Here is a 113,417-nt window from a genome sequence, read left to right as displayed (position 1 = left end):
GCGAAAACTCTTATAGATTGCCAAAATACTTGACACCGCCCTTGCCATCACTATCGTTACTGTAGGTAATATTGTTACAAATGTGACAACTGGGGTTTAACTCCCCTTCCCGAGACCGCACCCAAGGAATTGATAACGTGAGCCACGCCCGCACCACCTGGCGCCTGTCCGGCCGCACCGGTTATATCGCCGCTGCCACGGCCGCGCTCATCGGCCTCGCCTCTCCCCTCGTCGCCCCAGCGCAGGCTTCCGCACCAGATCTTTCTTCCTTGGTGCAGCAGGCATCCTCCCATAGCCCGCTGGACGAGCTCGGCCGCCCCAATCAGGAAACCCAGGACCGCATCCGCGCTTTTGCGGCACAACCTTGGATTCCCGAGGATGTTCGCAACGCCATCTTGTCGGGCCTCGCATTCTTCGCCGGCGGCGGCAATGGCAAGGGCGGCGTAGCCATGCCAGAGGGCAATAACCCGAACTTCCGCCAGTTCTACTGGCCCACAGTTTCCGCACACTGCATTGGCGGCACCAGCGATGCCATGGGCTCGGCCATCGCCGTTCCTGGCCCCACCGAAATGCCGGCACCGGGCGCAAAGCCTGGCGAAACCGTCTTCCTCTTCACCGCCCTCGGCACCCCACCTGCCGCGCGCGAACAAGGCAGGATGAACGTGCAGTGGTTCAACCTTGACACCCTGCGCAGCGGCGTCACCCCACTGAATAACAACGGCATCAATCAAGACGGCCCTACCACCTTGTCCGGCACCGCCCAGACTGGCAAGGGCACCGTCATCGCACTGCTTTCTGGCGGCGTAAACACCCAGGAATCCCGCTGCAATTTCGCCCCAACCGCCGCCTTCCTTGAGGTGAAGTAGATGCCGGCGGATCTCCATCCGGTCAAGCGCGAGACCTTTAATACCGCCGAGTACACCAATACCGACCCCAAGGGTTTCCTGCGCGAGGTCGACACGTACACCGAGACGGATTTCGGCCTCTACATGGCTCGCGGCGCCGATCACCCGCGCTTTGGCTACCTGGAATCGTGGCTGCTGCCCGATCTCAACCTGCGTGCCAATATCTTCCATTTCCGCCCTGGTGTAGACGTCCACCAGGACTTCTATATTGATGTGGCCGAAATCCAACGCGATGGCGCGGTGTGGACCACCCGCGATCTTTATGTGGATCTTGTTGCCACGCGCGGCGAGCCCATTTCCGTGCTCGATATTGATGAACTCTCTGCCGCAACCTCCGCCGGTTTGATTTCCGCCGAGGACGCCGAGAAGGCGATCGACACCACACTTGCCGCGGTCGAGGGCATTACTCGCAGCGGTGATGATGCGATGGCTTGGCTGGCGCATCAGGGGATACACTTAACGTGGTCCGATAACATCACCTTAACCCCAGAAGGATAATTTATGGCCGGTGGCCTTTTTGCCCTGCTTGACGACGTCGCCCTGATCGCCCGCTCCGCTGCCTCTAGCGTTGACGATGTGGCCGCCCTTGCGGGCAAGACCTCCGTGAAGGCCGCAGGTGTGGTAGTCGATGATGCTGCCGTAACCCCACAATACGTGGAGGGAATCAAGCCCCAGCGCGAGTTGCCGATGATCTGGCGCATTACCAAGGGCTCGCTCATCAATAAGCTCGTAATCATCTTGCCCATCGCCATGATCCTCTCTTGGATCGCGCCGTGGGCGCTCACGCCCATCTTGATGTGCGGCGGTACCTATCTATGCTTTGAAGGCGCGGAAAAAATCCTGCATCACCTTCTTCCCCACCGAGAGAAGGAAACTGAATCAGTCCAGGAAAAGGGCGCAGACGCCGAAGATAGCTTGGTCAAGTCCGCTATCACCACGGATCTCATTTTGTCTGCCGAGATCATGGTCATTTCCTTGAATGAGGTCATCGACCAGCCATTCTGGATGCGCCTGGGTGCCCTCATCTTCGTCGGCATCTTGCTGACCCTGGGTGTCTACGGCGCCGTAGGCCTCTTGGTCAAGATGGACGATATTGGCATGGCCCTCAATAAGCGCCACAATGGCAACTCCACCATCGGCACCGCTCTGGTCAAGGGCATGCCGGTCGTACTCGATATCATCGGCGTCATCGGTACCGCCGCCATGCTGTGGGTAGGCGGCCACATCGTAGTCAAAGGCCTGCACGAGTTCGGCATGGATCAGCCCCACGAATTCATCGCGTCCACGACCGAGAATATCTCCAATGGCGCCCTGGCATGGCTGGCAGATACCGGCATGTCCATGGTCTGCGGCCTGGTACTGGGCGTAGTCGTTGCCACCATCGTGATGGCGGTCAAGGCCTCCTTTGGCAAGACCTCGGCCACCTCCGCCCAGCCGGCGGAGGCTTAAGACACCGTAGCCCGGCTGCATAGCCGTCTTACATAAATAACATCAGTGAAACCGCCATCACGGCCATGCCGGCAATCAGGCCGTAGATGGCGTGATGGTGCTCGCCGGTCTCCTCCGCGGTGGGCAATAGCTCATCCAGCGAGATGAAGACCATAATGCCGGCGATGGCGGCGAAGCTAATGCCCATCGTCGCCGGCCCAATAACCGGCAAGAGAAGGCCGAAGCCGATGAGCGCGCCGAGCGGCTCGGCCAGGCCAGACAAGGTGGCCCACCAAAAGGCCTTCTTGCGGGAGCCAGTGGCCTCGCGCAGCGGAACAGCCACCGCAATGCCTTCCGGGATATTGTGAATGGCGATGGCCACCGCCACCGGCACCGCAACTTCCTTAGAATCCAGGCCGGATAGGAAGGTGGCAAACCCCTCGGGGAAATTATGCAGGCCCAGCGCGCAGGCGGTAAATACGCCGGTTTTCATTAGCTTTTTGCGGCGGGCCTCTTCGGCCGTGGTGGCCGGCTCATGGGGGTTAATCTCCTCCGGCACGAGCCGGTCAATGATGGCGATGACGGCGATGCCAGCAAAGAACGCCCCGACGGCGGCCCAGGTGCCGGTGGTTTCCTCGCCGAGGGCGTCGGAAAGCTGCGCAATGCCTTCCGGCAGGATCTCCATAAAGGAGACATACAGCATCACGCCGGCCGAAAGCCCCAGTGCAGCGGCCATAAAAGCCGGCCCCGGCTCGCGCCTTCCCACCGCCAAAGCGCCGCCAATCGAGGTCGATAGACCCGACAGCAGCACCAAGGCGAAGGCAAAGGCAAAGGTACTAAAAGTCATAGCTGGCACCCTACCAGCCAATAATTGTCAAGTATTAATTTTCTTCCTTATCTTCCGGTACCGGAGAGATGAACTCGCCATTCTTGATAGATGGATCGTTGTCCACATACTCGCCTGCCTCATAGTCATAGCCCACGGCGCGGCCCTCTTCGTCCGTGCGCGCGTACCAATCGGTCACCTCTGCTGCAGTGGAGTTAAAGTGCGCGCCCGTTGCGTAGTCGCCGTCTGTCGGCTCGATAGACAGGGCAAAGTTATCGCCATAATCGCGCACGCCCCGCACGATCGCATTAGAGACCGCTTCGTCCTCGTAGAAATGACGGATGGAGGCAGGATCATGGCGCAGCTCGCGCACCAACGCGATGCACATGAGCACGATGATGACCGCGAAAGGCAAAGCCGTCACCGTAATAAGGTTCTGCAGGCCCTGCAGCGCATTACGGCCACCGGCAAGCAAAATGACCACGGCAATGCCAGCCATACATACCACCCAAAAGACCGTTACTGCCGGGTTGGGCTTGGGGTTGCCGCGCTGGGTGAGCTGCGAGTTCACAATGGATGCGGAGTCAGCCGTGGTAATGAAGAAGACCACCAGCATGATGATGACGATGGGCGCCATCCACTCCGCTCCTGGGAAGTGGTCCAAGACCTTGAAGAAGATGTCTTCTGCCGCCGGCATGGAATCAATAGTGCCATCTGAGGCGATATCGCCATCGCGGCGCTGCAACCAAATGGTGGTACCGCCCAGGATGGTAAAAGCGGCAACAATGATGGCCGAGGGAATAAGCAACACACCGAGCACGAACTGGCGGATGGTTCGCCCGCGCGAAATCTTGGCTACGAAGACGCCCACGAATGGCGACCAGGATACCCACCACGCCCAGTAGAAGGTGGTCCAAGAGGACAGGAAGGCCACCATGTCTTCGCCCTCGCCCATGTTGGCAGAGAGCATCTGCGGCATTTCATCGAGATATTCAATCACCACGGCCGGCAGCATATTGGCCAAGAAGGCGGTCGGCCCCACGACGAAGAAGAACAGGGCCAGTGCCATGGCCAGCACCAGATTGATATTGGAGAGCCACCGAATGCCCTTGGCCACGCCGGAGACGGCCGAGAAGATCGTTCCGATGGACAGTACCACGATGATTACCAGCGCCGCGGCATTGCCGGTGGTAGACCAGCCGCTAACCAATTCCACGCCGCGGCCGATCTGCAGCGCACCGATGCCCAGCGTGGCGGCGGTGCCGAAGAGAGTGGCAATAATGGCCAGGCCATCGATGATGCGCGCGGGCAGGGAGTCAGTGGAGCGATTGCCAAAGAGCGGCATCAGGATGGAGCTCATCAGCGGCACGCGGCCGCGGCGGAAGGACACGTAGGCCACGCACAGGCCCACGATGGCGTAAATCGCCCAGGCATTAATGCCCCAGTGCATGGCTGCCTGCGCCATGGCGCCCAGCACCGCTTCATCGCTCGCGGCCTCATAAGCGCCTGGGCGCGGCGAAAGGTAGTAGCTCAGCGGCTCGAAGGGGCCGAAGAAGATAATGCCGATGCCAATGCCGGCACCAAAGAGCATCGCCGCCCAGCTCACCGTAGAAAATTCCGGCTTCTCCCCATCTAGCCCGAGAGGGATTTTGCCGTACTTTGAAAAAGCCAAGATGATGAGCAAAAACATCAGGAACGTCGCCAGGGCGGTAAAGATCCAGCCCAAGTTGCGCATCACCCAATCGAGCGCTGCCGAAGAAGCATCGAAGACCTGCTCGGGCGCAATCACACCCCAGATTACGAAGGCGACGACCAGTCCGCCGACCACAAAGAGGATCGGTTTATCCACGCCGTACTTGACCTTCTGGTCCTCAATGGAGACGCCCGGTACCAGCGCGGGGTGGATATTATGCGGGTACATAATGTCCTTTAAGATGCGCTTGGCGTTGCGGGTACGCTTTTTGCTTTCCTCCGAGCTATTTACCCCACGCACAGGGCGGGATGAGGAAGACGATGAAGAAGAGATGGTTCTACTCCTATTCTGTTTTCCGGGTTTCACTTTTAAGAGAGCTGTCTATACATTAATAAAAACTCGCAGGATATAAAGCTGGCGCCAGCCCTATCCCCCGTATGCGTAAAATGAGCTACGCATTGTTTACCGGCCTTTCACTTTGGGAGTGACTTTCTATGGCGCTTTACCCGCTCGCGACTAGTTACTTCGGCGTGGAGCATGTTGCGGTCCTCGAGCACCCAGTAGTGGGCACCGCGTTGAGCATCCCCGGCGTGGCAAAGCACGCTGCGCTTGTCGACGTCTCCCTAGAACCCGATACCTACACCAACGGCTGGCGCGTTCGCTCGGACTTCGGCTTCTTAGGTTTTCTGGACGAGGTCGAGGCAGCGGAGTATCCCGCCTTGGAGCGCTTAAAGGCCTCCTCCGCACAGCCGCAGACGATCGCCACCGTGGAAGTAGTAGACGGCGAGGTTGAGGTTGCCGTGTCACTGGGCCTGTGGCCGTGGATGGTGCCGGTCAACGACCAAACGCAAGGAACCGCACTGCTCTCCGGTGGGCAAGGCGTGCTCATCGATGCCGCCGCCGGCGACCTATCGCCCGCCCAGCTGGAGAGCATGGGCACGCAGCAATTCTTCGTCACGCTGGAAGACCTTGCCGGCACCGCAGTGGCCACCTGCGACGATATGGTGCTCGGCCCCATCGGCGACATTCCTGCGTTCCCCGGCCTGCGCGCCGCTTTCGCCGCGGCCAGCGGCTCTGGAGCGGGGCTTTCCGCCCGCGCCTATGCGAGCCACGGCATGCTTGCCGTCGATATCCCCGCCGATGAGGCCACCACCGCGGAGCTCTTCTCCCCCGCTGTTCCACCGCTGCGCGTGCCCGCGCCACAACCTGCGATTCCCACTGCTGCGCCCGCAGCCACACCGGCTCAACCCGAGGTCTGGGAGCACACGCTTGCCGGCGAGGCCATCGTGACGGCGCTGCCCACCGGCTCACGCCGCCCGAAAGGGCCACAGGCCCAGCCGCCTGCACCCGCTGAGCCAGATGCGCCAGCTCAGCAGCACAATGAGCAATCACAACAACCGCAGGCCAGTGCCAAGCTGGCGGAGTTGGTCTCTTCCATCCCGGGCGAGCAGAATTTCAGCTGGCGTGCGCTCCCAGTTGCCGAAGAACCGGGCCGCTTTTCCTCCGAATCCGCGCGCGTGCGAGCCCGGCGCGTGGCCCGCGAAACCACTCACCATCGCGGAGGCAATCACCGCAAATAGATGCGACGACCGGCCACAGGGGCTCGTTAGCGCAGGGTGCGTTGACCCCCGTCGCCGCGGCGAGTAATCCGCTGGGCGTCGAGGTATTCCAGCAGCGGGATGGCTACCCGCCGCGTGGTGCCCAGCGCTTTACGGGCTGCCGAGAGCGTAAAGGGCTGCTCCAGTTCGGCAAGCCGCCGGCGCGCTTCCTCCGGCGCCGAGGGCAAGAGCACGATTCCCTGCTTGAGGCGCAGAAGACGCCCGGCGCGCTCGGCGGCGGCAAGCTCCTTGGGGCCCAAGCCCAGCTCCGTGAGGTCATCTGCTTCGGGAGCCACAAAGGGTTCTGCCTTAAGCCTTTCCTCAATGGCAGCGACCCCGCGCTCCGCTGCGCCGAGGTCCGCCCGCTGCCCAGGAAGGCGCAGCACTCCCTCGCTGCTTTCCGCCTTCGCAGCGGCGATGGCAAGGCCCAGCAAGCCTTCTTCTTGCAGGCCGAGGGCGTCCATGGCCGCCTTGCGCGGCATTCCCGGTGCCAGGGGATGTGCGGCGGTGTGGGCATGCAGGGCGTCGATAAGCGATTGCTTCCACCGCGTAACTTGGGAGGCGGCAATCCACCAGTCGCGGAAGGCGATAATGCCTTGCGGCGGCGCTGCGGTAGTAAAGCCATCGCGGGCTAGGTCATCCCTGCGGGCGAAGCCGACGCGGCGCAGGTAGGAGGCAGGATCGCGGAATGAGTGCTGGGCACTGAGCTCTTCTGCGCGGCGGCGGGCGGCACCGCGCCGGTTAAGTTCCGGCGGGCGCAGGTCTACTGCCTCTACGCCGGCGACGACGTGCCGGCCGCCGGGGCTACGCACTACGAAGCGATCAAGGAGCTGCAACGGCAACGCATGCGCCAGGCTGATGCGCGCGAACTCGGCAGACAGGGGACGAAGGTAGGCCTCTACCCCGGCGGTACCGGTGTGCACGACGAGGTTATCGGGCAGCCCATCGAGCTCCGCGCCAAAGGTGCGGCGGACATCAAGGTGGTCCACCAGGCGCCACGCACCCGGGGTAAGCAGCACGTCGCCGCGGTGGATATCGGTGGCATCTGCCCCACGCAGGTTGACGGCCGCGCGAGTGACGGGGCCAAGTGAATCCTGCGCGCGGTTTTCACTATGCAGGCCGCGGACTTCCACGTCCTTTTCTCCACCAGTCGTGGCCACCGTGAGGCTATCGCCCACGCGGAGGGTGCCGACGGCAAGCGTTCCGGTCACCACGGTGCCCGCGCCCTTTACGCTAAAGGCGCGGTCCACCCACAGGCGCACGGGTGCCTGCGCATCGGGAACGGGCGCAGCGGCAAGAACCTTATCGAGCGCCTGCCGCAGCGCCGCAATGCCGTCGCCGGTTGGGGCGGATACGGGGATAATGGGGGCGTCGGCAAGCGGGGTGTCGGCCAGCTGCGTCCGGATTTCTGCGGTGCGGTCCACGGTGGCGCGGTCGCTGCGAGTGAGCGCAATAATGCCGTGCTCTACTCCCAGCGCGCGCAAGGCATCGCGGTGGTCGGTGGACTGGGCCTGCCATCCCTCATCGGCCGCGACCACAAAGAGGACCACCGGGGCCGGGCCCACGCCAGCGAGCATATTGCCTAGGAATTTTTCATGGCCGGGCACATCTACGAAAGCCACATCCGCGCCAGAAGGCAGCGTGGTCCAGGCAAACCCCAAATCAATGGTGAGCCCGCGGCGCTTTTCTTCCTCCCAGCGGTCCGGGTCCATCTCCGTAAGAGCCCGCACCAGGGTGGACTTGCCGTGATCCACATGACCGGCAGTGGCGACGACGTACACCTATCCCACCGCCTTAATAGCGGCAATAACCGCGGCGTCGTGGTGGGCGGGAACGCAGCGAATATCCACCAAGCAGCGGCCCTGATGCACGCGGCCTACCACGGGCGGGGCCTGGCGGCGCAGCGCGTCCGCATAGCGCTCGGGCAGGCTCACCGCGAAGCCCGGCAGCGGGTATTCAGGCGCCCCGCCACCGCCCACGCGGCCATCATGAGACACCACTTCTGCCCCAACTGCCTGCGCGATGGCTTCCGTGCGCTCGCGGTGGGTTTGGGGATCGAGGTGGAGGGCGTCCTGCACCGCATTCGAGGGCGTTGAAATGGCCGCCTCCAGCGCGTTGAGGCGCAGCTTATCTATGCGCACCGCACGCGCCAGCGGATGCTTCTTCACCGCGGCAATCGCCTCCTGGGTGCCGAGCAAGATTCCTGCCTGCGGGCCACCGAGAAGCTTATCGCCGGAGGCTATGACGATATCGGCGCCGGCGCGCAGCTGGGCCTGGATATCTGGTTCCTCTGGCAGCGCTGGGTCATGGGTGAGCAGGCCGGAGCCCAAGTCCACGATGAGCCGCGTATCGTGCTCCACCGCTAGGCGGTGCAGATCCTCTACCCCGACTGCGGAGGTAAACCCCTCGATGCGGAAATTGGAAGGATGCACCTTCAAGATGGCGCCGGTGTTATCGCCCAGCGCGCATTCATAATCGGCCAGGTGCGTGCGATTCGTCGCGCCTACTTCCTTGAGGCGCGTGGCCGTGGACTCGATGAGCTCCGGCAGGCGAAAACCAGCTCCTATCTCAATGAGCTCGCCGCGCGAGATGATGACCTCTTTGCCGGGAGCGAGCGCAGCGGTAGCCAGCAGCAAGGCGCTAGCGCCGTTATTGACCACGAGGGCATCTTCTGCACCGGGGCAGGCCGCGAGCAGTGCGGCCCTGGCGCCGGCACCGCGATTTCTGGATCGCTTGCCCGAGTCCAGGTCCATTTCCACATCCGTATAGGAGGCAGCGGCCTGCAGGGCCTCTACCGCGGCGCTGGGAAGCGGGGCACGCCCTAGGTTCGTATGAATGATGACGCCGGTGGCGTTAATGACCGGCTGCAAGGAATGCGCTGTCTTTTGTTCCAGGCGCTGCGCAATTTCTGCGGGTATATCGCTGACCGGCAGCTGGCCGCGGCGCGCTTGGGTGACTACGCCCTGGATAATCGCGCGGATGGCGTGCTCGGCTAGGCGCTGGCGCGCGGATTCTACTTCCGGCAGCTGGAGCAGCTCGTCCATGCGGGGAATATTCCTGCGGGGATCCGGGCTGGCAGCAGGCGTGGGCGTGGGCACTGTGGCATTCCTCCTTGCGCGCGGGTGGCGGAGACGGACAGGAATCGAACCTGCCAGACCGAGATGCTCGGCCTCACCGGTTTTGAAGACCGGGGCGCCCACCAGGACACGTACGCCTCCGTGTGCTCACCTTACACGGGGGAAGAAATTTCCCGGGATTCTCCGTACAATTAACGTTTTTCTAAGATTCAGGCTAAGATTCTACTTATGTTCCTATCAGGTTTAAGGCGGCGAGAGATTGGCCGGCGCGCGGGCGCCGGTTGCATACTCGGCTTCGCCCTTCTCGCCACCGCGTGCTCCCCTGCCACTTCCCCACCTGCGGAGTCCCCCAACATGACCCGACCAGAGGTGGAGTCGCAGCAGCTGGAAGCCTTCACCGAGGACGCAGCCGGCGCCCCACATGGCTTCACTGCCACCGAGCCTGGCACCCACTTGCGCTATGGCGAGACGGCCTCCGTCCTCACAGAATCTCGCGAGGGAAATATAAGTTATTTTAAGGTTCGGGTAGATGCCCCACGCCTCGCTGACAACATCCGCCCTACCGGCTCTTCGGAAGACTTCACCCTCCCCGAGTCCGCCTCCACCATTTGTTTCCCAGTATCGCTGACGTACCTCGGAGCAGTGGATACCTCCGCACCGACCTCCCTTCCAGACCTCGCACCAGCTACAGCTGATGGCTCGCGCGCCAATGAGGTGCCCAACTCCGCCGCGGCAAGCTGCCCATATAGCCAGGTCCCTGCGATACCCAAGGTGGGCCAGACCTATCGCACCGCACTGGTTTCCTTTACAGAACCTGCCCATGCGGCAAGCAATCCCCACGGGGCACAGTTCCACTTCCACGTGCCCTCCTTCAACCGCCTCGACCGCGCGGAGGCAATTTCCTGGGGCTAGTAAAATGGCGCTATGACCCAAGATATTAAGCTCACCTCTTTCGCAGCTGGTGGCGGCTGCGCCTGCAAGATCCCCGCTGGGCAGCTGGAATCCGCCGTCGAAGGCCTCATTGGCAAGGCCGACCCCAACGTGCTGGTCGGCTTGGACGATGGCGATGATGCCGCAGCCGTAAAGATTCAAGATGGCCTGGCGGTTATCTCCACCGCGGACTTTTTCACTCCCATGCTCAATGACCCCTATGACTGGGGGCGGGTGGCCGCGGCCAATGCGCTCTCTGATGTCTATGCCATGGGTGGCACCCCGGTTACCGCCATCAACCTGGTGGGCTGGCCCAATGAAAAGCTGGGCCTGGATGTGCTGCGCGAGGTCCTGCGCGGCGGCATGGATATAGCCACCGAGGCCGGCATCTCCGTAACAGGTGGGCATTCCATCACCGCGCCCGAGCCCCTGTACGGTATGGCAGCTACCGGCATCGTGGCCCCCGACAAGCTCATGCGCAACGACGCCGCCGAACCCGGCCTGCCCATCACCCTAACCAAGCCCATTGGCGTGGGCATCCTCAACAACAAGCACAAGGCCACCGGCGAGGTCTCCCAGGCCGCGGTCGATTCCATGACCACCTTGAACCGTGAGGCCGCCCGCGCCGCGGTGGAGGCGGGCGTGCGTGCCGCCACGGATGTCACCGGCTTCGGGTTGCTCGGCCACTTATACAAGCTGTGCCGGGCCTCCGGCATCGCCGCGGAGCTCGATTTTTCCGCCGTGCCCACCATCGAAGGCGCAAAGGAAGCGCTGGCAGAGGGCTTCATCCCCGGCGGCTCTCGCCGCAATCTCGACTGGGTGCGCCCACACCTCGATACCTCCTTGAGCGAGGAAGAGCTAGTGCTGCTTGCCGACGCCCAAACTTCCGGCGGCCTCCTCCTCATCGGCGAGGTTCCCGGCTACCCCGTCATCGGCCATACCACCGAGCGCACCGGCGATGCCTATATCAAGGCCTAAAGTGCAGCGAGGAACCCCCATCTCCTAGCCTTTGCCGCCACCTCCCCTGCGGCGGCAGGGCTGGTGGGGTGCTCGTCCGAGGGTGCACCCGTCTGCCCCGATGACTCCGACGAGGCGGCACAGCGCTGCTTAGAGCTGCTGAACTACTACCTCCACCGTGATGGCCGCGGCTCCGCGGCCGAGCAACAACGCATGGAAGACATCGGCGCGGAGCTCGCCCCCGCCCTGCAGGACCTGGACTAGTCCGGGCTCACCACATCGTGGTCGAGGCCCTGCTCGCGCCGGCGCTTTTCCGCCCGGCGCTTCTGCGGCCCGATGGTGGTCTCCGGGTTCTTCACCGATTCCAAGCCGGCGTTGAGCACGCCAAAGCGCGTGCACGCCGAGCCTGCCAAGAGCGATAGCCCCGCAGCCACCGAGACTGCCCGCGACTTCGTCACCGCAGCCACCGCGCTACCGAGGCCGCCTGCCGCGATGAAGTATTCCGAAGCCTTCATCAACGCGCCCGGCTTACCCTGGTGCAGAGCTTCGCGCGGCTCCGGCTCCATGCCTTCCTCCAGCACCTTGGTCGCTGCCAGATCACTTGCTGCAGCGGCCATGCCCAACACACGGGCCGGTCCCGCGTGCTCGACCGGAGTGGTCACCATAGCCAGGCCTGACGACGCCGCACCTGCCGAGGAAACGAAGACATACGGCAGGTGCTTTTTCATGTCATTCCACACCGGGTTCGAGGTATTGGACAGCAATACCGCGGTATAGCCTGCGAGCGGACCACCGAGTACACCCGCGACCGCGCCCGCCGGCCCGGCCGACTTCTTCAGCGCCGTGCGCACGAATTTCGGCAGCGGCAGCTTGTGGCCAGTCGCCGCGTCCACTTCCGCGGCGGCAGGCAGCGCGGCCGCGCTGGCAAAGCCCGACAAAATCCACGAGCCCATGGACATTGGCGAGGTCACCTTGAAGACGCGGAACATGTTCAATGCGCGTTCCGGGCGGCCCAAATCCAGAATCAAAAAGACCGATCCCACGGCCGCCGCGCCAAAGGCAGAGATCCGCGTGGTGCGACGCAGCGGCGCATTGCCCACGGCCTGTGCACCAGCGGCCAAGAGTCCCGAGCCACCGCTCACACCGCCCAGAAAGAAGTAGGCGCCGATAGGCCATTCCCACGGCGGAGCCTTCACCACAGGTCGGCCGTAGTAAGACGAGAACTCGAAGTCCTGCGCCATGCGCTCCTCTTTGGAGCCGTCCTGCGCACCCGCGCCTGGACGCTTCCGCTTCTTCTTCGGCTTCGTACCATCGAACTTCCGGTAGCGATTGCGGCGCTCCGGCTGCGGTGGACGGTATTCATCAAAGTTGCTCATTTGCGTCCCCCAATCAGGAAGGAACCGGCCACGGCCAGCGCCATGCCGCCGATAGCCTTGGCTGCGGTCTTATACATCTGCGGTAAATCGGCCGTCGGCACGCGCGGGTCCGGCGGCAAACCGTAGACCTCAGGTGAATCCAAAAGCAGGAAGATGGAGCCGGTTCCGCCCACGCCATCGTCCTGGTTGGCGCCGTAAAGGCGGGCCTCGGTAAGCCCTTGCTCGTGCAATACACGCACGCGTTCCTTGGCCGCGGCCACCATCTCCTCGTACGGGCCGAACTGAATGGAATCGGTAGGACAGGTCTTAGAACATGCTGGCTGCTCTCCCTGCTTCAGGCGGTCGTAGCACATGGTGCACTTTTGGGCCACACCCAAATTCTTAATCGGCATCGACTCGCCTGGCGTGTGGTCCGGCCCCTGCGGGGCAAGCTGCTTAAGCTTTTTCAGCACGTTCACGCCGGCATGGGAATTATCCACGTAATCCACCGTGGCCGTCTTGTCGTACTTCAGCGCCACACCGCCGTCATCGCGGCGCTCGATGACGCCAAACGGGCAGCCGGCCACGCAGGTACCGCAGCCATTGCACACATCATCTTGGACCACAACGGTGCCAAACTCGGTGCGGAACAGCGCGCCGGTAGGACACACGTCCAAGCAGCCCGCATGCGTGCAGTGCTTACACACGTCCGAGGACATGAGCCACCGGAACGTATCCGTATCCGGCGGGGTGGTATCAACCGACGGGGCCTGCGCCCCTACCGAAGGCATCCCTAAGGAAATGAGATTCTTGCCCTCCTCGCGGGCCTGCTCGATGCGGTCATTGTTTTGCTCCACAAAGGCCACGTGCCGCCAGGTATTTGCTCCCAGTGCGCCGGTGTTGTCATAGGAATCACCCGTGACGTCATAGCCTTCTACCGGGTTGCGGTTCCACTCCTTGCACGCCACCTCGCAGGCCTTACACCCGATACACACGGAAGTGTCGGTGAAAAAGGCCATGCGGCGGTACTTGTCGTAGCCATGCCGGCTGGCGTTTTCGGTCAGAAGATTTGTCATTTACTTACCTTCTTCGCTTTCCTCGCCCTTTTCGCCGTGCTCATCCGCATCCGCGGGCTGCTGCGGCTCTGGGTTATAGGTGAAGGAATCATCCACGGTGAGCAGATCATTGCCGGAATCCAGGTTCAGGTGCGCGCGCTTCTGATACTCCTTGAGCATCTCCACACGGGCCTCACCACGCGGGCGACGCCCCGGCTGGATATCACAAGCGCCGATCTTGGAATTCTGGATGAATACGTTCGGCTCCAACGTAAGGCCCAGCAAATCATTGGCACCATCGCCTGCAACGGCCGTGGAATCGGACTCGCCATAGTGATACGGCAGGCCGATCTGGTGGAACTCCTCGCCATTGATCTTCATCATCTGCATGCGGTCAGTGACCAAGACCTGTGCCTCAATCACGCCGCGCGGCGAGACGATGGTGGCCCACTTGCCGTTTTCCAAGCCACGCTTTTCTGCCAAGGCCTTATCGACCTCGCAGAAAAGGCCCGGCTGCAGCTCCGCCAAATACGGCAGGCGGCGCGACATCGCACCCGAGGTATACATCTCGGTGAGGCGATAGGTGGAAAAGACAAACGGGAACACCTCGGAGCCCGGCTCACCAGGTTCTGGGCGCGACAGGTTGTCTGGGCGCTTAATGGTCAGGCGCGTCGGTGACTGCTGCTGCTTGTACAGCACGTTGTGCACCGGGGACTCGTGCGGCTCATAGTGGGTAGGCAATGGGCCGTCGGAAAGCCCGGTCGGTGCAAAGAGCCAACCGCGGCCATCCGCCTGCATGATGAAGGCATCGGTGCCGTCGAGGGCGTCCGGGCCCACGGCGTCGACCGGAGCCTTGTAGTCCGGGGCCTTGGTAGCCGGGAAGTCCGGCACGTCATCGCCAACCCATTGACCCTGGTCAGCGTCCCACCACACATATTTCTTGCGTTCGGACCACGGAGTGCCGTCCGGCTTAGCCGAAGCACGGTTGTAGAGCAGGCGGCGGTTGGCCGGCCATACCCAACCCCACTCAGGAGCTACCTCGTTTTGCTCCGAACCCGGAACCTTGCGCGCGGACTGATTAATGCCGTCCTTAAACACGCCGGTGTAAATCCAGCAACCACCGGAGGTACTGCCATCGTTCTTCATCTCCACGAAGGCAGGCAAAAGCTCGCCCTTCTTCGGGCCCTCTAGGTAGTAGCCGTTGATCTCCTTGAGGACGTCCTCAGAATTCGGCTCGCCTTCCTCGGTTTCCACATAGTCCCACGTGACCTTCTGCAGAGGAATATCTCGCGGATCGGTGGAATCGCGCAGGCGTTCCTTAATCTTTTTGCCCAGCTGGTAGAAGAACCACAGGTCACTCTTGGCATCGCCTGGCGGCGGGGCTGCCTGGAAACGCCACTGCAACATGCGCTGCGTCTGGGTAAAGGTTCCTGCCTTTTCCACGTGGGTAGCCGCCGGCATCAAGAAGACCTCAGTGCCGATGTCTTCGGTCTTAAGCTCGCCGTTTTTAATCTCCGGCGAATCCTTCCAGAAAGAGGCGGTCTCAATCTCCTGGAAATCGCGTACGACCAGCCACTTCAGCGCCGCCAAGCCGCGGCGCTGCATGCCGCCATTGGACTGCGCGACGGCCGGGTTCTGGCCAAAGACAAAGTAGCCTTCCACCTGTTGATCCAACATGGCCATGAGCGTTTCATAGGTAGAATGCGCACCAGAAATGCGCGGCATGAGGTCATAGCCCCATCCATTGTCCTTGGTTGCCGCATCGCCCCAATAGGACTTCATCAGCGAGACTGCGTAGTTCTCACCAATCTGCCAGAAGCCCTTCTGCGACTCGTTACGGATTCCATCAACGAACTCTGGCCAGCTTTGCTTATCGACGCTCGGCATGGGCAAATACCCCGGCAACGAGTGGAACAACGTCGGGATATCGGTAGAGCCCTGAATCGAGGCGTGACCGCGCAACGCCATAATGCCCGAACCTGGGCGACCCACATTGCCGGTGAGAAGCTGCAAGATGGCGGCGGTACGAATGAACTGCGCACCCAGGGTGTGCTGGGTAAAGCCCAACGCATAGGCAAAGCAGGTGGTGCGATCCGGCGTAGAATTCTGCGCGATCGACTCCGCTAGGTAATAGAAGTCCTCCTGCGCAATACCGCAGGTCTCCTCCACTACCTCAGGCGTATAGCGCGCGTAGTGCCGCTTGAGAATCTGGAAAACCGAATTCGGATGCTCTAGCGTCTCATCGCGTTCCACATTCCACGACGCACCCTCCGGTTTCTGTACGTACTGCCACGAATCCGTGACGTACTTACCGGTCTCTGGGTCATAACCAGAGAACAGGCCGTCCAGATCTTCGGTGTCCTGGTAGTCCTCCGAGATGATCATCGGCGCATTGGTATACGCCACCACGTAGTCATGGAAGTACAGCTCGTTTTCCAGCAGGTAGTTAATGACTGCGCCCAAAAGCACCACGTCCGTGCCGCCGCGAATGCCAATGTGGCGATTCGCAAAGGCTGACGTGCGCGTATAGCGCGGATCCACGTGAATGATGCGGGCACCACGCTTCTTGGCTTCCACCACCCACTGGAATCCCACTGGGTGACACTCGGCCATGTTAGAACCCTCAATGACGATGCAGTCCGCATTCGCCATATCCTGCAGCGGTTGGGTTGCGCCGCCGCGGCCAAACGAAGTTCCTAGACTAGGAACGGTGGCGGAGTGTCATATGCGCGCCTGGTTCTCGAGCTGAATCGCACCAGCGGCGGTAAATAGCTTCTTGATGAGGTAATTTTCCTCATTATCCAAGGTCGCACCGCCCAAACCGGCGATGCCCATCGTGCGGTTGAGCACACGACCTTCATCGTCCACATCCTGCCAACCGTTGCGGCGGGCCTCCAAGAAACGATCCGCAATCATCTCCATCGCGGTATCTTCATCAAGGTCCTGCCACTCCGTAGAGTGCGGCGCACGGTACTTAATCTTGGTCAAGCGCGTAGCGGAGTTGATCAGCTGCTCCGACGCAGATCCCTTCGGGCACAGGCGCCCACGGGAAATAGGCGAATCCGGATCGCCCTCCACCTGGATGACGCGGTCATCTTTGACATATACGCGCTGCGAGCAACCAACCGCACAGTACGGGCACACCGACTGCACCACGCGGTCTGCTTCCACGGTGCGCCCATGCTTATCTTTACTCTTTTGAGACTGCGTATTGACGTCCCTGCCGAAGGGATCGCCACTGCGCAGCTGGCGCACAACCGGCCAGTTGAGAGGGCTAAAGCGAGACATGTCCTTTAATCTATATTTCACCGGTTAAAAAAGCTACAAAGGCTACCCTAACTAGCTTGCACCGCCCAGAGTGCCCGCTTAATCCCCTCAACGATGTCCGCCAGCTCCATCATGGGCTTATCCGTTTTCTCCTGCTCTGTACTGAACGGGACGTGGACAAATCCGGCGCTTATCCCGGTGTCCGCGAAGCGATGCAAGAGACCATAGAGCAGCTGGTTACACACGAAAGTCCCGGCCGTATTCGACAACCGCGCCGGAATATCCTCCATTGCCGCAACCATTTCCTTTACCGGCAGCGTAGAGAAATATGCCGCCGGGCCGCCTTCCACTACCGGCACATCGACCGGCTGATAACCCGCATTATCAGGAATATCGGCATCCATAACGTTAATCGCGACCCGCTCTGGGGTGATATGCGCCCGTCCACCGGCCTGGCCCAAACATACAATTGCATCGACCGCCGAGACCTCCGCGGCCTCAATCGCCCGACGCAGCGATTCCCCGAACTTCGTCGGGATCACCAGCTTGATGAGCTCCGCGTCTCCAATGCGATCCGGTAGTTGCTGAAGAGCTCGTTCCGTGGGGTTTATGCTCTCCCCGCCGAAGGCGTCGAATGCGGTTACGAGGATTTTCATGCTGCCAGTATTCCAGATCCCCGGGCCCTCCCACCCCCTTCGCGCTCACCGGCAGCACCTAAATGGCGCTTCCCCTTGGCCCCGGTGAGCAGCAAGGGCGTAGGCCACAATCCCCACTCCCCTCGCGCTCACCGGGAGCCATACTCAAAGCACTCAGGGCCCTGCCCGTGAGCGCGAAGGGCAGGCTGCCTAACCAATCTGTTGCTTCGTAGTGCAGTCGATCTTCGCGTAGGAACGCCCTTTCTTATCCACGGACGTCAAGGCATAGTTTCCGCCATAAGCTCGGCACCCGGTGTAGTTATCGACCACCGGCGCCGGCTGAGGTGCCGGCTGCTGCTCGGGGGCTTGGTAGTCAGCCACCTCATCGTGCGTTGGCTGCTCCGCTACCTCTACTTCCGGCGCGTAGTGCTCCTGCTGATGAATCTCTTCTTGCCGCTGCTCTGCACGGCGGCGTTCTTCTTCCTGGCGCTCCTTTTCACGCTTCTCTTCCTCCCGCTCTTTCTCCTCCAACTTCTCGAGCCCTTCGCGGGCTTGTTTCTCCTCCCCCTCAAGCTCGCGTTCCTTCTTCGCGGCAATCTCCTTGGGAGCATCCGGATACGCTGCTTTCTGGAAGGTGCTTCGATCATCTTTGTGGCGAGTCAGAACCGCCAATCCGGCCTTCGCAGCTGCTGACTTGTCCAGTACATCCTCGTACCCTGCAATATCAGCTTCCCCGGAAGCTGCAAATGCTGCCGCTGCAGCTTCAGCGCCGCTAACCGCCTCGGCCATGTTCTTATCGCTGGAAACCTTGCACTCGTCTGAGACCCCAAAGATCCCTTCGCCGGCGTCTTTAGGGCCGCGTTCGGCATTGCGCACTTCGTCATAAAACTTGTCGTTTCCGCCAAATACAACCGCCGTGGCTAACCCTTCGGCCGCGACATCCGCGTTAATGAAGTCATCGTCGATAAAGACACCGGCAAGAGTGCGGCCGTACTTGTCGGTCCGCTCGGAGTCATATTCCAACCGAACCTCCGTCCCTTTTGGCAGCCGCCCTTCCAGGTACTGCTTCGCTTCCTCCGCGAGGCACTCACTCGGTTCGCCGTTATGGCCGATCTCCGGCGTATCAATATTAAGTAGCCGGACGCGGGTATTTTCGCCGTCTATGTCGACGTCAATGGTGTCGCCATCGATCACTCGGTTGACCACCACAGTATCTTCATCACCGCCGCCTAAAGCAACGGAAGCCACTGCGCCAACTGCGAAAATGCCAACGAGAGGTTTAACCCAGCCCATGAATGTTCCTCCTGAGAAAGATAGAGAGAGTAGCTATCTAAAGTTAGCAATGGGACACACGTGGTAGTTCAAGGTCCCTTCCCTTCGCGCTCACTGGCGTCGAAAAGCAAGCACAAAACCACCTCTCCGTGAGCGCGAAGGGTGAGGTTGCGGCCACTGCATATAACTCGCACTTTGTGCCTATGGACGCAGAAGGAATAAGCTGAGCGATGTTGAAGTTGAACAGGACAGTATCTGGAAAATAGTCCGATCTGTCCATTTTTATTTTCAAAGGAATCTTTATGTCTCAACAAGAATCTTCGCGCTCCAAGCTTCCCGGCTGGGCCACGGGATTCGGTGCTCAGGTCATCGCGGGCCTCATCATCGGCCTCATCCTGGGCTTCATCGCCTCTGGCATGGATACCGACCCAGATAACCCGGGCTGGTTGACCACCCTGCTCACGGGCGTCGGCAGCGCCTACGTCCAGCTGCTCAAGGTGATGATCCCGCCACTGATCTTCGCCGCTGTTGTTACCTCCGTCGCTAACCTGCGCAAGGTCGCCAACGCCGCGTCCCTGGCAATTTCCACGCTTGTGTGGTTTGCCATCACCGCATTCTTCTCCGTCTTGACGGGCATCATCGTCGCCGTCGTGATGAAGCCGGGCATCGGCACGAGCATCGATGCTGCCACCGCGCAGGATCCTTCCCACGTCGGTTCGTGGACCGCGTTCTTCGAACAGCTTCTGCCCCAGAACTTCGTGGGCCTTTCCGCCTCACTTTCCGACGGAGAAGTATCCCTCAGCTTTGGTGCCCTCCAGCTCCTCGTCATCTCGCTGGCCATTGGTATCGCCGCCGTCAAGACTGGCAAGTCTGCCGAGCCTTTCCTGCGCTTTACCGAGTCCTTCCTGAAGGTCATTCAGGTCATCCTGTGGTGGATTATCCGCCTTGCCCCGATTGGCACCGCGGCCCTCATCGGCAAGGCCGTAGCTACCTACGGCTGGGATGCACTGGGCTCGCTGGGCAAGTTCGTCTTGGCCATGTACGTCGGCATGGGCCTGGTATTTGCCGTGGTCTACCCGGCAGTGCTGAAGTTCAACAAGATCCCGGTCATTGGTTTCTTCAAGCGCGTATGGCCTGTGACCTCCCTGGGCTTTGTCACCCGTTCTTCGATGGGCGTCATGCCAGCTACCGAGCGTTTCAGCGAAAAGGCTATGGGCGTTCCCTCCGAGTACGCTTCCTTTGCTATTCCGCTGGGCGCAACTACCAAGATGGATGGCTGCGCTTCCGTATACCCAGCCATCGCTGCCATCTTCGTCTCCCAGTTCTATGGCATCGACCTTGACTTCACCCAGTACCTGCTCATCATCTTCGTGTCCGTTATCGGTTCCGCCGCTACCGCAGGCACCACCGGCGCAACGGTGATGCTCACCCTCACGCTTTCCACGCTCGGCCTGCCGCTGGCCGGTGTTGGTCTCCTGCTTGCCATCGAGCCGATCATTGACATGGGCCGTACCGCACTGAACGTCACCGGACAGGTGCTGTGCGCCACCATCGTGGCTAAGCGCGCCGGCATCCAGGACAAGGCAACCTGGGATGCTGCCGAGAACGGCGTCAAGCACATTATGGATTCTGACTCGGCTGAGGCTATCGGCGTCAAGGCTTAAACCAGTCTCCTAAATAAGGCAAAAGAAACGCCCGCAAGGTATTCCTTGCGGGCGTTTAGCTATGCGCTTTTACTTCTTGAGGCCGTCAACACCATCGGTGTCGATCTGCTCCTTGCGCAGCTCCTCGGTGTGAGTCTCGGTGTCGCGAACGGTGTCCTTCTTCAGGTTGATCTTCTCAACCGGAACGGTTTCCTTGTTCACGTTTACGCGCTCCTCGTGCAGGGTGACGGAAGCTTCCTCGGAGTCACCGGAAATGGTGCCGTTGTAGTTCTTGGCATCCTCAGCGTTGATCGGGGTGCGCTCGACGCTAACCTCTTCACGCTCAACCGGAACCTCAACGGTCTCGGTGTCGGTCACAACGTACTTGCGCAGGCGAGCCTCACCGGTAGCCACGCGCTCCTTGTTGACGTTGAGCTGCTCTTCGGAACGGATGAGCTCGCCATCGTTGTTGGTGCGTGCAGCTGCATCGTTGTCAGCTACGCCAGCCTTGCGCTCGGTAGCAGCAGCGTCGGTGGTGTGGGTAGCTGCCTTCTTCTCGTCAGCGTGTGCACCAGCAACGCCTGCACCTGCAACACCTGCGCCAGCACCTGCGGTCAGGTTGTGATCCTTGTCAGCGCCAGCCTGAGCGTCGCGCTTGGAGTCAAGGTTGGAATCCTTGTAGTCGGTAACGTCGTGTGCGTTATCCAGACCGTAGTGCTTGAAGATATCGGACTGTGCCTCAGGGGTCAGCGGCTTATCGGAGTCGAAGTCCGGAGCATCCTTGATGCGGTCCTTGGAGAAGCCCAGCTTCAGGTCATCGCCGGAGAAGTCGTGGCCACGCAGCGGAACCAGGCTGGAGTTCATGCCGAACAGGCCGTGGTTTACCTCGACGAAGGTAGGCTGGCCGGACTGGTCATCAACGAATACCTCGTTAACGTCGCCCAGCTTCTCGCCGTTCTTGTCGTATGCGGTTGCGTTAAAGAGGTCCTTAATGTTCTTACCCATTGTCAGTAAATCCTTTCTGCTATTGGTATAGCTATCTTCAACCAAACAAAAGGACATTTTCTACCCCCACCACGTGGAGTATGGGGGTGAAAATCTCCAATTGATTGCTGTAACAACCACCATACGGAGAAATCAAAATTTTTCGACCGGCAGACAAAAATTTTCTAAATTTCGTTCACCGAAATCAGGCTTCATGCAGCTCAGAACGGTTGATAACAGTTCTATAACATTGGAAAATCTGCACCATAAGCACCCGAATTGAGCAAACCGGATGTCGATTCTCTCGCCCGTAGCGCCCTAGACACACCCCTTCACGATCTCCAAATCGTCCACTGTTCACCACACCCCGAAATGCGGTGACAACTACCCCACAGGATTCTTTAACGAGGGTGTACTTTTTCTCCCAGTATCCACAGGCGATACACAGACCTGTACACCCGAACGGGCCTACACACATATTGGTCTAGTGCGCATACACCACAGTAGTCGGCAAAAAACTGAGAAGATTAAGCCTTAGCGGAATAGGTACGGGCGTCGATTTTCTAGGCCGGCTGGCTCCACATGAATGAACGCACTGCAGCCGGGGTAGAGCTCGTCGAGGGCAATTTCCACTGCGTCTGCAACCTCGTGAGAGTGCATGACGCTCCACTCCCCTGGCACCTCCATGGTCAGGTACACCAGTCTCTGGCGTCCAGAGGCCACGGTGCGACGATCCGTGAACGTTACCGAGTGTTCCTGCTCCAGCCGAGCTAGGAGCTGCCTAATGTTCTGACGCTCGTCGTCGGGAAGCGCCTCAGAAAGAAGGCTACTCACCGAGTCGCGCAGGAGGCTATAGCCCGTCCACAAGATATTGATGCCCACTGCAAGCGCCACTACAGGATCCAGCCACCACCAACCAGTAAGGAATACGGCGGCGATGCCTATAAGGACACCTACGGAAGTCCAGACGTCGGTAAGCAAATGGTGCCCATCCGCATCCAAGGTGGCAGACCGGTAGCGCTTACCTGCACGGATGAGCGCGATGCCCACCGCGCCGTTGAGCACGGACGAAAGCGTTGACAACGCCAAGCCCCAGCCTGGCTCTTCAATCGGCTGCGGAACAAAGAAGCGGTGGATCGCCGTGTACACGATCATGCCGGCCGCAATAAAAATCATTGCACCCTCTACCAAGGCGGAGACGTACTCGGCTTTGCCGTGGCCAAACTGGTGGTTATCGTCGGCCGGCTTAGAGGCAATCCGGAGGGCATAAAAGCCGGCGACGGCCGCGACGAGATTCACGATGGATTCGAAGGCATCGGAGAGGAAGCCCACCGAACCTGTAAACCACGCGGCCAAGGCCTTGAGGATGATGGTAGCCACAGCGGCGGCGATGGATAGCTGCATGAAGCGCTCGAGAATGCGCTGCTCTGAGCCCATGGAGGACATAGCCACTTCTCCCTTCGGTTCGGTTGCGGACCGAAGGTCTCGTTCACGGCCGCGGGCACTGCGGGCGCTGGCTGGCCGGGCTAAACGCCAATATGTCGACCAGTCATCTCGGAATTAACCGAGGGAACTACTCCCCTTCAGGAATTCCTAACTTTATAGGGCACGTGATACCGGCGCAAGATCGAAAAAAGCCACGGGAAACTCCCGTGGCTTAAATTCGTGAAGCTTTAGTGCTGGCCCTCTGCAAACTCTTCTACCAGCTTGGCGTTAAAGGCTGGCAGGTCATCTGGAGTGCGGGAAGAAACCAAGCCCTGGTCGCAGTGAACTTCCTCATCTACCCAGGTAGCGCCTGCATTGCGCAGGTCGGTCTGCAGGGAGGGGAAGGAAGTCAGGGTGCGGCCCTTGAGGGCTTCAGCATCAGCCAGAATCCAAGCACCGTGGCAGATGGCGCCAAGCGGCAGATCCTTGCTCATATGGTTGCGCACGATTTCCACCGCTGCCTTATCCAAGCGGATGAGGTCAGCATTCTCGGTACCGCCAGGCAGAATAATGCCGTCGAAGGACTCGCCGGTGGAGTCAGCGGTAGCGGCGTCCACGGAAATCTCCGTACCCTTCTTACCGGTAATGGTGCCGGCCTTTGGGGCGAGGACACGCACGGTAGCGCCAGCGTTCTTCACGGCCTCCAGCGGGGAGGTCAGCTCAGAGTCTTCGAAGCCATCGGTAGCGATGATGGCAATGGTCTTATTATCTAGTTCAGCCATGTTGCAGCCTCCTTTGTTCGAGTACGCCGCCCACGGTAACGCGGAAGTTTCGTCTTCGCTACCTTCTCTTGCGCGCGAGTGGGCGGCGCCTTCTCCCTCTGACAAAGGGCCGGTTCCAAGCGGTGTGGAATTAGCCGCCGATCTTAAAGTCGCACACGTCGCCGTCCTGCATGATGTAGTCCTTACCCTCTTGGCGGACCTTGCCATGCGCACGAGCCTCGGCCATGGAGCCGGCGGCTACAAGGTCATCGAAGGAAACGATCTCGGCCTTAATGAACTTCTTTTCAAAGTCGGTGTGGATGACACCAGCGGCCTGCGGTGCGGCAGAGCCCTGCTTGATGGTCCAGGCGCGGGCCTCCTTTTCACCTGCGGTGAGGTAGGTCTGCAGGCCCAGGGTGGCAAAACCTGCCTTAGCCAGGGTGGCTAGGCCCGGCTCATCTTGGCCGACAGCCTCGAGCAGCTCGCGGGCTTCGTCTTCTTCCAGCTCCAGCAGCTCGGTTTCGGTCTGTGCATCGAGGAATACGGCCTCGGCTGGGGCGACGAGCTGGCGGAGTTCTTCCTTCTTAGCGTCGTCGGTAAGCACTGCTTCATCCGAGTTAAAGACATAGAGGAAGGGCTTCGCGGTCATCAGGTGCAGATCGCGCACGAGGGAGAGGTCAATCTCGCCTTCCTTCGCTGCGGCGAAGAGGGTGCGATCATCTTCCAGGATCTCCTGGGCCTTCTTGGTTGCTTCCACCTCGGCGGCCAAGTCCTTATTCTTGCGCGCATCCTTTTCCAGGCGCGGCAGGGCCTTTTCGATGGTCTGGAGGTCCGCAAGAATGAGCTCGGTATTAATAACGGAGATATCGTTGCGCGGGTCAACCTTGCCATCGACGTGAATGACATTGTCATCAGAAAAGGCGCGCACTACCTGGCAAATGGCGTCTGCCTCGCGGATATTGGCTAGGAAGGCGTTGCCCATGCCTTCACCCTGCGAAGCGCCGGAGACGATGCCGGCGATGTCCACGAAGGACACGGTGGCAGGAAGGATGCGCTCAGAGTTAAACATCTCCGCCAGTTGGGTCAGGCGGGAATCCGGCAGCTCCACCAAGCCCACGTTGGGCTCGATGGTGGCAAACGGGTAGTTGGCCGCCAGGATCTCGGAACGGGTCAGGGCATTAAACAAAGTGGACTTGCCCACATTGGGCAGGCCGACGATTCCTAGTGTAAGACTCACGGGGCCAATCCTAACGCACCCGCCTTCTTTTAAGGCAAGATGGTGGGGTGAATTCTGATAACCAACCGCTGCCCGATGACCCCCAAGCGGGCTTGGGCGATAAGTTTGATGAAAGCTTCGACACCAGCAAGCTGGAGGATGTATCCCCACATCCACCAGGCGATCAGGTAGACCGCTCCGTCATCGCCGGCGAGGTGGTTAAGTCCGCCTCCCTATGGGCGGTTCGGCTGCTCATCATCTGCGTTTTCCTCTACGCCCTCTACCGTTTACTGGGTAACTTCTGGCAGGGCCTTTTGCCGGTTCTTTTGGCCCTGATTATCTGTACCGTTCTGGCACCGGTAGCGAAAAAGCTGCGCAATATTGGCCTTCCCGCCGCGTTGGCGGCCGCCGTAACCATTTTGGTTTCCTTCACGGCTGTCGGCGGCCTCATTGCATTTGTCACCCCAGACTTCATGCGCCAATCCCGGTCACTGTATTTGCAGACGGTCTCCGGCATCCAAAGCCTGCAGCTCTGGGCCCAGGGCCCACCGCTCAACCTTGATAGCGATGACATGAGTAGCTACATCGACGAGGCGGCGTCCTGGCTGCAGCAACGTGCCGGCGCCATCGCCGGATCGGTCTTTACCGGCATTGGCACCGCCACCTCCATCTTGGTCACGCTCTTCATCGTGTTGGTGCTGACCTTCTTCTTCCTGAAGGACGGCGCTAAGTTCCTTCCCTGGCTGCGCGATGCCACGGGCAAGCGCGCCGGCTGGCATCTGACGGAGCTGCTTACTCGCGCCTGGAATACGCTGGGCGGCTTCATTCGCGCGCAGGCAGTGGTTTCGCTTGTCGACGCCGTCTTTATCGGCGTCGGCCTCGCCCTTATCGGCGTTCCGCTGGCCATGGCGTTGGCGATCATCACCTTTATCGCGGGCTTCATCCCCTTCGTCGGCGCGATCGTGGCCGGCGCCCTCTCCGTCACCATCGCGTTGGTCTCCCTTGGCGTAACCAAGGCTCTTCTCGTTCTCGGCCTGGTGTTGCTGGTCCAGCAGTTGGAGGGCAATGTCCTCTCGCCCTGGCTGCAGTCCAAGGCCATGGACCTGCACCCGGTCATCGTCCTGGTTTCCGTGACGGTAGGCTCGGCTCTCTTTGGCCTGATAGGTGGCTTCCTCGCGGTTCCCGCGGCCGCTATGTTTGCGGTGGCCTACCGCTACGGCCAAGACATGATGAAGCTACAGTCAGGCGAAAAGACCGCCGCGGATCTGGACTTTTCTACCGTGGCTGGTTATCTCATCGGCCGCTACACCGAAGACCAAGGGCGTTATAAGCGCGAGGCATGGCTCAAGATGCCGGACTATGCAGCCCCAGAAGGCGCGTTTGCCGACGTCTCCGCGGACGGCGATTCCAATTCCCTCGACGCCGCCCTCAACGTGGAGTCCACCCCCAAGAAGCATGAAAAGCCCGGCATGCGCGCAAACCTGCGCCGCGCCCGCGACGCCTTCGAAGGCCTTTTGAACGGAGATTCGAAAAAATAGTGGGTCGTGTCGGCGGCGCGTGCCATGCTGGAAACCATGACTTCCACTTTGCCCGTGCTGCTACTTTTTATCGGCCTCATTCTCGGCGCGGTAATGGGCTGGTTAGCACATTCCTACTCCGCTACCCGCTCCGCGCCGAGCGCCGAGCACCGCGCGCTGCAAGACTCGCAGCGCCGCCAGGCCGAGCTCCAGCCGCTAGAAAAGGCCATGGACCGCTTGGGATTTCAGCTCCAAGAAATTGAGGAAGACCGCACCGCGCTGCTCGCCTCCCTCTCCAGCCAGGTGCAGGCGGTGACCCGCACCTCCTCCCGCTTGACCGAACGCACCGACAAACTTGTGACCGCTCTGCGCTCACCCAATGTGCGTGGCCGTTGGGGCGAGGTGCAATTGGAGCGCGTGGTTGAGCTCGGCGGTATGACCAAGCATGTGGACTTTGATTGCCAGGTCTCCGCCCCATTGGGCGGGCGCATCGTCCGCCCTGACATGCTCATCAATTTGGCCGGTGGCCGCCACATCATCGTCGATGCCAAGGTTCCTTTTACCTCGTACCTTGACGCCCTAGAAACCGATGACCCGGAAGAACACGCCGGCTTCCTCCGCCGCCACGCGCATTTAATGCGCGGCCATGTCCAAGCACTATCGCAGAAGGACTATATTGAGGCGTTTCAACCAACGCCCGAGTTCGTCATCCTCTTCGTTCCCGCTGACCCTTTCCTTGATGCCGCGCTATCGGTGGATCCGGAACTTATCGAGTACGCCTTTGAACGCAATGTAGTCATCGCCACCCCCAGCTCGCTTTTTGCCCTCCTGCGCACGGTGGCCATGGGGTGGCACCAGGAAGACATTTCCGCCAAGGCTAAGGAGGTCCAGCGCTTGGGGCGCGAACTGTATACGCGCCTAAATACACTTTCTGATCACTACGGCAAAGTGGGCCATAACCTGGAAAAGGCAGTCGAGGCCTATAACGCCACGCTTTCCTCGCTTGATTCCCGCGTGGGCGTCACCGCCCGCAAACTGCATGAGATGGATATCCCGGGCCGCACGGACCGCACCCCGCGGGAGCCATTGCCTATTGATACCTGGCCGCGCGGGAATTCAGCACTATAAATCCGCCGCTTTCGTGCGTGGAAATAGCCATGGGCCGGCGGCAACCGGTAGGATCTTCCGACGTGTCACAAGCCAAGCAAAGAAAGTCCTCCGCCGCCCAAAGCTCCGGTCTCCCCAGCATCTCGCTGGGCAAGGGCCTTGGGCTGCTCGCGGCACTCTTGCTCACGGGCGCGTTGATTTCCATCCTGATGGGTTCCATCGGGTGGGCTTACCTCGCGTTCCTTGTCATCGGCTCGCTGCTGGTGGCGCTCATCGTAGAAGAACGCGGCCTCTTCCTCACCGTGGCTTCTATCCCCATTGTGTATGCCATAACGGTGGGCGTGGCCGGTTTCTTTATCACCAAGGCCAACTTGCCAGACGGCGCATCGGCGTTTTCCAAGACGGCGATCGTCACCGCGGCGTTCCCCCTTGTCCAGAGGTTCCTGTGGCTCCTCATTGCCTTCGTGGGTGCGGCAATCATCGCCTGGCTGCGCTGGGCACGCTATCGCAAGACGGCCAAGCGCACCGCCGCAATGGAAACCGCTTCCCGCCGTGCCGACGCCGAACAAGACCGACGCAACCGCGAGGAACGCCTATCGGTTGCAGACTTGATGGCGCGCGATAAGCCGGCAAAGCAACCTAAGAAATCGCAAGCCGCACCGCAGCGCGCCCGCGCCTCGCACACGTTAAAGAAGTCACGCCCCGCGCCCAAGGATCGCCTGCGTGGGCGCGACCGTGAAGAGCGCCGCCGAATGCAACAAGAGGAACGCGACAATCCGCTGCGCCCGGATCCAGCCCGGCGCGCTGGCGATTCCGTCCCGGCGTCTCAGCAGGAGAAGGAACAGCCTAAGCAAGGCTGGGACGATAACCTCTACGACGAGGATTAAAGCAAAAAGAAAGGCCCGTTTCCGGGCCTTTCTTTCGTTTTCACCGCCGTATAGGCGAACGCTACTTAGGTGCGTGCTGAGCGCAGGTCGCGCGGCAAGGCGAAGGTAATCGTCTCGGTAGAGGTAGTTACCTGCTCTACGTCGCTATAACCGCGCTCGTCCAGGAACTCCAGTACTTCGCGTACCAGCAACTCAGGTACCGAAGCACCACAGGTTACGCCGACGGTCTGGACGCCTTCCAGCCAGGCTTCGTCGATTTCCTTGGCAAAATCCACGAGGTGGGAAGCCTTGGCGCCTGCCTCCAGCGCCACCTCAACCAAGCGCACCGAGTTGGAGGAGTTCTTAGAGCCCACCACAATCATCAGGTCGCACTGTGGCGCAATGGCCTTGACGGATTCTTGGCGGTTTTGGGTGGCGTAGCAAATATCGTCTGAAGGCGGGTTCTCTAGGTGCGGGAAGCGCTCGCGCAGCTTGTTGACGATGGTGATGGTCTCATCCACCGATAGCGTGGTCTGGGACAGCCAGATAAGCTTCTCATCCTGCAGGGACTCTGGCAGCTTGGCGACGCCCTCGACGCCATCTACGAGGTGGGTGACCTCGGGTGCTTCGCCGGCGGTGCCTTCTACTTCTTCGTGGCCTTCGTGGCCAACCAAGAGGATGTGATAGCCATCGCGCTGGAAGCGCTGGGCTTCCTTGTGCACCTTGGTTACCAATGGGCAGGTGGCGTCCAAAGTAAGCTGCTTGCGCTGCGTTGCTTCTGCGCGCACGGCTGGGGAAATACCGTGGGCGGAGAAGACTAGGTGGGCGCCTTCTGGTGCCTCAGAGGCCTCGTCGACGAAGATGACGCCGCGTTCTGCCAGAGATTCTACGACGTAACGGTTGTGCACGATTTGTTTGCGTACATAAATGGGCGCGCCGTACTTTTCCAGCGCCTTTTCTACGGTCTCGACCGCGCGGTCCACGCCCGCGCAGTATCCGCGCGGGGCCGCGAGGAGAACATTTTTACCATCAGTCATGGCTCCCAGAGTATCGAAACACTACGCAAAACAATAGTGGGGCCTAACGTCACCTTTCTGGCTACCCCGAGCGGGGCAATAGACCGCACTGGCCCCTAAACTAGACGGAAGAACACGGCAGACTGAAGAAAGGGAGGCTGTGTGAATCAACCAGCAAATACTCCGGATACTCCCTGGCCCGTTGGCAAGGTCAATGACCAAGTCAAGGGCTGGATCGAGCGCCTGGGTTACCTGTGGGTAGAGGGTCAGTTGACCCAAATTAACTTCAAGCCCACCTGGAAGCTGTCCTACCTCACTCTGCGTGACGTACAGCAGGAAAAGTCCGTGCAATTGACTTGCCCATCATCGATGTTGCAGTCATTGTCAGCACCGCTGAAAGATGGCGACCGCGTCATTGTCCACGGTAAGCCCGCCTTTTACGCTGGACGCGGATCCTTTTCACTGTGGACCACCGAAATTCGTCATGTGGGCATTGGCGATCTGCTTGCTCGCATTGAAAAGCTGCGCCAACAGCTAGCTGCTGAAGGCCTTTTCGATCCCGCACGCAAGCGTCCTCTCCCCTACCTGCCGCACAAAATTGGGCTGATTACCGGCCGTGGTTCTGCTGCAGAGCGGGATGTGATGGCGGTAGCCCATGACCGCTGGCCGGCGGTGCAGTTCCGCGTCCTCAATACCGCGGTTCAGGGTGCGAATACCGTACCTGAGGTTATTGATGCGCTCCAGCAGCTTGATGCGGATCCTGAGGTGGACGTCATCATCATCGCCCGTGGCGGCGGCTCCGTGGAAGATCTGCTGCCCTTCTCGGAAGAAGCACTACAACGCGCAGTGGCAGCGGCCGGCACCCCGGTAGTCTCTGCCATTGGCCACGAGCCGGACAGCCCAGTGCTCGATAATGTCGCTGACCTGCGCGCCGCCACGCCTACCGACGCCGCCAAGCGCGTCGTGCCCTCTGTGTCCGAGGAGCGCGCCATCGTCGCAGAGGCTCGCTCCCGCATGGCGGCCGCGCTGCGCGGCTGGGTGGAAAGGGAACGTCGCGGCCTCGACAATATCCGTTCCCGGCCTGTCATGGCGGACCCGATGACCCCTATCCGCGCGCGCCACGAGGAGGTGGAGCGCACCCGCGCCACCATGCGGCGAGAAATTGAAGTCATGGTGGAGCGAGAAACCCGCCACGTGGAATCGCTGCGCGCCCGCGTTTCGGCCTTGGGTCCGTCGGCGACTCTCGCCCGCGGATACTCCATTGTCCAGGTAGTGCCCAAGGACGGTTCCGGGCCCGAGGTCGTCACCTCTTATAAGCAATCCCCGCCTGGCGCTCAACTGCGCATTCGCGTGGGCGATGGATCTATTACCGCAGTTTCTATGGCCTCCCAGGCCGCCGATTAATCACCAACCGAGGAGAAAATCATGTCCGATGACACCATTGGTACCGGCCAGCCAGGCCAGGATGCTTTTACCCCAGTAGAAGAATTGAGCTATGAGCAAGCCCGCGATGAGCTCATTGAAACCGTTAAGATTCTCGAGCTCGGACAAATGGGCTTGGATGAGTCGCTGAAGTACTGGGAGCGCGGCGAGGCCCTTGCCCGTGCGTGCGAGGCGCACCTCGACGGCGCGGCGAAGCGTGTGGAAGACGCGCTCGATAAGGCCGAGGACGCAGACGCTGAAGGAGATGAGTAGTGCAGATCTATGGTTATCCAGGCGAGCGCGTGGATTTTGTGTCGAAATCCGCAGCCGCCGGTTCCATCATGGCGGGAGATTCCCGAGATTTCGTAGAAGAATTCTTCGGTCCTGCACACACCCGCGACGATAATGAGGTCAGCTACTTCTCCCAATCCGTGGTGCTGCGGTTTACGGACGACAAAGTACGCGAGATTGCCATTTATCCGCAGCGCTCGCAGCGCGAGCGCATCGATGTCTTTGCAGGAAAAACACGCCTCAGCGGCCTAGATTCGCAGGCCCTAGCTGAAGTTATTGCCCAGGCCGGCGACGGTCTTAGCGCCACCGCCGCGGAAGAAGGCTTGGGCGAGGTTATTTTTCGGCTATAGGTGCGGCGTCGATAAACGCAGCGGTAGCAGCCTCAAAGTCACTGTCGTCCGCGGCGCCGGAGATGATGAGGCGGGCATCGCCCAAATCCGTAACCCAGAGGCGGCGCACGGAATCATCGTCGCTTTCTAGCACCCGCACTTGGTGCCCCTTGACCTCGCGGGCGGATTCGATGCCGCGGTAGTTGGCATCGTACGCCTCGCCTGCCTTATCGGCCGCGACCTGCGTTTGCGTAGATTCCACAAACCCTTGGTCAGCGGTCACCCAACTGACCACGGTGGCGTTCTCGCCGCCCATATCTACGCGGCGGGCAGCATTGGCCTCCCACCCCTCTGGCATTTCGGGATTGCGAATTGCACCGACCCCTGCGCGGGCTTGGGTGTTTAGGAAGGTTTGTTCATCCACTTCCTGCACCGCTCCCTGCTGGGTTTCGGAGTTAATTGAACACAGGCCGGTCGCTCCCACGGCGAGCAGCATCATAATCACCACGACGGCGAGGGACAGGGAAATATCCTTCGCGCCTTCAAAAATCTTTGGTCTTTCTTCTGCAGCCACGCGCCTTAGTATCGCACGGCCTGCTTTCAAAAAGCCACACGGCCCCTTTTGCCCCGAAAGATTTGTCAATCCCCCACAAATGGGGCGCAAAATCGAACCCATTAGAGCAAAAAAGTGCGAGAATGGAAAGGTAGAGCATCAAGGGGAACACCCCTCGATGAGAAAACTATGGAAGGCAACCACTACACATGTCCGAAAATACGTCTTATCTTCCTGACCGCAACCTGGCAATGGAACTGGTTCGTGTCACCGAGGCAGCAGCACTCGCTTCCGGCCGTTGGGTAGGCCGCGGCCAGAAGAATGAGGGCGATGGCGCGGCGGTCGACGCCATGCGCAAGCTCATCAATTCTGTAGCGATGAACGGCGTCGTTGTCATTGGTGAGGGCGAAAAGGATGAGGCCCCCATGCTCTTTAACGGCGAAGAGGTCGGCACCGGCGAGGGTGCCGCCATGGATATCGCCGTGGACCCAGTCGACGGTACCCGTTTGATGGCGGAAGGCCGCCCCAACGCCATCTCCGTCATCGCAGCCGCCGAGCGCGGAACCATGTATGACCCTTCCGCAGTCTTCTACATGGAAAAGATTGCTGTCGGCCCAGAGGCCGTAGGTGCCATTGACATCAACGAATCCGTGGAATGGAATATCCAGTCCGTGGCTAAGGCGAAGAATATTCGCCCTACCGATCTGACCGTGGTGGTCCTTGACCGTCCCCGCCACGAACAGCTCATCTCTGAAATTCGCGCCGCAGGCGCCAAGGTGCGCCTCATCATGGATGGTGACGTAGCCGGCGCCATCGCCACCTGCCAGGATTCGAACTCCATCGACATGATGATGGGCATCGGCGGCACCCCGGAGGGCATCATCACTGCCTGCGCTATGCGCTGCATGGGCGGCGAAATCCAGGGCAAATTGTGGCCGAAGGATGAAGAGGAAGCAGAAAAGGCCCGCGCCGCCGGCCATGATTTGGACCGCGTCCTCAAGACCAATGATCTGGTCTCCTCTGAAAACTGCTACTTCGCTGCCACCGGCGTGACCAATGGTGACATGCTGCGCGGCGTTTCCTACCGCAATTCCGGTGCTACTACCCGCTCGCTGGTTATGCGCTCCAAGTCCGGCACCATCCGCTACATCGACTCCATCCACAAGCTGTCCAAGCTGCAGGAGTATTCCGTCGTGGACTACGACACGCCAACCAAGAAGTAGGGTCCACCCCCGAAGGCGGCCCTTCTTTTGGTTCTCCGCCATACTGGAAAGCACACACTCCCAATTAACTGAGGTGATCTTCACATGACTGAATACCGCATTGAACATGACACCATGGGCGAAGTTAAGGTTCCTGCAGATGCCCTGTGGCGTGCACAGACCCAGCGCGCAGTGGACAACTTCCCTATCTCTGGCCGCGGCCTGGAAAATGCGCAGATTCGCGCCCTTGGCCTGCTCAAGGCAGCCTGCGCTCAGGTAAATAAGGATTCCGGCAAGCTGGACGCGGACAAGGCCGATGCCATCATTGCTGCCGCCACCGAAATCGCCGAGGGCAAGCATAATGACGCCTTCCCTATCGACGTATTCCAGACCGGCTCCGGTACCTCGTCCAATATGAATACCAATGAGGTTATTGCCTCCTTGGCACATAACAATGGCGTGGAAATTCACCCGAATGACCACGTGAATATGGGCCAGTCCTCTAATGACACCTTCCCCACCGCTACGCACGTGGCTGCTACGGAAGCTGCCGTTAATGACCTCATCCCGGGCCTGAAGGTCCTCCACGAGTCCTTGACCAAGAAGGCCAAGGAATTCGCCGACGTGGTCAAGGCCGGCCGCACCCACCTGATGGATGCCACCCCGGTTACCCTGGGCCAGGAATTCGGCGGATATGCCCGCCAGATCGAGCTGGGCATCGAGCGCATTGAGGCCACCCTGCCACGCTTGGGCGAGCTGGCCATCGGCGGCACCGCCACCGGTACCGGCCTGAATACCTCCGCAGACTTTGGCGCCAAGGTCACCGAGGAGCTGAAGAAGCTCACCGGCGTGCAGGAACTGAAGGAAGCAGAAAACCACTTCGAGGCCCAGGCTGCCCGCGATGGCTTGGTGGAATTCTCCGGCGCCATGCGCTCGATTGCTGTATCCCTCAATAAGATTGCCAATGACCTGCGCATGATGGGCTCCGGCCCGCTGACTGGCCTGGCCGAGATTCACCTGAAGGACCTGCAGCCGGGTTCCTCCATCATGCCGGGCAAGGTCAATCCGGTTATTCCGGAGGCCGTCACCATGGTGGCCGGCCAGGTGGTAGGCAATGACGCAGCCGTAGCCTTCGGCGGCGCCCAGGGCCACTTCGAGCTCAACGTCTTCATCCCGATGATGGCGCGCAACGTACTCGAGTCCGCTCGCCTGCTGGCTAATGCTTCCCGCGTCTTCGCCGATAAGTGCATCGATCACATCGAGGCCAACGAAGAGCGCATGAAGCACTTTGCGGAGTCCTCCACCTCCATCGTGACCCCGCTCAACTCTGCCATTGGCTACGAGAACGCAGCTAAGGCGGCTAAGCACGCCCTGCACGAGAAGATCACCGTCCGCCAGGCCGTTATTGACCTGGGCTTTGTCGACGGCGAAAACCTCACCGAGGAGGAGCTGGATAAGCGCCTCAACGTGCTGAGCATGACTAACCGCGACCGCGATAACTTCTAAGTATTCGCCGCACCGCCACCCCGCCCGGGCAGGACTCGGGCGGGGTTTCGCATGTCTGGGGTAAGGCTTGATTTCTAGCGGTCGTGGAAACACCTGACATGGGTTGGGTGATTGTGTGGAGTCGAAATGGGTTCCGGATTCTGTTGTCGTGGCGCGGTTTGCGTCGTTGGTTCGGGCTGGTAGTTCAATACGGGCGGCTGCTGGTGTGGTTGGTTTACCGCGGTCGGTGGCTTATCGGCTTGCTGGTGAGTTGGACTTGCCGCGCAAGCGCCGCAGGCGTATTAGCTCGGCTGACAGTCAGGCAATAGCTCGCCTGTGGCTTGAAGGTGTGGCACCAATGGATATTGCGCGCCAGCTTTCTATAGGCTCTACTCCGGTATATCGAATCGGTATTGAGCTTGGTTTGTGGAAACGCAATCCGTACGGCCGCAAAGCTGCGGCAACAACTCGCCGGTGTAGTTATCTGCAACTGCGTGTAAATGCTTTAGGACGCAAAGATGCCGCTTTAGCCTGTGGCATTCATCCGCGTAATGCTGCTGATATAGACAAAGGCGTCATTAAGCTTTCCACCGGGCGTGTGCCTTTTGTCCCGGATGGCCCGGATGTGGCGCTGTATAACAGGCTTATGCAGGTACTCGAGTACGTTGATGGTCGCCAAGCAGTTCCAGTCCAGGTTATTTCACAACAGCGTATCGATAGGCGTATTTCTTCGCGCTATCTATCGATAGAAGAGCGCGAGCTCATCTTTGATCTTGACCGGCAAGGCAAAGGCGTACGTGAGATAGCTCGGCGTCTTCAGCGCTCTGCTGGAACTATCAGCAAGGAACTTAAACGCAACCGGGATGAGTTTGGGGTATATCTTCCCACGTATGCGCACCGTAAATCGGTGTTGCGTAGGTTTAGACCGAAAAAGCGCAAGATTGATACCAATCCACGCTTGCGTGAGGTGGTTTGGGAAATGGTGAAAGACAGGTACTCGCCAGAGCAGATTTCTGGGCGGTTGCGCAGTTGCTACCCCGGTGATGAGACTATGTACGTGTGTCCTGAAACGATTTATCAATCTCTGTATTTCCAGGCTAAAGGCGAGTTGAAAAAAGAAATCGCTGCTGCACTGCGTCGCGGTCACGCCCAACGTCGACCTCGTGGCACGCGCAGCGCCCGCAAGCGGTTTGTTGACCCTATAGTGATGATTTCCGACCGGCCAGCAGAAGTAGACGACCGAGCCGTACCAGGTCATTGGGAAGGCGACCTCATTTTAGGCGCGGGCAATAAGTCTGCAATTGGGACTCTCGTAGAACGAACCACGCGCTATGTCATCTTGCTGCATCTACCTAATGGGCATAATGCTACCGAAGTAAATGCAGCACTTACTAAAGCGATCGCTGGCTTGCCAGATCATCTCAAAGGCTCACTTACCTGGGACCAGGGAAGTGAAATGGCCTGCCATAAGGCCTTTTCTGTAGCGACAAACTGTCCCGTGTTCTTCTGCGATCCTGGCTCGCCGTGGCAGCGGGGCACCAATGAAAACACCAACGGACTACTTAGGCAGTACTTCCCCAAAGGAACAGACCTAAGCCTCCACAGTGCAGCGGACCTAGAATTCGTCGCCATGCAACTCAACCGCCGCCCCCGCAAAACCCTGGGCTTTCAAACACCAGCCGAGAAAATGGCAGCACTGATAAACTCAACCGAAACATAGGAAGTGTTTCCACGACCACTAGAATCCGCCAGGGGGCGTCGGCAAGCGCTATGGCATAGCACACATTAGGGAAAACGCACCTCTAAAATCACCACTTTTGCACTTGGTGCAAGTTTGCACCGAGTGTAAAGTTGCATGGCGTGCAAGAAGAATTATCACTACGCGAGCAGAAGCGCCTCGAGACGCGCCTGCGCATTGAGGATGCCGCCACGAAGCTGGTGGATGAACAATCCTTTAGCGCGGTCACGATTGAGAGGATCTGCGAAGTAGCCGGTATTTCTCGGCGCACCTTCTTCAATTATTTCGACTCCAAGGAATCCGCCGTACTAGGTGCTCCAAGCACCGAGTTTACGGAGGAGATGCGGGAATTCTTCCTCACGGAACCAACGACCAGCATGGTGGGACTCGTCCTCCAGTTGGTCAGGCAACACATGGAAGGCCACCACATCAACCCGACCATCCGGGACCGCCGCAAGCGCATCTCTAATGATCCGGATGCGGCCGCGGCGGCAATAAGCCGGAAGCGGGCAAAGTCCATTGAGCTTATCGATCTCATTGAAGAACGCCTCACCACAGAACCGGAGCTTCGCGTCCTCGATAACTGCTCCGCAAGTACCGAGGCGATGCTCATCGCCGGCCTCGTCCGCGAGGCACTGTGGCTCGCGATGGCATCCCCCGATGCGGATTGCAGCAAGGACCTCCACGCGCGACTCGATACCTCCCTCACGCTAATAACAGATTTTATGAAAGGAATGCGATGGTAGATACGGCTACTAAGGCCCCCACGCAGGGCCAGTCCCGAGCCGATAACCTCGGGCTTATCTTCTCGGCTTTGATGCTCACCATGCTGATGAGCTCTTTGGGCCAAATGATCTTCTCTACTGCTCTTCCCACCATCGTTGGTGAGCTTGGCGGCGTCGACCACATGAGCTGGGTCATCTCCGCCTTCCTTGTCACCATGACCATCGCCATGCCTATTTCCGGCAAGCTGGGTGACATGCTAGGCCGCAAGTGGCTCTATATCGGTGGTATCGCCACCTTCGTCGTGGGCTCTACCCTCGGCGGCTTTGCAAACTCCATGACACTGCTGATCATCGCCCGCGCTGTGCAGGGCTTTGGCGCAGGTTTTATGATGATTTCCTCCCAGTCCATCATCGCCGAGGTCACCTCCTCCCGTGAGCGCGGCAAGTTCATGGGCATCATGGGCGGCGTCTTCGGCCTGTCCTCGGTTCTCGGCCCCGTCCTCGGCGGCTGGTTCACCGACGGCCCAGGCTGGCGCTGGGGCATGTGGATGAATATCCCGCTGGGTATCCTCGCCATTATCGTGTGCATCCTCGTGCTGCACCTGCGCGTAGGTGATGCCGATATGAAGCGCTTTGACTGGCTAGGTGCCACCTTCATCGCCATCACCACCGCCTCCCTTATCCTCATGACCACCTGGGGCGGCACCGAGTACGAGTGGGGCTCTTCCATGATCCTCACCTTGGGTGCCATCACCATTATCGGCGCCATCATCACCGTCTTTGTGGAGCTGCGCGCTAAAGAACCGCTCATCCCGGTTCGCCTATTCAAGAACCGCAACATGGCCCTGACTACCCTCTCCGGCGTGGTACTTGGCCTGGCAATGTTCGGTGTTCTGGGCTACATGCCTACCTACCTGCAGATGGTGCACACCCTGACCCCAACCAAGGCGGGTCTCATGATGATCCCGATGATGGTTGGCCTTATCGGCACCTCCACTGGCGTGGGCTTTATCATCGCCCGCACCGGCCACTACAAGGTCTACCCCATCATCGGCCTGGCGATTACCGCCGGCGCCCTGTTCTGGATGTCCCACCTCTCCGTAGAGACTTCCCTGAAGCAGCTGGGCTGCGAGTTCCTCGTCTTCGGCATCGGCCTGGGCATGGTTATCCAGGTCCTCGTGCTCATCGTCCAGAACTCCTTCCCGCTGTCCCAGGTGGGTACGGCTACCGCGGCGAATAACTTCTTCCGCCAGATCGGCTCCGCACTGGGTGCTTCCCTGGTTGGCTCCATGTTCATCCACAATATGAAGGATGAGATGGCCACCCGCTTGCCAGAGGCTTTCCAGAAGATGGGACCGGAGGGCGCCGCCTACGCGGAGAAGTTCGGCGACGCCAATGGCGGTGCCAATAGCCTCACCCCGGATTTGGTTGCGTCCTTCCCCAAGCCCATCGAGGAAGCAATCCTCAACTCCTACAATGACGGACTGACCCCGGTCATCGCCCTCATGGTTCCGCTGGTTATCGTCGCCCTCATCCTCCTCCTGCCACTGCGCGAGGAGCGACTGAAGGAAACGATTGACTAATATCACCTTCACCTGCAGAAATACAGGCCACTAGCCGGGAGCTGCATGCCCTGCGCGATGCATTCCCGCTTGCCGACGCCCCCATTGAATCCGCCCTCGGCTATGCCCCCGGCGGCCTTCACGCGGCGTTGGAAATCCAGGCCGGTCCCATCGAAGTGTGGCGCAAGCCCGCGCGCACGGTGGGCCGATATGCCCCGCCCTAGGCGGGGCATTTTTATTGCCGCTCCTCTGGTTCTAAGGCCTAAACAAAAAGCCCCTGCCATCGTTACCACGAGTGTGGTACGAGCAGGGGCTAGTATGCGCCGGGGAAGCTACCGCTTCTTTTCCTCCGGCTTGGGCAAAAGCAGCTCATATACGTCGGTGTCGCGCCACTGGCCCGCAAGCTCGCCGTAGGTCATCTTCGCCATATGCGAGTAGGTGCCCACCTTCACGAAGCCGCGGGACTTGTGCAGTCCCGCAGAACCTGCATTTTCAGGGAAAATCCACGAATGGATGGCCCACTTGTGCAGGTCCTTGCACACCTCAATCAGACGATCCAGAAGTGCGCCGCCGATACCACGGCCCTGTGCCTCGGCACCTAGGTAGATGGAGTCCTCCACTACTCCATGGAAGACGGTGCGGGTAGATACAGGGGCCGCAGAAACCCACCCCAAGACCTTAGAGTCATCATCTGCTTCAACGGCAACATGCACCGAAGGCATAATCTTGCCGGCTTTGAATTCTTCAAAGGTCAGGGAGCGGGTCTCATAGGTAGCGTGCCCAGTATTGAGCCCCTGTTCATAGATCTCTCGCATCTGGGGATAATCCGCCGCAGTAAAGGGGCGGATGCGGAAATCTTTCTTCTTATCGTCCGAAGACGTCTGCTTGGCGTTCTCGCTCATATACAACATTATTACTGGGACATGCCCAGCTTCGCCACGCTGTACACATAAAGATCGCCCAACGCGAACGAACTTGGCCTAGTTGCCGCCTTCCAACAGGTCAGTGACGAGCTCCGCAATGGCAGAGCGCTCCGAACGCTGCAGCGTAATATGCGCAAAAAGCTCATGTCCCTTGAGCTTTTCAATCACTGCCTGCACTCCGTCGTGCCGGCCTACGCGAAGGTTATCGCGCTGTGCCACATCGTGAGTAAGAACTACACGCGAGCCCTTCCCCAACCGAGAAAGCACAGTAAGCAAGACATTGCGCTCCAAGGACTGCGCCTCATCCACGATGACAAAAGCATCATGCAGCGAGCGACCGCGAATATGCGTCAGGGGCAAGACCTCGATGAGGCCGCGCTCGTGCACCTCTTCCATGACGTTTTCAGAAACAAGACCCTCCAAAGTGTCATAGACCGCCTGCGCCCACGGGTTCATCTTGTCCGATTCGGTGCCCGGTAGGTACCCCAAGGACTGCCCGCCAACCGCATACATTGGGCGGAAGACCACAATGCGCCGGTGCTCGCCGCGCTCGAGCACCGCCTCCAAACCGGCGCACAGCGCAAGTGCCGACTTGCCGGTGCCGGCGCGGCCACCGATGGAGACAATCCCTACGTTTGGGTCCATCAGCAAATCCAAAGCGATACGCTGCTCCGCGGAGCGTCCCTGAAGACCAAAGGCATTGATATCACCGCGTACAAGCTCGACCACGCCATCAGCACTCATGCGCCCCAGCGCGGATTGCGCACCCGCAGCCAAGGTCAAGCCGCAGTGCACCGGCAGGTCCTCGACGGCGGTACCCTTTTCAGTTTCGATGCCGTCTAGCATGACTTCCCCATCACGATAAAGGGCATCGATGACATCCGAGCTGGTTTGTACCGTCGCCATGCCGGTGTAGCCGGTCAAGACTACGTCCTGGGCGTGATATTCATCTGCCTGCACGCCTACCGCACCGGCCTTCACGCGCAGCGGCACGTCCTTCGTGACCAACACGGTGTCCTTCCCCTCGTGCGCAAGGTTAAGCGCGCACGCCAAGATGCGGTGGTCACCTTCTGGCCCGCGGAACGCGGTAGGCAGCAAGGATTGGTCTTGATGGTTCAATTCCACGCGCAGGGTACCGCCATCGACGTTAACGGGGACCGGCTGGTCTAGGGCCTCATAGGTAGCGCGCAGCTCCTCCAAAAAGCGAAGAGCTTGGCGGGCGAACCAGCCAAGCTCCGGGTGATGACGTTTTCCTTCCAGTTCAGAAATAACTACAACGGGAAGGACCACATCGTGTTCTGCAAATTTACGCAGGGCCCAAGGGTCAGAAAGCAAGACCGAGGTATCCACTACATAGGTCTTGGTAGCGACGGTGTTATCAGTAGTGGCAAGCGGAGTAGAAAGTACAGAGGGACGAGACATGGTGGCAGGGTTCTCCCTTAGTGTGCGGTAGATCAGACTTCTTCCGAATCACCCCGAATCCCCGGGGTTGCCACCCAAAGTAGGCACCGAAGGTTGAAATTACATGGGTGCAAGATGAACATTAAGAAAACGAAAAATCCCTCCGCAGCAGAAGCTGCAGAGGGAGAAGCTCTAAAGGAGCTTTTTACTTCTCTACGGAAGAGGTGAACTTACCGCTCTCGTCCTGGATCCAGGAGATAACGCCATTGTCGAACTGCTGGGTCCAGCCCTTGCCCTCAGTAGCCTTCTCCTCAGCAGCCTTAGGCAGGCCTACCTCTGCATCCAGACCGCCCTGCTCCTTCCAGGTTTCAGCGATCTTGCCGACGATTGGCTGAGCCTCATCGCCACCCTTGGCCATAGCCAGCAGGTTGCCGCCGTCGAAGGTTGCCAAAGAACCCTTATCGGAAGACTCTACGCTCTGTACGTCGCCCCACTCAGCCTTCTTCTCCTCGATGGCAGACGCCAGAGCTGCCGGAACCTCCTTGTCGCCGTTGGCGGTGGAGACGGTCTTGGTGTCGCCGTCCTTGGAATCAGCATCCTCAGACTCAGAGTCCGCAGACTCGGAATCATCCGCGCCCTCAGACTCGGAGGATTCCGCGTCCTTATCCTTTTCGGAGGTAGCTTCATCAACGGCGGAGCCAGCAGCGTCGGTAGCGTCTGCAGCTACGGAGCCGGCGGTATCCTTAGCGTCGTTAGCTGCATCCTCAGCATCGGAGCACGCTACGAGAGCAACGGACAGGGTTGCGGCTGCAAAGCCACCTGCGATACGACGGGTCATCTTCTGCATTACTGCATCATCCTTTCATCGAGAAAGTAAGTTAATTCTAAAATTATTGTTAAATCACCCTTTATGGCGAACAACGACCACCGTAACGACGACTCCCAGCTGGCGCCACCCGTCCGGACAGGAAGTAGACAGCAAACAGTAAAGGCCTACCTACGTTTGCGCTGCTTAGGGACCTTCTTTTTCTTTTGTAACGAATTGTTAACGTTTCTCCGCGCCTGCTTCGCCTTCGCCTTTTCCCTGGCGCTGCGCTTCGGCTTCTCTTGGCGGGAGGAACGAGCCGTACGGCCCTTAGCGACGCCCACGAAGTCCTGGATCGCCTCCCCATCCTCATCCTTGCGCCACACCAACGCAATCTCCGTAACCGGCACGGACTCGTCCTTAAGGCCCAACGGCACCACCTGCTTTTTGCTCAGGACCTTCAGCAGGGGCCGCGGCGCAATCGCGATACCCACGTTGGCCGCCACTACCTGCAAGGCGTCGCGGACTGCGGGGACATCGACAAGCCCGGAATCGGCGACGCGGTAGTTGAGGTGTTCATCGGCGACGTCGGCAAGCGCAAGCTCCTCGCCCACCTCCGCATAGACCGAGTCTTTGGGAACGGCAATGCCAGGGGCCTCTTTATAAAGCCGCACCACGTGAAAGGTGTCATCCACCCGCGGATCCGGCAAGCGCGCAAGAGCTAGGTCCACCTCGCCGGCTACCAGCGGGGCAAGCGCATCGTCCGCATCAACGGTGTACAAGCCACCATGAGCAGTATTTTCCTCGAATCGGCGGAACCACTTTCCGGGTTCTGTACCGGTGGCAAAAGCTAAGCGCAGCATAGAGGACAGTCTACTGAAAGTGCTACGGTAAAAGCGTGACTGAAGAACAAAAGCAACCATCCGGCACCGCCATGCGTGCCCAAACCGCGGCGAAGAAGCTAGGCATCTACCTGCCCGCCGCGCCGGACGAGTTCCAAAATAGTGCCATTAGCCACGAAGAGCTGCGCGAACTGCAGCATAACCCACCCGAGTGGCTGCAAACCTTGCGCCGCGAAGGCCCCCATCCCCGCCCCGAGGTTGCCCATAAGCTGGGAATCTCTGTTACCGCGCTCAAGAAGAACGATATGGATAAGCCGCTGACCACAGCGGAAATCAATCAGCTCCTCCAAGAGCAGCCGGAATGGCTCCAGCAGGCCCGCGCTACCATGGCGCAGGCCCGTGGCCATGAGGTGAAGGACTAAACCAGCTTCCAGTCCTCGAGGCCCTCATACAGCGGGTAGTGCTGGGCAATCTTGTCCACGCGAGCACGCAGGGCCTCCACATCGGCATTCTTGCCCTGGACCAGGGCGGTGCCGATAATATCTGCAACCTCGGTGAAGGCCTCGGCATCGAGGCCGCGGGTTGCCAGCGCAGAAGTACCAATGCGCAGGCCGGAAGTGACCATCGGCGGACGCGGGTCATTCGGTACGGCATTGCGGTTAACGGTAATGCCCACCTCATGCAGCAGATCCTCTGCCTGCTGTCCATCCAATTCGGAATTGCGCAGGTCCGCCAAGACCAAGTGCACATCGGTGCCGCCGGTCAGCACGTCCACGCCAGCCGCCTTGGCATCATCAGCGGTAAGGCGCTCTGCCAGGATGCGAGCACCCTCCAAGGTGCGCTCCTGGCGCTCCTTGAATTCCTCGGTAGCAGCAATCTTCATAGCAATGGCCTTGGCAGCGACCACGTGCATCAGCGGTCCGCCCTGCTGGCCCGGGAAGACGTTGGAATTGATCTTCTTGGCATAATCCTGCTTGGCCAAAATCATGCCGGAGCGCGGGCCACCCAGGGTCTTATGCACGGTGGTGGACACGATATCCGCGTGAGGCACTGGGCTCGGGTGCAGGCCCGCCGCCACAAGACCCGCAAAGTGGGCCATATCTACCCACAGGTAAGCGCCGACCTCATCAGCGATTTCACGGAAGGCCGCGAAATCCATGGTGCGCGGGTAGGCAGACCAGCCGCCGATAATGACCTTCGGCTTTTCCTTCAGCGCCTGCTCGCGCAGCTTATCCATGTCCACACGCATGGTCTCTGGATCCACCTCGTAGGCGGCGACATCATAAAGCTTGCCGGAGAAGTTCAACTTCATGCCGTGGGTAAGGTGGCCGCCGTGAGCCAGGGACAGGCCCAAAATCTTGTCGCCCGGCTCAGCGATGGTGGAAAGAACCGCGGCGTTCGCCTGCGCGCCGGAGTGCGGCTGCACGTTGGCGAATTCCGCACCAAAGAGTTCCTTAGCGCGGTTGCGGGCTAGGTCCTCCACGACGTCGACATGCTCGCAGCCGCCGTAGTAGCGGCGACCTGGGTAGCCCTCGGCGTACTTATTGGTAAGCACGGAGCCCTGTGCCTGGAGCACGGCGCGAGGCACAAAGTTCTCAGAGGCGATCATTTCCAGGGTTTCGCGCTGGCGGGAAATCTCTCCCTGAATTGCGCCGAATACGTCCGGATCAAGGTCGCGGAGGTCAGAGGTAAAAGAAGCCATAAAGGTGTGGTCCCCTTCTCAAAATCAAGCGGTATGGGATGCTGCATATCTTATCGTGCCAAGCTCCCTAAGGGGGGCATACTTTTACCCACAGATTATGCAAGTGCAACAATGGAACCATGGCGCGCACATTGGATTCGAGTCCCTACCTAGATTTTGACCGCGAGACCTGGCGTGAACTGCGTAAATCCATGCCTCAGGTGCTCACGGAAACCGAGGTGGAAAAGCTTCGCGGCCTAGGAGACCGCATCGACCTGGACGAGGTAGCTGATGTCTACCTCCCCCTCTCCCGCCTCATCCATATGCAGGTCATGGCACGCCAGCAGCTCACCACGGCTACCGAATCTTTCTTAGGCAACCCTCCGACGCACGTTCCCTTTGTCATCGGTGTGGCCGGCTCCGTGGCAGTGGGAAAATCCACCACCGCCCGCCTCCTTCAGGTACTCCTGCAACGCTGGGACTCCCACCCCAAGGTCGCGCTCGTGACAACCGACGGCTTCCTCTTCCCCACCGAAACCCTCAAGAAACGCGGCCTCATGCAGCGCAAGGGATTTCCAGAATCCTACGACCGGCGTGCACTCCTTCGCTTTGTCACGGACGTAAAATCAGGAAAGCCATTGGTCAAGGCGCCGCTTTATTCCCATATCTCCTATGACATTGTGGACGGGGAATACCAAGAAGTTCATCAGCCCGACATCCTTATTCTGGAAGGGCTCAATGTACTACAAACGAGCCCCACGTTGACCGTGGCGGACCTCTTTGATTTCTCGGTATATGTTGATGCCCGCACCGACGATATCGAGCAGTGGTATATCGACCGCTTCCTTACTCTGCGCCACACCGCTTTTCGCGAGCCCAACGCCCACTTCTCTGCCTTTGCAGACATGAACGATGAGGAGGCCCGCGACCAGGCCCGCGAAATTTGGCAGTCCATTAACCTGCCGAACTTGGTGGAAAATATCCTGCCCACCCGTGTGCGAGCCTCCCTCGTGCTGAAAAAGGGCTCGCATCACCTGGTAGAACAGGTGCGGATGCGCAAGCTCTAGAGCCTATTTGCCAAAGCGGCGCGAACGTTGGGAGTAATCCCGCAAGGCGCGGAGGAAGTCCACCTTGCGGAATGCTGGCCAGTAAGTATCCGTGAACCAGATCTCGGAGTACGCGGCCTGCCACAGGAGAAAGCCCGACAGGCGTTGTTCACCAGAGGTGCGGATAACCAAGTCCGGGTCCGGTAGTCCCTTGGTGTACAGGTGCTCACCAATAGACTCTGCGGTGACGCGGTCCGCCATCTCCGCTGCGGTAGTTCCCTTCTCTGCTTCCGCGCGCACCAAGTTCTGCACTGCGTCCACGATTTCTTGGCGCCCGCCATAGCCCACCGCCACATTGACGATGACCCCGGTATTGTCCTTGGTTTCTGCCGCCGCCGTCACCATGCGCTGGCGAATATCGTCCGGGAGCAGATCGAGGTGGCCAACCAAGCGCACCTGACAGCCGACGTCGCTATGAGATAGGTGCGTAACCACGTCCGAGATGATGTCAAAGAGCAGCTCTACTTCCTGCTCGCTGCGCTTCAGGTTCTCCGTGGACAGCAGATAAATGGTGACCACTTCGATATCGGTATCGCGGCACCACGAGATCATCTCTCCGATTTTCTTCGCGCCTTGGCGGTGACCATGGCTGATATCGGTAAAACCAGCCTCACGCGCCCACCGACGATTGCCGTCGGCCATGATGGCTATGTGCTTAGGCTGCGGCTTTCCCTTGATCAGGCGCGCCAGACGGGCTTCATATGCTGGGTAGGCCAGCTGCTTGAGAGAACTCACGCTCATTAGTCTATCCGCCTAGAAAATGGACTTCTTGCGGTTATCGTAAATGCCGGCTTCCTTCATCGCCTTATCCACGGCTTCCTCATCGAATGGATCGATTCCGTGATCCTCCGCAAACATCATGCGGCGGCGAAAGCGTGAGTAGCGGCGATGGAAATTCCAGCCCGCAAACAACACCGCAACTCCCATAAGCGCCAGGATCAGCAGGCCGATGGGCGAAGCTTTGCCAAATTCAGGGCCCATTGGGCCACCTTCGGCACCCTCGGTTCCTTGGGCGAGTACAAATACGTCATGTGCGGCAAACACGAAAGAGCCATACATGCTCATGTCTTAGGCCTCCTCTTCCTCTTCGATGCCGGCGAAGAGGTCATTTTCGGGCAGAGAGGTAGAAACGCGAGTCTTCGCCAGCTCGAACTCCTCGGTGGGCCAAAGGCGCTGCTGTACCTCCACCGACGTCGCCAAGAAGGCACCCGCCGGATCGATCTGCGTGGCGTGCGCCCGCAAGGCCTCCTCGCGATTGCTGAAGTAATCCGCGCATTCCACCTGGGTGGTGACACGCGCCATGATATCGCCAAAAGCGGTGTCCCAACGCGCCAACATTGGCCCATAAGGACTGGTATTACCCTCTTCCAGGAGCAGATCATGGAACATCTTCATGCGCTGATAAACAAAGCCGTGCGAATAGTAAAGCTTCAGCGGCGCCCACGGTTTACCCAGCTCTGGGTGATACTCGGCATCGCCCGCCTTCTCCCACGCGATCATAGAAGCCCGGTGGACCATTAGGTGATCTGGGTGCGGGTAGCCACCATTTTCGTCATAGGTAACAATGACGTGTGGACGAAATTCGCGGATAACCTGGACGTATTCCTGCGCGACGGTGTCATCGCCCAGCAACGCAAAACAGCCCTCCGGAAGCAATTCCTCCATAGTCTTGCCTTCAACTGGGTCGGGCAATCCGGAATCAACGTGGCCCAGCCAGCGGTGTTGTACGCCCAGCGCCCGCGCAGCGTTAGCCATTTCTTCCCGGCGCACCTCGCCCATCTTTTCCTTGATTCCCGGGCGATCCATGGCGGGGTTAATCACATCGCCGCGCTCGCCGCCGGTACAAGTTAGCACCAAAACCTCATTGCCTTCTGCGGCATAGCGCGCGGTGGTTGCAGCACCCTTGGATGATTCATCGTCTGGGTGCGCGTGGATCGCTAGTAGGCGAAAATCGCTCACTGAAAATCCATCCCCTTATTAATCTAGGTTCTTTGAACAGATGATTATCCTAGTAGATAATTGGAAAACAGTGGTCCTCGGCTAGAGTGGAAGCCATGACTTCCGCCGGAAAATCTCGCTCAGTCGCCCGCTACGGCTCCCGCGGCTCCTCTGAAAAGAACTCTGGTAGCTGGACTAATAAGGCGCTGGTGCTCATCTTTGTCGCCATTTTTATCGCGCTTATTTTCTTCGGATTCCGGTACTTCCAAGAAAAGGAACGCGTGAACGCACAGGTGTCCATCGTGACCCAGGAGGTTTTGAGCGATGATTCCACCCGCGTTTGGGTCGATGTCACCCGCAATCACACCGATGAAGATGCTTATTGCATTGTCCAGGCCTTTGACTACTCCAAGTCCGAAGTAGGCCGCCGCGAATTCCCTGTTCCCGCGGGCGGAAACGAAACCCAGCGCATCGCTGTCGACGTCCCGACCAACGCTCGTGCCGTAGCCGGCGGGGCCTATGGTTGTTCCGGCAACATCCCCGAATACTTGGATATGGATAGTCCTGACTACGCGGAAAGCCGCTAGCCGCGTGTGCTAGGATTTGTAGCGCCTAGAACTGGGCATATGCCCGGTTCCACTTTTACCTACAGCCCCAGGGATTAACAGGGGCTTTGACCACAATTCCTATCTACGGAAGGTTGCAGAATGGCTGAGCAGCAAAAGCAGTACATCACCCCGGAAACCAAGGCGAAGCTCGAGGCCGAGCTGCAGGAGCTCATCGACCACCGCCCAGTAGTCGCGGCTGAAATCAACGAGCGCCGTGAGGAAGGCGACCTCAAAGAAAACGCCGGTTACGACGCCGCACGTGAGATGCAGGACCAGGAAGAGGCCCGCATTAAGCAGATTTCTGAGGTTCTTGCGAATGCCACCACCGAGCGCGGTGCCGTTCAGGAGGGCGTCGCCCACACCGGTTCCGTAGTTCACGTTTACTACAACGGTGACAAGGACGATAAGGAGACCTTCCTCATCGGTACCCGCGCCGCTGCTTCCGATAACAAGGACCTAGAAACCTATTCCGAGCAGTCCCCGCTGGGCGCTGCCATCCTTGGCGCACAAGAGGGCGAGACCCGCGAGTACACCGCTCCGAATGGCAAGACCATTTCAGTCACCATCGAATCCGCAGCGCCGTATGATTCTGCTAAGGCCGCTGCTCCACGCGAGTCCTAAACTTTTAACCACTTACTACTCTGGAGAAAGAGCACATCCCCATGAAGAAGTTCTCCCGTTTCGCCGCCGCTGGCCTGGTCTTCACCGCTGGCCTCTCCCTCGCTGCTTGCCACCCACCGAACCAGCAGGATTCTGATTCCAAGGTAGAAAATGCCTCCACCTTCACCGGTGAGGCCCCGATGCAGAAGGATGCTGAGACCAGCTCTTCCGCACCCGAGACCGTTGTTGAAGAGGAAGCACCTGTAGTCGAGTCCGGTGTTCCAGAGGAGCCGGCACAGCCGCACTTGAACGGTACCGCCACCGAACTGCCACAGCAGTAATAAGGGCTTGAAGGGCCGAGTGATTTCCTCGGCCCTTTTTTCATGCTATTTTTCTGGGTCCACTTCCCGCACCCAATCCCCGATGACACCGGGTACGACAGCAGGCGGCTCTCCCAAGAGGTCGCGCTTATTGGGGTCCCGTTCCACCTGCGTGGTGACGGACTTTACGCGCTTTCTCTCACTGTCTTTGCCTCCGCGCATCCCCATCATTGGACCATAGGCTCGTGCCCCTCCGGTTGAGCGGCCTGCATTGCCACCGCGTGCTGCCGCGGCGCCTTCGCCGCCACCTGTTCCCGAAACAAGGCCGCCACCCACGCCAGGCCGCATGCCCGCACCAGCACCGGTTCCAGCACCGCTGCCAAGACCAGCGCGCATGCCCGCACCGCCGCCGATTGCATTGCTATGGCCAGCGCGCATGCTCGAACCGACACCGGCGTAGGGCGCTCCGGCTCCGCGTCCAAGGTGCAGGCCCGACTGCGCTCCTCTTCCGGAACGCGCAATATCGGCGCCGCCACTTACATTTCCTGCAGTGGATCCAATTCCGCTCCTCAGGGGCTGACCGCCTAGTACACCGCGGCCCGCATCCGCAGGCCTTCCGGCTGCCATCATCGGTGCCATCCCAGTATTGGCGGATTGCGCTGTAGCTCCCGGCGCCATCGCACCGCCGCCGTGAAGCGCTCCAGCATTTGCTCCCGCGGCAACCGGATGCGCTGTACCACTAGGAACCTGCCCCATCGCCCCATTCGGCGCAGTTACGCCCGGCATGGATTCACCTTGGGTGGATACTTCATTTCCGCCGATGGCTACGTGGTCTCCCAGGCCCAGCTTTTCCAGCGCATTCCTGCCGCTGGTATGCATCTGCTGGTGAAACTCATTAATTTCTTGTGGGCTCATCCCTACTGCTTCTAGCCCGTCCACATTGCCATTGACGACGTCGAAGTTCCCCGGCCCCAAATCTCCTCGCGCTATCGCTTCCGCAATTTTCTTTGGCCATACCACGGCATCGGTGGTGTAGCGCTGCCCATCACCGTCAACGCCAGCGAGGCCCGCGTCGACACCGCCGCCTCCCGAAGCCGGCGATTGTTCCATCAAAGCGTGCTGGTACGGCATTGCCTCAACCGCGAAGCGCTGCAGGTCAGGCTGCAATGCGGCCAATGCGGCCTTTTCCGCAATCTCGCGCTCAACCGGTTCTGGAATGGCCATCACTTCCATCGCCATGGCCATTGCAGTAGGCTGCATGCCCATCAGCTTGGCATGGAATCCGGTCAGTTTCTCCCCCATGACCTTGGCATTTGCTACAAAGTGGCTTCCCGACGCCGCCACTTCCCTAATCTTTGCCGCCGCCCTCGACGTTGCCTCACTGTCGTTCTCACCTTCCAAAGACCCGGCTGCTTCCTGTAGCCCGCTAACGATATCGTCGACTTCCGACGCCAACGAGCTCCACCGTGCATTTGCCTCCGACACATTCCAGATCTGCGTCGACATTAGGTCCGTAGCCAGCTTCACAATGTCCGTACCGACATTCACCACCGGCATGGAAAACCCAAATGGGCTGTACCCCGGCTCCGGCTGGTTCATAATCGGCATCGACTCAATGCCAATTTCCCCACCCGCATCCGCGATCTCCATTCCCCGACTATTCGCGTCCTCCTGCGCCTGAAACCCTCGGGCTTCCCGTCCTAGACTGTCGTCCAACCACTCGAGTTGTTCAGTAAATGCTCTTATAGAGTTGCTAGCCGAGCCGGGATCAGTTTCAAGCACTCTCTGGTGCACTGAACCCACATGGTCAATTCCTACTACCGATGAAAAGCCGGCATTCAATGGAGATCTTGTTTGGGCTGCCAATGAATCCATTTCTCGTCGCATTGTCGAGGTTTTTAACGCTGCAGATAAAATACTTTCCGTACGGACTTTCACTCTTTCCCCCGATTTAATAACTAAGATAGTTGAAGTAATATTTTCTCGGCTTCGAAACATTTCTCTTGGAAATTACTATCAAAGCTCCTGCCAGAATGACTTACAGTTACGTAGCCTCGTCTTGTTTGAACACCAGCCGTGCAGAACATGTCCTCAAATAGCTCATCCTCGACGAATTCGACGGGACTCGTTTCAACTTCAGATTGAGAATTTTCGAGTTCTAACAATTGGTTAGGCGTAGGAGTTCTTTTCGAACTCGAAAATCCAATGATTCCCGAAAACTCATCGCTTCCCTCAAGAGTAAATGTACAAAGGGATAAGCCAGTTTCTCGAATAGTGTCTCCTTCCAGTTCTCCGGCCCCGATTTTTTGCAAGGTTCCTTTGGGAATCTCCGTACACGGATCAAAAAGCTCGAAGCTCGGGTCTGCCGGATTGAATTCCCCCAGTGGCGGTAGGACGCCGGAAGTGTCTCCCGACCCCGTGGCGCCGGCCTCCCCCGGTTGGCCGGCGCCGTCCGCATTCTCCCCGCCATTAGTGTGCGCCGATTCCCCCTGATTGTCGTCCGCATCATCCCCCGGGTCCCCGTTGGTTCCCCCTGCACCGTCGGCCGAACTAATGCCGCCAGCCTCGTCCACCTTGGTGGGTTCCTCTGACGCGCTCCTCGTACCGATGTCCGCAACGCAGCTACTCAGCATAACGGTGCTGCTGACCATCAACGTTGCTACGGTGACCTGACGCTTCACAACAATCCTTCGCGCACTCACTTCCTGACGAGAGGAACAGGAAAAGTGAAACAGAGAACTTTTCACTTCGTATTTCCCGTTCCGGTACACAGCATGCATGAGGCCCCAAGAATTTTCTATGCAACCGCAAAGGTTAACGGCAATTTAACAAAATTATTTGCCCCATATGTCACATCCATAACGTCTAAAGGGCGAAATTTCCTGCTCATTAGCTGTACCACCCCTGGGAGTGGTTTTGTAGACCAAATGAAGGCTAAACCCGCACTTTATCCCCCAGAATTACCCCAGAAATTACACGTTTGTAAGCGATTTTTGGCAACAAAAAGGCCCGCACCGAAGTGCGGGCCAATGCAAAAGAGTCAGTTAGTCTCGCTGGAAATAGCTCAGCAGACGGAGGATCTCAGTGTAGAGCCAGACCAGAGTCACAGCGAGGCCAAGAGCTACGCCCCAAGCGTTCTTAGCAGGAGCACCAGCGCGGATCATGCGGTCAGCCTGATCAAAGTCGGTCAGGAAGGACAGGGCGCCGAGAACGATGCAGACAAGCGAGAAGATGATGGCAATCGGGCCACCATCACGCAGTGGGTTGAAGTCAAAGAAAATCGCGCCCAAGAAGTTAACAAGAGCCATGACAGCAACGCCGGCAATCAGGCCGAAAAGGATCTTGGTGAACTTCGGAGTCACCTTCACTGCGCCAGTCTTGTACACAATCAGCATGCCGATGAATACACCAATCGTGCCGACAATCGCTTGGCCAATGATGGCCATGCCGCCCTCGCCCTGGAAGTTGACGTTGGAGAACATCAAGGAGAAGCCACCGACAAATAGGCCTTCAAATACGGCATAAATCAGGGTGACTGCAGCAGAACCCCACTTCTTGCCAAAAGAGGCAACGAGCACGGTAATGAAGCCACCGATACCACCGACCAGAGTCAAGGCCATGGCAATACCCGGGCTTACTAGCATTCCCAAGGCGAAGTTGATGGCTGCGGCGACGATGATAACGCCGAGGGTAATGCCCGTCTTGGTCACTACGTCATCCACGGTCATGGGACGAGTAGATACGTCCTCATAACCAGAGTTTTGACGGCTACTATTTTCGGTCAGAGAACTCATTACCGGATTGCTTGAACGCACGGTTGTCCTTTCTAAGAGAGGTGCAAATTAGCTATCTCACCCCATTCAACGAGACACCACCCCATAAAGTTCCACATTCTTTCCATTTAGCTAGAAGTTTTGTGGGTAACTTCCGCATAAAGTCTGTGGAGACCTGTTGACGAGAAAAGTCTCGAGACACCGTAGGAACGATGTCTCGAGACTTCACATGGTGCCCCCAGTGGGACTCGAACCCACACTGAATCGATTTTAAGTCGACTGCCTCTGCCGATTGGGCTATGGGGGCAAGGGCAAGGAATATTTTAGGCCACCCCACCCTACGGGAGTTAACGAGGGGTACCCTCCGCAGCCAGACCAGCGATAATGCCGTCGAGAATGTCCTTTTCACTGATGAAAAAGCTGCGCGCATCGCAATTTCGCTCGATAAGCTGCATGATGCCTTCGACGGCTACCGCCCCACCGCCAATGACGTCGGCACGGCCGGGGTGAATGACGGGGTTGAGGGCGCGGACGTCGGAAGGCAGGCCAATAAGCTGCTGCAAAAGTACGCGCAGGGCATCGAAACGGAGCTCAGACCCGTGAATGGCATCGGCGTCGTAGCGCTCAAGGCCCTGAGCTAATGCGGAAAGAGTGGTGAAGGTGCCTGCGCAGCCGACGATGGTACGGGCCTTAGAAATAGGTACTATCTTCTCCACTTCTGCCGTGCGCTCGCCGACGTACTCGGAAGCGATCTCAATCTCCGACTCGGTAGGCGGATCGGTACGCATAATGCGCTCGGTTAGCCTGACGCACCCCATGCGGGCAGAGTGGGTGCCCAAGATATCGCCATCGGCCGTGCCTACGACGAACTCGGTCGAACCGCCGCCCAGATCGATGACACAGAATGGCCCGCGGTCTGGCTCCACATCGGCCACGGCGCCAGTAAAGGACAGCAGAGCCTCTTCCTCACCCGAGACGACCTCCGCCTGTGCGCCAGGCTGAATTTGTCCGAGCAACTCAGCGGTCATGTCGAAGAAGTCCTGCTGGTTCTTGGCATCGCGAGTAGCGGAGGTAGCGACCATCCGCACGCGGGTGACCTTCTCAAACTTCATCTGGCGTACGTAGCCTTCCAAGGCCACGCGGGCGCGGTCTAGGGCCGCAGGGGCGATTTCGCCAGTGGCATCGACTCCCTCTCCCAGGCGGATGATTTCCATGGTGCGGGTAATATCGCGGACCTTGCCGTCATCCTGAATCTCAGAGATGAGCAAGCGAATCGAATTGGTACCGCAATCAATCGCAGCAACGCGAGTCATAGCAGCCCTCCTATTCCGCGTTAGAGAAATCGAACTGGGCCAAGTCAATTCCCAGATCTTCTACGCTGGGCCAATCTTGCGGGATGGCAGAGCCTCGAAGCTTGCCATGGTCAGCGGCCATGGCAACCGCTTCAGTTCCCAACCGGAAATGCTGTGGGCCCTCCGCAAGCGCGTATGCGATGAGCACATGCAGACACTTCACCCGATCGGGCATGCCGCCACCGGAGAAATCGGTACCAAGGTCTTCGATGTCATTGCGCTTGGCCAAGAAGTATTCGTGGGCGCGCTGATAGTCGGCAGCCAATTCTTCGTCCTCACCCAAGCGGGCTTCCATCCACTTCATAACGTGGGCAACCTCCAAGCGTGAGGCTTCGGCAGTAAGCCGTGGGTCGGTGAGGTAGTAGAGGGTGGGGAATGGGGTGCCGTCGGCAAGCTTGGGCGCCGTCTTAATTACCGCGGGCTGCCCATCCGGCGTGCGATAAGAAACCTCCAGGACCCCGCGCGGGGTGCGGCCCAATTGCTCAGTTACTACAGCGATATCTGCATCAGTGACGGTCATGCGGACAATTATCGCACATCTGGATTCTCTTCCGGCGCAGGCTCAATCGGAAGATGATTTACCTGCTCGGATGGAGCTTCCTCCTCAGGGGGCTCAGCCACGGAGTCCCACAAAACCTCGTACCATTCGCGGGAATCTTCTTCCTTCTGACCATCTGTAGTGAGCTGGTCATCCGGCTTTATCTGCGGGTCAATGATGCGATAGGCGGTCTCGCCCTCATCGACGACCCCGAATCGGCGCCGCGCCTCCTGCTTGATGTACTCATCAGACTTATATCTATCAATCTTTTCCAGCAAAGCAGCCTTCTCATCCTGCTTGGCGGCGATTGACTCATTGAGGCGGGCAATTTCGGACCGGCCGTGGTAGTAATTGCGCAGCGGAATAGCGATAGCAAACAAAACCACGAGCACGATAGCTACGATTACGCCTACTCCGGCAATACTCATCCGGTCCGGCTTCTGTTTCTGCTTCAGTTGTGCACGCTGAGCTTTGCGGATATCCGCAGCACGCGACGCCACCGGAACCCTAGTGCGGCTCCGGTTTCGCTGCCTCTTCTTTTCGCGTGCCATAGGCCTCTAATCCTAGCGCCGTCACTCCTGTAACAGGGACGTGGCACGCGCAATTTGGATACACTAAAAGAAATTCTCCCTCCCAGGAAGGAAGTTTCATGTCCCTCAAGCGCCTCCTCCCCGTTCTCACCGCAACCCTATTCCTTGCCAGCTGCAGCCCTTCCGCCCAAGACGGCGAATACCCCGTCTACGGTGACGGCTACGACCTGAACACCAAAGACGGCATGGCCGACTATCTCAAGGAGTACAAAACCCTGCCGGATGATTACATCAACCACGATGCTGACCAGCTCGAGGGCGACGATCAGCCCGAGACCTTTGAAACCAACGCAGATTCCGTGAAGAAAGCCGGCGAAGCTACCTGCAAGAATAACGAGTTGCTCGACATTTCAAAGGAATATTTCCGAGGAAACACCGACAAATTTGGGGAAGCTGTTATGTCATCAGTCAGCGGCTCTGATGATAAATACAGTGATGTTTTTGAGGCACTGAACATCCCCGATGACGCACCAGACAATGACAAGATCATGGCTGCAGCGATGACCTCACTCGGTGCCGTGATGGCTTGCGGCGATGAATTCAGCGATGAAGAACTGGAAAAAGTCGCTGAGTCCATCCATTCCAGCTAGAGCTTCGAACCAGATTCCCTACTTAAGGAATAGCTATGCCCCTCAAGCGTCTCCTCCTCCTAGCCGCCGTAGGCACCCTACTTACCGGGTGCAGCTCGACCGACCACAAAGAAGAAGCAGCCACCAAAGCGGAATCCCCCACTAGCGAAAGCCCTACCAGCAGCGAAACCCCCACCACCACAAGCAGAAAGCACGACCTCAATACCAAAAGCGGCTTCATTTACCACATAAAGGAACACGGCACGATCCCGGACTTCTACCTAGATGTGTTCGGCGCTGGGGCTTCCGAAGAGGAAGACGGCCCTACAAGCTACGAGGTCAATGCCACGACGCTGAAGAAGGCTGGATTTGTTGCCTGCGAGAATGAGCAAATCCTGGACGACGCCAAGTATTTGCTAACCCATGGCGACAGCGCATTTGAAGAACTCGTCCCTAGCCTTGAGGAGTTCGATAGGAAATACGCTCCCGTCTACGAAAAGCTTGAAATTTCAGCGGCTTCTCCCGTCCTAGACAAGCTTTTTACCATGTACATGGCTGGCGTGGGTTCCCTCGCCACCTGCGGTGACAAATATGACGATAAGGAACTCGAAGCAGTAGCTGACAACGTTTTCAGTTACTAACCCCCGGAATTTCGCACATTTTTTCGTTTTACCCCTTGCGCACGCCGGAAAGGCGGCTTATACTAGGGGCAGAAATTCGATTGGGTGTGCGATTTATTCCAGAGGGGGGAACTTTCCGTGACAGCCAGCGACGCACCACCAAAGAACGCCTATTTTTCTACCAATAACCTCGACGATACGGTTTGCGTTTTGGGCATGCTCCAACGCATTCAATCCTGGCAGCTATACCAATCCGTGCTTCCGCGATTAGAAGACGATGTCGAATGCACTACCGCTGCTTTAGCTAAGCGGGTGGGCTTGAGCTACTGGCGCGTTTTATCCGCACTGCGCTCTCACCTGCGCATGCGAGAATTGCCGTTAACCACTGCGGTACAGACCGAACATTGGATTCTTGACCTCCCGCGGCTGCACGTCATTGATGCCGAGCTTGCCCCGCTTGGCGACGACGCCGAGGGCATCCAACTAATCGATGCCGCCCTTGCAGACTTCCTCACCCCAAAGGAACCTGCCCAGCATGTACCCACGGAATCTGAAATCCGTAGATTCTTGCGCGACTACATCGACGGAATTCTCAAGCCAGAAAATGAGAAGGAAATCGAGCGATCCGTTTCCATTTCTTATTCCAAAGGCCAAGCCACCATCACCCTGAAAACGGATAAAGCAACCGCCAGTGCTATTTCACGACACATCGATAAAGCAGCGCGAAAGAAGAACATCACCAAGCCAGAGGCTTTGGAAGCGCTGATTTTTAATCGCACCCAGACAAAAGTAGTTATAAACACCTATGCAGCGGGTGACGATGCTTCTCGGGTATACATACCTTCGGCGGGATGGTGCGTTCTTACGGAGCATTTAAGCAATTACTCGATGACTCGCGAGTTGTGCCCAGAAGAAACTTCCTCCTACGTTCCCACCGAACAAATCAGGACATGGGTCCACGGTCGCGATGCCACGTGCCGTTGGCCAGGGTGTTCCATGCCTGCACATTACTGCCAGCTTGATCATCGAGTGGAGTATGCCGACGGCGGACCGACGAGCGTCGATAATCTTGTCACTCTCTGTCAACACCACCACAACGTGAAGACCGATGGTAGGGCACGCTACATCATGGATCCCATCACTGGAGACGTTGCGTGGCTCTTTTCGGACGGCACCTTCGAAATTGACCGTGCCCAAGGGCCTTTAGCGCCGCGAACCGTGAATTGGAAGCAAACCTGGCAGCAATACCTAGACATGCGAAAGCGCCCCCGCGGCAATGCGAGGGCGCTACGAAAGGAGGCGATTAAGCCTTAAAGCGCGGGAAAGCGGAGCGGCCGGCGTAAACTGCGCCGTCGCCAAGCTCCTGCTCGATACGCAGCAGCTGGTTGTACTTAGCTACACGCTCGGAACGTGCCGGTGCGCCGGTCTTGATCTGGCCGCAGTTCAGAGCAACAGCCAGGTCCGCAATGGTGGTGTCCTCGGTCTCGCCGGAGCGGTGGGACATCATGGTGCGGTAGCCGTTGCGGTGAGCCAGCTCGACTGCGTCGAAGGTCTCGGTCAGGGTACCGATCTGGTTGACCTTAACCAGCAGGGCGTTGGCAGCCTTCTTCTCAATGCCCTCCTGCAGACGAGCAGGGTTGGTGACGAAGAAGTCATCGCCGACGATCTGTACCTTCTCGCCAATTGCGGCGGTCAGGGCGGTGTAGCCCTCCCAGTCATCCTCCTGCAGCGGATCCTCGATGGAGACGATCGGGTACTGGTCGATGAGGTCCTCGTAGACCTTGGACATTTCTTCAGCGGTGTGCTCGCCACCCTCGAAGTGGTACTTGCCGTCCTTGAAGAACTCGGAGGAAGCAACGTCGAGTGCCAGGGCTACATCCTTGCCGGGCTCGAAGCCGGCCTTCTTGATGGCGTCAACGATGACGTCGAGGGCAGCCTTGGTGGAGTCAACGGACGGAGCGAAGCCGCCCTCGTCGCCCAGACCAGTGGACAGCCCCTTGTCCTTCAGCACTGCCTTCAGTGCGTGGTAAACCTCGGCGCCCATGCGAAGAGCCTCGGCGAAGGACTCCGCACCAATCGGAGCGATCATGAATTCCTGGACGTCCACGCCGGAGTCAGCGTGTGCGCCGCCGTTGAGAATGTTCATCATTGGCACCGGCAGTACGTGTGCATTCGGGCCACCGATGTAGCGGTACAGAGGCAGTGCAGCGGACTCTGCAGCGGCCTTGGCTGCGGCAATGGAAACGCCCAAGATAGCGTTAGCGCCGAGCTCGGACTTGTTATCGGTACCGTCCAGCTTAATCAGTGCCTGGTCAATGAGGCGCTGGTCGTCGGCTTCGAAGCCAGCAATTTCGTCGGCAATCTTCTCGTTGATGTTCTCAACAGCCTTCAGAACACCCTTACCCTGGTAGCGCTCGCCACCGTCGCGCAGCTCGTGAGCCTCGTGCACACCGGTAGAAGCACCGGAAGGAACGCCGGCAACACCGCGGGCGCCGTCATCAAGGAAGACCTCGGCCTCGACGGTTGGGTTACCACGGGAATCAAGAATTTCGCGGGCGAAAGTGTGGATGATGTCAGCCATGCTGTTTTTCACTCCTCATAAAAAGTTCGCTCTGGACCAGCCGGCCCAGCTACGTTGTCAATTGTTGCAGAAAACTTTACTGTGTGACACTACTTTGCACTTTGCGGAACCGAGTAGGCATTGGCGGCGTGTGCAACTTTATGCAAATACTCGCTGGACTGATTGTAATTTAGGATTGCTTCCTCCCACTGTTCTGGGTTAGAGAGATCTCTATCACCAAAACATAAAAGTCCGGCGGCGCCAACTGCGGCGTCGTCAATTTGATTGGGATCTGCCTTGCCATCGCCGTTGGCATCAGCGCCCACCGATTCCCACGTGGTCGGGATAAACTGCATCGGGCCGACGGCGCGGTCATATTCGGAATCCCCATCGATTTTGCCGTTATCGGTATCTGGGGTGTGCGCCGTATTGTTCAGGCCATCGAGGGCGATGCCGTTGATGGGTGGTTGGGGGTAGCCGGCGTCGTCAAGCTTGGAGGGCTTAAACCAATTGCCGTTGTAGGTGCCGTGGCGTGTCTCCACGTAACCCAGGCCGGCAAGGGTATTCCACCGCAGATGGCAATTCGGCCATTTTTGCTGAGCGATGAGTTCGGCGTTGCCATAAGCGCGCAGGGCTGCCGGTGGGATACCCGTCTGCTCAGCTAGGTCAGAGGCCCAGTAGGTGAGCTTATCGGCGGTGCGGCCGGGGGCATTGACGTCAATATGCGCGACCTCTTTGCCCTCAACGGGCGGAATGTTCTCCGGTACGGGCTCCTGTGAAGTGCCGTGCCCCGTCAACAGCCATGCCACCAGCGCGATTATCACGGCTACGGCCACCCCGCAGCCCCCGAATATCTGCAGCAGCCTCTTCATGAGAAGCCATCCTACATTCCCTTGCCTTCGCGCCACAGCCTCTCTTGCGTGTCAACGTCGACAATCTCCGTGGTGCCATCAAATAGGTATGGGGCGCGGGCGCGCATTTTGGTGAGGAAGCTCTGGGCGACGTCGTCAAGCGAAAAGGTGGAGATTTCCGCATGGAAAAGTACTTGGAGGAAGATATCCCCCAATTCCTTAAGCATCTCGCTTTCCGGTTCGCGGCTGCGCACGGCCGCGGCGAATTCGGCGGACTCCTCCTCGAGGTACGGCAAGAGGGAAGTATGGGTTTGCTCGCGCTCCCACTCCCCGATGCGCCGCGCCGTGGCCATGGTCTGGCGCGCCTGCATGATGGGATCTGCAAGGGATTCGGCGCGAATGACGGGCTCGCCGCTAGCGAGGCGGGCGCGAGTGTCCGGATCGTGTTCGTCGGTGCTTACCAAGGTGCCGGTGGCGTCCTCGCCTACCAGCAGATCGGAAAAATTCCACCGTACGGACACGGGTACCTCACCCGTGAAGTGGACGGGGCCACGCAGCTTCCCATGCGCCTGCATGGGGATCATGGTGGGCCAGCGTTCATCGAGCAACAGCACAGTCATGTGCACAAAGTCTAGCCCGAGTTCCCATTATGGGGCTATTCAAGGTATTTTAGGCCAATGACCTCCAGCCAGAATAGATCCCACTCCGTGACGTTGTGGACCCTCGTCGCGCTGATTATCGGTTCCACCGTGGGCGCGGGTATTTTCTCGCTGCCCCAAAACATTGCCTCCGTTGCCGGCCCAGGCGCGATGCTCATTGGCTGGCTGGTAGCGGGCATCGGCATGCTGTCTGTGGCGTTTGTTTTTCAAATTCTGGCCCGCCGCAAGCCGCACCTTGATTCTGGCGTTTATTCCTACGTGCGTGCTGGCCTTGGCGATTTTATTGGTTTTACCTCCGGCTGGGGCTACTGGCTGGGCTCCGTTATGGCGCAGGTGGGTTATGCCACCCTCTTTTTCAATACCTTGGGCCATTACCTGCCGCTTTTCGACGCCGACCATTACTGGACCTCCGCCATCGCCGTCTCCCTCCTATCCTGGGGCATTTTTGCGGTACTTGCCCGCGGCATTAAGCAGGCCGCGTTCATGAACCTCATCACCACAATTGCCAAGATTGTGCCCATCCTGGCCTTTGTGGTGCTCATTGCGTTCCTCGGGTTCAGCTGGGATAAATTCACCTTGGATTTCTGGGGACGCGCGTCTGAGGCCAGCGTTTTCGAGCAGGTCCAGGGAATCATGCTCTTTACCGTGTGGGTCTTCATCGGCGTGGAGGGAGCATCCGTTTATTCCAAGCAGGCTTCTAAGCGCACCGACGTCGGCCGCGCGACCGTCATCGGTTTTTTCGCCGTGCTGGCACTGCTGGTTTCCGTGTCTACCTTGAGCTTTGGCGTGATGACCAAAGAAGAACTAGCCGCATTGCCAGATAATTCCATGGCCTCCGTGCTCACCGAGGTCATCGGACCTTGGGGCGGCGCGCTGGTGTCTATTGGGCTGTGCTTGTCAGTTTTGGGTGCCTATGTTTCCTGGCAGATGCTGTGCGCCGAGCCCATCGTAATGATGGCCATCGACGGCCTCATTCCCCGCCGCATCGGAACCATTAACGTGGCGGGTGCGCCGTGGGTAGCGCAGCTGATTTCCACGATGGCCATCCAGCTGTTCATCATCGTCTTTTACCTCAACGAGGCGTCTTATAACGCCATGGTGCAGCTGGCGACCATCATGTACTTGCTGCCCTATATCTTCTCTTCCCTGTACCTCTTGCTCTTGGCGCTGCGCGGCAAGGGACTGTCTCACCCGCAGGCGGGTATCAAGTTCGATCTTTCCGGACCAGAAGTCAGCCGCAAGGAAAACCGCAAGCACTTGGTCATTTCTTTGCTCGCGTTTATCTATTCCCTGTGGCTGATTTATGCGGCCGACCTCGTCTACGTCCTGCTCGGCGCATTGGCCGTGGTACCGGGACTTATTCCGTATGTCGGCACCCGTTTGTGGAAGAAGGAACGCATCTTCAACACCTTCGAGTGGTGCGTGGTGGCCATTGTCCTGGCCGGTGCCGCCACCGCCATTTGGGGCCTGAGCACCGGCTGGCTCACCCTCTAGCTACTCCCCTACGCTGACCACGTTCGAGGTGGGCTGGGCACCGCTGACGTTGATGGGGTCGACGTCGAAAAGCGCGCTCAGGAAGTCCGCCGCCCACTGAATGAGCTCGGTATCGCGCAGCTTCGGGGAGGTGACATTTCGCCCGGCCTTGGGGAACGGCACGTTGATTGCCTTCGCCGCCGCACGGAAGCTGGAGCCCGGATATAGGCGCTTGAGACGCACCTGCTTGGAATCCGGCAGCTCCACGGGGTGGAACTTGACGCGGGTGCCCTGAACGGTGATATCGGAGATGCCGGCGCGGCGCGCCTGGTGGCGCAGGCGGGCAACGGAAAGCAGGCGCAGAACCTCCTGCGGCAGCGGGCCAAAGCGGTCTTCCATTTCCTCGATAACGGCCTTGAGATCATCGTCATTCTGCGAGGCCGCAAGCTTGCGATAGACCTCCAGGCGCAGGCGCTCGGAATCGATATAGCCTTCCGGAATATGCGCGTCCACGGGGAGATCGATGCGGATTTCCTTCGGGCCTTCATCGGTAACGGTGGGGGCCTCGCCGCGAGCGAGCGATTTGAAGGTCTCGACCGCCTCGCCAACGAGGCGCACGTAGAGATCGAAGCCCACACCGGCAATGTGGCCGGACTGTTGGGCGCCAAGGACGTTGCCGGCACCGCGCATCTCCAAGTCCTTCATGGCTACGGCCATGCCGGCACCAAGGTCATTGTTTTGAGCGATGGTGGCCAGGCGGTCATAGGAAGTTTCCGTGAGCGTGGCCCCCTTGGGGTACAGGAAGTAGGCATAGCCGCGCTCGCGGGAGCGGCCCACGCGCCCGCGCAGCTGGTGCAGCTGGGACAGGCCCATATGGTGGGCGTTTTCCACAATGAGGGTATTCGCATTAGCGATATCCAGGCCGGTTTCCACAATGGTGGTACATACCAAAACGTCGTACTCGCGGTCCCAGAAACCCTGGACGGTCTGCTCGAGCACCTCCTCGTTCATCTGGCCATGCGCGACGACGACGCGGGCCTCTGGTACCAGGTCACGCAGCTCGCGGGCCTTCTTTTCGATATCAGAGACTTTGTTGTGGATGAAAAAGGTCTGACCATCGCGCAGCAGCTCGCGGCGGATGGCCGCGGCTACCTGCTTGTCCTCGTAAGCGCCGACGTAGGTCAGCACCGGGTGGCGGTCTTCCGGCGGGGTCAGGATGGTGGACATCTCGCGGATGCCAGCCATAGACATTTCCAAGGTGCGCGGGATAGGTGTCGCGGACATGGTGAGCACATCCACGCTGGCCTTGAGCGCCTTAATGTGTTCCTTGTGCTCCACGCCGAAGCGCTGCTCTTCGTCCACGACGATGAGGCCGAGGTTCTTCCAGTGCACACCAGTCTGGAGGAGGCGGTGGGTGCCGACGACGATATCGACGCTGCCATCGGCCAGGCCCTTGAAGATGTCTTTTGCTTCCTTCTTCGAGGTAAAGCGCGAAAGCACCTCAATCTTGACGGGGAAGCCGGTCATGCGCTCGCTGAAGGTATCAAAGTGCTGTTGCGCCAGCAGCGTGGTGGGCACGAGGACGGCTACCTGCATGCCGTCTTGCACGGCCTTGAAGGCGGCACGGATGGCCACCTCGGTCTTGCCGTAGCCCACATCGCCGACGACGACGCGGTCCATCGGCACCGTGGACTCCATATCGTGCTTGACGGCGTCGATAGCCAGCATCTGGTCTTCGGTTTCGACGAAGGGGAAATTATCCTCCATCTCCGCCTGCCACGGATTATCCGGGGAGAACTGGTGCCCCGGCGCGGCCTGGCGCTTGGCGTAGAGCTCGACCAGCTCGCCGGCGATTTCGCGTACGGCGGCGCGCGCCTTCTTCTTGGTGTTCTTCCAGTCGGAACCGCCCATCTTGGACAGGTGGGGCGATTCGCCACCGGTGTACTTGCTGAGCAGATCCAGCGAGTCCATGGGAACCCAGAGCTGATCGGCGGGCTGACCACGCTTGGAGGGCGCGTACTCGAGCACGATGTATTCGCGGCGGCTGGTTTCATCGCCGGACTGGATGGTGCGCTCGGCCATCTTGAGGAACTTGCCGATACCGTGGGTCTCGTGCACCACAAAATCGCCCTGCTTGAGGGCAAGCGGGTCAACCTTATTGCGGCGTTTGGCGGGCCGGCGCTTCGCTTCGGCGATATCGCCTACGCGGTTACCGGTCAGATCCGTCTCGGTTACAACGACCAGTGGGAGGGCCTCGGCATCCTTGGGCTTTTTCACCTTGGGAAATACCAGGCCGGCGTGGCTTAGTGCTTGGTAGAGGGTGACTTCACCGGCGGTGGGCTCCCAGCCAGGGGTGGCCACCTTGGTGCGGATGCCTTTTTCTGCAAAGCGATCCACCATACGCTTGATGGCACCTTGCGCCGGCGCGATGAAGGCTGCCCGGCCGCCGGCATTGGTGTGCGCGAGGAGTTGGGCCATCATGGCATCGATTTCTTCGATATTGCCGCGCGGGGTGGGCCCTGGCTCGAATTCGAGCGGGAGGGTCTCCTCTTCCGGGGCGGCGAGCATTCCCGGTGGGGAGAAAGTCCACAAAGGCAGGCTGGACTCGCTGATGGAGACCTCGAGCGACTCATAGGAGCGATAGCTGGATGCCTCGGTATCGAGCCCTTCGGTAGCCAGCGGGCCATCGGCACCCATGGCCGCGGCCTCCCAACCGGCAGCGAGGAATTCCGCATCGGTCTTTTCTAGATCTGCCACGCGGCGGCGAATCTTTTCCGGGCCGACCATCACCACGTGGGTGGTGGGGCGCAGGAATTCGGGGAGGGTGATCATGGGGGCGTCGGAAAGCGCGGGCAGGAGCGCCTCCATGCCTTCGGCCGGGATGTGCTCGCTTACCTTGGTCAGCAGCTCCACCAAGGCGGGATTGCCGGGGTGCTTAACGGCGAGATCGGCCGCACGCTTGGCAATGGCGTCCGTAATAGGCAGCTCGCGGGCCGGGAAAATGTCTACGCGGCCCACCTCGATTTCCGGAATGGTGCGCTGGTCAGCCACGGAGAATTGGCGGATATCGGTAATCTCATCGCCCCAAAACTCCACGCGGACCGGATAATCCAGCGTGGTGGGGAAAATATCGATGATGCCGCCGCGCGTAGCATACTCGCCGCGCTTAGCCACCATGTCTACGTGCTTATAGGCGCGGAACCCGAGCTCGCGGACTACCTCATCAAAGTCATATTCATGATCTTCTTCGAGGTGGACGGGAGCGCGGCCCTCCACCTCCTGCAGGATGGGCTGAGACAGGCCGCGGGCAGCGGTGACGATGACCTGCAGGCTATCGAGATTGTGCAGAACTTCCGCCCTGCGGCCGATGATGTCTACGCCGGGGCTCAGGCGCTCGTGCGGCAGAGTCTCCCATGCGGGGAACATGGCCACCTTCTCCCCCAGCATCGCCGTAAGCTCCGCCGTGAGATCCTCGGCCTCGCGGCTCGTAGCGGTTACCACGAGCACTGGGGCATGATGAGCCAAGGTGCCCAAGGCCCACGGCCGGGACTGATCCAAGCCTGTGATGTGGAGGTCTTCGCCCACATGAGAAATCATGCCCTTGAGCTTGGGCTCTGAGGCCGCTACCTTGAGCAGGCCGGCCAGCATTGGGGTCGCCATTTATTTGCCTCCTAGCTTGGGCTTTACTTCCATACCGGACAAACCATTCCAGCATAGATTGACAATATGCGTGGCGACGACTTCCTTGTCCGGGTTGCGCTCATCCAGCCACCATTGCGCGGTGGTCGATACCATCCCCACCAGCGCTTGACCATAAATATCCGCCAAATCCGGGTCGATGCCACGGTGCTCGAATGCTTCTCGCAGGATATAGGAAACCTGGCCCACCGCGGAATTCAACAGCGTGGAGAAGCTGCGTTCATCGCCGGGCTTGGCATCGCGCACCAGGATGAGAAAGCCATCAGTTTCTTCCTCGACATAGGTCAAAATGGCCATGACGGCCTGCTCGATGCGCTCGCGCCAGCTTCCGGTCTCCAAGGAATCAGTAATGACCTTTTCCAGTGCTAGCATCTCGCGGTCCACGACTACCGCGTAGAGGCCTTCCTTGCCCCCGAAGTGCTCATAGACCACGGGTTTGGATACCCCGGCGCGTGCCGCGATCTCTTCGACGCTGGTTCCTTCAAAGCCTAGTTCCGCGAATGCGGCGCGTCCGATGGAAATGAGTTGTTCGCGGCGTTCCCGGCCGGTCATCCTTTGTCGAGCCATGCCCTCTACCCTATCCTTTGCCCCACAATTTGTGATTTACCCGGGGGCGTCAGGTACGCTATGCCTACAGCTTTTGCTGTGTTTCCCCATGGTGTAATCGGCAACACTACGGTTTTTGGTACCGTCATTCTAGGTTCGAGTCCTGGTGGGGAAGCTTTTTTAGTCTTTCTTCCTACCGCGGCGAAAGCCTTTGAGCTCGGCTTTCTTCGCAATCGCCGCCACTTGGGCCGCGGTGTAGTTAACGGGGGCTACACCGGCGCGGGGCAGGACCCAGCCGCGCCAATAGGACAAAATCGCCATGCCACTGCCGACGATCGGCGAGACCACCATGCCGAGTGCAAACTGTCCGTAATCGGCAAAAGTAACCATGACGATGCCGGTGAGGATAGAGGGCACGGCATACAGGGGGCTGCCACCAAAGATGGACGGGATTTCCCCAGACGCAATATCGCGGACCATTCCCCCGCCCACTGCGGTAAGCACGCCCAGAAAGACACAGGGAATAAGTGGCATGCCGTGGGTGAGCGCTTTAACGCAGCCGGTAGTGGACCACACGCCGAGAATAATGGCATCGCCGTGTTCGCGGAATAGCTCCCACGCCTTGCCCTTGAGATCGATAAGAAACGCTATGAGAGCACCTCCGCACGCAAGGCCGAGGTACCACGGGTCTGAGATCGCTGCCGCTGCTCCATCCCCGATGAGCATGTCACGGATCATGCCACCGGCCAGCCCTGAAAAGAGGGCGAGGAATACGAAGCCCACAATGTCGAATTCGCGGCGGCGGGCAAGGGTGCCGCCAATGATGCCGTTCAAAACTACGCCGAGAAGATCGAAGGCTTGGTAGAGCGAATTGATGAGGGGATCGACATCGTGCATGATTCTTAGGCCTCCTGCCGCGCGGGTAGAATTTCGGCGTGACTGCGGCCGTCTTTTACTCTCCGGCGTGTCAGCATGGCTCTTATTTAACCAACTCGTTTCTCTGAAAGATCGCATTTCTCATGTCTAAATCCAACGCCCGGTATTTCATCTGGTCCAATGGCCTGCAAAATTTGGGCGATCAGATTGTTGCTGCCAAGACGGTGCTTCCCGCGCTTTTTAGTGCGGCCGGAGTGCCTGCGTTCTTTACCGGTCTGCTCACCCCTATCCGCGAGTCCGGTTCGATGCTCCCGCAGGCGGCGCTGACCCCGTGGGTGACTACCTATAGGGCCCGCAAGCGCCTGTGGATTATCGGTTCGCTGGGACAAGCGGTATCCGCCGCGGTCATCGCGCTCGCGGCATTTTTTACCCGCGGGGCGGTATTGGGCGTGGTGGTGCTGGTGGCCTTGGCGGCGCTGTCCCTCTTCCGCGCGCTGTGCTCGATTGCGGGCAAGGACGTGCAAGCGCGCACGATTTCTAAGGGCGCACGCGGCCGAGTGACCGGTAGCGCGGCAGCCCTCGGTGGCGGTGCCACTTTGCTGACCGGCATTATCCTTTACTTTCTCGGCGAGCTCAGCATTCCCATGATGGGCACGGTCCTCGCCGTTGGTGCGGCCACGTGGGCCATTGCCGCGTGGGTCTTTTCGCACGTGGATCAGCCGGTGCCAGAGGAAGCCGAAGGGGGCATCGATAAGCGCTGGTGGCAAGATACCTGGCAGCTTTTTACCAGCGACGGCCAATTTCGTAACTTCGTCATCGTCCGCGCGCTGCTGCTCGTTTCGGCGCTATCGACCTCTTTCATTGTGCTGCTCAGCAGCAACCTTTCTGGGCTCTACGGATTCGTGCTAGCTTCCGGCCTAGCCTCCCTGGTGGGCGGGCGCATCTCCGGCGTGTATTCGGATAAGTCCTCTAAGAACACCATGGCCGTGGGCGCGGCCGTGGCTTCCGTCGTGCTGGTGCTTTTGGTCGCCAGCTCGCACTGGGCACCGGATGCGGTCAATGCCTGGGTCATGCCGATTGGCTTCTTCGCCGTGAACCTGGCGCACACGGCTATTCGCGTGGCGCGTAAGACCTACGTGGTGGATATGGCCGGCGGCGACAAGCGCACCCAGTATGTGGGTGCGGCCAATACGATGATGGGCGTTATCTTGCTTATCGTCGGTGGCATTTCCTCCGTGGTGGCACTGGCCGGACCTGAGGCGGCGCTGCTCTTCCTTGCCCTCATTGGTTTCCTCGGTGTGTGGCGCGCCCGCGGCCTGAAAGAGGTTTCTCACACATAAATCGCACTTGGGCTATAGGATGTAGTCCGGATAAGAATCAGACTCGACCCCAGGAGTTCAATAACCCGTGGTAGCAACAACCTCGTGTGCTGTCGTCGTCCTTGCGGCTGGCGCCGGCACCCGCATGAAGTCCACTAAGCAGAAGACCTTGCATGAGATTGGCGGTCGCACTTTGCTCGGCCACGCTCTGCATGCTGCGGCCGGGATCAACCCGGAGCGCATCGTGACGGTGGTGGGCCACCAGCGCGATCAGGTCTCCCCCGCCGTGGATGCCATCGCCCAGGAGCTGGACTGCGAGGTACTGCAGGCGGTCCAGGAGGAGCAGCTGGGCACCGGTCATGCCGTGGCCTGCGGCTTGGAGCCGATTCCGGACTTCGAGGGAACCGTCATTGTCACCAACGGCGATGTCCCTCTGCTGACCCCAGAGACCATCGAGGGCCTGCGCGCCACCCACACCGAGCAGGGCAATGCGGTCACTGTGCTCTCGATGCGCCTCGATGACCCGACCGGTTACGGCCGCATCATTCGCGCTGAGGACGGCAGCGTGTCTGCCATCGTTGAGCAAAAGGATGCCACCGAAGAGCAGCGCCAGGTCGATGAGGTCAACTCCGGCGTCTTTGCCTTTGATGGGCGCGTGCTTGCCGACGCCCTCCAGAAGCTCGACTCCAATAACGCCCAAGGCGAGCTGTATATCACCGATGTACTCGAGATTGCCCGCACCGCAGGACACGGCGTCGGCGCGCACGTAGCAGCGGATCCGGCCGAACTCGCGGGCGTCAATGACCGCGTGCAGCTCGCCGCTGCCGGCCGTGAGCTCAACCGCCGCATGGTAGAAAAGGCGATGCGCGGCGGCGCCACCATCGTGGATCCGGAGACCACCTGGATTGGTGTCAACGTCACCGTGGGCTCCGATGTCATTATTCACCCGGGCACCCAGCTGTGGGGCGCTACCAGCATCGCCGATAACGCCGAGATTGGCCCCGACACCACCTTGACCAATATGCAGGTGGGCGAGGGCGCTTCCGTCGTGCGCACCCATGGCAGCGATTCCGTCATTGGTACCAACGCCAAGGTCGGCCCGTTTACCTATATCCGCCCGAAGACCGTGGTGGGCGAGGACGGAAAGCTCGGCGGCTTCGTAGAGGCAAAGAACGCCCAGATAGGCCGCGGCTCCAAGGTTCCGCACCTGACCTATATCGGTGACGCCACCGTGGGCGAGCAGTCCAATATCGGTGCCTCCTCGGTCTTCGTGAACTACGACGGCGTGAACAAGCACCACACCACCATCGGCAGCCACGTGCGCACCGGTTCTGACACAATGTTTATCGCTCCGGTCAATGTCGGTGATGGCGCATACTCCGGTGCGGGTACAGTAATTAAAGACGATGTTCCTGCGGGAGCACTCGTAGTCTCCGGTGGCAAACAGCGCAACATCGAGGGCTGGGTTCAAAAGAAGCGTCCGGGTACTCCCGCGGCTGAGGCCGCAGCCCGTGCGCAGGACAACGAAAAGTAAGGGGCACATTCTCCCATGACTGGCAAGGTAACTGGTAGCAGCAAGAACATGAAGCTCTTCTCTGGGCGTGCACACCCAGAGTTGGCAGAGGCTGTGGCTAAGGAGCTCAAGACCGATCTGGTTCCTACCACCGCCCGCGACTTCGCTAACGGCGAAATCTTCATCCGCTTTGAGGAGTCCGTGCGTGGCGCCGACTGCTTCGTAATGCAGTCTCATACCCAGCCACTCAATAAGTGGCTGGTAGAGCAGCTCATCATGATCGATGCTTTGAAGCGCGGCTCCGCTAAGCGCATCACCGCCATCCTTCCCTTCTACCCATATGCACGCCAGGATAAGAAGCACCTGGGCCGCGAGCCTATTTCCGCCCGCCTGGTGGCAGACCTCTTGCAGGCTGCCGGCGCAGACCGCATCGTGTCCGTGGACCTGCACACCGATCAGATCCAGGGCTTCTTCGATGGCCCGGTCGATCACATGCACGCTCAGCCCATCCTGACCGATTACATCAAGTCCAAGTACGCCACCGATAACATCACCGTGGTCTCCCCGGATGCTGGCCGCGTGAAGGTGGCAGAAAAGTGGGCCCACGACTTGGGCGACGCCCCGCTGGCCTTCGTGCACAAGACCCGCTCCAACACCGAGGCCAATAAGACGGTGTCCAACCGCGTGGTCGGCGATGTAGAGGGCAAGGACTGCGTGCTTCTCGACGACATGATTGACACCGGTGGCACCATCGCCGGCGCCGTGCGCGTTCTGAAGGACGCCGGTGCGAAGAAGGTCATCATCGCCTGCACCCACGGCGTCTTCTCCGACCCAGCTCGCGAGCGTCTCTCCGAGTGCGGCGCGGAGGAAGTTATCACCACCGATACCCTGCCGCAGTCCACCGAAGGCTGGTCCAACCTCACGGTGCTGTCCATTGCACCGCTTTTGGCACAGACCATCCACGAGATCTTTGAGAATGGTTCCGTGACCACCCTTTTCGACCGCGCCTAAGCGCAGGGCCGCCGAGATTTCCCTCGGCGGCTTTTGATTTGCCCCTGACGCACGTGCTAATCTAACTCAGTCTCGGCGAGGGCGACCTCAGGATGAGGAAGCCGTTATCGACGCGATTGAAGTTAGAGCATGTTGCTTTTTATATACGCCTGCGATGACTCGTCCAAGACGTCCATCGGCAGGCTTTCGTCGTTTTTATCGCGTTGGCCGCGCCGCACTACTTTAACTAAGGAGAATGAAGCATGGCACAGCGCCCAGTAATTAAGGCTGAAGCACGTACCGAATTTGGCAAGGGTGTCGCACGCCGCCTGCGCCGCGAGTGGAAGGTTCCAGGCGTCATCTACGGTTCCCACCAGGAGCCGGTCCACTTCGCAGTTCCGCTGCTGGACATCCAGTCCCTCGTCCGCAACAACGGCGTCAACGCCGTTCTGGAGCTGGAGATCGACGGCGAGCAGTACCTGACCATGGTTAAGCACGTTGACCAGAACGTCCTGACCTTCGACATCGACCACGTTGACCTGCTGGCCATTAAGCGCGGCGAGAAGGTTGAGGTTGAGGTTCCGGTTACCCTGACCGGCGAGCCAGCTGCAGGCACCATGCACATCCAGGATGCTGACGTACTGCTGGTTGAGGCAGACGTACTGAACATTCCGGAGGAGATCGAGGTTTCCATCGAGGGCCTCGAGGACGGCGCAGTTATCACCGCGGGCGACGTCACCATGCCGGAAGACACCACCCTGGTGGCAGAGGAAGACACCGTTATCGTCTCCATCTCCCTGCCTGAGGTTGATGAAGAGCTCGAGGAAGCAGCCGAGGCTGCTGAGGAAGGCGGCGCTGACGCTGGCGCCGAGTCCGCAGAGGATTCCGAGGAGTCCGCTGACTCTGACGAGGAGTAATCCCCTCCCCTTCACACGCATAGGCCGCCGTGAGATTCGCTTCTCGCGGCGGCCTTGCCGTTTTCTCTCTGCCTATGAGACAATTGAGCGCGTGACTCCACTTCTCGTAGTAGGCCTTGGCAACCCCGGCCCCAAGTACGCAGGCACTCGACACAATATCGGCTCCGATGTGGCAGATGAACTCGCAGGAGAGCTCATGAGCGGTTTTTCTGTACACAAAAAGACCAACACCGAAGTCGCCGAGGGCATAGCTGGCGGCCGCAAGATTATCTGCGCAAAGCCACGGTCCTTTATGAACCTTTCCGGCGGGCCGATCAAAGCTTTGGCCCAATACTTTCATCTCTCCGCCGCCGACATCATCGTTGTTCACGATGAGCTAGAGCTCGATTTCGGCACCATTAAGCTCCGCCAAGGCGGCGGCGACCATGGCCACAATGGGTTGCGTTCAACCACAAAGTCCCTGGGCACCAAAGACTATCAGCGCCTTTCGGTAGGAATCGGGCGCCCACCGGGGCGCATGGACCCTGCTTCGTTTGTGCTCAAGCCTTGGGCAAAGCAAGAAAAGGCAGAAATCCCCATCCTTTGCGCCGACGCGGTCGAGGAAATCTTGCGCGTAGGATAGTCGCCATGAAATTGGCTACCCTACGCACTGGCTTTGGAACTTCCGCTATCCGCATCGACGGCGATAACGTGGGAGTTGAGTTGGATTATGAGGACGTGGGCCAGCTGCTGCGCAGCGAAGATTGGCGCAAGGCCGCCCAGCTTTCCGGCGAGCCCGTGGTCTTTGACCACGCTGATTTGGAAGCCGTCGTGCCAGCTCCCGGCAAGGTCATCTGCGTGGGGCTCAATTACGCCAAGCACATCCGCGAGATGGGACGCGAATTCCCCGAACATCCCACCTTGTTCATCAAGTTCGCCGACGCCCTCACCGGCCCCTATGATGATGTCTTCATTCCCGAATATGGCACACAGAAGCTGGATTATGAGGGAGAATTGGCGGTCATCATCGGCGAGCGTGCCCACCGTGTCAGCCGCGACGAGGCACTAGATTATGTGGCTGGCTACGCCATCATGAATGACTACACGCTGCGTGACTTCCAACGCCAGACTAGCCAGTTCCATGCCGGTAAATCCTTTTATCGCACCGCCGGCTTCGGCCCTTGGCTTACCACCGCGGATGAGTGGTCACCGGGGTCCGGAGCTGTGCTCACCACTACCGTAGACGGTGAAGAGAGGCAGCACGATAATACCGATGACCTCATCTTTTCCGTAGCTGAGCTCATTGAGTTCTGCTCGCAGCTCTATCCACTCAATCCGGGCGACGTCATCGTTACCGGCACGCCAGAAGGCGTGGGTTTTGCCCGCACCCCGCAGCAATTTATCGAGGATGGCCAAAACGTCACCATCGCCATCGAAGGCTTGGGGCATATTTCTAATACCACCCGCTATGGAGAGCCCGGCTGCGGCCCCGGCTGTACTTGTTCCTAAGCTGTGCCCAGGTTCTCACTCCAAAGTGGGCGGTAGCGTTTTCATCCCAGCCGCTTGCGCCGGTTAAGCTGTATTAATGAGCACAAAAAGCAGTAAAGCCCCTAAGAAACTCAACAAGAAGGCCTACGAGAAGGAGCTCGAGCGCCTCCAAGCAGAGCTCGTGGACATGCAGCAGTGGGTCGTTGAAACCGGCGCCCGCGTAGTCATCATCATGGAAGGCCGCGACGCCGCCGGCAAGGGCTCCGCGATTAAGCGCATCACCCAGTACCTCAATCCGCGAACCTGCCGCATCGAGGCGCTGCCCGCACCGAACTCTCGCGAACAGGGCCAGTGGTACTTCCAGCGCTACGTGGAAAAGCTGCCCACCAAGGGCGAAATCGTCATCTTTGACCGCTCCTGGTACAACCGCGCCGGTGTCGAGCGCGTCATGGGCTTTTGCACCGATCAGGAATACGTCCGCTTCCTGCACCAAGCACCCACCTTTGAGCAGATGCTGGTAGAAGACGGCATCATGCTGCGCAAGTACTGGTTCTCTGTCTCCGATGAGGAGCAGATCAAGCGCTTTGAATCCCGCCGCAACGATCCGCTGCGCCGTTGGAAGCTCTCCCCTATGGATCTGCAGTCCATTACCCGCTGGGAGGACTACTCCCGTGCCAAGGATGCGATGTTCATCCACACCGATACCCCAACCGCACCGTGGTACACCGTGGAATCAGAAGACAAGAAGCGCTCGCGCATTAACGTCATTTCGCACCTTTTGAGCACCATTCCATACGAGAAGCTCGAGCGCGAGATGCCGGAGATTCCGCCGCGCCCAGATTCCGATGGCGAAACCTATGAACGCCCTGCCCGCGAAGAGTTCCGGTACGTGCCGGACGTCGCTGCCAAGCTAGAGCGCAAGTCCGAGCAGAAGACAGCGAAGAAGACCTCCAAGAAGGGCAAGAAGAAGGATAAGAAGAAGTAGCAGCAAGGGCTGTATTACTATCTTCTTTTATGAGCACTGACACCGCCGCGCGAGCGCGCTTAGGGGATAAAGTCCTCACCGCGGTGGCGGTGCTCATTGCGCTATTTTATGTCATTTCTGCCGCGAAGAATCCCAGCATAATTGAGATTACTCAGGCAGTTCTATCGTTGCTATTCCTGCCATTCATGTGGATCTGGCGGAGCCGTCCCGTGATCAGCGCCACGGGCTTTATTGTGCTGCTCGCGGCATGGGCCGTGGCTTGGATCAGCCAGCTGCCCACCAATCTAGGGCTTACCCCTTGGGCCCTGACTGCCCCCATGGCGGTGTATGCCACCTCCCGCTATGTCACGCGCCGTACCATTCCCCGCACGGTGCTGGCGCTGACGATTCTTGGCTCCTTCATTTCGCCCTTCATGTGGCGCATAGATCCGGAGTCATTCCTGCTGCACTACCAGCTAGACCGCCGCTTCCTGGCCATGCTGGTGGTTCACTGGGCAGTTTTGGGCAGCACCTACTTCATCGCCGCACGCTACTTCGACCTGGCACGCCAGCGCGAGCGGCTAGCCCAGGAGCGTTTCCACCAAGCCCAAGAAGAAGAGCGCCTGCTCATTGCTAGGGAATTGCACGATGTACTCGCGCATTCTCTTACTTTGATCAAGGTTCAGGCGAATGCCGGGATCATCGCCGGGCGTGTAGATAGTGAGGCTGCCCAGGAAGCTCTGGCCACTATCCGTGATGGCGCGGATTCTGCATTGGAAGAGGTTCGCGGCATCGTCACGGCACTGCGGAGCACCGGTCCTTCCGCTCTCAAGCCGACAGAGCAGCTTGAGCACATCGAGGGCATTATCGATGGGTTCCGCGCGGCGGGCTTAGAAATTGCAGCGGACTTACCGGAGACCTATGAGACGCCTGCACTGACGCAATTGGCCTTGGTACGCATCATTTCTGAAGCCTTGACCAATGCACTGCGTCACCAAGGCCCCGGCACGCAGGTAGAGGTAGAGCTCGCGCTTGCCGACGCCGCCCGGATCACCCTAACCTCTACCAATCCCTCCCCGACTCCCAGCGAAGTTACTGGCAGCGGAGTTGGCCTCATCGGCGTCGAAGAGCGCGCCCACGCGCTGGGTGGAAGACTAGAGTGCTCGGGTGATGCAACAAAGTTCATCCTGCATGCCGAACTACCCTTGTAGAAGGAAAGCCGTGTCTAAGATTCGAGTCCTACTCGCCGATGACCAAGCGATGCTAGTTGCCGCATTGTCTACCATCCTTAACGCTCAAGATGATATTGAGGTCGTGGCCACCGCAAATACCGGCTCAGAGGCCGTAACCGCAGCGTTGAGCCACCGCACTGACGTAGCCATCTTGGATATCCGAATGCCCGGTATGGACGGCATCGCTGCGGCCCAAGCGATCCTTTCCCGCGTCCCCGAATGCCGAATCATCATGCTCACCACGTTTAATGAAGAAGAATTGGTGGCTCAATCTATCGCCGCTGGCGCGCATGGGTTCCTTCTCAAAGATGCAGATCCGGAGGTGCTAGTGGGAGCAGTCCGGGACGTCGCCAAGGGCGAATCGGTGCTGGCCTCTCAGGTCACCGGACCAGTTTTGGAGGCCTATCGCACCGCCCTTACCCGCGGCCAGTTGAGCGCGCAGGAGCGCCAAGGGCTTAGCCTGGTAACCCGGCGCGAGATGGAAGTTCTTTCGCTCATCGCACGCGGTGCTACAAATTCCGAGATCGCCGCCGAGATGGTCATTGCGGAAACGACGGTAAAGACGCACGTCTCTTCGCTCATGTCTAAGCTTGCGGCGCGCGACCGCGTGGCGCTGGTCCTGGTGGCCCAGCGCGCTGGAATTGCCTAGTCTCCTACGACGGTAGGAGACATTCACTGCGAAGTCCATATTGTGGACGGAAGATATTCGCGCCCCGGCACGCGAGACTTTGCAGTATGAATTATGAAATCTCCTTTGAGCGCGTCTCGAAGTCTTTTAGCGCCCACACAGTTTTGCGGGACGTAGATTTTCGCATCACTCCTGGTCGCGTCCATGCTCTTTTGGGGCGTAACGGTGCCGGTAAATCTACGCTCTTTTCCCTCTTTCTAGGCCTGCTTACCGCCGATTCCGGGACTATTCGCGTGGCTGGTGCGCCCTGGTCACGCGAGGTTCTCGACCACGTGGGGGCTTCCGTCAATGGTCCAGCTTTTTATGGGCACCTTTCTGCAGCAGCCAACCTTCGCGTCCATACGCGATTGCTTGGTCTACCAGAATCCGAGATAGAGCGAGTGCTTGCCATCGTCGGTCTCAATGGAGCTGGGTCGAAGAAGGCTAAGTCATTTTCTACTGGCATGAAGGCACGCCTCGCCCTAGCCCAAGCACTGCTTGGCGATCCCGAAATCCTCGTTCTCGATGAACCACAAAATGGCCTTGATCCGCAGGGCATCGTAGAGCTTCGTGAGCTCCTGCAGAAGCTGGCTGGCGCCGGTCATACCGTCATCGTCAGCTCCCATCAGCTCGGTGAGGTTGTCCACTTAGCCCAAGACATCACCATCCTTGCCGAGGGCACCATTCGCTATTCTGGTTCTCTTAAGAATTTGGCTCCCAGTGGCCAGCTAGAAGCCGAGTTTTTCCGCTTGACCTCCCCGGATGGTGAAGCTCATGTTTAAGCGTTACCTTTCTGCCGAGGTCCTTCGCAGCCGCGGGAGCGCACTGCAATGGCTCCCTCTACTGGCCGTACCATTAGTGGTATTGACAGCGTTGTTTTCCGCGCTGGCTTCTCCCGCACAGGACGCCACCGGCGTTTTGGGATGGCAGTCCATGTTCATCACGGGCATGTATGCACCTCTCATCGCGCTCTTTGCCGCCATTCCCGAGCGCCGAGAAGTCCGTACTCGCGGCGGCGGTACGCTGTGGCGCCGGATCAATGCCCACTATGAACAGGCCTCGCGCTATCTTGCCGTCCTTTCTAGCTTGGCGATCTTTCATGTCCTCAATTTCGGTCTTTCTTGGGCAATAGTGGCTCTTCAGGGCCGTGCCAACCATCAACTATTAGTGGTGGCTGGGCTCTATTCCTTCCTAGGGGCTATCGGGATCGCCGGACTCGCTGTAGGGTGTTCGCGCCGCTGCGGCCTCGTCGCCGCGTTGGCTGGAGGCATTGTCTGGCAAGAAATTGGAACTCTACCGAGCACTGTCGAGGGCAATGCGTGGTGGGCATTCCCGCCTGCATGGCCGATGAGATTAATGCTTCCTGCCCTGCGGATCCATCAAAACTCTGTTCCTCTCGATCCAGGTGATCCGCTACTGCAAGAAGGTCCACTGCCTGCCGCACTGCTGTGCCTGGTTCTAGCGGCTGTAGGTACGTGCGCGGCAATCTTTACTCCTCGCCGCATACGCCCTCTTAGGTTGCGTCTGCGCCAGGGCGGTACCGCTGAAGATACGGCCGCAATCACCACTGGTGGGGTGTGGACCCCAACTGCTACACCGAGAGCTGCCGCTCGCTCCAAGCTACCTGGCGCGCTGATCGGGCTGCACCGTGCGGCGTCGAGCCCCTTGCTCATTGGGTGTCTAGTACTGAGCATCGTGGCTTTAGCCGTCATTGCCCTCACCTACCCTGCCGATTATGTCCACGGCTTCTTCGTCTTTGCGCTACTGCCTGTGGGCGCGGGAGTCCTCCCTTGCATAGTGTGGCCACTGCTAGCGGCGGCGTGGCCGCTAAGCTACAGCGAATCACGTCATAGCCCTAACGCCCTTCTCATCTGGATCTTTGGGGCAGTAGTATTCGTGTGCACAGCTGCATCGCTCGCTTCAATCAGCGCCGGTTCTTCTGCTCCTGCTGTATTGGGACGACTGCCGCTGGCCGTAGGTGTGGGTTTCAGTATTGCGGTGATTTCCCTGTGCATCGTGGTGCGCTTCGGGATTATAAGTGCACTCGCCCTCACCATCATGGGCTCTATTGTTTCCGTAACTCTCGGCGGTGATGTCCTCGCCAAGACTTACCTGTGGCTAATTGCCTTTTCGGCGTGGCCGATAAATGCCGACACTCCTGCACGCTACGTTGTCGCGGCATTCTTAACATTGCTCATCGCCGCTGTTGGTTCATGGACCGCGAAACAGCTGCTGCGGACAAAGGCACTGCAACCAATGGACTAACCGCATCAAGCGGCCATGTTTCGAGTCCATTGGCGTGCTTCCAGGCCGATAGCGTGGCTGCTTTTCGGGGTGGGGTGGTTGGAGCCGGGAGAAAACGGCAAAAGCCCGCGGAAACCGCGGGCCAGAGCTAGGTGAGCTTAAAGCTCAGAAGGAGATACGCGCTTCGGCAGAACAACCGGGCGGGTGTGTGCCAGCTCTTCTACGATGCGTACTACCTGGTTGGAGTAGCCATACTCGTTGTCGTACCACACGTACAGCACCAGGTGCTTGCCGGAGGCGATGGTAGCAACGCCGTCGACAATGCCGGCGTGGGTATTGCCGATGAAGTCAGAGGAAACAACCTCTGGGGAGGCAATGTAGGAAATCTGCTGGCGCAGGTCGGAGTGCAGGGAAACGTTGCGGAGGAAGTCGTTGACCTCATCGCGCTCTACTTCCTTGGACAGCTCGAGGTTGAGCACGGCCATGGACACGTCCGGGGTAGGAACGCGGATGGCATTGCCGGTGAGCTTGCCCTCAAATTCCGGTAGAGCCTTGGCCACAGCCTTGGCTGCGCCGGTAGCGGTAAGCACCATGTTCAGGCCTGCGGCGCGGCCGCGGCGATCGCCCTTGTGGTAGTTATCGATGAGGTTCTGGTCATTGGTGAACGAGTGCGCGGTCTCCACGTGACCGTGGGTTACACCGTAGCGGTCATTGATGACCTTAAGAACCGGGGTAATGCCGTTGGTGGTGCAGGATGCAGCGGAGAGGATCTGATCCTCATCGCTGATGTTGTCGTTATTGATGCCGTAGACGATGTTCTTGATATCGCCCTTGCCCGGTGCGGTCAGCAGCACGCGGGAGATGCCCTTGGCCTTGAGGTGCTGAGACAGGCCCTCGCGGTCGCGCCATGCGCCGGTGTTGTCCACCAAGATGGCGTCATTGATGCCATAGGAGGTGTAGTCGATCTCGGCGGGATCATTGGCGTAGATCATCTGGATCTTGGTGCCGTTAGCCCAGATGACCTCATTTTCCTCGTCCACTGAGATGGTGCCGTTGAAAGCACCGTGGACGGAATCGCGGCGCAGCAAGGAAGCGCGCTTGAGAATGTCACCGTCGCCCTTCTTGCGCAGGACGATGCCGCGCAGGCGAACGCCACCGTAAGCTGCCTCGCGGGCGACGAGCAGGCGGGCCAGCAGGCGTCCGATGCGGCCGAAGCCGTAGAGGACGACGTCGGTGGTCTCTAGGTCAACGCCAGCACCGACGATCTGGCACAGCTCGCCTTCCAAGTACATGCGGAGGTTTTCCTCGTTGGATTCCTCCCACCCGAGGACCAAGCGGCCGAGGTCGACGCTTGCGGCGCCCAGGTTCATGTCTGCCAATTCCACCAGGATAGGCAGGGTCTCCGCCGTGGACAGGTGGCGCTGCGCAATGCGGCGGCCGTAGCGGTGAGACTTGATGATGTCGATATCGGTCTGGCCCACCAGTGGGCGGCCGAAGATGGTGGTGACAACGTTATTGTTGCGGTGCAGCTGGTGGATGAGCGGAATCATCTGCTGCGCCAGCTCGAGGCGCTCGTTCCAATCATCATGGCCAACATGTGCGTTCGCAGTCACGTAATTCATTCCTTTTCTGTCACGGGGGTGGCATTAAATCTTCAAACATAAATATTAGCGCTTACTAGTGTGGGTTTTGGCATAGATCGTTCAGGATGTTGGCCACAGTACCCCCGTTAATTTTTGCCACGTCGGTACCTACGAGGCAGTAGGCTACGGCATTATCGTGCTGCGCACGGCGTTCCTTAAGCACAGGGTTCAAGAGCGGATAAACCGGTGGAAGGTTGGGGTGGCTGCGGGTGTACTGAGTTTCTAGTCCACGGGCAAAGCGGCCCGAGAACGCACGGGTGGACACGGTCTGCCCACCCCGGCGCAGTAGCTGCCGGTTGTAGTCACTCGTTCCCGCCTCTTCGGTGAGCAAGAATGCGGAACCGCAGGAACATGCGCCGACGCCGTCCCAGGACATAGCAGTGGCTATATCGTCTGCGGTGCGCAGGCCGCCAGCGGCGATTAGAGGAAGATCAGGGGCGGCGGCATGCACGTCGGACACCAACTCTTCCAAGTCCCGGGAATCGGGAGTCGCGGCTAAGTCCCAGGTTCCACGATGGCCGCCGGCGGCCGGGCCTTGGACGCAGAGCACGTCGACGCCCCGACCTGCGGCGACGGTTGCCTCCGCAGTAGTGGTGACGGTGGTCCAGGCCTCTGCGCCCGCGGCGTGGATTCGCTCTATCTGTTCGGGTGTAAAGGTTCCAAACATGGACCACACCACGCGGGCGCCACCGCGCAGCGCTAGTTCCAGCTTCTCTTCGAAGCCAAAGGAGTAATCGGGATCAGGCAGTGGCTGGTTTTCTGCTTGCGCCAGATCGCGTGCGGCTGCTAGGTGCGCCCTGGAAAGCGGCTGTTGTGGGCAAAAGAGATTTACTCCAAACGGAATGCCGCCACACTGGTCAATCTGTGTGCGGGCAGCGTCTATGCTGGCAGAGCCCACACCTAAGGTGCCAAAAGAGCCGGCGGCATGGGCAGCGCGCACTAGTTCCGGGGTGGTGGGACCGCCGGCCATGGGCGCGGGGATTACGCTACGGGAAAGGGAGCTTATAACCTGACTCATAGCACCCCACCTTACTGAGAGAGGAAGCTAGTGCAGTGGCACCTTTAGGAGATTTTTTCGCACGGTTCTTTGGCTCGAAGAATAAACCCACACCAGGCCTCAATCCGGACGAGCTAGAGGCGGAGTGGCTTATTGTGGGCTTGGGCAATCCCGGCGCGAAGTATGCCGCTACCCGCCACAATGTGGGCTATATGGCCATCGATGATCTGTTAGCCGCAGGCGGTGACGTGCTGGAGCCGGTTCGTGGGATGGATGTGCAGGTCGCGCCGCTTAGCTGGGCGGGACAGAAAGTACTTGCCGTGCGTTCGGGCACGTTTATGAACCTTTCTGGCGATCCAGTAGCGCCACTGGCACAACAACTTGGCATCGCCGCAGATCACGTCATTGTTCTCCACGATGAGCTGGATCTTCCGGCCAATAAGATCCGGATCAAGCAGGGCGGAAATGAAAACGGGCACAACGGCCTCAAGTCGCTCACCGAGCGCTTGGGCACCCGCGACTATCTGCGCGTGCGCATTGGTATTGCCCGGCCGCCCAAGGGTTCGTCCATTCCGGATTACGTATTGGGCCCCGTGGATGCGGGCGCTGGCTTTGATGATGCCATCGCCACCGCGGCCGAGGCCGCCCGCCTCATTGTGACGGACGGGCTAGGCAAGGCCCAGAACCAGATCCACTCGCGCTAGCACTGGGAAAATTTTTCTAGCGCCTTGGGGCTGCCGGCGGCGACGATGAAATCGGTGGGGGTGAGCTCGGTGGCGTCGGCAAGCGGGGCCCACTCCCCTTCCGCCCGGCGTACGGAAACCAATTGCACGCGGTGCGTGCGCCAGATGGCAGAAAGGTCGAGCGGCCGGCCCACCAATGAACTAGGAACGGCCATCTGGGTCACGCCATAATCGGTGGCAATCTCCGCAAAATCACGGAAGCGCCCGCCCAAAAGGTAAGCCACGCGGCGGCCGGTATCGCGCTCTGGTCGGATGACATGGTGGGTACCAATCTGGCTGAGAATACGCGCGTGTGCTTCCGAATCAGCCTTGGCCCAGATGTCTTTGACCCCCAACTCCACCAGATTGGACGCGGTGAGAATGGAATCTTCCAAATGGGAGCCGATGGCGACGATGACGCGCTCAACCTCCTCCACGCCCAGCTGGCGCAAGGCCTCTGGGTCGGTGGTATCGGCCGCGATGGTCTCGGTGAGGTAGGGCGCTTCTTCGCGCACGCGCTTTTCACTGGAGTCGATGCCGAGGACCTCAACCCCATTGGCCATCAGCTCATGCGCAAGCGAGGAGCCAAAGCGCCCCAGACCAATAACGACGACGGGTGGAATATCGATGCCGGCGCGGGAGCGTCCCAGCGCCTTGAGAATATTAGCCAAGGAACGGCCTTTCTTCGGGATAGCTATAGCGACGGCTGACGGATTTCGCCGCCAGCGCAGCTACCAAGGTGGTTGGGCCAACGCGGCCCAGGTACATGATGAGGCACAGCACTATCTGCGAGGGTGCAGACAGGCTTGCGGTAATTCCGGTGGACAAGCCCACCGTAGCGAAAGCGGAGAGCACTTCAAAGGACACCTGATCACCGCTAAACTCCGGATCAAAAAAGCGCAGCGCCGCCACGCCCAGCGTGACCACCAGAACCCCGGCAAAGCTCAGGGCTAGGGCCTGGCGGGTCACCGATCGCGGAAGGCTGCGGTGACCGATGGTGGTGGTTTCCCGGCCCGAAAACTCCGCGGCCATGGCAGCCAAGAGCACGCAGGCGGTGGTGACTTTAATACCGCCGGCCGTACCGGCCGAGCCACCGCCGATGAACATCAAAATATCGGTGCCCATCAGCGTAATGGGGTGTGCTTGCCCATAATCAATGGCGTTAAAGCCCGCGGTGCGCGGAGAAGCGCTGGCAAAGAAAGAGTTGAGCAACTTATCCCCCAGCGACATCGAAGACAAAAGCCCGGTCCATTCCATGCAGGCGAAAAAGACCGCACCCGCTACCAAAAGCATGGTCGTAGCCACCAAAGTCATGCGCGCGGTAATGGAGATGCGGTGGACCACGTAACGGTTGCGGCGCACGAGGCGTACCAGCTCCGCCCATACCGGAAATCCCAAGCCGCCACCAATCAGCGCGGCGGCCAGGGGCAGCAGAATCCAGGCATCTGCAACAAAGGGCACCAGGTTATCGCTATTGGTGCTAAAACCCGCGTTATTGAATGCAGAAATGGCGTGAAAGATGCCTTCCCATACCGCGCGCGGAAAGGAATGACCATAGCCAATCATCAACCGCGCAGCCACGATGACAGCGATGATGATCTCTGCCACGGCGGTAAAGGCAAAGGTAAAAATCAGCGTCTTGCGAATTCCGCCAGGAGCAATGGGGCGCCCCTCATAGGCACCCGTCTTGCGTGCTTTGAAGCTAATCCGGCCGGTAAAAAGCAGGCCGGATAGCGAGGCCAGGGACATGATGCCCAAGCCACCCAGTTGGATGAGTGCCAAGATGACTACTTGGCCGGCCGGGCTCCAAAAACTACCGGTATCCACCACGATAAGTCCGGTGAGCGATACCGCAGACGTAGCGGTAAAAAGGGCAGACAGAAATGATGCACGGGCGGTGCCGGCCTCGGCGAACGGCAGCATGAGCAAAACCGTTCCCAGCAAAATGAGCAAAAGAAAGCCGGCTGCGGTTAAGCGCGCCGGTCCCCAGTGCCGTATGGAAAACAGATGTTTCACGAGCGGAAGTATAGACCTGCTTGGGGTGCAAGGAAACTGCTAGCGAGCACCACCCCCGCCTCGAAGTTAAGATTGGGGCTATGACTTCGCCACATAGCACTGCCAAGACGATTGTGATTACGGGCGCATCGGGCGGGCTGGGCGCCGCGGCTGCTCGTCAGTTGCACCGCACCCGGCCACAAGACAATCTGGTTATCGTCGGCCGTAATCCGGAAAAGACCCGCGCGGTGGCCGAGGAAGTCGAAGGCCAGTACTTACTGGCGGACTTCGAATCCCTAGGCCAGGTTCGCCGCTTGGCACAGGATTTGGAGGGCTTAGAGCACATCCACGCCCTGGGCAATAATGCTGGCGGCATTTTCGATGGCCCCTCCACCACTGCTGATGGATTTGAGCGCACCTGGCAGGTCAACGTGGTTGCACCTTTCCTGTTGACCTCATTGCTGCGCGAGAAGCTGCGCGCAGATTCCGCCAACGTAGTCCAGACCGCTTCGCTGGCCAATTTCCTCATGTCCAACTTTGACCCGAACGATCCCGATACTGTGGAGCGCTTTAGCCCCGAGCGTGCTTATGGCAACGCGAAGTTGGGGGATATCCTGCTTACCCGCTATTTCGATGCCCACGGGCTTAATGCAGTCTCTTTCCACCCGGGCGTGCTGGCCACGGACTTTTCCAAGTCCTCGACGGGCATGATGTCCAAAATGTATTCCGGACTGATCGGCAAAACCTTTGGCAAGCCTGCAGACGGCGGCGATAACCTCGCCTACTACCTGACCGGCACGGAAGGCATCCACTTCAAATCCGGCGAATACTACAACGACAAGCGCAAACCCGGCCTGCAGCGTCCCATTGCGAAGAAGCTATCGGTAGCCCGCCGCGTCTTTGATGATTTGGGGCGCCGCCTCAATGTGGAGTGGTAGCGCAAACCCACTAGACTATGCCGCATGAGTTCTGTCGTTTCTGAGGCCTCGCGCCGCCGCACGTTTGCCGTTATCGCCCACCCCGATGCTGGTAAGTCCACGCTGACGGAGGCGCTGGCGCTGCACGCACACGTTATTAATGAGGCCGGCGCGGTCCACGGCAAAGGCAACCGCAAGTCCACCGTGTCTGACTGGATGGACATGGAAAAGGACCGCGGTATTTCCGTGGCTTCCTCAGCGCTGCAGTTCGAGTATGCGCCCGAGGGACACGAGGGCGAGCCCTACATGATCAACCTGGTTGATACCCCAGGCCACGCGGACTTTTCGGAAGATACCTACCGCGTGCTCACTGCGGTGGATGCGGCAGTCATGCTTATCGACGCCGCCAAGGGCCTCGAGCCCCAGACCCTCAAGCTCTTCCGCGTGTGCAAGGCCCGCGGCTTGCCCATCGTCACCGTGATCAATAAGTGGGACCGTGTAGGCCGCGAGCCCTTGGAGCTCGTCGATGAGATCGTCAACGAAATCCAGCTGCAGCCCACTCCGCTGTACTGGCCGGTGGGCATAGCCGGTGATTTCCGCGGTCTGGCGCATATCAATGACGACGGCGAGGCGGATGAGTATATCCACTTCATCCGCACCGCTGGCGGTTCCACCATTGCTCCAGAGGAACACTTCGACCCGGATGCCGCCGGTGAGAAGGAAGCAGATGTATGGGAAACCGCCGTCGAAGAGGCCGAGCTCCTCGCCGCCGATGGTGCCCTGCATGATCAGGAGCTTTTTGAGCAGTGCGTGACCTCCCCACTCATTTTTGCCTCTGCGATGCTGAACTTTGGTGTGCACCAAATCCTGGATACGCTGTGTGCCATTGCCCCGGCACCGCACTCGCGCGAGTCTGATCCTAAGGCGGTTGAGGCTGCCACCAGTGCTATCGACGAGGTCCGCGAAGTAAGCGATGATTTCTCCGGCGTCGTCTTTAAGGTTCAGGCAGGCATGGACCAAAAGCACCGCGATAACTTGGCCTTCATGCGCGTGGTCTCCGGCGAATTTGAGCGCGGCATGCAGGTGCACCACGCCCAGTCTGGCCGCAGCTTTTCCACCAAGTATGCGCTGACCGTCTTCGGCCGCACGCGCGATACCGTGGACACCGCCTATCCCGGCGATATCGTAGGTTTGGTCAACGCCGGCTCACTCGCGCCTGGTGACACCATCTATTCCGGCAAAAAGGTCCAATTCAAGCCGATGCCACAATTCGCCCCTGAGGCTTTCCAGATTCTGCGCGCGAAGTCGCTGGGCAAGTACAAGGCCTTCCGCAAGGGTCTGGATCAGCTGGCAGCCGAGGGCGTGGTTCAGATTCTCAAGAACGAAGCCCGTGGCGATGCCTCGCCGGTCATGGCGGCGGTCGGCCCCATGCAGTTCGAAGTCATGCAGGCCCGCATGGAGTTCGAATATAACGTAGAAACCGTCACCGAACCCATCCCCTATTCCGTGGCCCGGCGCACCGATGCCGAATCCGCCCCAGAGCTCGGCCGTCAGCGCGGCGTGGAAATCTTCACCCGCCAAGATGGCGAGCTTATCGCGCTCTTTGGCGATAAGTGGAAGCTCGCCTTCATTGAGAAGGAACACCCAGAGCTCACCATGGAAACCCTCGTGGCGGATTAGAAACCACACAGCTTCACACGGCAGAGAAAAAGGCCGCTTCCCGTTCTGGGAAGCGGCCTTTTCCGTTGCGTGTTAAACCATCAACATCACAGGGACAACGGCAATCTTGACCACCTGCCCCACCACAATGGTGGCCGCATAACCGGTCATGATGCGCGAGTCGGAGCTCAGCCCCGTGGCGTAATTGACCACGGCCGGCTGAGCAAAGATGCCAGAGAGTCCGCCAGAGGTACGGGTTTCGGACTGACCCATGAAGCGATTCGCTACAGCGAATAGGACCGAAACCACCACGGTGACAATGGCGGCGAGGATCATGCACTTCAGACCCATCCAGGAGAAGGCGGTGGACATGAATGCCTCGCCGGATGAGAGGCCCACAGACGCCAAGAAGATAACGAGGCCCCACTGCTGGAAGGCGGTATTAATGGAGGCCGGAACCTGCCACGGAATGCGGCGGGTACGGTGCAGCGCGCCCAGGATAAGACCCGTAATCAGCGGGCCAAGCGCAAAGCCCAGCTCGAAGGAAGCGCCACCCGGCATCGGAACCACGACCTGGCCCAGCAGGTAACCCAGGAACAGGCCACCACCCAAGGCCACCCAGTTCAGCTCGGAGTAGGACTTAATTGAGTCACCGAAGTAATCCTTGATGTCACCCAAGCGGTCAAACTTCACGATGAGCTCCAGCATATCGCCAGAAGCCAAGTGGGTTTCGTTATTGGCCAAGAATTCCTCATCGCCGCGCTGCACGCGCACGATGCGACCGCCATAGCGGGAGAACAGGTTGAGCTCCTCAACGGTGCGGCCGGCGATATCTTGGTTAGAAATAGCCACGTTTTCGATGACCAGGCGTTTATCCACGAACGGAGTTTGCGGCTGACGCTTGCCCAGCATCTGGGTCAGTTCACGGGCCTTAGCCTTGGTGACCATAACGCGCAGGATATCGCCCTTGTGCAATTCGGGGCGATCGCCGGCAACCCGGACCTTATTACCGCGGCGAATGGTAGCGATAACAAAGTGATCCTTGAACTGTTCTTCCAAGTCATCGTAGTTCACGTCTTTGGTAACGCGAATGGTACGGGAACGGAAGATCTTGGAGGCCGAATTGTCCTTATCGTGCTTGGCGGGCCAATTCTGCTTGAGCAGGAATGCCACGACCAAAATGGCCACCGCCACACCCACGGGATAGCCCAGCGAGTAGCCCACAGCGGGTAGCTCTTCACCGGTTTGCTGTTGGGCAACTGCCAGCGACGGCGTCGAGGTCGTGGCGCCGGCGAATACACCAACGGAGGCCAGGGTATCCAGCCCCAGCATGCCGCCAAAGAGGAGGGCTGCGCCCGCGGCCACCACAATCGCAATGGCTGCGGTGAGCATGTGCTTCATCTGCTTAGAAAAGCCCTTGAAGAAGCGCTCACCGGCGGACAGGCCCTGCATATAAATAAAGAGTCCCAATCCCAGCTCTTGCAGGGAGCTTAAGATGTCTTTATCTAGATCAATAAATGAGCCGAAGGCCAAGCCCATAAACAGCGTGCCCGCCGCGCCAAAGCGCAGCGGACCGAAGGGGATCATGCCAAATAGCGTGCCGAGCAACACTATGAAAAAGATGCTCAGCCATATATTTCCATCAAAAATTGCTAACACGCTGGAATATTTTAGGCATTTTCCTCCAAAGTGCCACGTGAAAGGCACATTCTTTAACGACCACCAATGGCATCGCTACTGCTTAAGCCCTTTTCGTCAGGGGCCACCCACCCCCAGCAGCGGCACATCTCACAGGAAACGCTCATAGTGAACTAATCAAGGAGGAACTCCTTCCACCGTGGCCACTCCGTATAGGTCTGGGCTTTCCCCGCCTGATAGTTCGCCCGCAGCTTGTGCACGTTGCGTTCGGTAGAGGTCACCTGCATATCCTGCGGGAAAAATAGTTGCGCCCTACCTTGGCGCTCCAACTCCAAAAGCCGGTCTTTGGCCGCGTTATAGAGGGCGGGGCGGGCTACGAGGGCGTCGGCAATAGCGGGGTACCTGCGGAAGACGCGGCGGACGAAGGCTGGGCGCGCGACCGCAGGGCGCACGTACCCGCGCGGCTTTGTACCAATAAACAGGAACTTCTCGTAGCCGGCCTCTTCTGCTTGCGCAATGGTAATGCCACCGGAAGAGCCCAAAGCACCGTCCACGTACGGCGCGCCGTCGATAGATCGCATCGGCATAATCAGCGGCAGCGTGGAAGAAGCGCGCACGCGCACGAAGAGATCTTCCGGGGTGTGGATGTCCTCGCGCGTCCAGTAAACAGACTCGCCGGTATCGGCGCGCGCTGCAGCAAGCACCATATCGGCCGGATGCTCACGGTAAGCCTGCCAATCAAAGGGCAAATCCTTGTCCGCGGCGCGCTCATAGATGTACTCGGCATTGAAATACCCGGTGCCACGCACCAGCGAACCCACTCCGCCGAAGCTGGGGCTTTGAGCAAAGTCTGTAAAAGACTCTTCGGCGCGGCGGGCATCGCGCGACAAGTAATTAACGGTATGCGATGCCCCGGCGGAGACGCCGCCTACCCAGCCAAAGTCCACGCCCTCTTCGATGAGTTTGACCATACAGGCGGCCGTATAGGAATTGCGCATGCCGCCGCCTTCAATAACGAGTGCGGTGTTGCTGGCGTCAATCATGGTGCCCCATACTACGCTGGGCCCAATGAAGCGCATTTTCCGACAATTGCTCGCGGACGAAGAAGGCACCTTCGATATCGAAACCGGCCAGCAGCCTCGCACCGGGTTCGCCTATAACCCCACCGGGAAAGCGCTGCTGCGGGTGACGGAGCCTACCCCAGCCGCGGTGAGCAAGGCCTTGGCCTTAGCCAAAGAACACGGCGCGCGGTATCTCGGCACATGGCGCCAGCCGGATGGTCCGCTAGTCTTCCTCGCCACGACCGTAACCCACGATGAGTCTGTGGCCCGCGAGCGCGTTGCCGCCACGGGCCAACGTGCCTATTTCGACCTGGAGCGCTGCCGCACCATCACCGTCAATGCTCATTAGACTGGGCTCCCATGGGATTAAAAGATGCACTTGCCCGGCTAACCGGCGCACAGTCCCCGCGCCTGGCCCGCCCAGATTCCGCGGCGCTCACTGCCACTGTAGAAAGGCTGGAGGTCCACACCGCCGGCCCGCTTATCATTGTCGTCACTGACCAACCCGGCGCGGAGGTACTGCTGGAGGTAGCCCGCGCCCGCGAGTCAGCCACGTTGGCTTCCCCCACCACGACGGTGCATTTTCCCGCCGCGAAAAAGGATGCCTTGCCCATCAAAGATCCCCGGCGCGGCTGGGTCATTCCGCTTACGCCCGCGCTTGCCGACGCCCTCGTAGACCACCTCCCCTACCCCGGCGACTATGAACTTTCCCCCGCCCTAGCCGTGGTGGTCGAATAATTACCTTGAAAGGACTGACATGCTGCTTTTGCCTTGTGCGGGAAAGAAGCCGCGCATCCACCGCAGTGCGTGGATTGCGCCCAATGCTACCATCATTGGCGATGTAGAAATCGGCCCGGATTCCTCCGTCTTTTATGGCAGTGTCCTGCGCGGCGACGTGGGCGCAATTCGCATCGGCGCTAGGTGCAACATTCAGGACAATTGCGTCTTCCATGTAGAAGAGGACACGCCATGTGTACTAGAAGATGATGTCACGGTGGGACACATGGCGATGGTCCATGCCGCGCATGTGGAGGCCGGTTCCCTGGTGGGTATGTCCTCTTCGCTGCTCTCGCGCTGCACTATCGGTGCGGGCTCGCTTATTGCTGCCGGCGCCGTGGTGCTAGAAGGCACCGAAATCCCGCCACGGAGCCTTGCCGCAGGTGTGCCAGCCAAGGTGCGCCGCGAGCTCCGCCCAGAGGAATCGCAAGCCTTCATTCCGCATGCTGCCCGGTACGTGGAGTGCGCTCGCAACCAATCCGATGTGGCGTTGAGCCTGGATGAGGTCACCTTTGATTAAAGGGAAAGCACGCCCATGAGGATGAGGAAGACCGCCACGAGGTAGCCCCCAAAGAGCGCCACCTGGGTGCTATTGGCGCGCGCCGCGGCAAAAAGACGGCCGGCGGCCGATTCGGGATGGGCGCGCACCACCGCAATAAAAAGGCCACAGATAGTGGGCAGGGACAAAGCCAAGCTGGCATACCAGACCAAGCCGCCGTACTGAGCGGCCGGAGCGATATTTTCGGTAGCCAGGTGCATAAGCCCGTAATAAAACGGCACCGAGGTCAGCGATTGCACCACACCCATTACGAAGCCGATGAGTGCGGTAATCGGTGACGGCGTGCGCAGCGGCTCGAGCAGACGACTTACTAAGGCATTGGGCTGGCCTTGAGAGCGCCACGCACCGAACCCCACCGCGATGCCGACTGCGACAAGTACCCAGCCAGCAATGGGTGAGCTCAAAATGGCCTCGATCTGGTCTTTTATCCCTAGCAAAACAAACATCACCACGGCCGCCGCGGCGAGAACGCCAATCCAGTCTCCTACCACCACCAATGCAGCAATGCGCCGATACTTGCCGCGGGGCAAGATGATGCCAATGGCCACGAGGATGCCAATGAGTAGCGCATTGACGGAATCCAAGAGGGCAAAACTAACGGCGTGGAGCATGCCGGTCAGTCTACCGCCCCATACCGCCATCGCCGATACGTCCGAGGGCACAAGCCGCATATCTCACGAGCAGCTTCCTGTGTTCCACCTCACCTATATTTGCACACGTTCCGCAATTTTGCATACATTATGCAATGTTTCGCACGGGGTGCAGATTTCTCCCCGCGGATTCCATATTCACTGTCACCCGCGCGCAAAGCATTGCACGCATACCGCACAAGAAAGCACATTTTTATGTCTAAATTCCTCTACCGGCTAGGTAGCTGGTCCTACCGCAAGGTGTGGCCATTCCTCGCCTTTTGGCTCATCGTCTTGGTGGCCATGGTGGGACTTACCGCCGGCTTTGCCAAGTCACCGAACCCTAATTTCTCCATGCCGGAGATGGACTCCACCACCACCCAAGACAAGATGATGGAGCGCTTCGGCCAAGATACCGATGCCATGAGTGCACCCGAAGGCACGGTGGTCATCCAAGCACCGGAGGGCAAAGACCTCACCGATAAACAGGTAGCTGGCAAGGTAGATGACCTCCTTAGTGAGCTCAAAGACACTGGCGCGCTCAAGGACCAGGACAAACTGGTCAGCCCGGTGATGGCTGCAGCCGGCATGGAAAAGCAAATGGGCGAAAAGATGAAAGCCCAGCACATGCCAGACGAGCAGATTAAGAAGAACCTGCAACAGCTCTCCCCTCTGAGCGAGGACAAAACTACCGGTACCGTCACTATTACCTTCGACGCCGACGAAGTCAGGGACATCCCAGAAGAGGACATGACCAAGGTCACGGACGTCCTCAACAAGTACGACGAGGGCGAGCTCACCGTGAAGTACCAGGGCAACGCCTTTAGCTCCGCGGGCCAAGAGATGGGCGGCAGCGCCGAGATTATCGGCCTCATCGTCGCCGCAATCGTGCTGCTGATTACCTTCGGTTCCTTCGTGGCCGCTGGCATGCCGTTGATTTCCGCCATCATTGGCGTGGGCATCGGCATCCTCGGCGTACAGGTATCCACGGTCTTTACGGATACCGTCTCCGATATGACCCCGACATTGGCCTCCATGATTGGCCTGGCCGTCGGCATCGATTACGCGCTGTTTATTGTCAACCGCTTCCGCAACGAGCTCATCACCTCCTCTGGTCTCAACGATCTTTCGCCAAAGGAACTGGCCCAAGAGCTCAAGAAGATGGATAAGGCCACCCGTGCCCACGCCATGGGCATGGCGCTGGGCACCGCGGGCGGTTCCGTTGTCTTCGCCGGCACCACCGTTGTCATCGCCTTGGCCGCGCTGACCATTATCGGCATTCCATTCCTGGGCACCATGGCCATCGCCGCCGCGGCAACAGTGATCATCGCCGTATTGGTTGCCAATACTTTCATTCCCGCCCTGCTGGGACTTTTGGGCACCAAGATCTTCGCCGGCCGCGTGCCTGGCCCCAAGGTTCCAGACCCAGAGGACGAAAAGCCCACCATGGGCCTGCGCTGGGTACGTCGCGTGCGTGCCCACCCGTGGCTGCACCTTATCGCGGGCGTCGTCTTGCTGGGCATCCTGGCCGTACCATTTGCCCAGCTGCGCCTGGCCATGCCTACCGATGGCACCGCAAAGCCCGGCACCCCGCAGCGCGAGGCCTATGAGATTACGGCAGACGCCTTTGGTCCTGGCCGCAATGCGCCGATGATCGCGTTCGTTGATGTGGCCGACGTTCCCGAGCAGGACCGCATGCCGGCCTTCCAAGATCTCCTGAAGGAGATCAACGGCAATGACGGCGTAGAAAACGCCCAGATCGTGCAGACCACCGAGAACGGTGATGCTGCGCAGATCATGATTACGCCCACCACCGGCGCGACCGACGAAGAGACCACGGAAACCCTTAACCAACTGCGCGATTACCAGGGTGAGTTTGAAAAGACCGGCGGTTCCTACGGCATTACCGGTATCACCCCGATCTTCGATGACATTTCTGAGCGCCTCAATAACGTGCTCATCCCATACGTAGCCATCGTGCTGGGCTTGGCCTTCATCGTCTTGATGCTGGTCTTCCGCTCCATCTGGGTACCGCTCATCGCCGCAGCCGGCTTCGCTTTGTCGATGGCCGCAACCTTCGGCATCACCGTGGCCATTTGGCAAGAAGGCATGTTCGGCATCGTCGACGACCCACAGCCGCTGCTTTCCTTCCTGCCCATCATGCTCATCGGCCTGACCTTCGGCCTGGCTATGGACTACCAGGTCTTCTTGGTCACCCGCATGCGCGAGGGCTTTGTCAATGGCAAGACGGCCGGCAACGCCACCTCGAATGGCTTTAAGCACGGCGCGCGCGTGGTAACCGCAGCGGCGCTCATTATGATTTCCGTCTTTGCCGCCTTCATCTTGATGGACGAGCCGTTCATTAAGACCATGGGCTTTGCCCTGGCTGCGGGCGTGCTTATCGATGCCCTCGTGGTCCGCATGATGATCATCCCAGCCACCATGTTTGTGCTGGATAAGAAGGCCTGGTGGTTCCCGCGCTGGTTGGATAAGATCACGCCAAACATGGACATCGAAGGCGAAGCCTTGCACTCTGACCGCGAGGAACTCCTGCGCGCCCAGCGAGAAAAGGTAGGCGAGACACACCGTGGCTAGTCTGCGCGAAGAAAAGAAGCGAGCTACGCGTCAGGCCATGGCCGATGCGGCAGCGCGCCTCGTCCTCGACGGCGGCGCCGAAGCCGCTACGGTCTCCGGCATCACCGCGGCCGTCGGGGTCTCCCCGCGCACCTTTCACAACTACTTCTCCTCCGTGGCAGATGCACTACTGTCCTTTAGCACCGATGTGCTTGCCAAGTTTTCCAAGGAAGTACCCACTGTCTTTCCTAATTCATCCATTTCTGAATTCCTCGAACAGGTAACGCTCGATGCCACCGAAAACGAGGGCAAAGAGCTACATTCTTTTACCTCTCATTTCACCATTGGCGAGGCTTTAGAAAACTTGAGCCATACCTCGAAAAAGCGCCAACAATTCCAAGTCGTAGCTGACCAAGTTTTGGAAGCTTTCCACCAACGCGTCCCGGATAAGTCGCGCTTTGAGATCGCGGTCATTCTCCAAGCGTGTGCGGGTGCCAGTGCGATGAGCATGAAAGAAATCCACCGCCGCTCCCAAGCCGAAGAATCACTGGACGCTCACACAAAGCATGAGATAGTTCGCACAGCCTTTGCCACCGTGCGCGCCATCGACTAGCTAGCCTAATGGGCGCTTTAATCCGTATGCTCGGCAATAGTTATGGATAAGAAAGCCCCTATATCGAGCACCGCGCAAAACGCCCGCTTCATTCAAGCGGGCGTTAATGCCGCATTTCAAGACCGCATCGGGGAGGCGACCGACGTGGAATTTAATTTCCTCGGCCCCTCCACTGACGATAAAGACAACTTTGTCACCGATCAGCTAGTGGAGGCGAGGATAAGTTCCGCGCGGCACGTTTCTGATTTCCGTGGCGTGCGCCTCGCCGTCATCGCCGCAGACACCTGGCACTGGACTACCTCTGCGACTGAGCATTTTGCTGACCTTCCGCAGTCAGGTACGGTTCCCGCAGACATTGACCGCATGGTTGCTTATGCCTCCCTCATCGTGGGCACTATGCCGGTGCTGCGCGCCCAGCAGGGCGAGCACGTGGCCATCGTTGCGGTGGATTTCCACCCCTACCTGGACTTTGGCCAGACCTTGCTGCGCGGTCTCCAGCACAGCAGCGCGGAGATGGACGAGAAGGGGCCGGCCCTCGCACTCGCCCGCTACCTGGATATGGAGTCCACCGAGGAAGAGCCCTACCTGCATTTTTCTGATGGCACCACGGTGCGTTTTGAACAGCCAAGCCCCGAGGTACACAAGATTTCCAGCATCACCCCGGGCTTGGCGGCCGCGCGCGTCCTGGAGGATGCTTTTTATTTAAGCACCGAAAACCAAATGTTTTTCCAAGGCAGCTTCCCAGATGCCACGGTAGAACTCGATGTGGATAAGGCCACCGCCACGGTGTCCTATCGTGGCGGGCAGATGACGGCCAATGCGGTGCTTATCGCGACCATTTCGGACGAGGAATTCACATGGGCTTGGGCGGATCCGCAGCTCAAGGACACCGCGGCGGCGCGGTTGGCAGGAAACCTAGCGCGCTTCGGTATCGACGAGGCCGTGCCTGAATTGGTACGCCCGCACCTTCCGCTTGAGCTGGCGCGCGGGCACCAGCTGCCGCACCTAGCTTTGCCCATATTGGGGATCTGGACGCTGGCGGGCACTACGCTTGCCGACGCCCGCGTGGGCCTCGTCCTGCTCGACGCCCCACAGCTGCACCTTCCGGAGCCGACCCCAGCCGCCACCGAAGCTACTTTGGCGGTGCCCCCTCCTGCATGGATCAACGCCGATCGCGCCCGCGCCGCCTATGGATCATTTCGCGGGGTAGAGGTGTAGGGCGCTGCGGAGGGCGTCCACGTCGACGTCGGCAAGCGCGGCAGGCTCAAATGCCGCATCGTTGGTTTTATCTACCAAGACCGCTCGCACGCCCTCGGCAAAGTCCCCGCGCCGGTACATATAGGCGCCCAGGTTGGTCTCCAAATCTAGCGCTTCGCGGATGCTGCTGCACTCCTGCTCGGCGTGGAATAGCTCCATGGCCGCCACGATAGAGGTCGGGCACGCCTGCGCGGTCAGCTTTTCTACCTGTTGCTTTAGTTCTGGGTACTTTTCCAGGGCCGCGGTGATGTCTTGCCAGGTGTTGTGGGAAAAGGCGTCCTCGATGGCGTCGATAAGCTCGGCCAAGGGAGCCTCGCCGCTAGGTGCGCTGGTGTGCTGGGCTAGCGCCGTGGCTAGTCCATGCTCAATAACCGCACTTGCAAAGGCCTCGCCGTCCGCGACATAGTGGGTGGCCAGCCCGCTCCACAGAAGGTCTGCGGCATACATGCGGTAGCCGGTAATCCCCCAGAACTTCGCCAACTCGGCCGAGGCCTTCCCTCGCGTTCCCACCGCCCGCTGGGCGGCATAGGCCATGCCCACGTCCGTGACATAGCCAATATTCATCTCTGGCATGGAGGCAAAGGTTTTCTCCGTAACCACGCGGTGGGACCCATGGGCGGAAATGCCGAGACCGCCGCCCATAGCGATGCCATCGATGAGCGCCACGATGGGTTTGGGATACTCCGCGATATCACCGTTCAACGTGTATTCGGTGGCGAAGAAGGCATCGACCTCATCCACCTTGCCCTCCTTGACCCCTTCGCGGGCGTAGCGAACATCGCCGCCGGCGCAATATGCCTTGGGACTAGTCGAGGTAAACAACACCTGTTCCACCTCATCGTTGTCGCGCCACTGCGCCAGCGACTCCGCAATGAGGTCGATCATTTCCGGGGTGAGGGAATTGAGAGCCTTGGGGCGGTTGAGCTCAATGACTCCGGTATGGTTACGGATTGAGGAAACGATAGGTGCAGTATTAGTCATAACCCCTAGTGTGACACAAAACGCATGCACCTATCCACCATCAGCCAATTCACAGATAGGTTCGGAATTTTGCTCCCACAGCTCATCGCCCTGGATATGGACGGCACCCTACTGGACGGCAACGGCCAGCTTCCACCAGATTTCGCCGCGATCAGCACCCGTGCCCACCAGCTCGGCGTCACCCTAGTACCCGCCTCGGGACGCCAGCTCGCCACCCTGCAAGAGATGTTTCCGCACGAAAACACCTTCATCGCCGAAAACGGATCCGTGGTCGTCCACGACAATCGCGTCATTAGCGCCACTACCCTGCCCAGCGCAGCCGTGCGCGCTGCCATGGCCGCACTCCAGTCTGTCGAGACCCCGCATACCGTAGTGCTATGCACGCCGGATACCGCCTATGTACACAAAGGCGCCGATGAACAGGCCCGTGCTGAGATTGCCAAGTACTACAGGTCAGTGGAATGGGTAGATGACCTCGATGCGTTACTGGATGCGGACATCATCAAAATCGCCGCTTACTGCGCCGACGGCAGCGAAAAGCACCTCCACCAGCCCCTTCTTGCGGCCGTACCGGAACACAATATCGCCATCTCTGGTGCCGTATGGCTCGATGTCATGGCCGCTGGCGTCAACAAGGGCGTAGCACTACAAACCATGGCCGAGCTCCTCTCGGTTCCCATGTCCCGCACCGCCGCTTTTGGCGATTTCCTCAATGACTACGAGCTCCTCCGCGAGGCGGGCACCGCTATCGCAATGGAAAATGCGCACCCAAAGTTGAAGGAAATCGCCGATCGCATTGCCCCACCCAATACCGAATATGGGGTCATGACAGTTCTGCGTCAGCTTTTTGACAGCGAAGAGTCTTAGACTCGAATTTTCGCCTCCGCCCCGCGCGCCGCACCGTTACTCCCCCGCATGGGGAGAAGTGCTAGTGCGCAGGCTAAAATAGTCCGTTTAGAAAATATACGTAGTGCTTTGGGAGTTTTTGTGAAGCAAATTTTGCGCTCACTGCTGGGGAAGAAGAAACCTGGGCGTTCGAACGAACCACGCACACCGGTCTATCAGCCAGTACAGCCCAAAGCTGGCTCTACCAGTGCGCCCCAGCCCCCTAAGAAAAAGGATTCTGCGCCCCAGAAATCGGCCAACACCGAATCCACCACGGGTGCACAATCCACCGAGTCGAAGGGCAAGCCCCAGGACCGCACCGCTAAGGACGGTGAGTCCAAGAACCAGGCTAAGCAGGCACCCGCGCGCAAGCCCACTCCGAAGAAGCCTGCACAGGCTTCCGCATCCAAGCCTGCTGCTGCGAAGGCAAACAACGCTAAGCCTGCCGCCAAGCCCGCGGCTAAGGACACCACTCACCCCAGCACCGAAAAGCCACAGGCAAGCAAGGCCACTTCCGCAAAGCCGCAGCAGCCTAAGTCGACCTCGCCATCGCCTGCCGCCAAGGCGCCGAAAGCCAAGCCTGCAGCCCAAGAATCTTCCGCTAAGCCAACCGCCGCACAACAAAACAAGGCAGAGCCCTCCCCCAAAGCAGCTGCTAAAAAGCAACAAGACTCCCCCGCTCAGGACAAGAAGCCGCAGCGCAAAGCGCACGAACCGGTTCAGCGACCGCGCCGCGGTGCAAGCTTTAGTACTACCCCGTCTAAGTCCTCCCCAAAGACTCCATCTACCCGCAGTAATTCCCCGAAGCCGGCCGCGAAGCCTGTCACCCAACCCTCTCAGAAAGACGCGGTAAAGCCCGCACCTCAGGCTCAACCCACTACCCAGAAGCCTAAGCAGACGCCCAAGCCATCCTCTTCTTCCAGTGCGAAGAAGGCTTCGCCGCAACCGGCACAGCCGCAGAAATCCCAGCCAGCTAAGACCAAGCCGGCCACAGACCAGCAGCAAGCGCAGAAACCTGACTCCCTCAAGCGCGTGCCGGCAAACTCGGCAAAGCAGCAACCACAGCCGCAACCAGCACCGAAAAAGGATGCGCAGCCGTCGAAGCCCTCGCAACCGTCCAAGGGCCAAGGACCAGCGCGTACTCCCAGCACTGCAAAGCAGAAGGCTGCCCCACAGACCTCGGCGCCTAGCGCTCCAGCGCCAAAGAAGGGCACCTCTGCCCCCAAGCCGAAGGTGGCTGCGCCAAAGACTGCATCTAAACCTTCCCAGGAGAAAACTGGGGCGGCGCAAAACCAGACTGCTCACAATGGAAACAAGGTAGTCCAGCCGAAATCGCAGCAAGGCGCGCCTGCTCAGGGAAAACTGCCCAAGCAACAGGCACAGAAACAACAGCCGCAGCCGAAGGCAAAGGAGGCGACGCCTCAAGACAATGCCAAGGAGGTAACCAAGCGCCGCCCGCAGGTTAAGCCCTCCGATATCAGTCGCGGATTGGCCCGTAAATCACAACAGGTGGGCACTCCTACCCCAGCGCAGCAAAAGCCGTCCCGAGCTACCCAAAAGCCCAAGGCAAAGCAGCAGACTGAACAGCCCCAGCCGAGCAAGGCAGAGACTCAAGCTGCTCCAAAGACGCCGCCTGCACAGAAGGGAAAGTCCGCTGCTACAGGCGCTGTAGCAGCCGGAGCGGGTACGGCCGCCGCCGCTGCCGCCGCTGAGAAAAAGCGGGAGAAGGCACAGCCGTCAAAGGAGCAACATCCAGCCCCTGAAAAGCCGCAGGCAAAGGCGACACCGCGCCAGCCACAACAAGCTGCGCAGAAGCCAGCCTCACAGAAAGCCTCGAGCACGCAGGTAGATACCAAGTCTAAGTATCCGCTACAAAAGCAGGCCGAGGATCCTGAAGCGCTGGCTACGCCGCCAGAGAGCAAGGTCGTTAAGAAGAAGCGCCACGCCCGCCTGCGCCAGGTCAAGGGGCTGGATGGACTGCGCGGCCTCGCGGTTATTGCCGTAGTGCTGTACCACTTCTTCCCTTCCCTGCTTCCCGGTGGTTACTTGGGCGTTGACCTCTTTTTCGTCCTCTCGGGATTCCTCATCACTTCGTTGCTGGTGCGCGAATTCCGTACCTCCGGCACTATCAGCTTGAAGGACTTCTGGGTGCGCCGATTCCGACGCATCCTCCCGGCCGCAGTATCCGTCCTGGTCATGTGTACCGCTTTGGTGGCATGGATAGGCGGGGACCTAGCGGTCGGCTTGCGCCAGCAGTTCTTGGGAACTCTATTCTTTGTCAATAACTGGACCCAGATCGCCACCTCCCAGTCCTACTTTGCGGATAATGAGATTCAGGTCTTTGCCCACTATTGGTCGTTGGCCGTGGAGGAGCAGTTCTATGTCATCTGGCCGCTTCTTATCACCGGCGTTTTCCTGATTTCTCGCCGCAAGCCGCGCCGGCTTCCTATCCTCGTAGCCGCAGTCTTAGCTATCGGTTCCGCCGTGGCCATGGCGCTCATTTACGTGCCGGGTGAGGACCCGACGCGCGTTTACTACGGCACTGATACCCATGCTTTCGGCCTGCTCACTGGCGCCGTGCTGTCTTTGCTGATGACCTCTACCAAGTCCGACCCACAGGCGGATTCGTGGGCAGCGGCAGGCAAAGCCGAATCGCGCATCGCCGGAATCATCGGCACTTTGGCGCTCATCGGCTACGGTGCCCAGCTATTCCTCATGCCGGATGACGCAGAGATCACCTACCGGGGTGGACTCTTCCTCACTAGCGTGCTTGGTGTCCTAATGGTGTGGGGCGTGGTTCGCGAATACGGCCCGATGACCCCGCTCTTAAGGACCAAGGTCATGCGCTGGTTTGGCCAGCGTTCCTTCTCGCTATATCTCTGGCACTGGCCGGTCATCATGATGCTCAAGGCGCTTTTCGAGGGCAACCAGAACTCCGATAAGTCGTGGATCCTAGGCCTTGTAGCCGTGCCTATTTCGCTGCTTTTGTCCGAGATTTCCTATCAGTTCATTGAGAATCCTTTCCGCCGCGGCGGCTATAAGAAGACGTGGAAGACCTACTGGTCCTCCCGCCCAGGATTTAGCGAGCTGCGCGATGGCTTTGGCAAAACCATGTGGCCGGTAGTCCCATTCCTGGTCATTGCCTCTGTAGCCGGCGTAGTCTACGGCGTTGTTAATTCCAGCGATAAGACCGAGTTGGAGCAGCAGCTGGAGCAGCTTCAGCAGCAGAACCAGAGCAGCAACAATGCCCCGGCGCAACCGAACAACACTTCCCCACAGCCGCCTGCTGAGGACAACGATGAAAAGGCTGCCGCGAAGGATAAGAAGACCCGCCCGATGCCGCAGGGCAAAGACATCACTGCTGTCGGCGACTCAGTGATGCTGGCTTCTAGTGGCGCCCTCAAGCAACGTTTCCCGCAGATTTACGTCGATGCAGACGTATCCCGCCACTACACTGCGGGTATCCAGATTCTGCAGCAGCTCAAGGATTCCGGCCAGCTGCGCGATACCGTCTTCCTCGGGTTTGGTACTAACGGCCCTGCCTTCCCGGACCAGATCAAGGAAGCGCTAGACATCATCGGCGAAGACCACACTATTGTCATGGCTGTTCCCTATGGTGACCGCGAATGGATGGCCCAATCCCAACAGGATGTCCTCGACGCCGCCAAGGAATACGACAACGTATATATCGCTGACTGGTGCGGACATGCACAAAGCAACCCGGAGATCCTCTACTCCGATGGCGTCCATCCAATGCCAGAACGCACCGGCGAGTACTCGGATGCCTTCTACGATGCTCTAAAGCAGTACTCGAATGGCGACAAGACCGTGTCTTCGCAGTGCGTGCCGCAGTAGAGCAATGGAAGGCGCGAGGAGGGGCGTCGGAAAGCGCCTAGCTCCTCCCCTTCCCGCCCTTCGCGCTCACCGGAAGGTGTACTCCGCTAGCAGCATCATCCGCAGTGAGCGCGAAAGGCGCTGGTGCGCCTAGGCATAGAAAAAGCTCGCCCTCTACATCGCAGTAGAGGGCGAGCTTTATTGGTTGGGATTAGTCGACGGAGAACTCGCCCATCTTGTCCCAGCCGGTGCGGCCTTCGATGTGAACGTTAATGATGTCCGGGGTCTCCACGAGGTACTTCGGGAACTCCTCGCAGGAGCGCTGGAAGTGCTCGCTCTGGACGTGCTCTACGTCCTTGCCATCTGCGTAGGACTCCAGCAGCAGGAAGCGCTGACGATCTTCCGGATCGCGGAACCACTTGAAGTCGATGCAGCCCGGCTCTGCATTGCAGGCCTCGGTGTACCAATTGATTTCATCGAGGAAGGTCTCTGCGTATTCAGGCTTGACGTGGAACTGTACGTTGATCAAAATCATGCCCCGATTCTACCGGCACCGTGCGGCTTCGTCATCGTCACAGATTAAGACCACGAATGCGGTGAAATCGGGGCTAGTAGAGAAAAGCTTAATTGAGGAAGAATTCCGCAACGTAGATGTAGGTTCCGTCATAAGCAGTTGCTACGCCAAAGCCGTGTGGGGAACCAGCATTGACTGGAACATCGCGGTTGAACCAGTTCAGGCGGTCTTGCGCCTGCTGCTCGGTGAGACGGTGAACAGAACCCTGGCCTTCGTCCTTGTGATTCAGGCCGTGGGCTACCCCGCCCTTGTAGTCGAGCTTGCCGGCGGCACCCTGGTTGGCCCATTCTTGGGCGATAGCCGCTGCACGCGCATCTTTATGGTGCCCGGCCTTTTCGAGGTGGGCGGTGGTGGCGGCTCCTAGCTGGCCGGCAACCTTGGGTGCCTGGCCCGCCGGCTTGGCAAGGAATTCTGGCAGCGAGATATTGTACTTCTCGGCCAGCTCATAGGCCTGCGGTGGCAAGGTGAGGCGGAAATCCTTCACAGCGGCGAAAGGATCAGAAGAAAGCTGCTGAGCCTGAGAAGAAGCCTGCTGAATCTGCGGAGGCAAGGCCGGCTGAGCAGAGGCCACGGTGGAAGTACCAGTAATGACAAGAGCGGTGGACAGGGCGGCTACGGTTGCACGGTGAGAAAGCTTCATGCCCTCCACCGTGCCATAAGTGGCCGGCAGTCCGGAAGGAGTTTCCGGGCTGCGCAGGCAATTCGATACAACTTTGTTATGGTCCCTGTGTTCTTGAGGAAATACGGATGGTGGGACAATATCCTCACCGCGCATTTTTGGAGTACTGCGAAAGGTTGTTGACTGTTGCTGGACGTATTGACCGGGTTTGCGATTATTTTCGTAGTCATCGGCGTCGGGTTTGTGCTGGCCCACAGGGGCGTTATTGGCAAAGGCGAGGCGCGCTTGCAATTCAATCGCACGGCCTTCTGGGCGGCCACGCCGGCACTTATCTTCTCCAGCGTGGCAACATCCGATACCTCCGCGTTTGCGTCCCCAGTGGTGGCCGTCATTGCCGCTGCGTCCGTCGCCACCATGCTGTTGTATTGGCTGTGCAGCCGGCTACTTTTTCCACGCAGCGGCGCCGAAACCATGGCGGGTGCCGCTGCGGCGAGCTATTACAACTCGGTCAATATTGGCCTGCCCATTGCCACCTATGTCATTGGTGATGCCACCTACGTTATCCCGGCATTGGTTCTCCAGATGGCGGTGCTCTCCCCGTTTATCATCGCGGGCCTCAATGCGCAGGGTACGAGCCTGCGTTCGATATGGGGCTCCGTGCTCGCAGGGATTACCGCGCCGGTGGTGTTAGCTGCGGTGGCGGGATTTATTGTCTCCGCGGCGCAGTGGCAGGTACCGGATGTGGTGATGAAGCCGCTGGAGATATTGGGTGGCGCCTCTATTCCTATGATCCTGATGAGCTTTGGTGCCTCTCTAAAGGGCGATGGGCTGTTGGAGGAGGACCGTCTGCCCACCATTACCGCGACGGTGTTGAAGTTGGTGGGCATGCCCGCTGTCGCGCTGGTCGTGGGCACAGCGCTGGGCCTAGAAGGCGCGGAGCTATACGCGGCGTTGATTTTGGCGGCGTTGCCCACGGCGCAGAATGTGTATAACTATGCCGCTACCTATGAGATAGGAGAAACCGTGGCACGCGATACGGTCTTTCTCACTACCTTTCTGTCGCTTCCTGCGATGCTGGCCATCGCTGCCTTATTTGGCTAAACACTTAATATATGCCGACGTCGAGCGCGGCAAATTCGCGCTGCAGCGCATCGGGGTCAATGGCTCCCGCCACGTCTGGACCAGCGATGGCGGCAAAACCGTCGAGTACCGATGCACCGTAGTTATGACCGTGTCCATCGGGTACGTCCTTTGCGCCGGGCAGATCGGCGGCTACTTGGAGGGAGGAGATGATAGGCATCCACTGCATCACGCGCTTGGCAGAATACGGTGTCCGCTCGCGCATCCAATCCGGCTCCTTAAAGGCCATCTGTGGGGACCACCAGGCCACCGGATCCGAGGGGTGTTGGATATAGAGCATACGGGTGCGTCCCCACTCCTCTTCTGGCACCGTGCCCCATTGGCGCACCTGCGCGTCATCATTGGCAAAGCGCACGACAAGGCCACCGGCGTATTCAGGGGAAATTTCAGAAGAGCCAGGGTCGCGGCGCTCCACAAACTGGGTGCGCAAGCGATTAAAGTGCGGCGGCCCCGTCAATAGGATGCCGTCGACGGAATTGGCGATATCGCGCACCCCGGAAAAGGCCGCCTCAATGCCCGTAGTGCCTAGGGATTCGCCGTACAGGTAGAGCTTCGGGCGCTTCTCCTCCGGCAGTCCGTTCCACCAGTCCACGATGGGATTGATGAACTCCTGCCCGGCGCGCTCTACTTGGCCGCCGCCGGACAGGAAATGCAGGGCCGAGGGCATGGCGGAGTACTGGGCGGCCGCGATGGCGGTGTCGCCGCCGTAGAGCAGCTCGAAGGCCTGGGCGGAATAGGACGACACCCATCCCGTTCCGGTGGTCATAATGAGAAGCAGGGCCTTGCGGTCTTGGGCGTGGGTGCGCTCGAGTTCGTCGATAAGCAGCTGCGCTCGCTCTTCATTGGAGGCGCGATTGCCCAGGCCGGCATAGGCGCGGATGGGTTCCTTGGCGGGCTTTCCGGTAACCTCTTCCAATTCCGCGCGGTGCGCTCCGGAAGAGAGGAAACGCGAGCCCTGCAGCCCTACCCCATTCCAGTCCACGCGGGAGTCTGGGGAGCCACTGCGCTCAGCAGACGTGGGACGCTGCGTTGCGGGATCGGGTTCGGCATTTTGGGCGGTAAAGATTCTCTCGCCCACACCCACAATGGCGCCGGGGATGAGGTTTTCCACGGTGTACGTACCCACCACGGCCACGATGAGTACCGCACCCACAACGCGGTAGGCGGCGCGGAAGCGCTGGGGGAAGTGACTAGAAAGCCAGCGCACGCAAAAGCGCAGCACGCGCAGGATGAAAAGGAAGGCGGTAAATACCGCAAGCGCCAACGGAACCACCAGCACATAGCTGGCAATGGTGGGTGCCGGTGCGGACAGGGCGTCTGCAAGTTGGCGCTGCCACCGCACGGCAAAGATCGCGAAGCCTATCATCCACACCACAAAAGCGGCGGTGGCGATGCGGGAGGCTAGGCGGTAGCGCCGAGCTGGCCACGTGGTGGCATCAAGCCAGGCATGCCGAGGCGCCACATAGCGCACTACCAGCCGGTACCACACGAGCTTGAGGGCGATGCCCAGCGTATAGCCGAGCCCTGCGGCAATGCCGGAAACGAGCCCTTGGTAGAGCCAATCGCGCGGCAGAATGGATGGGGTAAGCCCCAGGGTAAATAGCGCTGCGGCGCCGATAATGCCCCACAGGTCGAGGTGGCTGACAATATCGGCGATGCGGGCTTCTACCCTTCGAGCTTCTCCCCCAACTCCAGCCATTCCATCTCCAATTCCTCGTAGGCGCTGCGGTTTTCCTTTAGTTCTCCGTCCAATTCGGTCAAGGCCTGGGTATCAACCTTTTCCGCGGCGGTGGCCATCTTCTCATTGATCTGCGCGGCCGCCTTCTCCAGCTTTTGCATCTTGCGCTCGAGGGCGTTCATCTTCTTGGTGATTTCGCGCTCTTGCTGGGACGAGAGCTTCTTTTCTGGTTTCGGTGCAGCGTTGTCTGCCTTCTTTTCTCCCAGGTTGAGCACACCGGAGCTCTGCTGCGCCTCAAGTGCGGCACGTTTGCGCAGGTACTCGTCGATGCCGCCGGGAAGATTGGTGAGCTTGCCATCGCCAAAGAGCGCGTAGGTGTTATCCGCGATGCGCTCAATGAGGTAGCGATCGTGCGAAATGACCACCAGGGTGCCGGGCCAGGAGTCCAGGAGGGACTCTAGCTCCTGCAGGGTATCGATATCGAGATCGTTGGTGGGCTCGTCCAGCAGCAATACATTGGGCTCGGCCATCAGTACGCGGGTCAGCTGCAAGCGGCGGCGCTCGCCGCCGGAAAGATCTCCTACTGGGGTGCGCTGACGCTTAGCGGAAAATCCCAGGCGCTCGGCCAACTGGGAGGCGGAAAGCTCCTTTTTGCCGAGCTGAACGTAGGTGGCGACGTCCTCGACGGCGTCGATAAGCCGGCGCTGTGGATCTAGGTCATCGAGCTCCTGGCGCAACCAACCGAGGCGCACGGTTTGACCCTCGATGCGTTTGCCCGCCGCCAGCTCGTACTCGCCGGCCAAGGTGCGCAGCAAAGTGGTCTTGCCGGAGCCATTAACGCCCACCAAACCGATGCGCTCGCCAGGGGCTAGGCGCCAGGTGAGGTGATCTACCAAGGTGCGACCGTCCGGGGACTTGACCGTGGCATCCTCAAGTTCGATGACCACGCGGCCTTGGCGCTGCTTGGAAAAGGCCATGAGCTCGACCTTATTGCGCGGCTCCGGTACGTCAGAGATCAGCGCCTCGGCGGCCTCAATGCGGTAGCGCGGCTTGGAGGTACGCGCCGGTGCGCCGCGGCGCAGCCAAGCCAGTTCCTTGCGGGCGAGGTTCTTGCGGCGCTGTTCCATGGCATCGGCCTGGCGGGCACGCTCGGCGCGGGCAAAGGTCCAATCGTTGTAGCCACCCTCGTAGGTATCGACCACGCCATCGTGTACCTCCCAGGTCCACGTGGCCACGGTATCGAGGAACCAGCGATCGTGAGTAACCACGACCACGGCTAGGTTGCGCTTGAGCAGGTGGTCCGCGAGCCACTGCACGCCTTCCACGTCGAGGTGGTTGGTCGGCTCATCGAGTACCACGAGGTCCAAATCTTGCACCAGCGCGGCTGCCAGGTTCACGCGGCGGCGCTCGCCACCAGAAAGCGAACCCACCGGGGTCTCCAGTCCCAAATCCACGATGCCAAGCCCGCCCAAGACATCGCGCACCTTGGCATTGGAGGCCCACTCATAGGTTTCCAATTCCAGCGGCTCAATAATCACCTGCGCGATGGTCAGCTCATCGGGCAGGTCAAAGCGCTGCGTGACCACAGCCATGCGCAGATCAGAGGTATGGGATACGCGGCCGGCGTCGGGCGGCTCGATGCCGGTGAGCACCTCCAGCAAGGTGGTTTTGCCACCGCCATTAACGCCGACGATGCCGATGCGATCGCCGCTTTGCACACCTAGGGATACCCCGTCTAGCAGGGTTTTTAATCCATAAGTTTTGCTGACTTGCTCGAGGTTAATCAGGTTTGCCATAACGAGTGTCCATCTTAATACCTCCCTGCACATACCCCCGCATTTCTCCAAACTATTGCTCTTGATTTTCACGTCCAATAGTGTGCCTATGTATGAAGCACTACACACTTTCTCTCTGCGCGGTGCTCTCTGCCGCGGCAGTAGCCATTGCCTCCTGTTCCGCCCCCACCGAGGAGGAAAAGGACTCCCTGCACTCCCACGAGCACGCGCACAGCGAGGAGGACCACGCCCACGAACACGACCATGAGCATGACCACGAGCACGGCCATGACCACGCCGGACACTCGCACGAAGGTTTCGAAGCCGAGGAGGGCGAGACCGAGGTAGCCCAGCTACCCACCCGCATTGTCATTTCCCACGCGGACGGACTGCGCGCCTATGACGCCAAGACCGGCAAGGTAATCGGCGAGGACACGATGAATGCCTTCCTGCGCCTGAGCGATGCCGGCGATAACCGCCACGTCATGGTCACCAAAGGCGATAGCTTCCTTACCTACGACACCGGTCGCATCACCAAGGGCCACGGCGATCACAACCACTACTACACCGCTGAGCCCTCGCTTGGCGACGCCCCTATCAAGGCCCCGCACGCCGGCCACGTGGTCCACCACGACGGCTTTACCGCACTATTTTCCGATGGCGATGGTGTAGCGAAAATTTACAAGACCGAAGACATGGGCAACGACGATGCCCAGCCGGTCAATACCGTAGATACGGGGGCTGCACACCACGGCGTAGCCGTACCACTGAAGGATGGCTCAGTAGTCGTTACCAAGGGGACCGAGGACGAGCGCCACACCATCCAGCATCTGGATAAGGAGGGCAAGGTCCTTACTGAAACCACCAAGTGCCCTGGCGTGCACGGCGAGGCCGCCGCGGGTAACGGCAATATCTTCTTCGGCTGCGAGGACGGCCCTGTAGTCTTCGATGGCACCAAGTTCCACAAGGTGGACGCCTCCGCCTATGCCGGAGCAGACGGCTACCAGCGCTCCGGCAATGCTGCTGGTTCGGAGGAATCCGATGTCATCCTGGCCGATAATAAGACCGACAAGGATGCAGAACTCGAGCGCCCCACCTCCGTGACCTTGGTGGACACCAAGGACTTTTCCGCGAAGAAGGTTGACCTCGATGCTTCCTATTGGTTCCGCTCCCTGGCCCGCGGCCCGCTGGGCGAGGCGCTGGTGCTCACCACCGACGGCAAACTCAACATCATCGACCCAGATTCCGGCGAAATCACCTCGCAGATCGATGCCATCTCCCTGTGGAAGGAAAATAAGGAATGGCAGCAGCCAGGCCCCATCCTCCAGGCTGCCGATGGCTACGCCTTTATTACCGACGCCCAAAAGAAGCAGCTCGTGGTCATCGACCTCCTCCAAGAAAAGGAAGTCAACCGCTTCGACCTCGACATCGAGCCCACCGAGATGACGGTGCTCTAGCTACAGCACCACAGCGCCGCTAGCGGGTCCATGGGTAGCCACGCCCTTGGTTCCGGGAATCTCTACCGTCACCTGGGAGACCACTTCCCTAGCCTCCTCTGCCCCAGCGCAGAGGAAGGCACAGGTCGGACCACTGCCGGAGACGATGCCTGCGAGGGCTCCGGCGGCCACCCCCGCCTCCAGCGTCTTGCGCAGGTCCGGGCGCAGGGAAAGCGCCGCCGGCTGCAGGTCATTATGCAAGTGCTCTGCCACCCGGTGCGGGTCGCCCGAGATAAGCGCCTGCGATACTGCTGCGGTATCCATGTGCGGCTCACCGCCGCGACCCTTTTCTCGCATCTCATCCAGCTTGTGAAAGACCTGCGGGGTAGATAGCCCGCGGTCCGAGGCGATAAGCGCCCAATGATAGGTACCGCGCGCCATCATCGGGGTAAGCTGCTCGCCGCGCCCCGTACCGAGCGCGGTGCCACCCAGCAAAGTAAAGGGAACATCCGAGCCCAACGCCGCGCCCAGCGCGTCCAGGATCGGCTCGCCCACCGAGTCGATGCCGTAGTAGCCGCCATAGCAGCGCTCGGCTAAGCGCAGCGCGGCTGCCGCATCAGCAGAGCCACCCGCCATGCCTCCGGCAGTAGGGATGGCTTTGTGGATTTCCAGCGCTACCTCCGGCAGCGCCTTCGGCCCATGGGTGGTGTATAGGTACTGCATGATGCGGTTAACCGCGGTCCACGCCAGGTTTGTGTAGTCTTCTGGCACACCCTGTGCATGAGGGCCCGTAACCTTTAAGCCTCGAATTCGCGGCTTATCCACCTCGGGATTACCCAAGTCCGTGAGCGTCACGGTGTCATGCAGCTCCAAAGACTGAAAGACGCTGGCGAGCTCATGGAACCCATCCTCGCGCGGTTCCTCCACGCCGAGGTGAATATTGACCTTGGAGTGAGCGCGCGCGGTGTAGACGAATGGTTCGTTATCTAGCGGTGCACTCATTTAGATCCCTGCCAATCGTACGAAGTCTTCTACGGCAAGCTTTTCACCGCGCTGCTTCGGATCGATGTCCGCCGCTCGCAGGGCCTCCTCAGCGGCGGCACCCGAACCAAAGTGGCCGGACAATGCCGCGCGCAGGGTCTTGCGGCGTTGGGCAAAGGCGGCGTCGATAACCGGCCAGACCTTAGCCCGCGACTCATCGGTGATCGGCCAAGGAGCATCTTCAAAGACGTCGATGCGCACCAGCCCGGATTCAATATTGGGCGCCGGCCAAAAGACGTTCTTGCCAATCGTGCCGGCCTTGGAGACCTTGCCATAAAAGCCCGCCTTGACCGAGGGCACGCCATAAACCTTGCTGCCGGGCTGGGCGGCGAGACGGTCCGCCACCTCCAGCTGGACCATCACCAGCACGCGGCGAATGGAGGGGAATGTCTCCAGCAAATGCAGCAAGACCGGCACAGCGACGTTATACGGGAGGTTGGCCACGAGGGCAGTCGGCTCCGTGACGTCAGAATCCGTCACGCGCAACGCGTCCTTTTCCACTACGCGCAGGCGCTGCACATACTCAGGGGCGCGCTCGGCCACGGTATCGGGCAGCTGCGCTGCCAGGCGGGAATCGATCTCCACCGCGGTAACGTCCCCCACTGCCTCTACGAGGCCAAGGGTCAGCGATCCCAGTCCGGGGCCTACCTCGAGGACGCGGTCTGTGGGATCCAGCTCCGCCGCGGCGACGATGCGCCGGATAGTATTCGGGTCATGCAGAAAGTTCTGCCCCAGCTTCTTGGTGGGCACGATGTCGAGCTTCTCCGCGAGGGCGCGGATCTCTACGGGGCCCAAAAGCGCGGCGCCGGTGGAATCAGTCATGCCCTCTAACTTAGTAGAAGAGACAAAAAAGCCGCACACCACAGTGGGTGTGCGGCCAAGACGCGCTGCGGTTTAGCGCAGGCCCAGCTTGGAAGTACATGCCGGCCAAGCGCCCCAACCCTGCGCTGCCTGCACCTTTTCTGCCACGGCAATCTGCTGCTCGCGGGAAGCCTGCCATGCCTCCGGTGCGTACTCGGTGCCACCGAACGCGGCCCAGGTGGATGGGGTGAACTGCAGGCCACCGGAGAAGCCGTTGCCGGTATTAATAGCCCAGTTACCGGTGGCCTCGCACTGCGCGATGGAATCCCAGACGGAGCCATCGGCTACCGCTGGGGCAGCAGCACCGGAGTTGCCGCCCTCCTCCGGCTTTTCTTCCTCGGCCTTCTTGGTGCCGCGGGCAATGGTGGCAGCCTTAGGCTCGACGGTCACCTTTTCCTTGATGACGTCATTGGATTCCTTAGCGCCGTCCTTCATTACCAGCTTGTGGGTAATAACGCGCTTGCCCTTAACGCCTTCCTCGCGGACCTCTTCGGTGCCCTCTTCCAGCTCCGGGTCATCGACAAAGTTGGGCTCAGCGTCAAACTCTTCTTCCGAGTCATAGGTAGTGGTGGACACCTGGTCCACCTTGATGGACATGCCCTCGGTTACCTTGGTGTCCTTGGACGGGAAGACGCGGTCATCGTCATCAACGTCGATATTGCGGGCCTTGAGGACGTCCTCAACGGTCTTAGCGGCAATCTTGGTGTAGGTTACCTTGCCGCCATCATTAATCTTGACGATCTTCGGGGACACAACTTCAAGGTCCATGCCCTCTTCCAGCTGGGCGTCCTCGTCCACGTCAGCATCACCGGACTTCACAGAAGCACCCTTGACTACGCCGTCGAGGTTACCCAGCAGGTCAGAAACGGTGAGGTCGGTGGTGGACAGCTGCTGCTGCACGCCATCGATGGTCACGGCTACTGGCTTGGCGGTGCGCACGGAGATCTCATCGCCATCACCCACGGACTCGGACGGGGCCGGGGAGACGATGTCCTCCTCGCTCACCTGCACGCCGGCTGCCTCCAGCGCGCCGTCGACATCCTTGGCAAAGGTAGCCAACTCCACCTTGTCGCCGTTGATGTCCACGGTGACGTCCTTTTGTGCCGCAACGGCTACCACGCCGCCGACGGCCAGGGTGCCCAATACGCCACCCGTTGCCAGACGCAGTGGCAGCGAGCGGGAGTTATTGAGGCGCTTGATCTGATGAGGTGACATGCTGAATGAATCTCCGGTAGTGCAGGTTTCAACAATTACAAGAGTTTAGGCCAGCAGAGTTGTCCACGCAGGCGTTTGCCCTACTAAGATCCGCTGCTGCCGCACCGAGGGTGGCGCTGCAGGATCCCAAAACCTAAACGAACGATTAATAACGATACGATAACAGCACCACAAAGTCGAGGACCAATCCACCACACGCCTCACTGGACACACAACCGCCACACTAAGCACCCCCGCAACTTCTGACCAGCGGGTTTTATTTTTGTGAAAACCGTCACCTAGGCATTAGCGCAGGCCGTAAACGCGATCAAAAGTGTCGTTTACCTCCGCCGCCAGCGCCTGCACCGTCTGATGGCGCACGCGAGCGATGCAGTCATATGTGTGCCCGATAAGAGCCGGTTCATTGCGCTGGCCCCGGTAAGGCTCTGGCGTCATATATGGCGCATCGGTTTCCACCAGAAGCTGGCCGGCCGGTGCCTTCGCCGCCGCCTGCCGCAGCTCGGCGTTGCGCTTGAAGGTGACGTTGCCGGCAAAGGACAATACGTAGCCGCGCTCCAAGGCTTCCTCGGCGACTTTCAGCGGCGAGGAAAAGCAGTGCAGCATAACGGTGTCGGGTGAGGGGGCGTCGGCAAGAATGCGCAGCAGGTCCGCATCCGCCTCGCGGTTGTGGATCATCAGCGTCTTGCCATGTCGCACCGCAAGGTCAATATGCCAGCGCAGGGATTCCTCCTGCTGGGCCATGGTCGCGGTGGTCTCCGGCTCGTGCTGCACCCAGTAGGCATCGAGGCCGGTCTCTCCCACTGCTACGCAGCGCGGATCCGCCACCATCTCCTCCAGTGCCACCTTGGTAGGTGCATCCAACTCGTTGGCGCGCACTGGGTGGATGGCACAGGCGGCATAAACATCCGGAAAGGAATGTGCAGTAGCCAGCGCCGCTGCCGATTCACGGCGGTCATCGCCCACCGTCACCATGCGGCTAATACCGGCGGTGCGCGCGCGATTGACCAGCACCTCATCGGTGTCCTTATGAGAAAACAGATGCGTGTGCGCATCGATGAGGCCGCTTAGGCCCGGTGCCGGAACGGGAGTGGGACGTCGCTTCTTTTTAGCCATGTAGGCAATTGTAATATTGGCTGCCATGTTGATCAGACCCGCTGGCCTTGCGGATGTGCCCGCCATGACCGAAACCCTCAACTGGGCCATCGAGCACACCGACGTTATCTTCCGCACCATCCCGGCTACTATCGCCGAGCGCGAGGACTACCTGCGCGGGATCTGGGACGAGGGCTGCCCGTGCTTCATCGCGGAGTCCGATTCTGGCACCTACCTGGGGTGGGCGCTCTACCATCCTTATCGCGATCCGCAGGTGTGGACCGGCTGTTATGAGACCACCATCTATCTCTCCCCTGCCGCTCAGGGCCAGGGCGTCGGCACTGCGTTGCTTGGCGCCTTGGTAGATGCGGCCCGCGCCGATGATAAGGTCCATTCCCTGCTCGCCCTCATCGTTTCCACCAATGCGGCATCGCTAAAGTTGCATGAAAAGTTCGGGTTTGAAAACGTGGGTACTCTTAAAGAGGTTTGCTACAAGTTCGATCACTGGTTGAGCCTCACCCACCTACAACTTCTGGTGTAAAGGAATTTCTATGCATATCCGTCCTGCTGAGCTTGCCGACGCCCCCGCACTCACCGCTATCTACAACGCCGGCTCCGCAGCGAAACCCGCCGCTAACCTGGTCACGTGGCAAGAAGATGTGTCTGACCGCGAAGAGTGGCTCAAGGAGATGTTTAAGGCCGGCTCCCCGGTCTTCGTAGCCGTGCACGATGATGAAGTCATTGGCTGGGCGGCCTACTTCC

Annotated in this window: 105 protein-coding genes and 2 tRNA genes (1 of these 107 cut by a window edge); 54 read left to right on the top strand and 53 right to left on the bottom strand. The window is 59.4% G+C overall.

All coding sequences use genetic code 11. The features are described from left to right. Window positions 1-137: 137 nt before the first annotated feature. The 3 genes from ACKFRX_RS05210 to ACKFRX_RS05200 are packed head-to-tail and all read left to right on the top strand — an operon-like array spanning window position 138 to window position 2,354. Entirely contained in the window at window positions 138-866 is a 729-nt protein-coding gene (locus tag ACKFRX_RS05210) for a hypothetical protein (protein WP_408928220.1), read from the top strand. Beyond that, on the top strand, window positions 867-1,403 hold the full coding sequence (locus tag ACKFRX_RS05205; RefSeq protein ID WP_005323560.1) for a DUF402 domain-containing protein: 537 nt from the start codon (window positions 867-869) through the stop codon (window positions 1,401-1,403). Window positions 1,404-1,406: 3 nt separating this feature from the next. Beyond that, window positions 1,407-2,354 (top strand): DUF808 domain-containing protein, encoded by a 948-nt coding sequence (locus ACKFRX_RS05200; protein WP_408928219.1) that lies wholly within the window; start codon window positions 1,407-1,409, stop codon window positions 2,352-2,354. Between the two features lie 28 nt (window positions 2,355-2,382). Here ACKFRX_RS05200 and zupT read toward each other — a convergent pair whose 3' ends face one another. Both zupT and ACKFRX_RS05190 read right to left on the bottom strand, forming a co-directional pair. After that, entirely contained in the window at window positions 2,383-3,180 is a 798-nt protein-coding gene (gene zupT, locus ACKFRX_RS05195) for a zinc transporter ZupT (RefSeq protein WP_005323563.1), read from the bottom strand. 34 nt (window positions 3,181-3,214) lie between these two features. Further along, window positions 3,215-5,152 carry a BCCT family transporter gene (locus ACKFRX_RS05190; protein ID WP_408919006.1) on the bottom strand — a complete coding sequence of 646 codons (1,938 nt, stop codon included), beginning with the start codon at window positions 5,150-5,152 and terminating at the stop codon, window positions 3,215-3,217. Window positions 5,153-5,346: 194 nt separating this feature from the next. Here ACKFRX_RS05190 and ACKFRX_RS05185 point away from each other — a divergent pair, with 194 nt between their 5' ends. Beyond that, window positions 5,347-6,432 carry a hypothetical protein gene (locus ACKFRX_RS05185; RefSeq protein ID WP_408919007.1) on the top strand — a complete coding sequence of 362 codons (1,086 nt, stop codon included), beginning with the start codon at window positions 5,347-5,349 and terminating at the stop codon, window positions 6,430-6,432. Between the two features lie 26 nt (window positions 6,433-6,458). Here the strand turns inward: ACKFRX_RS05185 and selB are convergent, their stop codons facing one another. The 3 genes from selB to ACKFRX_RS05170 form a co-directional block, all read right to left on the bottom strand. Next, the gene (gene selB / locus ACKFRX_RS05180; RefSeq protein WP_408919008.1) at window positions 6,459-8,231 is read right to left on the bottom strand and encodes a selenocysteine-specific translation elongation factor; all 1,773 of its coding nucleotides are present in this window, start codon (window positions 8,229-8,231) and stop codon (window positions 6,459-6,461) included. After that, window positions 8,232-9,548 carry an L-seryl-tRNA(Sec) selenium transferase gene (gene selA / locus ACKFRX_RS05175; RefSeq protein WP_408928218.1) on the bottom strand — a complete coding sequence of 439 codons (1,317 nt, stop codon included), beginning with the start codon at window positions 9,546-9,548 and terminating at the stop codon, window positions 8,232-8,234. Between the two features lie 25 nt (window positions 9,549-9,573). After that, a tRNA-Sec gene (locus tag ACKFRX_RS05170) sits at window positions 9,574-9,668 on the bottom strand. A 213-nt stretch (window positions 9,669-9,881) separates the two neighbouring features. Between ACKFRX_RS05170 and ACKFRX_RS05165 the strand changes: the two genes are divergently transcribed. From ACKFRX_RS05165 to ACKFRX_RS05155, 3 genes are all read left to right on the top strand, one after another. After that, a complete protein-coding gene (locus ACKFRX_RS05165) occupies window positions 9,882-10,439 on the top strand; it encodes a hypothetical protein (protein WP_408928217.1) in 558 nt (185 codons plus the stop codon). 12 nt (window positions 10,440-10,451) lie between these two features. After that, complete coding sequence (gene selD, locus ACKFRX_RS05160; protein ID WP_316981643.1) at window positions 10,452-11,435, top strand: selenide, water dikinase SelD; 984 nt, start codon at window positions 10,452-10,454, stop codon at window positions 11,433-11,435. Window positions 11,436-11,498: 63 nt separating this feature from the next. Next, window positions 11,499-11,678 carry a hypothetical protein gene (locus ACKFRX_RS05155; RefSeq protein ID WP_250410243.1) on the top strand — a complete coding sequence of 60 codons (180 nt, stop codon included), beginning with the start codon at window positions 11,499-11,501 and terminating at the stop codon, window positions 11,676-11,678. On the opposite strand, the gene nrfD is transcribed toward ACKFRX_RS05155, so the two are convergent. From nrfD to ACKFRX_RS05130, 5 genes are all read right to left on the bottom strand, one after another. Further along, window positions 11,675-12,790, bottom strand: a complete 1,116-nt coding sequence (gene nrfD, locus ACKFRX_RS05150) for an NrfD/PsrC family molybdoenzyme membrane anchor subunit (RefSeq protein WP_250410242.1) — start codon at window positions 12,788-12,790, stop codon at window positions 11,675-11,677. The two genes, ACKFRX_RS05155 and nrfD, sit on opposite strands and share 4 nt — an antisense overlap. After that, window positions 12,787-13,845: a 4Fe-4S dicluster domain-containing protein gene (locus tag ACKFRX_RS05145; RefSeq protein WP_179386305.1), complete on the bottom strand. Its 1,059-nt coding sequence runs from the start codon at window positions 13,843-13,845 to the stop codon at window positions 12,787-12,789. The genes nrfD and ACKFRX_RS05145 overlap by 4 nt, the downstream gene beginning before the upstream one ends. Beyond that, window positions 13,846-17,112 (bottom strand): formate dehydrogenase-N subunit alpha, encoded by a 3,267-nt coding sequence (fdnG, locus tag ACKFRX_RS05140; RefSeq protein WP_408928216.1) that lies wholly within the window; start codon window positions 17,110-17,112, stop codon window positions 13,846-13,848. A gap of 47 nt (window positions 17,113-17,159) precedes the next feature. Further along, the gene (gene pcp / locus ACKFRX_RS05135; protein ID WP_179386303.1) at window positions 17,160-17,747 is read right to left on the bottom strand and encodes a pyroglutamyl-peptidase I; all 588 of its coding nucleotides are present in this window, start codon (window positions 17,745-17,747) and stop codon (window positions 17,160-17,162) included. Between the two features lie 189 nt (window positions 17,748-17,936). Then, window positions 17,937-19,019 (bottom strand): thermonuclease family protein, encoded by a 1,083-nt coding sequence (locus tag ACKFRX_RS05130; RefSeq protein WP_005327456.1) that lies wholly within the window; start codon window positions 19,017-19,019, stop codon window positions 17,937-17,939. A gap of 281 nt (window positions 19,020-19,300) precedes the next feature. On the opposite strand from ACKFRX_RS05130, the gene ACKFRX_RS05125 reads away from it, so the two are divergent. After that, window positions 19,301-20,662 carry a dicarboxylate/amino acid:cation symporter gene (locus tag ACKFRX_RS05125; RefSeq protein ID WP_005323578.1) on the top strand — a complete coding sequence of 454 codons (1,362 nt, stop codon included), beginning with the start codon at window positions 19,301-19,303 and terminating at the stop codon, window positions 20,660-20,662. Between the two features lie 69 nt (window positions 20,663-20,731). On the opposite strand, the gene ACKFRX_RS05120 is transcribed toward ACKFRX_RS05125, so the two are convergent. From ACKFRX_RS05120 to ychF, 4 genes are all read right to left on the bottom strand, one after another. After that, window positions 20,732-21,646 (bottom strand): PRC and DUF2382 domain-containing protein, encoded by a 915-nt coding sequence (locus ACKFRX_RS05120; RefSeq protein ID WP_408928215.1) that lies wholly within the window; start codon window positions 21,644-21,646, stop codon window positions 20,732-20,734. Window positions 21,647-22,159: 513 nt separating this feature from the next. Further along, the gene (locus ACKFRX_RS05115; RefSeq protein WP_408928214.1) at window positions 22,160-23,071 is read right to left on the bottom strand and encodes a cation diffusion facilitator family transporter; all 912 of its coding nucleotides are present in this window, start codon (window positions 23,069-23,071) and stop codon (window positions 22,160-22,162) included. A gap of 227 nt (window positions 23,072-23,298) precedes the next feature. Continuing rightward, window positions 23,299-23,832, bottom strand: coding sequence for a type 1 glutamine amidotransferase domain-containing protein (locus ACKFRX_RS05110; protein WP_150851747.1), 534 nt, complete (start codon window positions 23,830-23,832; stop codon window positions 23,299-23,301). A 130-nt stretch (window positions 23,833-23,962) separates the two neighbouring features. Then, window positions 23,963-25,048, bottom strand: coding sequence for a redox-regulated ATPase YchF (gene ychF / locus ACKFRX_RS05105; protein ID WP_005323582.1), 1,086 nt, complete (start codon window positions 25,046-25,048; stop codon window positions 23,963-23,965). A 47-nt stretch (window positions 25,049-25,095) separates the two neighbouring features. Here ychF and ACKFRX_RS05100 point away from each other — a divergent pair, with 47 nt between their 5' ends. The 3 genes from ACKFRX_RS05100 (at window position 25,096) to ACKFRX_RS05090 (ending at window position 28,538) form a co-directional block, all read left to right on the top strand. Further along, window positions 25,096-26,565, top strand: coding sequence for an AI-2E family transporter (locus tag ACKFRX_RS05100; RefSeq protein WP_408928213.1), 1,470 nt, complete (start codon window positions 25,096-25,098; stop codon window positions 26,563-26,565). 36 nt (window positions 26,566-26,601) lie between these two features. After that, window positions 26,602-27,672, top strand: a complete 1,071-nt coding sequence (locus tag ACKFRX_RS05095) for a DNA recombination protein RmuC (RefSeq protein ID WP_034668173.1) — start codon at window positions 26,602-26,604, stop codon at window positions 27,670-27,672. A gap of 62 nt (window positions 27,673-27,734) precedes the next feature. After that, window positions 27,735-28,538, top strand: coding sequence for a DUF6542 domain-containing protein (locus ACKFRX_RS05090; protein ID WP_005327448.1), 804 nt, complete (start codon window positions 27,735-27,737; stop codon window positions 28,536-28,538). A gap of 65 nt (window positions 28,539-28,603) precedes the next feature. On the opposite strand, the gene ACKFRX_RS05085 is transcribed toward ACKFRX_RS05090, so the two are convergent. Beyond that, a complete protein-coding gene (locus ACKFRX_RS05085; RefSeq protein WP_408928212.1) occupies window positions 28,604-29,554 on the bottom strand; it encodes a 4-hydroxy-3-methylbut-2-enyl diphosphate reductase in 951 nt (316 codons plus the stop codon). A gap of 141 nt (window positions 29,555-29,695) precedes the next feature. On the opposite strand from ACKFRX_RS05085, the gene xseA reads away from it, so the two are divergent. Genes xseA through ACKFRX_RS05070 form a run of 3 tightly spaced genes read left to right on the top strand, consistent with a single transcriptional unit; the run spans window position 29,696 to window position 31,596 of the window. Next, the gene (xseA, locus tag ACKFRX_RS05080) at window positions 29,696-30,937 is read left to right on the top strand and encodes an exodeoxyribonuclease VII large subunit (protein ID WP_250409686.1); all 1,242 of its coding nucleotides are present in this window, start codon (window positions 29,696-29,698) and stop codon (window positions 30,935-30,937) included. Window positions 30,938-30,958: 21 nt separating this feature from the next. Continuing rightward, window positions 30,959-31,228, top strand: a complete 270-nt coding sequence (locus ACKFRX_RS05075) for an exodeoxyribonuclease VII small subunit (RefSeq protein WP_005327444.1) — start codon at window positions 30,959-30,961, stop codon at window positions 31,226-31,228. Then, complete coding sequence (locus ACKFRX_RS05070; RefSeq protein WP_250409687.1) at window positions 31,228-31,596, top strand: hypothetical protein; 369 nt, start codon at window positions 31,228-31,230, stop codon at window positions 31,594-31,596. Before ACKFRX_RS05075 ends, ACKFRX_RS05070 begins: the two co-directional genes overlap by 1 nt. Here ACKFRX_RS05070 and ACKFRX_RS05065 read toward each other — a convergent pair. Continuing rightward, the gene (locus ACKFRX_RS05065) at window positions 31,580-32,149 is read right to left on the bottom strand and encodes a DUF4245 domain-containing protein (protein WP_005327440.1); all 570 of its coding nucleotides are present in this window, start codon (window positions 32,147-32,149) and stop codon (window positions 31,580-31,582) included. The two genes, ACKFRX_RS05070 and ACKFRX_RS05065, sit on opposite strands and share 17 nt — an antisense overlap. A gap of 188 nt (window positions 32,150-32,337) precedes the next feature. Between ACKFRX_RS05065 and glpX the strand changes: the two genes are divergently transcribed. The 5 genes from glpX to ACKFRX_RS05040 all read left to right on the top strand — a co-directional run bounded on the left by glpX (window position 32,338) and on the right by ACKFRX_RS05040 (window position 38,861). Next, window positions 32,338-33,351: a class II fructose-bisphosphatase gene (gene glpX / locus ACKFRX_RS05060; RefSeq protein WP_239280113.1), complete on the top strand. Its 1,014-nt coding sequence runs from the start codon at window positions 32,338-32,340 to the stop codon at window positions 33,349-33,351. 84 nt (window positions 33,352-33,435) lie between these two features. Further along, window positions 33,436-34,836 (top strand): class II fumarate hydratase, encoded by a 1,401-nt coding sequence (locus tag ACKFRX_RS05055; protein ID WP_179386293.1) that lies wholly within the window; start codon window positions 33,436-33,438, stop codon window positions 34,834-34,836. Between the two features lie 625 nt (window positions 34,837-35,461). Beyond that, window positions 35,462-36,535 carry an IS30 family transposase gene (locus ACKFRX_RS05050; protein ID WP_234447260.1) on the top strand — a complete coding sequence of 358 codons (1,074 nt, stop codon included), beginning with the start codon at window positions 35,462-35,464 and terminating at the stop codon, window positions 36,533-36,535. Between the two features lie 140 nt (window positions 36,536-36,675). After that, window positions 36,676-37,299, top strand: coding sequence for a TetR/AcrR family transcriptional regulator (locus ACKFRX_RS05045; protein WP_005327437.1), 624 nt, complete (start codon window positions 36,676-36,678; stop codon window positions 37,297-37,299). Beyond that, window positions 37,293-38,861 (top strand): MDR family MFS transporter, encoded by a 1,569-nt coding sequence (locus ACKFRX_RS05040; RefSeq protein ID WP_408928211.1) that lies wholly within the window; start codon window positions 37,293-37,295, stop codon window positions 38,859-38,861. The genes ACKFRX_RS05045 and ACKFRX_RS05040 overlap by 7 nt, the downstream gene beginning before the upstream one ends. A 311-nt stretch (window positions 38,862-39,172) precedes the next feature. On the opposite strand, the gene ACKFRX_RS05035 is transcribed toward ACKFRX_RS05040, so the two are convergent. The 4 genes from ACKFRX_RS05035 to ACKFRX_RS05020 all read right to left on the bottom strand — a co-directional run bounded on the left by ACKFRX_RS05035 (window position 39,173) and on the right by ACKFRX_RS05020 (window position 42,832). Further along, a complete protein-coding gene (locus tag ACKFRX_RS05035) occupies window positions 39,173-39,742 on the bottom strand; it encodes a GNAT family N-acetyltransferase (RefSeq protein ID WP_040425061.1) in 570 nt (189 codons plus the stop codon). Window positions 39,743-39,820: 78 nt separating this feature from the next. Continuing rightward, a complete protein-coding gene (locus tag ACKFRX_RS05030; protein ID WP_179386289.1) occupies window positions 39,821-41,185 on the bottom strand; it encodes a PhoH family protein in 1,365 nt (454 codons plus the stop codon). 184 nt (window positions 41,186-41,369) lie between these two features. Beyond that, complete coding sequence (locus tag ACKFRX_RS05025; protein WP_408928210.1) at window positions 41,370-42,011, bottom strand: hypothetical protein; 642 nt, start codon at window positions 42,009-42,011, stop codon at window positions 41,370-41,372. Window positions 42,012-42,157: 146 nt separating this feature from the next. Then, complete coding sequence (locus ACKFRX_RS05020) at window positions 42,158-42,832, bottom strand: LysR family transcriptional regulator substrate-binding protein (RefSeq protein WP_005323600.1); 675 nt, start codon at window positions 42,830-42,832, stop codon at window positions 42,158-42,160. Window positions 42,833-42,903: 71 nt separating this feature from the next. On the opposite strand from ACKFRX_RS05020, the gene ACKFRX_RS05015 reads away from it, so the two are divergent. Beyond that, complete coding sequence (locus tag ACKFRX_RS05015) at window positions 42,904-43,233, top strand: DUF5997 family protein (protein ID WP_023021891.1); 330 nt, start codon at window positions 42,904-42,906, stop codon at window positions 43,231-43,233. Here the strand turns inward: ACKFRX_RS05015 and glyA are convergent. Then, on the bottom strand, window positions 43,230-44,513 hold the full coding sequence (gene glyA / locus ACKFRX_RS05010; protein ID WP_005323605.1) for a serine hydroxymethyltransferase: 1,284 nt from the start codon (window positions 44,511-44,513) through the stop codon (window positions 43,230-43,232). The genes ACKFRX_RS05015 and glyA overlap by 4 nt on opposite strands. A 119-nt stretch (window positions 44,514-44,632) precedes the next feature. Here glyA and coaA point away from each other — a divergent pair, with 119 nt between their 5' ends. After that, window positions 44,633-45,559, top strand: coding sequence for a type I pantothenate kinase (coaA, locus tag ACKFRX_RS05005; RefSeq protein ID WP_250413500.1), 927 nt, complete (start codon window positions 44,633-44,635; stop codon window positions 45,557-45,559). Window positions 45,560-45,562: 3 nt separating this feature from the next. Here coaA and ACKFRX_RS05000 read toward each other — a convergent pair whose 3' ends face one another. Genes ACKFRX_RS05000 through mca form a run of 3 tightly spaced genes read right to left on the bottom strand, consistent with a single transcriptional unit; the run spans window position 45,563 to window position 47,557 of the window. Next, on the bottom strand, window positions 45,563-46,339 hold the full coding sequence (locus ACKFRX_RS05000) for an isoprenyl transferase (RefSeq protein ID WP_150850761.1): 777 nt from the start codon (window positions 46,337-46,339) through the stop codon (window positions 45,563-45,565). 12 nt (window positions 46,340-46,351) lie between these two features. Then, window positions 46,352-46,663 carry a hypothetical protein gene (locus ACKFRX_RS04995; protein WP_179386285.1) on the bottom strand — a complete coding sequence of 104 codons (312 nt, stop codon included), beginning with the start codon at window positions 46,661-46,663 and terminating at the stop codon, window positions 46,352-46,354. Window positions 46,664-46,666: 3 nt separating this feature from the next. After that, window positions 46,667-47,557, bottom strand: a complete 891-nt coding sequence (gene mca, locus ACKFRX_RS04990; protein WP_250410230.1) for a mycothiol conjugate amidase Mca — start codon at window positions 47,555-47,557, stop codon at window positions 46,667-46,669. A gap of 95 nt (window positions 47,558-47,652) precedes the next feature. Here mca and ACKFRX_RS04985 point away from each other — a divergent pair, with 95 nt between their 5' ends. The 3 genes from ACKFRX_RS04985 (at window position 47,653) to ACKFRX_RS04975 (ending at window position 49,085) form a co-directional block, all read left to right on the top strand. Further along, window positions 47,653-48,123: a DUF4307 domain-containing protein gene (locus ACKFRX_RS04985; RefSeq protein ID WP_040425062.1), complete on the top strand. Its 471-nt coding sequence runs from the start codon at window positions 47,653-47,655 to the stop codon at window positions 48,121-48,123. A 120-nt stretch (window positions 48,124-48,243) separates the two neighbouring features. After that, window positions 48,244-48,765, top strand: a complete 522-nt coding sequence (gene greA, locus ACKFRX_RS04980) for a transcription elongation factor GreA (protein WP_005323614.1) — start codon at window positions 48,244-48,246, stop codon at window positions 48,763-48,765. Window positions 48,766-48,806: 41 nt separating this feature from the next. Further along, the gene (locus ACKFRX_RS04975; RefSeq protein WP_005323615.1) at window positions 48,807-49,085 is read left to right on the top strand and encodes a hypothetical protein; all 279 of its coding nucleotides are present in this window, start codon (window positions 48,807-48,809) and stop codon (window positions 49,083-49,085) included. 45 nt (window positions 49,086-49,130) lie between these two features. Here the strand turns inward: ACKFRX_RS04975 and ACKFRX_RS04970 are convergent, their stop codons facing one another. The 7 genes from ACKFRX_RS04970 to ACKFRX_RS04940 form a co-directional block, all read right to left on the bottom strand. Then, the gene (locus ACKFRX_RS04970; protein WP_408928209.1) at window positions 49,131-50,714 is read right to left on the bottom strand and encodes a hypothetical protein; all 1,584 of its coding nucleotides are present in this window, start codon (window positions 50,712-50,714) and stop codon (window positions 49,131-49,133) included. Between the two features lie 308 nt (window positions 50,715-51,022). Beyond that, complete coding sequence (locus ACKFRX_RS04965; protein ID WP_408926585.1) at window positions 51,023-51,745, bottom strand: DUF3558 family protein; 723 nt, start codon at window positions 51,743-51,745, stop codon at window positions 51,023-51,025. Window positions 51,746-52,108: 363 nt separating this feature from the next. Then, window positions 52,109-52,858: a Bax inhibitor-1/YccA family protein gene (locus ACKFRX_RS04960; protein WP_005327420.1), complete on the bottom strand. Its 750-nt coding sequence runs from the start codon at window positions 52,856-52,858 to the stop codon at window positions 52,109-52,111. A 209-nt stretch (window positions 52,859-53,067) separates the two neighbouring features. Then, a tRNA-Leu gene (locus ACKFRX_RS04955) sits at window positions 53,068-53,144 on the bottom strand. A gap of 40 nt (window positions 53,145-53,184) precedes the next feature. Beyond that, complete coding sequence (locus ACKFRX_RS04950; RefSeq protein WP_408928208.1) at window positions 53,185-54,150, bottom strand: exopolyphosphatase; 966 nt, start codon at window positions 54,148-54,150, stop codon at window positions 53,185-53,187. Window positions 54,151-54,160: 10 nt separating this feature from the next. Then, window positions 54,161-54,709, bottom strand: a complete 549-nt coding sequence (locus ACKFRX_RS04945) for a DUF501 domain-containing protein (protein ID WP_198492793.1) — start codon at window positions 54,707-54,709, stop codon at window positions 54,161-54,163. A gap of 8 nt (window positions 54,710-54,717) precedes the next feature. Continuing rightward, window positions 54,718-55,155 (bottom strand): septum formation initiator family protein, encoded by a 438-nt coding sequence (locus tag ACKFRX_RS04940; RefSeq protein WP_234447489.1) that lies wholly within the window; start codon window positions 55,153-55,155, stop codon window positions 54,718-54,720. 221 nt (window positions 55,156-55,376) lie between these two features. Between ACKFRX_RS04940 and ACKFRX_RS04935 the strand changes: the two genes are divergently transcribed. The 3 genes from ACKFRX_RS04935 to ACKFRX_RS04925 all read left to right on the top strand — a co-directional run bounded on the left by ACKFRX_RS04935 (window position 55,377) and on the right by ACKFRX_RS04925 (window position 57,820). Continuing rightward, window positions 55,377-55,907 carry a hypothetical protein gene (locus ACKFRX_RS04935; protein WP_005323635.1) on the top strand — a complete coding sequence of 177 codons (531 nt, stop codon included), beginning with the start codon at window positions 55,377-55,379 and terminating at the stop codon, window positions 55,905-55,907. Window positions 55,908-55,942: 35 nt separating this feature from the next. Further along, window positions 55,943-56,527: a hypothetical protein gene (locus ACKFRX_RS04930; protein WP_408919022.1), complete on the top strand. Its 585-nt coding sequence runs from the start codon at window positions 55,943-55,945 to the stop codon at window positions 56,525-56,527. A 117-nt stretch (window positions 56,528-56,644) separates the two neighbouring features. After that, on the top strand, window positions 56,645-57,820 hold the full coding sequence (locus ACKFRX_RS04925; RefSeq protein ID WP_408928207.1) for an HNH endonuclease signature motif containing protein: 1,176 nt from the start codon (window positions 56,645-56,647) through the stop codon (window positions 57,818-57,820). Here ACKFRX_RS04925 and eno read toward each other — a convergent pair. The 3 genes from eno to ACKFRX_RS04910 all read right to left on the bottom strand — a co-directional run bounded on the left by eno (window position 57,810) and on the right by ACKFRX_RS04910 (window position 60,537). Then, window positions 57,810-59,087: a phosphopyruvate hydratase gene (eno, locus tag ACKFRX_RS04920; RefSeq protein ID WP_005329008.1), complete on the bottom strand. Its 1,278-nt coding sequence runs from the start codon at window positions 59,085-59,087 to the stop codon at window positions 57,810-57,812. The genes ACKFRX_RS04925 and eno overlap by 11 nt on opposite strands. A gap of 89 nt (window positions 59,088-59,176) precedes the next feature. Then, window positions 59,177-59,938: a lytic transglycosylase domain-containing protein gene (locus ACKFRX_RS04915; RefSeq protein WP_005323641.1), complete on the bottom strand. Its 762-nt coding sequence runs from the start codon at window positions 59,936-59,938 to the stop codon at window positions 59,177-59,179. Window positions 59,939-59,949: 11 nt separating this feature from the next. Then, window positions 59,950-60,537: a MazG nucleotide pyrophosphohydrolase domain-containing protein gene (locus ACKFRX_RS04910; protein ID WP_250409528.1), complete on the bottom strand. Its 588-nt coding sequence runs from the start codon at window positions 60,535-60,537 to the stop codon at window positions 59,950-59,952. A 57-nt stretch (window positions 60,538-60,594) separates the two neighbouring features. On the opposite strand from ACKFRX_RS04910, the gene ACKFRX_RS04905 reads away from it, so the two are divergent. Beyond that, window positions 60,595-62,070 (top strand): amino acid permease, encoded by a 1,476-nt coding sequence (locus tag ACKFRX_RS04905; protein WP_408928206.1) that lies wholly within the window; start codon window positions 60,595-60,597, stop codon window positions 62,068-62,070. On the opposite strand, the gene mfd is transcribed toward ACKFRX_RS04905, so the two are convergent. From mfd to ACKFRX_RS04890, 3 genes are all read right to left on the bottom strand, one after another. After that, entirely contained in the window at window positions 62,071-65,709 is a 3,639-nt protein-coding gene (gene mfd / locus ACKFRX_RS04900) for a transcription-repair coupling factor (RefSeq protein ID WP_408928205.1), read from the bottom strand. It abuts the gene before it with no gap. Then, window positions 65,710-66,315: a TetR/AcrR family transcriptional regulator gene (locus ACKFRX_RS04895; protein WP_040425065.1), complete on the bottom strand. Its 606-nt coding sequence runs from the start codon at window positions 66,313-66,315 to the stop codon at window positions 65,710-65,712. Window positions 66,316-66,474: 159 nt separating this feature from the next. Continuing rightward, window positions 66,475-67,191, bottom strand: coding sequence for a trimeric intracellular cation channel family protein (locus tag ACKFRX_RS04890; protein ID WP_408928204.1), 717 nt, complete (start codon window positions 67,189-67,191; stop codon window positions 66,475-66,477). A 122-nt stretch (window positions 67,192-67,313) separates the two neighbouring features. On the opposite strand from ACKFRX_RS04890, the gene ACKFRX_RS04885 reads away from it, so the two are divergent. From ACKFRX_RS04885 to ACKFRX_RS04835, 11 genes are all read left to right on the top strand, one after another. Continuing rightward, complete coding sequence (locus ACKFRX_RS04885; RefSeq protein WP_408928203.1) at window positions 67,314-68,510, top strand: MFS transporter; 1,197 nt, start codon at window positions 67,314-67,316, stop codon at window positions 68,508-68,510. Between the two features lie 67 nt (window positions 68,511-68,577). Next, complete coding sequence (glmU, locus tag ACKFRX_RS04880; protein ID WP_179386273.1) at window positions 68,578-70,023, top strand: bifunctional UDP-N-acetylglucosamine diphosphorylase/glucosamine-1-phosphate N-acetyltransferase GlmU; 1,446 nt, start codon at window positions 68,578-68,580, stop codon at window positions 70,021-70,023. Between the two features lie 15 nt (window positions 70,024-70,038). Further along, window positions 70,039-71,013 carry a ribose-phosphate diphosphokinase gene (locus tag ACKFRX_RS04875; protein ID WP_005323655.1) on the top strand — a complete coding sequence of 325 codons (975 nt, stop codon included), beginning with the start codon at window positions 70,039-70,041 and terminating at the stop codon, window positions 71,011-71,013. Window positions 71,014-71,255: 242 nt separating this feature from the next. After that, window positions 71,256-71,909, top strand: coding sequence for a 50S ribosomal protein L25/general stress protein Ctc (locus ACKFRX_RS04870; RefSeq protein ID WP_005329025.1), 654 nt, complete (start codon window positions 71,256-71,258; stop codon window positions 71,907-71,909). Window positions 71,910-72,000: 91 nt separating this feature from the next. Then, a complete protein-coding gene (gene pth / locus ACKFRX_RS04865; protein ID WP_408928202.1) occupies window positions 72,001-72,531 on the top strand; it encodes an aminoacyl-tRNA hydrolase in 531 nt (176 codons plus the stop codon). Between the two features lie 5 nt (window positions 72,532-72,536). After that, window positions 72,537-73,397 (top strand): fumarylacetoacetate hydrolase family protein, encoded by an 861-nt coding sequence (locus ACKFRX_RS04860; protein ID WP_408928201.1) that lies wholly within the window; start codon window positions 72,537-72,539, stop codon window positions 73,395-73,397. Between the two features lie 76 nt (window positions 73,398-73,473). Beyond that, the gene (gene ppk2, locus ACKFRX_RS04855; RefSeq protein WP_005329034.1) at window positions 73,474-74,361 is read left to right on the top strand and encodes a polyphosphate kinase 2; all 888 of its coding nucleotides are present in this window, start codon (window positions 73,474-73,476) and stop codon (window positions 74,359-74,361) included. Between the two features lie 29 nt (window positions 74,362-74,390). Then, a complete protein-coding gene (locus ACKFRX_RS04850; RefSeq protein WP_408928200.1) occupies window positions 74,391-75,551 on the top strand; it encodes a sensor histidine kinase in 1,161 nt (386 codons plus the stop codon). Window positions 75,552-75,561: 10 nt separating this feature from the next. After that, window positions 75,562-76,221 carry a response regulator gene (locus tag ACKFRX_RS04845; protein WP_250409534.1) on the top strand — a complete coding sequence of 220 codons (660 nt, stop codon included), beginning with the start codon at window positions 75,562-75,564 and terminating at the stop codon, window positions 76,219-76,221. Between the two features lie 86 nt (window positions 76,222-76,307). After that, window positions 76,308-77,021 carry an ATP-binding cassette domain-containing protein gene (locus ACKFRX_RS04840; RefSeq protein ID WP_408928199.1) on the top strand — a complete coding sequence of 238 codons (714 nt, stop codon included), beginning with the start codon at window positions 76,308-76,310 and terminating at the stop codon, window positions 77,019-77,021. Further along, on the top strand, window positions 77,014-78,504 hold the full coding sequence (locus ACKFRX_RS04835) for a hypothetical protein (protein ID WP_408928198.1): 1,491 nt from the start codon (window positions 77,014-77,016) through the stop codon (window positions 78,502-78,504). Before ACKFRX_RS04840 ends, ACKFRX_RS04835 begins: the two co-directional genes overlap by 8 nt. A gap of 137 nt (window positions 78,505-78,641) precedes the next feature. Here ACKFRX_RS04835 and ACKFRX_RS04830 read toward each other — a convergent pair whose 3' ends face one another. Both ACKFRX_RS04830 and ACKFRX_RS04825 read right to left on the bottom strand, forming a co-directional pair. After that, window positions 78,642-80,096 (bottom strand): glyceraldehyde-3-phosphate dehydrogenase, encoded by a 1,455-nt coding sequence (locus ACKFRX_RS04830; RefSeq protein WP_408928197.1) that lies wholly within the window; start codon window positions 80,094-80,096, stop codon window positions 78,642-78,644. A 64-nt stretch (window positions 80,097-80,160) separates the two neighbouring features. Beyond that, on the bottom strand, window positions 80,161-81,144 hold the full coding sequence (locus ACKFRX_RS04825) for a nitronate monooxygenase (protein ID WP_408928196.1): 984 nt from the start codon (window positions 81,142-81,144) through the stop codon (window positions 80,161-80,163). Window positions 81,145-81,179: 35 nt separating this feature from the next. Between ACKFRX_RS04825 and pth (ACKFRX_RS04820) the strand changes: the two genes are divergently transcribed. Continuing rightward, window positions 81,180-81,827, top strand: a complete 648-nt coding sequence (gene pth, locus ACKFRX_RS04820; protein ID WP_408928195.1) for an aminoacyl-tRNA hydrolase — start codon at window positions 81,180-81,182, stop codon at window positions 81,825-81,827. On the opposite strand, the gene ACKFRX_RS04815 is transcribed toward pth (ACKFRX_RS04820), so the two are convergent. Continuing rightward, window positions 81,824-82,516 (bottom strand): TrkA family potassium uptake protein, encoded by a 693-nt coding sequence (locus tag ACKFRX_RS04815; protein WP_005329053.1) that lies wholly within the window; start codon window positions 82,514-82,516, stop codon window positions 81,824-81,826. The genes pth (ACKFRX_RS04820) and ACKFRX_RS04815 overlap by 4 nt on opposite strands. Continuing rightward, window positions 82,509-83,861 (bottom strand): TrkH family potassium uptake protein, encoded by a 1,353-nt coding sequence (locus ACKFRX_RS04810; protein WP_408928194.1) that lies wholly within the window; start codon window positions 83,859-83,861, stop codon window positions 82,509-82,511. The genes ACKFRX_RS04815 and ACKFRX_RS04810 overlap by 8 nt, the downstream gene beginning before the upstream one ends. An 80-nt stretch (window positions 83,862-83,941) precedes the next feature. On the opposite strand from ACKFRX_RS04810, the gene ACKFRX_RS04805 reads away from it, so the two are divergent. Together ACKFRX_RS04805 and ACKFRX_RS04800 are read left to right on the top strand one after the other, a co-directional pair. After that, window positions 83,942-84,778, top strand: coding sequence for an SDR family NAD(P)-dependent oxidoreductase (locus tag ACKFRX_RS04805; RefSeq protein WP_408919032.1), 837 nt, complete (start codon window positions 83,942-83,944; stop codon window positions 84,776-84,778). Window positions 84,779-84,802: 24 nt separating this feature from the next. Beyond that, window positions 84,803-86,437 carry a peptide chain release factor 3 gene (locus ACKFRX_RS04800; protein WP_239207997.1) on the top strand — a complete coding sequence of 545 codons (1,635 nt, stop codon included), beginning with the start codon at window positions 84,803-84,805 and terminating at the stop codon, window positions 86,435-86,437. 72 nt (window positions 86,438-86,509) lie between these two features. On the opposite strand, the gene ACKFRX_RS04795 is transcribed toward ACKFRX_RS04800, so the two are convergent. Together ACKFRX_RS04795 and ACKFRX_RS04790 are read right to left on the bottom strand one after the other, a co-directional pair. After that, a complete protein-coding gene (locus ACKFRX_RS04795) occupies window positions 86,510-88,075 on the bottom strand; it encodes a TrkA C-terminal domain-containing protein (RefSeq protein WP_408919033.1) in 1,566 nt (521 codons plus the stop codon). 152 nt (window positions 88,076-88,227) lie between these two features. Further along, a complete protein-coding gene (locus ACKFRX_RS04790) occupies window positions 88,228-89,097 on the bottom strand; it encodes a patatin family protein (RefSeq protein ID WP_005323708.1) in 870 nt (289 codons plus the stop codon). Between the two features lie 25 nt (window positions 89,098-89,122). Here ACKFRX_RS04790 and ACKFRX_RS04785 point away from each other — a divergent pair, with 25 nt between their 5' ends. From ACKFRX_RS04785 to ACKFRX_RS04775, 3 genes are read left to right on the top strand one after another with little or no spacing between them, the layout of a single operon-like run. Next, complete coding sequence (locus ACKFRX_RS04785; RefSeq protein ID WP_408919034.1) at window positions 89,123-89,464, top strand: hypothetical protein; 342 nt, start codon at window positions 89,123-89,125, stop codon at window positions 89,462-89,464. An 11-nt stretch (window positions 89,465-89,475) separates the two neighbouring features. Beyond that, on the top strand, window positions 89,476-89,853 hold the full coding sequence (locus tag ACKFRX_RS04780) for a hypothetical protein (protein WP_408919035.1): 378 nt from the start codon (window positions 89,476-89,478) through the stop codon (window positions 89,851-89,853). Between the two features lie 19 nt (window positions 89,854-89,872). Next, window positions 89,873-90,412 (top strand): gamma carbonic anhydrase family protein, encoded by a 540-nt coding sequence (locus ACKFRX_RS04775; protein WP_408919036.1) that lies wholly within the window; start codon window positions 89,873-89,875, stop codon window positions 90,410-90,412. On the opposite strand, the gene ACKFRX_RS04770 is transcribed toward ACKFRX_RS04775, so the two are convergent. Beyond that, complete coding sequence (locus ACKFRX_RS04770) at window positions 90,409-91,062, bottom strand: hypothetical protein (protein WP_408919037.1); 654 nt, start codon at window positions 91,060-91,062, stop codon at window positions 90,409-90,411. The two genes, ACKFRX_RS04775 and ACKFRX_RS04770, sit on opposite strands and share 4 nt — an antisense overlap. 234 nt (window positions 91,063-91,296) lie before the next feature. On the opposite strand from ACKFRX_RS04770, the gene ACKFRX_RS04765 reads away from it, so the two are divergent. Genes ACKFRX_RS04765 through ACKFRX_RS04755 form a run of 3 tightly spaced genes read left to right on the top strand, consistent with a single transcriptional unit; the run spans window position 91,297 to window position 95,485 of the window. Beyond that, a complete protein-coding gene (locus tag ACKFRX_RS04765; protein WP_250409549.1) occupies window positions 91,297-93,675 on the top strand; it encodes an MMPL family transporter in 2,379 nt (792 codons plus the stop codon). After that, entirely contained in the window at window positions 93,668-94,267 is a 600-nt protein-coding gene (locus tag ACKFRX_RS04760) for a TetR family transcriptional regulator (RefSeq protein WP_250409550.1), read from the top strand. The genes ACKFRX_RS04765 and ACKFRX_RS04760 overlap by 8 nt, the downstream gene beginning before the upstream one ends. A 42-nt stretch (window positions 94,268-94,309) precedes the next feature. After that, window positions 94,310-95,485, top strand: coding sequence for a DUF6882 domain-containing protein (locus ACKFRX_RS04755; RefSeq protein WP_408919038.1), 1,176 nt, complete (start codon window positions 94,310-94,312; stop codon window positions 95,483-95,485). Here ACKFRX_RS04755 and ACKFRX_RS04750 read toward each other — a convergent pair. Continuing rightward, complete coding sequence (locus ACKFRX_RS04750) at window positions 95,462-96,505, bottom strand: enoyl-CoA hydratase/isomerase family protein (protein WP_408919039.1); 1,044 nt, start codon at window positions 96,503-96,505, stop codon at window positions 95,462-95,464. The two genes, ACKFRX_RS04755 and ACKFRX_RS04750, sit on opposite strands and share 24 nt — an antisense overlap. A gap of 24 nt (window positions 96,506-96,529) precedes the next feature. On the opposite strand from ACKFRX_RS04750, the gene ACKFRX_RS04745 reads away from it, so the two are divergent. Further along, the gene (locus tag ACKFRX_RS04745) at window positions 96,530-97,372 is read left to right on the top strand and encodes an HAD family hydrolase (protein ID WP_408919040.1); all 843 of its coding nucleotides are present in this window, start codon (window positions 96,530-96,532) and stop codon (window positions 97,370-97,372) included. Window positions 97,373-97,492: 120 nt separating this feature from the next. Beyond that, window positions 97,493-101,245 carry an acyltransferase family protein gene (locus ACKFRX_RS04740; protein WP_408919041.1) on the top strand — a complete coding sequence of 1,251 codons (3,753 nt, stop codon included), beginning with the start codon at window positions 97,493-97,495 and terminating at the stop codon, window positions 101,243-101,245. Between the two features lie 190 nt (window positions 101,246-101,435). On the opposite strand, the gene ACKFRX_RS04735 is transcribed toward ACKFRX_RS04740, so the two are convergent. Both ACKFRX_RS04735 and ACKFRX_RS04730 read right to left on the bottom strand, forming a co-directional pair. Then, window positions 101,436-101,759, bottom strand: a complete 324-nt coding sequence (locus ACKFRX_RS04735) for a putative quinol monooxygenase (protein ID WP_005323747.1) — start codon at window positions 101,757-101,759, stop codon at window positions 101,436-101,438. A gap of 88 nt (window positions 101,760-101,847) precedes the next feature. Continuing rightward, window positions 101,848-102,438 carry a hypothetical protein gene (locus ACKFRX_RS04730; protein ID WP_408919042.1) on the bottom strand — a complete coding sequence of 197 codons (591 nt, stop codon included), beginning with the start codon at window positions 102,436-102,438 and terminating at the stop codon, window positions 101,848-101,850. A 165-nt stretch (window positions 102,439-102,603) separates the two neighbouring features. Between ACKFRX_RS04730 and ACKFRX_RS04725 the strand changes: the two genes are divergently transcribed. Further along, a complete protein-coding gene (locus ACKFRX_RS04725; RefSeq protein WP_408919043.1) occupies window positions 102,604-103,518 on the top strand; it encodes an AEC family transporter in 915 nt (304 codons plus the stop codon). Window positions 103,519-103,522: 4 nt separating this feature from the next. Here the strand turns inward: ACKFRX_RS04725 and ACKFRX_RS04720 are convergent, their stop codons facing one another. After that, entirely contained in the window at window positions 103,523-105,256 is a 1,734-nt protein-coding gene (locus tag ACKFRX_RS04720) for an alpha/beta-hydrolase family protein (RefSeq protein WP_408919044.1), read from the bottom strand. Continuing rightward, window positions 105,223-107,031, bottom strand: coding sequence for an ABC-F family ATP-binding cassette domain-containing protein (locus ACKFRX_RS04715; protein WP_408919045.1), 1,809 nt, complete (start codon window positions 107,029-107,031; stop codon window positions 105,223-105,225). Before ACKFRX_RS04715 ends, ACKFRX_RS04720 begins: the two co-directional genes overlap by 34 nt. A gap of 92 nt (window positions 107,032-107,123) precedes the next feature. Here ACKFRX_RS04715 and ACKFRX_RS04710 point away from each other — a divergent pair, with 92 nt between their 5' ends. Further along, a complete protein-coding gene (locus ACKFRX_RS04710) occupies window positions 107,124-108,467 on the top strand; it encodes a hypothetical protein (RefSeq protein ID WP_408919046.1) in 1,344 nt (447 codons plus the stop codon). Here the strand turns inward: ACKFRX_RS04710 and ACKFRX_RS04705 are convergent, their stop codons facing one another. The 4 genes from ACKFRX_RS04705 to ACKFRX_RS04690 form a co-directional block, all read right to left on the bottom strand. After that, window positions 108,468-109,448 (bottom strand): 4-(cytidine 5'-diphospho)-2-C-methyl-D-erythritol kinase, encoded by a 981-nt coding sequence (locus ACKFRX_RS04705; RefSeq protein WP_250413272.1) that lies wholly within the window; start codon window positions 109,446-109,448, stop codon window positions 108,468-108,470. It lies immediately after the preceding gene. Next, a complete protein-coding gene (rsmA, locus tag ACKFRX_RS04700) occupies window positions 109,449-110,309 on the bottom strand; it encodes a 16S rRNA (adenine(1518)-N(6)/adenine(1519)-N(6))-dimethyltransferase RsmA (RefSeq protein WP_250413275.1) in 861 nt (286 codons plus the stop codon). 72 nt (window positions 110,310-110,381) lie between these two features. Next, on the bottom strand, window positions 110,382-111,563 hold the full coding sequence (locus tag ACKFRX_RS04695; protein WP_200435991.1) for a resuscitation-promoting factor: 1,182 nt from the start codon (window positions 111,561-111,563) through the stop codon (window positions 110,382-110,384). Between the two features lie 285 nt (window positions 111,564-111,848). Further along, entirely contained in the window at window positions 111,849-112,703 is an 855-nt protein-coding gene (locus ACKFRX_RS04690; protein ID WP_408928193.1) for a TatD family hydrolase, read from the bottom strand. On the opposite strand from ACKFRX_RS04690, the gene ACKFRX_RS04685 reads away from it, so the two are divergent. Together ACKFRX_RS04685 and ACKFRX_RS04680 are read left to right on the top strand one after the other, a co-directional pair. Continuing rightward, entirely contained in the window at window positions 112,702-113,196 is a 495-nt protein-coding gene (locus ACKFRX_RS04685; RefSeq protein ID WP_250411118.1) for a GNAT family N-acetyltransferase, read from the top strand. The two genes, ACKFRX_RS04690 and ACKFRX_RS04685, sit on opposite strands and share 2 nt — an antisense overlap. Window positions 113,197-113,206: 10 nt before the next feature. Further along, window positions 113,207-113,417 carry the beginning of a GNAT family N-acetyltransferase gene (locus tag ACKFRX_RS04680; protein ID WP_250411120.1) on the top strand. It continues 290 nt past the right edge of the window, so only the first 211 of its 501 coding nucleotides appear in the window; it begins with the start codon at window positions 113,207-113,209; its stop codon lies beyond the right edge, outside the window.

Source organism: Corynebacterium tuberculostearicum (assembly GCF_046097465.1).
Lineage (GTDB): Bacteria > Actinomycetota > Actinomycetes > Mycobacteriales > Mycobacteriaceae > Corynebacterium > Corynebacterium tuberculostearicum_I.
The sequence above is the reverse complement of the archived record's forward strand: the minus strand, read 5'-3'. Positions and strand labels throughout refer to the sequence as shown.

What these genes read in the sequence shown, in the direction of transcription:
- zupT (WP_005323563.1), bottom strand. Translation starts at nt 3,180, where the DNA reads ATGACTTTTAGTACCTTTGCCTTTGCCTTCGCCTTGGTGCTGCTGTCG.
- ACKFRX_RS04970 (WP_408928209.1), bottom strand. Translation starts at nt 50,714, where the DNA reads ATGGAGATCGCGGATGCGGGTGGGGAAATTGGCATTGAGTCGATGCCG.
- ACKFRX_RS04850 (WP_408928200.1), top strand. Translation starts at nt 74,391, where the DNA reads ATGAGCACTGACACCGCCGCGCGAGCGCGCTTAGGGGATAAAGTCCTC.
- ACKFRX_RS04910 (WP_250409528.1), bottom strand. Translation starts at nt 60,537, where the DNA reads ATGACTGTGCTGTTGCTCGATGAACGCTGGCCCACCATGATCCCCATG.
- ACKFRX_RS05125 (WP_005323578.1), top strand. Translation starts at nt 19,301, where the DNA reads ATGTCTCAACAAGAATCTTCGCGCTCCAAGCTTCCCGGCTGGGCCACG.
- ACKFRX_RS04755 (WP_408919038.1), top strand. Translation starts at nt 94,310, where the DNA reads ATGGATAAGAAAGCCCCTATATCGAGCACCGCGCAAAACGCCCGCTTC.
- ACKFRX_RS04780 (WP_408919035.1), top strand. Translation starts at nt 89,476, where the DNA reads ATGGGATTAAAAGATGCACTTGCCCGGCTAACCGGCGCACAGTCCCCG.
- coaA (WP_250413500.1), top strand. Translation starts at nt 44,633, where the DNA reads ATGGCGCGCACATTGGATTCGAGTCCCTACCTAGATTTTGACCGCGAG.
- ACKFRX_RS04915 (WP_005323641.1), bottom strand. Translation starts at nt 59,938, where the DNA reads ATGAAGAGGCTGCTGCAGATATTCGGGGGCTGCGGGGTGGCCGTAGCC.
- ACKFRX_RS04715 (WP_408919045.1), bottom strand. Translation starts at nt 107,031, where the DNA reads ATGGCAAACCTGATTAACCTCGAGCAAGTCAGCAAAACTTATGGATTA.
- ACKFRX_RS04770 (WP_408919037.1), bottom strand. Translation starts at nt 91,062, where the DNA reads ATGCTCCACGCCGTTAGTTTTGCCCTCTTGGATTCCGTCAATGCGCTA.
- ACKFRX_RS04685 (WP_250411118.1), top strand. Translation starts at nt 112,702, where the DNA reads ATGTTGATCAGACCCGCTGGCCTTGCGGATGTGCCCGCCATGACCGAA.
- ACKFRX_RS04905 (WP_408928206.1), top strand. Translation starts at nt 60,595, where the DNA reads ATGACCTCCAGCCAGAATAGATCCCACTCCGTGACGTTGTGGACCCTC.
- ACKFRX_RS04960 (WP_005327420.1), bottom strand. Translation starts at nt 52,858, where the DNA reads ATGAGTTCTCTGACCGAAAATAGTAGCCGTCAAAACTCTGGTTATGAG.
- ACKFRX_RS05035 (WP_040425061.1), bottom strand. Translation starts at nt 39,742, where the DNA reads ATGAGCGAGAACGCCAAGCAGACGTCTTCGGACGATAAGAAGAAAGAT.
- ACKFRX_RS05015 (WP_023021891.1), top strand. Translation starts at nt 42,904, where the DNA reads ATGCGTGCCCAAACCGCGGCGAAGAAGCTAGGCATCTACCTGCCCGCC.
- ACKFRX_RS04720 (WP_408919044.1), bottom strand. Translation starts at nt 105,256, where the DNA reads ATGGCTGGAGTTGGGGGAGAAGCTCGAAGGGTAGAAGCCCGCATCGCC.
- ACKFRX_RS04785 (WP_408919034.1), top strand. Translation starts at nt 89,123, where the DNA reads ATGAAGCGCATTTTCCGACAATTGCTCGCGGACGAAGAAGGCACCTTC.
- ACKFRX_RS05205 (WP_005323560.1), top strand. Translation starts at nt 867, where the DNA reads ATGCCGGCGGATCTCCATCCGGTCAAGCGCGAGACCTTTAATACCGCC.
- nrfD (WP_250410242.1), bottom strand. Translation starts at nt 12,790, where the DNA reads ATGAGCAACTTTGATGAATACCGTCCACCGCAGCCGGAGCGCCGCAAT.
- ACKFRX_RS04735 (WP_005323747.1), bottom strand. Translation starts at nt 101,759, where the DNA reads ATGATTTTGATCAACGTACAGTTCCACGTCAAGCCTGAATACGCAGAG.
- ACKFRX_RS05050 (WP_234447260.1), top strand. Translation starts at nt 35,462, where the DNA reads ATGCAGGTACTCGAGTACGTTGATGGTCGCCAAGCAGTTCCAGTCCAG.
- ACKFRX_RS04765 (WP_250409549.1), top strand. Translation starts at nt 91,297, where the DNA reads ATGTCTAAATTCCTCTACCGGCTAGGTAGCTGGTCCTACCGCAAGGTG.
- ACKFRX_RS04745 (WP_408919040.1), top strand. Translation starts at nt 96,530, where the DNA reads ATGCACCTATCCACCATCAGCCAATTCACAGATAGGTTCGGAATTTTG.
- ACKFRX_RS04800 (WP_239207997.1), top strand. Translation starts at nt 84,803, where the DNA reads ATGAGTTCTGTCGTTTCTGAGGCCTCGCGCCGCCGCACGTTTGCCGTT.
- ACKFRX_RS04860 (WP_408928201.1), top strand. Translation starts at nt 72,537, where the DNA reads ATGAAATTGGCTACCCTACGCACTGGCTTTGGAACTTCCGCTATCCGC.
- ACKFRX_RS05185 (WP_408919007.1), top strand. Translation starts at nt 5,347, where the DNA reads ATGGCGCTTTACCCGCTCGCGACTAGTTACTTCGGCGTGGAGCATGTT.
- ACKFRX_RS05145 (WP_179386305.1), bottom strand. Translation starts at nt 13,845, where the DNA reads ATGACAAATCTTCTGACCGAAAACGCCAGCCGGCATGGCTACGACAAG.
- ACKFRX_RS05025 (WP_408928210.1), bottom strand. Translation starts at nt 42,011, where the DNA reads ATGCAGAAGATGACCCGTCGTATCGCAGGTGGCTTTGCAGCCGCAACC.
- ACKFRX_RS04870 (WP_005329025.1), top strand. Translation starts at nt 71,256, where the DNA reads ATGGCACAGCGCCCAGTAATTAAGGCTGAAGCACGTACCGAATTTGGC.
- ACKFRX_RS04775 (WP_408919036.1), top strand. Translation starts at nt 89,873, where the DNA reads ATGCTGCTTTTGCCTTGTGCGGGAAAGAAGCCGCGCATCCACCGCAGT.
- glyA (WP_005323605.1), bottom strand. Translation starts at nt 44,513, where the DNA reads ATGGCTTCTTTTACCTCTGACCTCCGCGACCTTGATCCGGACGTATTC.
- ACKFRX_RS05040 (WP_408928211.1), top strand. Translation starts at nt 37,293, where the DNA reads ATGGTAGATACGGCTACTAAGGCCCCCACGCAGGGCCAGTCCCGAGCC.
- selD (WP_316981643.1), top strand. Translation starts at nt 10,452, where the DNA reads ATGACCCAAGATATTAAGCTCACCTCTTTCGCAGCTGGTGGCGGCTGC.
- ACKFRX_RS05120 (WP_408928215.1), bottom strand. Translation starts at nt 21,646, where the DNA reads ATGGGTAAGAACATTAAGGACCTCTTTAACGCAACCGCATACGACAAG.
- ACKFRX_RS04945 (WP_198492793.1), bottom strand. Translation starts at nt 54,709, where the DNA reads ATGACCGTCACTGATGCAGATATCGCTGTAGTAACTGAGCAATTGGGC.
- pcp (WP_179386303.1), bottom strand. Translation starts at nt 17,747, where the DNA reads ATGAAAATCCTCGTAACCGCATTCGACGCCTTCGGCGGGGAGAGCATA.
- ACKFRX_RS04940 (WP_234447489.1), bottom strand. Translation starts at nt 55,155, where the DNA reads ATGAGTATTGCCGGAGTAGGCGTAATCGTAGCTATCGTGCTCGTGGTT.
- ACKFRX_RS05095 (WP_034668173.1), top strand. Translation starts at nt 26,602, where the DNA reads ATGACTTCCACTTTGCCCGTGCTGCTACTTTTTATCGGCCTCATTCTC.
- ACKFRX_RS04895 (WP_040425065.1), bottom strand. Translation starts at nt 66,315, where the DNA reads ATGGCTCGACAAAGGATGACCGGCCGGGAACGCCGCGAACAACTCATT.
- ACKFRX_RS05055 (WP_179386293.1), top strand. Translation starts at nt 33,436, where the DNA reads ATGACTGAATACCGCATTGAACATGACACCATGGGCGAAGTTAAGGTT.
- ACKFRX_RS05200 (WP_408928219.1), top strand. Translation starts at nt 1,407, where the DNA reads ATGGCCGGTGGCCTTTTTGCCCTGCTTGACGACGTCGCCCTGATCGCC.
- ACKFRX_RS04690 (WP_408928193.1), bottom strand. Translation starts at nt 112,703, where the DNA reads ATGGCAGCCAATATTACAATTGCCTACATGGCTAAAAAGAAGCGACGT.
- ACKFRX_RS04840 (WP_408928199.1), top strand. Translation starts at nt 76,308, where the DNA reads ATGAATTATGAAATCTCCTTTGAGCGCGTCTCGAAGTCTTTTAGCGCC.
- ACKFRX_RS05130 (WP_005327456.1), bottom strand. Translation starts at nt 19,019, where the DNA reads ATGGGCTGGGTTAAACCTCTCGTTGGCATTTTCGCAGTTGGCGCAGTG.
- rsmA (WP_250413275.1), bottom strand. Translation starts at nt 110,309, where the DNA reads ATGACTGATTCCACCGGCGCCGCGCTTTTGGGCCCCGTAGAGATCCGC.
- ACKFRX_RS04975 (WP_005323615.1), top strand. Translation starts at nt 48,807, where the DNA reads ATGAAGAAGTTCTCCCGTTTCGCCGCCGCTGGCCTGGTCTTCACCGCT.
- ACKFRX_RS04930 (WP_408919022.1), top strand. Translation starts at nt 55,943, where the DNA reads ATGCCCCTCAAGCGTCTCCTCCTCCTAGCCGCCGTAGGCACCCTACTT.
- ACKFRX_RS05115 (WP_408928214.1), bottom strand. Translation starts at nt 23,071, where the DNA reads ATGTCCTCCATGGGCTCAGAGCAGCGCATTCTCGAGCGCTTCATGCAG.
- ACKFRX_RS04935 (WP_005323635.1), top strand. Translation starts at nt 55,377, where the DNA reads ATGTCCCTCAAGCGCCTCCTCCCCGTTCTCACCGCAACCCTATTCCTT.
- ACKFRX_RS04995 (WP_179386285.1), bottom strand. Translation starts at nt 46,663, where the DNA reads ATGAGCATGTATGGCTCTTTCGTGTTTGCCGCACATGACGTATTTGTA.
- ACKFRX_RS04730 (WP_408919042.1), bottom strand. Translation starts at nt 102,438, where the DNA reads ATGAAGCTTTCTCACCGTGCAACCGTAGCCGCCCTGTCCACCGCTCTT.
- ACKFRX_RS05020 (WP_005323600.1), bottom strand. Translation starts at nt 42,832, where the DNA reads ATGCTGCGCTTAGCTTTTGCCACCGGTACAGAACCCGGAAAGTGGTTC.
- ACKFRX_RS04825 (WP_408928196.1), bottom strand. Translation starts at nt 81,144, where the DNA reads ATGAGTCAGGTTATAAGCTCCCTTTCCCGTAGCGTAATCCCCGCGCCC.
- ppk2 (WP_005329034.1), top strand. Translation starts at nt 73,474, where the DNA reads ATGAGCACAAAAAGCAGTAAAGCCCCTAAGAAACTCAACAAGAAGGCC.
- mfd (WP_408928205.1), bottom strand. Translation starts at nt 65,709, where the DNA reads ATGGCGACCCCAATGCTGGCCGGCCTGCTCAAGGTAGCGGCCTCAGAG.
- ACKFRX_RS04750 (WP_408919039.1), bottom strand. Translation starts at nt 96,505, where the DNA reads ATGACTAATACTGCACCTATCGTTTCCTCAATCCGTAACCATACCGGA.
- ACKFRX_RS04705 (WP_250413272.1), bottom strand. Translation starts at nt 109,448, where the DNA reads ATGAGTGCACCGCTAGATAACGAACCATTCGTCTACACCGCGCGCGCT.
- ACKFRX_RS04985 (WP_040425062.1), top strand. Translation starts at nt 47,653, where the DNA reads ATGACTTCCGCCGGAAAATCTCGCTCAGTCGCCCGCTACGGCTCCCGC.
- ACKFRX_RS04890 (WP_408928204.1), bottom strand. Translation starts at nt 67,191, where the DNA reads ATGCACGATGTCGATCCCCTCATCAATTCGCTCTACCAAGCCTTCGAT.
- ACKFRX_RS04710 (WP_408919046.1), top strand. Translation starts at nt 107,124, where the DNA reads ATGAAGCACTACACACTTTCTCTCTGCGCGGTGCTCTCTGCCGCGGCA.
- ACKFRX_RS04790 (WP_005323708.1), bottom strand. Translation starts at nt 89,097, where the DNA reads ATGATTGACGCCAGCAACACCGCACTCGTTATTGAAGGCGGCGGCATG.
- ACKFRX_RS04805 (WP_408919032.1), top strand. Translation starts at nt 83,942, where the DNA reads ATGACTTCGCCACATAGCACTGCCAAGACGATTGTGATTACGGGCGCA.
- ACKFRX_RS04835 (WP_408928198.1), top strand. Translation starts at nt 77,014, where the DNA reads ATGTTTAAGCGTTACCTTTCTGCCGAGGTCCTTCGCAGCCGCGGGAGC.
- glpX (WP_239280113.1), top strand. Translation starts at nt 32,338, where the DNA reads ATGTCCGAAAATACGTCTTATCTTCCTGACCGCAACCTGGCAATGGAA.
- ACKFRX_RS05165 (WP_408928217.1), top strand. Translation starts at nt 9,882, where the DNA reads ATGACCCGACCAGAGGTGGAGTCGCAGCAGCTGGAAGCCTTCACCGAG.
- ACKFRX_RS05075 (WP_005327444.1), top strand. Translation starts at nt 30,959, where the DNA reads ATGTCCGATGACACCATTGGTACCGGCCAGCCAGGCCAGGATGCTTTT.
- ACKFRX_RS05030 (WP_179386289.1), bottom strand. Translation starts at nt 41,185, where the DNA reads ATGTCTCGTCCCTCTGTACTTTCTACTCCGCTTGCCACTACTGATAAC.
- eno (WP_005329008.1), bottom strand. Translation starts at nt 59,087, where the DNA reads ATGGCTGACATCATCCACACTTTCGCCCGCGAAATTCTTGATTCCCGT.
- greA (WP_005323614.1), top strand. Translation starts at nt 48,244, where the DNA reads ATGGCTGAGCAGCAAAAGCAGTACATCACCCCGGAAACCAAGGCGAAG.
- ACKFRX_RS05085 (WP_408928212.1), bottom strand. Translation starts at nt 29,554, where the DNA reads ATGACTGATGGTAAAAATGTTCTCCTCGCGGCCCCGCGCGGATACTGC.
- ACKFRX_RS05000 (WP_150850761.1), bottom strand. Translation starts at nt 46,339, where the DNA reads ATGAGCGTGAGTTCTCTCAAGCAGCTGGCCTACCCAGCATATGAAGCC.
- ACKFRX_RS04950 (WP_408928208.1), bottom strand. Translation starts at nt 54,150, where the DNA reads ATGACTCGCGTTGCTGCGATTGATTGCGGTACCAATTCGATTCGCTTG.
- ACKFRX_RS05110 (WP_150851747.1), bottom strand. Translation starts at nt 23,832, where the DNA reads ATGGCTGAACTAGATAATAAGACCATTGCCATCATCGCTACCGATGGC.
- ACKFRX_RS04885 (WP_408928203.1), top strand. Translation starts at nt 67,314, where the DNA reads ATGTCTAAATCCAACGCCCGGTATTTCATCTGGTCCAATGGCCTGCAA.
- ACKFRX_RS04875 (WP_005323655.1), top strand. Translation starts at nt 70,039, where the DNA reads ATGACTGGCAAGGTAACTGGTAGCAGCAAGAACATGAAGCTCTTCTCT.
- ACKFRX_RS04695 (WP_200435991.1), bottom strand. Translation starts at nt 111,563, where the DNA reads ATGTCACCTCATCAGATCAAGCGCCTCAATAACTCCCGCTCGCTGCCA.